Source organism: Pseudohaliea rubra DSM 19751 (assembly GCF_000764025.1).
Classification (GTDB): Bacteria; Pseudomonadota; Gammaproteobacteria; order Pseudomonadales; family Halieaceae; genus Pseudohaliea; species Pseudohaliea rubra.
On sequence record NZ_KN234746.1, the window covers coordinates 1 to 115343 of the forward strand.

Annotated in this window: 99 protein-coding genes, 1 pseudogene and 1 riboswitch (1 of these 101 running past the window's edge); of the genes and pseudogenes, 45 read left to right on the plus strand and 55 right to left on the minus strand. The window is 65.8% G+C overall.

Annotation, left to right across the window (positions count from 1 at the left end; genetic code table 11):
• Positions 1-588: pseudogene (locus HRUBRA_RS01190) on the minus strand (hypothetical protein); the annotation flags it as partial.
• 77 nt (positions 589-665) lie between these two features.
• Between HRUBRA_RS01190 and HRUBRA_RS01195 the strand changes: the two are divergent.
• Together HRUBRA_RS01195 and rapA are read left to right on the plus strand one after the other, a co-directional pair.
• Positions 666-1496 carry a TatD family hydrolase gene (locus tag HRUBRA_RS01195; RefSeq protein WP_035513976.1) on the plus strand — a complete coding sequence of 277 codons (831 nt, stop codon included), beginning with the start codon at positions 666-668 and terminating at the stop codon, positions 1494-1496.
• Positions 1497-1503: 7 nt separating this feature from the next.
• Complete coding sequence (gene rapA / locus HRUBRA_RS01200; protein WP_236629748.1) at positions 1504-4254, plus strand: RNA polymerase-associated protein RapA; 2751 nt, start codon at positions 1504-1506, stop codon at positions 4252-4254.
• A gap of 15 nt (positions 4255-4269) precedes the next feature.
• Here the strand turns inward: rapA and HRUBRA_RS01205 are convergent, their stop codons facing one another.
• Genes HRUBRA_RS01205 through HRUBRA_RS01230 form a run of 6 tightly spaced genes read right to left on the minus strand, consistent with a single transcriptional unit; the run spans position 4270 to position 10548 of the window.
• Complete coding sequence (locus HRUBRA_RS01205) at positions 4270-5037, minus strand: SDR family oxidoreductase (protein WP_035513738.1); 768 nt, start codon at positions 5035-5037, stop codon at positions 4270-4272.
• A 5-nt stretch (positions 5038-5042) separates the two neighbouring features.
• The gene (locus HRUBRA_RS01210; RefSeq protein ID WP_035513739.1) at positions 5043-6596 is read right to left on the minus strand and encodes an acyl-CoA carboxylase subunit beta; all 1554 of its coding nucleotides are present in this window, start codon (positions 6594-6596) and stop codon (positions 5043-5045) included.
• 13 nt (positions 6597-6609) lie between these two features.
• Entirely contained in the window at positions 6610-7404 is a 795-nt protein-coding gene (locus HRUBRA_RS01215; protein WP_035513742.1) for an enoyl-CoA hydratase/isomerase family protein, read from the minus strand.
• 19 nt (positions 7405-7423) lie between these two features.
• Positions 7424-8557 carry a CaiB/BaiF CoA transferase family protein gene (locus tag HRUBRA_RS01220; RefSeq protein ID WP_035513743.1) on the minus strand — a complete coding sequence of 378 codons (1134 nt, stop codon included), beginning with the start codon at positions 8555-8557 and terminating at the stop codon, positions 7424-7426.
• Between the two features lie 24 nt (positions 8558-8581).
• On the minus strand, positions 8582-9355 hold the full coding sequence (locus HRUBRA_RS01225) for an SDR family NAD(P)-dependent oxidoreductase (protein ID WP_035513744.1): 774 nt from the start codon (positions 9353-9355) through the stop codon (positions 8582-8584).
• Positions 9356-9372: 17 nt separating this feature from the next.
• Entirely contained in the window at positions 9373-10548 is a 1176-nt protein-coding gene (locus HRUBRA_RS01230; RefSeq protein WP_035513745.1) for an acyl-CoA dehydrogenase family protein, read from the minus strand.
• A 112-nt stretch (positions 10549-10660) separates the two neighbouring features.
• Between HRUBRA_RS01230 and HRUBRA_RS01235 the strand changes: the two genes are divergently transcribed.
• Positions 10661-11659, plus strand: coding sequence for an AraC family transcriptional regulator (locus HRUBRA_RS01235; RefSeq protein ID WP_035513747.1), 999 nt, complete (start codon positions 10661-10663; stop codon positions 11657-11659).
• Positions 11660-11735: 76 nt separating this feature from the next.
• Positions 11736-14591, plus strand: a complete 2856-nt coding sequence (locus HRUBRA_RS01240; RefSeq protein WP_035513748.1) for a DUF748 domain-containing protein — start codon at positions 11736-11738, stop codon at positions 14589-14591.
• 15 nt (positions 14592-14606) lie between these two features.
• Here HRUBRA_RS01240 and HRUBRA_RS01245 read toward each other — a convergent pair whose 3' ends face one another.
• Positions 14607-16304: a class I adenylate-forming enzyme family protein gene (locus tag HRUBRA_RS01245; RefSeq protein ID WP_035513751.1), complete on the minus strand. Its 1698-nt coding sequence runs from the start codon at positions 16302-16304 to the stop codon at positions 14607-14609.
• A 199-nt stretch (positions 16305-16503) separates the two neighbouring features.
• Between HRUBRA_RS01245 and HRUBRA_RS01250 the strand changes: the two genes are divergently transcribed.
• The gene (locus HRUBRA_RS01250) at positions 16504-17523 is read left to right on the plus strand and encodes a phosphotransferase (RefSeq protein ID WP_035513753.1); all 1020 of its coding nucleotides are present in this window, start codon (positions 16504-16506) and stop codon (positions 17521-17523) included.
• 7 nt (positions 17524-17530) lie between these two features.
• On the opposite strand, the gene HRUBRA_RS01255 is transcribed toward HRUBRA_RS01250, so the two are convergent.
• Positions 17531-19237, minus strand: coding sequence for a DUF3336 domain-containing protein (locus HRUBRA_RS01255; protein WP_052094256.1), 1707 nt, complete (start codon positions 19235-19237; stop codon positions 17531-17533).
• 195 nt (positions 19238-19432) lie between these two features.
• Here HRUBRA_RS01255 and HRUBRA_RS01260 point away from each other — a divergent pair, with 195 nt between their 5' ends.
• Both HRUBRA_RS01260 and HRUBRA_RS01265 read left to right on the plus strand, forming a co-directional pair.
• Positions 19433-20503, plus strand: a complete 1071-nt coding sequence (locus HRUBRA_RS01260) for an efflux RND transporter periplasmic adaptor subunit (protein ID WP_035513755.1) — start codon at positions 19433-19435, stop codon at positions 20501-20503.
• The gene (locus HRUBRA_RS01265; protein WP_035513758.1) at positions 20503-23556 is read left to right on the plus strand and encodes an efflux RND transporter permease subunit; all 3054 of its coding nucleotides are present in this window, start codon (positions 20503-20505) and stop codon (positions 23554-23556) included. Before HRUBRA_RS01260 ends, HRUBRA_RS01265 begins: the two co-directional genes overlap by 1 nt.
• Positions 23557-23559: 3 nt before the next feature.
• Here HRUBRA_RS01265 and HRUBRA_RS01270 read toward each other — a convergent pair whose 3' ends face one another.
• The 3 genes from HRUBRA_RS01270 to HRUBRA_RS01280 are packed head-to-tail and all read right to left on the minus strand — an operon-like array spanning position 23560 to position 26278.
• Entirely contained in the window at positions 23560-24315 is a 756-nt protein-coding gene (locus tag HRUBRA_RS01270; protein WP_035513759.1) for a sulfotransferase family 2 domain-containing protein, read from the minus strand.
• Positions 24316-24369: 54 nt separating this feature from the next.
• A complete protein-coding gene (locus HRUBRA_RS01275) occupies positions 24370-24723 on the minus strand; it encodes a hypothetical protein (RefSeq protein WP_144244338.1) in 354 nt (117 codons plus the stop codon).
• Positions 24710-26278 carry an acyl-CoA synthetase gene (locus HRUBRA_RS01280; protein WP_035513762.1) on the minus strand — a complete coding sequence of 523 codons (1569 nt, stop codon included), beginning with the start codon at positions 26276-26278 and terminating at the stop codon, positions 24710-24712. The genes HRUBRA_RS01275 and HRUBRA_RS01280 overlap by 14 nt, the downstream gene beginning before the upstream one ends.
• Positions 26279-26384: 106 nt before the next feature.
• On the opposite strand from HRUBRA_RS01280, the gene HRUBRA_RS01285 reads away from it, so the two are divergent.
• The 8 genes from HRUBRA_RS01285 (at position 26385) to HRUBRA_RS01320 (ending at position 33966) form a co-directional block, all read left to right on the plus strand.
• Positions 26385-27170, plus strand: coding sequence for a putative hydro-lyase (locus tag HRUBRA_RS01285; protein WP_035513764.1), 786 nt, complete (start codon positions 26385-26387; stop codon positions 27168-27170).
• A 14-nt stretch (positions 27171-27184) separates the two neighbouring features.
• On the plus strand, positions 27185-27928 hold the full coding sequence (locus tag HRUBRA_RS01290; protein WP_035513766.1) for a 5-oxoprolinase subunit PxpA: 744 nt from the start codon (positions 27185-27187) through the stop codon (positions 27926-27928).
• 1 nt (position 27929) lies between these two features.
• On the plus strand, positions 27930-28607 hold the full coding sequence (pxpB, locus tag HRUBRA_RS01295) for a 5-oxoprolinase subunit PxpB (protein WP_035513768.1): 678 nt from the start codon (positions 27930-27932) through the stop codon (positions 28605-28607).
• On the plus strand, positions 28604-29545 hold the full coding sequence (locus HRUBRA_RS01300) for a 5-oxoprolinase subunit C family protein (protein ID WP_035513769.1): 942 nt from the start codon (positions 28604-28606) through the stop codon (positions 29543-29545). The genes pxpB and HRUBRA_RS01300 overlap by 4 nt, the downstream gene beginning before the upstream one ends.
• Complete coding sequence (locus tag HRUBRA_RS01305; RefSeq protein WP_035513770.1) at positions 29542-30393, plus strand: glutamate cyclase domain-containing protein; 852 nt, start codon at positions 29542-29544, stop codon at positions 30391-30393. Before HRUBRA_RS01300 ends, HRUBRA_RS01305 begins: the two co-directional genes overlap by 4 nt.
• Complete coding sequence (locus tag HRUBRA_RS01310) at positions 30390-31247, plus strand: aminotransferase class IV (protein WP_035513772.1); 858 nt, start codon at positions 30390-30392, stop codon at positions 31245-31247. The genes HRUBRA_RS01305 and HRUBRA_RS01310 overlap by 4 nt, the downstream gene beginning before the upstream one ends.
• Positions 31247-32320 (plus strand): alanine racemase, encoded by a 1074-nt coding sequence (gene alr / locus HRUBRA_RS01315; protein WP_035513774.1) that lies wholly within the window; start codon positions 31247-31249, stop codon positions 32318-32320. The genes HRUBRA_RS01310 and alr overlap by 1 nt, the downstream gene beginning before the upstream one ends.
• Before the next feature lie 137 nt (positions 32321-32457).
• Positions 32458-33966 (plus strand): Ppx/GppA phosphatase family protein, encoded by a 1509-nt coding sequence (locus HRUBRA_RS01320; RefSeq protein WP_035513777.1) that lies wholly within the window; start codon positions 32458-32460, stop codon positions 33964-33966.
• A 12-nt stretch (positions 33967-33978) separates the two neighbouring features.
• Here HRUBRA_RS01320 and HRUBRA_RS01325 read toward each other — a convergent pair whose 3' ends face one another.
• Genes HRUBRA_RS01325 through HRUBRA_RS01335 form a run of 3 tightly spaced genes read right to left on the minus strand, consistent with a single transcriptional unit; the run spans position 33979 to position 37747 of the window.
• Positions 33979-35277 carry a metal-dependent hydrolase family protein gene (locus HRUBRA_RS01325; RefSeq protein ID WP_201771498.1) on the minus strand — a complete coding sequence of 433 codons (1299 nt, stop codon included), beginning with the start codon at positions 35275-35277 and terminating at the stop codon, positions 33979-33981.
• Between the two features lie 30 nt (positions 35278-35307).
• The gene (locus HRUBRA_RS01330; RefSeq protein WP_161787583.1) at positions 35308-36111 is read right to left on the minus strand and encodes a general secretion pathway protein GspB; all 804 of its coding nucleotides are present in this window, start codon (positions 36109-36111) and stop codon (positions 35308-35310) included.
• A 16-nt stretch (positions 36112-36127) separates the two neighbouring features.
• Entirely contained in the window at positions 36128-37747 is a 1620-nt protein-coding gene (locus HRUBRA_RS01335; protein ID WP_035513781.1) for an ExeA family protein, read from the minus strand.
• Positions 37748-37798: 51 nt separating this feature from the next.
• On the opposite strand from HRUBRA_RS01335, the gene HRUBRA_RS01340 reads away from it, so the two are divergent.
• Positions 37799-38578 carry an AsmA family protein gene (locus tag HRUBRA_RS01340; RefSeq protein WP_035513784.1) on the plus strand — a complete coding sequence of 260 codons (780 nt, stop codon included), beginning with the start codon at positions 37799-37801 and terminating at the stop codon, positions 38576-38578.
• A 15-nt stretch (positions 38579-38593) separates the two neighbouring features.
• On the opposite strand, the gene HRUBRA_RS01345 is transcribed toward HRUBRA_RS01340, so the two are convergent.
• A complete protein-coding gene (locus HRUBRA_RS01345; protein ID WP_035513786.1) occupies positions 38594-39151 on the minus strand; it encodes a PadR family transcriptional regulator in 558 nt (185 codons plus the stop codon).
• Positions 39152-39268: 117 nt separating this feature from the next.
• Between HRUBRA_RS01345 and HRUBRA_RS01350 the strand changes: the two genes are divergently transcribed.
• Positions 39269-40228, plus strand: coding sequence for an NAD(P)H-dependent flavin oxidoreductase (locus HRUBRA_RS01350; protein WP_035513789.1), 960 nt, complete (start codon positions 39269-39271; stop codon positions 40226-40228).
• 85 nt (positions 40229-40313) lie between these two features.
• Here HRUBRA_RS01350 and HRUBRA_RS01355 read toward each other — a convergent pair whose 3' ends face one another.
• The 8 genes from HRUBRA_RS01355 to HRUBRA_RS01390 form a co-directional block, all read right to left on the minus strand.
• Positions 40314-41882, minus strand: coding sequence for a sodium:solute symporter family protein (locus tag HRUBRA_RS01355; RefSeq protein ID WP_236629749.1), 1569 nt, complete (start codon positions 41880-41882; stop codon positions 40314-40316).
• Between the two features lie 101 nt (positions 41883-41983).
• Positions 41984-42199 (minus strand): hypothetical protein, encoded by a 216-nt coding sequence (locus HRUBRA_RS01360; RefSeq protein WP_035513791.1) that lies wholly within the window; start codon positions 42197-42199, stop codon positions 41984-41986.
• A gap of 31 nt (positions 42200-42230) precedes the next feature.
• A complete protein-coding gene (locus tag HRUBRA_RS01365) occupies positions 42231-42896 on the minus strand; it encodes a 3'-5' exonuclease (RefSeq protein ID WP_035513793.1) in 666 nt (221 codons plus the stop codon).
• Positions 42896-44752 (minus strand): DUF294 nucleotidyltransferase-like domain-containing protein, encoded by a 1857-nt coding sequence (locus tag HRUBRA_RS01370; RefSeq protein ID WP_035513796.1) that lies wholly within the window; start codon positions 44750-44752, stop codon positions 42896-42898. Before HRUBRA_RS01370 ends, HRUBRA_RS01365 begins: the two co-directional genes overlap by 1 nt.
• Before the next feature lie 12 nt (positions 44753-44764).
• Positions 44765-45223, minus strand: coding sequence for a hypothetical protein (locus HRUBRA_RS01375; RefSeq protein WP_035513799.1), 459 nt, complete (start codon positions 45221-45223; stop codon positions 44765-44767).
• A gap of 3 nt (positions 45224-45226) precedes the next feature.
• Positions 45227-46957: a sodium:solute symporter family protein gene (locus HRUBRA_RS01380; RefSeq protein ID WP_035513801.1), complete on the minus strand. Its 1731-nt coding sequence runs from the start codon at positions 46955-46957 to the stop codon at positions 45227-45229.
• Positions 46958-46960: 3 nt separating this feature from the next.
• Positions 46961-47230, minus strand: coding sequence for a DUF4212 domain-containing protein (locus HRUBRA_RS01385; protein WP_035513803.1), 270 nt, complete (start codon positions 47228-47230; stop codon positions 46961-46963).
• Between the two features lie 97 nt (positions 47231-47327).
• Entirely contained in the window at positions 47328-48755 is a 1428-nt protein-coding gene (locus HRUBRA_RS01390) for a DcaP family trimeric outer membrane transporter (RefSeq protein ID WP_052094257.1), read from the minus strand.
• Positions 48756-48966: 211 nt separating this feature from the next.
• Here HRUBRA_RS01390 and HRUBRA_RS01395 point away from each other — a divergent pair, with 211 nt between their 5' ends.
• On the plus strand, positions 48967-49626 hold the full coding sequence (locus tag HRUBRA_RS01395; RefSeq protein ID WP_236629752.1) for a response regulator transcription factor: 660 nt from the start codon (positions 48967-48969) through the stop codon (positions 49624-49626).
• Here the strand turns inward: HRUBRA_RS01395 and HRUBRA_RS01400 are convergent.
• Positions 49623-53114, minus strand: coding sequence for a hybrid sensor histidine kinase/response regulator (locus HRUBRA_RS01400; protein ID WP_035513806.1), 3492 nt, complete (start codon positions 53112-53114; stop codon positions 49623-49625). The genes HRUBRA_RS01395 and HRUBRA_RS01400 overlap by 4 nt on opposite strands.
• A gap of 29 nt (positions 53115-53143) precedes the next feature.
• Positions 53144-54205 carry a 3-deoxy-7-phosphoheptulonate synthase gene (locus HRUBRA_RS01405; RefSeq protein WP_035513809.1) on the minus strand — a complete coding sequence of 354 codons (1062 nt, stop codon included), beginning with the start codon at positions 54203-54205 and terminating at the stop codon, positions 53144-53146.
• 241 nt (positions 54206-54446) lie between these two features.
• Here HRUBRA_RS01405 and HRUBRA_RS01410 point away from each other — a divergent pair, with 241 nt between their 5' ends.
• The gene (locus HRUBRA_RS01410) at positions 54447-55613 is read left to right on the plus strand and encodes a phosphoglycerate dehydrogenase (protein WP_035513811.1); all 1167 of its coding nucleotides are present in this window, start codon (positions 54447-54449) and stop codon (positions 55611-55613) included.
• A 5-nt stretch (positions 55614-55618) separates the two neighbouring features.
• Positions 55619-56068, plus strand: coding sequence for a GNAT family N-acetyltransferase (locus HRUBRA_RS01415; RefSeq protein WP_035513814.1), 450 nt, complete (start codon positions 55619-55621; stop codon positions 56066-56068).
• A 1-nt stretch (position 56069) separates the two neighbouring features.
• On the opposite strand, the gene HRUBRA_RS01420 is transcribed toward HRUBRA_RS01415, so the two are convergent.
• On the minus strand, positions 56070-56513 hold the full coding sequence (locus HRUBRA_RS01420; protein ID WP_144244340.1) for a hypothetical protein: 444 nt from the start codon (positions 56511-56513) through the stop codon (positions 56070-56072).
• Between the two features lie 126 nt (positions 56514-56639).
• Between HRUBRA_RS01420 and HRUBRA_RS14815 the strand changes: the two genes are divergently transcribed.
• Positions 56640-57146: a high-potential iron-sulfur protein gene (locus HRUBRA_RS14815; protein ID WP_035513820.1), complete on the plus strand. Its 507-nt coding sequence runs from the start codon at positions 56640-56642 to the stop codon at positions 57144-57146.
• A 15-nt stretch (positions 57147-57161) separates the two neighbouring features.
• On the opposite strand, the gene HRUBRA_RS01430 is transcribed toward HRUBRA_RS14815, so the two are convergent.
• On the minus strand, positions 57162-57809 hold the full coding sequence (locus tag HRUBRA_RS01430; protein WP_035513822.1) for a hypothetical protein: 648 nt from the start codon (positions 57807-57809) through the stop codon (positions 57162-57164).
• A 122-nt stretch (positions 57810-57931) separates the two neighbouring features.
• On the opposite strand from HRUBRA_RS01430, the gene HRUBRA_RS01435 reads away from it, so the two are divergent.
• Together HRUBRA_RS01435 and HRUBRA_RS01440 are read left to right on the plus strand one after the other, a co-directional pair.
• The gene (locus tag HRUBRA_RS01435; RefSeq protein ID WP_052094258.1) at positions 57932-60046 is read left to right on the plus strand and encodes a S9 family peptidase; all 2115 of its coding nucleotides are present in this window, start codon (positions 57932-57934) and stop codon (positions 60044-60046) included.
• Complete coding sequence (locus tag HRUBRA_RS01440) at positions 60043-60420, plus strand: DNA-3-methyladenine glycosylase family protein (protein ID WP_052094259.1); 378 nt, start codon at positions 60043-60045, stop codon at positions 60418-60420. Before HRUBRA_RS01435 ends, HRUBRA_RS01440 begins: the two co-directional genes overlap by 4 nt.
• A gap of 292 nt (positions 60421-60712) precedes the next feature.
• Here the strand turns inward: HRUBRA_RS01440 and HRUBRA_RS01445 are convergent, their stop codons facing one another.
• From HRUBRA_RS01445 to HRUBRA_RS01475, 7 genes are all read right to left on the minus strand, one after another.
• Complete coding sequence (locus HRUBRA_RS01445) at positions 60713-63778, minus strand: DUF3427 domain-containing protein (protein ID WP_035513824.1); 3066 nt, start codon at positions 63776-63778, stop codon at positions 60713-60715.
• Between the two features lie 173 nt (positions 63779-63951).
• Positions 63952-64488, minus strand: coding sequence for a hypothetical protein (locus HRUBRA_RS01450; RefSeq protein ID WP_035513826.1), 537 nt, complete (start codon positions 64486-64488; stop codon positions 63952-63954).
• 17 nt (positions 64489-64505) lie between these two features.
• Positions 64506-64943 carry a hypothetical protein gene (locus HRUBRA_RS01455; RefSeq protein WP_035513828.1) on the minus strand — a complete coding sequence of 146 codons (438 nt, stop codon included), beginning with the start codon at positions 64941-64943 and terminating at the stop codon, positions 64506-64508.
• Positions 64944-65196: 253 nt separating this feature from the next.
• Complete coding sequence (locus HRUBRA_RS01460) at positions 65197-65685, minus strand: DUF952 domain-containing protein (protein WP_035513829.1); 489 nt, start codon at positions 65683-65685, stop codon at positions 65197-65199.
• 131 nt (positions 65686-65816) lie between these two features.
• Positions 65817-66389: a PepSY-associated TM helix domain-containing protein gene (locus tag HRUBRA_RS01465; protein WP_144244341.1), complete on the minus strand. Its 573-nt coding sequence runs from the start codon at positions 66387-66389 to the stop codon at positions 65817-65819.
• Between the two features lie 7 nt (positions 66390-66396).
• On the minus strand, positions 66397-68781 hold the full coding sequence (locus HRUBRA_RS01470; RefSeq protein ID WP_035513832.1) for a TonB-dependent receptor: 2385 nt from the start codon (positions 68779-68781) through the stop codon (positions 66397-66399).
• A gap of 27 nt (positions 68782-68808) precedes the next feature.
• The gene (locus tag HRUBRA_RS01475) at positions 68809-69978 is read right to left on the minus strand and encodes a saccharopine dehydrogenase family protein (protein ID WP_035513833.1); all 1170 of its coding nucleotides are present in this window, start codon (positions 69976-69978) and stop codon (positions 68809-68811) included.
• A 66-nt stretch (positions 69979-70044) separates the two neighbouring features.
• Here HRUBRA_RS01475 and HRUBRA_RS01480 point away from each other — a divergent pair, with 66 nt between their 5' ends.
• Together HRUBRA_RS01480 and HRUBRA_RS01485 are read left to right on the plus strand one after the other, a co-directional pair.
• Positions 70045-70683, plus strand: a complete 639-nt coding sequence (locus tag HRUBRA_RS01480; protein ID WP_035513834.1) for a DNA-3-methyladenine glycosylase family protein — start codon at positions 70045-70047, stop codon at positions 70681-70683.
• Entirely contained in the window at positions 70680-72392 is a 1713-nt protein-coding gene (locus HRUBRA_RS01485) for an amidohydrolase (protein ID WP_035513835.1), read from the plus strand. The genes HRUBRA_RS01480 and HRUBRA_RS01485 overlap by 4 nt, the downstream gene beginning before the upstream one ends.
• A 7-nt stretch (positions 72393-72399) precedes the next feature.
• On the opposite strand, the gene HRUBRA_RS01490 is transcribed toward HRUBRA_RS01485, so the two are convergent.
• Positions 72400-73362: an ADP-ribosylglycohydrolase family protein gene (locus HRUBRA_RS01490; RefSeq protein WP_035513836.1), complete on the minus strand. Its 963-nt coding sequence runs from the start codon at positions 73360-73362 to the stop codon at positions 72400-72402.
• Positions 73363-73642: 280 nt separating this feature from the next.
• Entirely contained in the window at positions 73643-74254 is a 612-nt protein-coding gene (locus HRUBRA_RS01495; protein ID WP_035513837.1) for a class I SAM-dependent methyltransferase, read from the minus strand.
• A gap of 266 nt (positions 74255-74520) precedes the next feature.
• Between HRUBRA_RS01495 and HRUBRA_RS01500 the strand changes: the two genes are divergently transcribed.
• A complete protein-coding gene (locus tag HRUBRA_RS01500; RefSeq protein WP_035513838.1) occupies positions 74521-74844 on the plus strand; it encodes a hypothetical protein in 324 nt (107 codons plus the stop codon).
• A 25-nt stretch (positions 74845-74869) separates the two neighbouring features.
• Positions 74870-75673: an SDR family NAD(P)-dependent oxidoreductase gene (locus tag HRUBRA_RS01505; protein ID WP_035513839.1), complete on the plus strand. Its 804-nt coding sequence runs from the start codon at positions 74870-74872 to the stop codon at positions 75671-75673.
• A gap of 60 nt (positions 75674-75733) precedes the next feature.
• On the opposite strand, the gene HRUBRA_RS01510 is transcribed toward HRUBRA_RS01505, so the two are convergent.
• Complete coding sequence (locus HRUBRA_RS01510; RefSeq protein WP_035513840.1) at positions 75734-76825, minus strand: DUF2855 family protein; 1092 nt, start codon at positions 76823-76825, stop codon at positions 75734-75736.
• A complete protein-coding gene (locus HRUBRA_RS15085) occupies positions 76800-77111 on the minus strand; it encodes a hypothetical protein (protein WP_161787584.1) in 312 nt (103 codons plus the stop codon). Before HRUBRA_RS15085 ends, HRUBRA_RS01510 begins: the two co-directional genes overlap by 26 nt.
• Before the next feature lie 90 nt (positions 77112-77201).
• On the opposite strand from HRUBRA_RS15085, the gene HRUBRA_RS01515 reads away from it, so the two are divergent.
• The 4 genes from HRUBRA_RS01515 to HRUBRA_RS01530 all read left to right on the plus strand — a co-directional run bounded on the left by HRUBRA_RS01515 (position 77202) and on the right by HRUBRA_RS01530 (position 80727).
• The gene (locus tag HRUBRA_RS01515; protein ID WP_035513842.1) at positions 77202-77582 is read left to right on the plus strand and encodes a VOC family protein; all 381 of its coding nucleotides are present in this window, start codon (positions 77202-77204) and stop codon (positions 77580-77582) included.
• Positions 77583-77683: 101 nt separating this feature from the next.
• Positions 77684-78421: a glutathione S-transferase family protein gene (locus HRUBRA_RS01520; protein WP_035513843.1), complete on the plus strand. Its 738-nt coding sequence runs from the start codon at positions 77684-77686 to the stop codon at positions 78419-78421.
• Positions 78418-79101, plus strand: coding sequence for a glutathione S-transferase family protein (locus HRUBRA_RS01525; RefSeq protein WP_035513845.1), 684 nt, complete (start codon positions 78418-78420; stop codon positions 79099-79101). The genes HRUBRA_RS01520 and HRUBRA_RS01525 overlap by 4 nt, the downstream gene beginning before the upstream one ends.
• A gap of 108 nt (positions 79102-79209) precedes the next feature.
• Positions 79210-80727, plus strand: a complete 1518-nt coding sequence (locus HRUBRA_RS01530; RefSeq protein ID WP_035513848.1) for a S10 family peptidase — start codon at positions 79210-79212, stop codon at positions 80725-80727.
• A gap of 3 nt (positions 80728-80730) precedes the next feature.
• On the opposite strand, the gene HRUBRA_RS01535 is transcribed toward HRUBRA_RS01530, so the two are convergent.
• Entirely contained in the window at positions 80731-80967 is a 237-nt protein-coding gene (locus HRUBRA_RS01535) for a CDGSH iron-sulfur domain-containing protein (RefSeq protein ID WP_035513851.1), read from the minus strand.
• A 165-nt stretch (positions 80968-81132) separates the two neighbouring features.
• On the opposite strand from HRUBRA_RS01535, the gene HRUBRA_RS01540 reads away from it, so the two are divergent.
• Positions 81133-83430, plus strand: a complete 2298-nt coding sequence (locus tag HRUBRA_RS01540) for a TonB-dependent receptor (RefSeq protein ID WP_035513853.1) — start codon at positions 81133-81135, stop codon at positions 83428-83430.
• A gap of 48 nt (positions 83431-83478) precedes the next feature.
• On the opposite strand, the gene HRUBRA_RS15725 is transcribed toward HRUBRA_RS01540, so the two are convergent.
• Positions 83479-84081: a TetR/AcrR family transcriptional regulator gene (locus HRUBRA_RS15725; protein ID WP_035513855.1), complete on the minus strand. Its 603-nt coding sequence runs from the start codon at positions 84079-84081 to the stop codon at positions 83479-83481.
• A gap of 22 nt (positions 84082-84103) precedes the next feature.
• On the minus strand, positions 84104-84550 hold the full coding sequence (locus HRUBRA_RS14555; RefSeq protein ID WP_052094263.1) for a cupin domain-containing protein: 447 nt from the start codon (positions 84548-84550) through the stop codon (positions 84104-84106).
• A 146-nt stretch (positions 84551-84696) separates the two neighbouring features.
• On the opposite strand from HRUBRA_RS14555, the gene HRUBRA_RS01555 reads away from it, so the two are divergent.
• Positions 84697-86325, plus strand: coding sequence for a virginiamycin B lyase family protein (locus HRUBRA_RS01555; protein WP_035513856.1), 1629 nt, complete (start codon positions 84697-84699; stop codon positions 86323-86325).
• Between the two features lie 9 nt (positions 86326-86334).
• Here the strand turns inward: HRUBRA_RS01555 and HRUBRA_RS01560 are convergent, their stop codons facing one another.
• A complete protein-coding gene (locus HRUBRA_RS01560; protein WP_035513858.1) occupies positions 86335-87585 on the minus strand; it encodes a thiolase family protein in 1251 nt (416 codons plus the stop codon).
• Positions 87582-89132 carry a class I adenylate-forming enzyme family protein gene (locus tag HRUBRA_RS01565; RefSeq protein WP_035513860.1) on the minus strand — a complete coding sequence of 517 codons (1551 nt, stop codon included), beginning with the start codon at positions 89130-89132 and terminating at the stop codon, positions 87582-87584. The genes HRUBRA_RS01560 and HRUBRA_RS01565 overlap by 4 nt, the downstream gene beginning before the upstream one ends.
• A 119-nt stretch (positions 89133-89251) precedes the next feature.
• On the opposite strand from HRUBRA_RS01565, the gene HRUBRA_RS01570 reads away from it, so the two are divergent.
• On the plus strand, positions 89252-90490 hold the full coding sequence (locus HRUBRA_RS01570) for a cytochrome P450 (protein ID WP_035513862.1): 1239 nt from the start codon (positions 89252-89254) through the stop codon (positions 90488-90490).
• 33 nt (positions 90491-90523) lie between these two features.
• Here HRUBRA_RS01570 and yghU read toward each other — a convergent pair whose 3' ends face one another.
• From yghU to HRUBRA_RS01585, 3 genes are read right to left on the minus strand one after another with little or no spacing between them, the layout of a single operon-like run.
• Positions 90524-91366, minus strand: a complete 843-nt coding sequence (gene yghU, locus HRUBRA_RS01575) for a glutathione-dependent disulfide-bond oxidoreductase (RefSeq protein WP_035513864.1) — start codon at positions 91364-91366, stop codon at positions 90524-90526.
• The gene (locus HRUBRA_RS01580) at positions 91363-92022 is read right to left on the minus strand and encodes a DUF2452 domain-containing protein (protein WP_052094264.1); all 660 of its coding nucleotides are present in this window, start codon (positions 92020-92022) and stop codon (positions 91363-91365) included. The genes yghU and HRUBRA_RS01580 overlap by 4 nt, the downstream gene beginning before the upstream one ends.
• A 32-nt stretch (positions 92023-92054) precedes the next feature.
• A complete protein-coding gene (locus tag HRUBRA_RS01585) occupies positions 92055-92546 on the minus strand; it encodes a DUF501 domain-containing protein (protein ID WP_236629750.1) in 492 nt (163 codons plus the stop codon).
• 45 nt (positions 92547-92591) lie between these two features.
• Positions 92592-92770: riboswitch (cobalamin riboswitch) on the plus strand.
• A 98-nt stretch (positions 92771-92868) separates the two neighbouring features.
• Between HRUBRA_RS01585 and HRUBRA_RS01590 the strand changes: the two genes are divergently transcribed.
• The 5 genes from HRUBRA_RS01590 to HRUBRA_RS01610 are packed head-to-tail and all read left to right on the plus strand — an operon-like array spanning position 92869 to position 98104.
• Positions 92869-94731: a TonB-dependent receptor plug domain-containing protein gene (locus HRUBRA_RS01590; protein WP_035513867.1), complete on the plus strand. Its 1863-nt coding sequence runs from the start codon at positions 92869-92871 to the stop codon at positions 94729-94731.
• 23 nt (positions 94732-94754) lie between these two features.
• Positions 94755-95366 carry a cob(I)yrinic acid a,c-diamide adenosyltransferase gene (cobO, locus tag HRUBRA_RS01595; protein WP_035513870.1) on the plus strand — a complete coding sequence of 204 codons (612 nt, stop codon included), beginning with the start codon at positions 94755-94757 and terminating at the stop codon, positions 95364-95366.
• Positions 95367-95425: 59 nt separating this feature from the next.
• A complete protein-coding gene (locus tag HRUBRA_RS01600) occupies positions 95426-96412 on the plus strand; it encodes a FecCD family ABC transporter permease (RefSeq protein WP_322786713.1) in 987 nt (328 codons plus the stop codon).
• Positions 96409-97203 (plus strand): heme ABC transporter ATP-binding protein, encoded by a 795-nt coding sequence (locus HRUBRA_RS01605; protein WP_201771500.1) that lies wholly within the window; start codon positions 96409-96411, stop codon positions 97201-97203. The genes HRUBRA_RS01600 and HRUBRA_RS01605 overlap by 4 nt, the downstream gene beginning before the upstream one ends.
• A gap of 28 nt (positions 97204-97231) precedes the next feature.
• Complete coding sequence (locus tag HRUBRA_RS01610; protein ID WP_201771501.1) at positions 97232-98104, plus strand: cobalamin-binding protein; 873 nt, start codon at positions 97232-97234, stop codon at positions 98102-98104.
• Here HRUBRA_RS01610 and sstT read toward each other — a convergent pair.
• Entirely contained in the window at positions 98098-99291 is a 1194-nt protein-coding gene (gene sstT / locus HRUBRA_RS01615) for a serine/threonine transporter SstT (protein ID WP_035513873.1), read from the minus strand. The two genes, HRUBRA_RS01610 and sstT, sit on opposite strands and share 7 nt — an antisense overlap.
• 109 nt (positions 99292-99400) lie before the next feature.
• Here sstT and HRUBRA_RS01620 point away from each other — a divergent pair, with 109 nt between their 5' ends.
• Positions 99401-100681 (plus strand): O-acetylhomoserine aminocarboxypropyltransferase/cysteine synthase family protein, encoded by a 1281-nt coding sequence (locus HRUBRA_RS01620; protein WP_035513875.1) that lies wholly within the window; start codon positions 99401-99403, stop codon positions 100679-100681.
• A 7-nt stretch (positions 100682-100688) separates the two neighbouring features.
• On the opposite strand, the gene HRUBRA_RS01625 is transcribed toward HRUBRA_RS01620, so the two are convergent.
• Positions 100689-101267, minus strand: a complete 579-nt coding sequence (locus HRUBRA_RS01625) for a nuclear transport factor 2 family protein (protein ID WP_052094265.1) — start codon at positions 101265-101267, stop codon at positions 100689-100691.
• A 67-nt stretch (positions 101268-101334) separates the two neighbouring features.
• Here HRUBRA_RS01625 and HRUBRA_RS01630 point away from each other — a divergent pair, with 67 nt between their 5' ends.
• Complete coding sequence (locus HRUBRA_RS01630) at positions 101335-102501, plus strand: acyl-CoA dehydrogenase family protein (protein ID WP_035513877.1); 1167 nt, start codon at positions 101335-101337, stop codon at positions 102499-102501.
• 14 nt (positions 102502-102515) lie between these two features.
• Positions 102516-104150 carry a class I adenylate-forming enzyme family protein gene (locus HRUBRA_RS01635; protein WP_035513879.1) on the plus strand — a complete coding sequence of 545 codons (1635 nt, stop codon included), beginning with the start codon at positions 102516-102518 and terminating at the stop codon, positions 104148-104150.
• 36 nt (positions 104151-104186) lie between these two features.
• Here HRUBRA_RS01635 and HRUBRA_RS01640 read toward each other — a convergent pair whose 3' ends face one another.
• From HRUBRA_RS01640 to HRUBRA_RS01655, 4 genes are all read right to left on the minus strand, one after another.
• A complete protein-coding gene (locus HRUBRA_RS01640) occupies positions 104187-105107 on the minus strand; it encodes an SDR family oxidoreductase (RefSeq protein WP_035513882.1) in 921 nt (306 codons plus the stop codon).
• A gap of 12 nt (positions 105108-105119) precedes the next feature.
• Complete coding sequence (locus HRUBRA_RS01645; RefSeq protein ID WP_035513884.1) at positions 105120-107378, minus strand: TonB-dependent receptor; 2259 nt, start codon at positions 107376-107378, stop codon at positions 105120-105122.
• A 218-nt stretch (positions 107379-107596) separates the two neighbouring features.
• On the minus strand, positions 107597-108391 hold the full coding sequence (locus tag HRUBRA_RS01650; protein WP_035513886.1) for a class II aldolase/adducin family protein: 795 nt from the start codon (positions 108389-108391) through the stop codon (positions 107597-107599).
• A 37-nt stretch (positions 108392-108428) separates the two neighbouring features.
• Positions 108429-108959 carry a winged helix-turn-helix transcriptional regulator gene (locus HRUBRA_RS01655; protein ID WP_035513890.1) on the minus strand — a complete coding sequence of 177 codons (531 nt, stop codon included), beginning with the start codon at positions 108957-108959 and terminating at the stop codon, positions 108429-108431.
• 103 nt (positions 108960-109062) lie between these two features.
• Here HRUBRA_RS01655 and HRUBRA_RS01660 point away from each other — a divergent pair, with 103 nt between their 5' ends.
• Positions 109063-110283 carry a M24 family metallopeptidase gene (locus tag HRUBRA_RS01660; protein WP_035513893.1) on the plus strand — a complete coding sequence of 407 codons (1221 nt, stop codon included), beginning with the start codon at positions 109063-109065 and terminating at the stop codon, positions 110281-110283.
• 8 nt (positions 110284-110291) lie between these two features.
• Here the strand turns inward: HRUBRA_RS01660 and HRUBRA_RS01665 are convergent, their stop codons facing one another.
• On the minus strand, positions 110292-110555 hold the full coding sequence (locus tag HRUBRA_RS01665) for a hypothetical protein (protein WP_144244345.1): 264 nt from the start codon (positions 110553-110555) through the stop codon (positions 110292-110294).
• Positions 110556-110717: 162 nt separating this feature from the next.
• On the opposite strand from HRUBRA_RS01665, the gene HRUBRA_RS01670 reads away from it, so the two are divergent.
• Positions 110718-111539, plus strand: coding sequence for a hypothetical protein (locus HRUBRA_RS01670; protein ID WP_035513896.1), 822 nt, complete (start codon positions 110718-110720; stop codon positions 111537-111539).
• A gap of 117 nt (positions 111540-111656) precedes the next feature.
• Here HRUBRA_RS01670 and HRUBRA_RS01675 read toward each other — a convergent pair whose 3' ends face one another.
• The gene (locus tag HRUBRA_RS01675) at positions 111657-113255 is read right to left on the minus strand and encodes an isocitrate lyase (RefSeq protein ID WP_035513899.1); all 1599 of its coding nucleotides are present in this window, start codon (positions 113253-113255) and stop codon (positions 111657-111659) included.
• Between the two features lie 208 nt (positions 113256-113463).
• Between HRUBRA_RS01675 and HRUBRA_RS01680 the strand changes: the two genes are divergently transcribed.
• A protein-coding gene (locus tag HRUBRA_RS01680; protein WP_035513902.1) for an SDR family oxidoreductase crosses the window boundary here: on the plus strand, positions 113464-115343 show its 5' portion. Its footprint extends 106 nt past the window's final position; the window shows 1880 of its 1986 coding nt (coding positions 1-1880); it begins with the start codon at positions 113464-113466; its stop codon lies beyond the right edge, outside the window.

Genomic DNA, 115343 nt, shown 5'->3' on the forward strand with positions numbered 1-115343 from the left:
GAGGCCCCGGCGCAGCGCCTCCCGCTGCCAGCGCTGCCAGGCCAGCGCGGCGTCGAGGCGCAGGCCAGTCAGCGGCGGCTGCCCGTTGCCGTAGACGCGGTAAAACCAGGGATACTGCTCATCGAGAGCCGCGAAATCGCCGGCGGCACGGTAGGTGCCAAGGAGCGCGGCCAGCAGCGGCTTCTGTGCCTCGCCGTAAAGGCCATTGTTAACGCGCAGCACGTGCAGCGCCCGGCGGTACGCCGTGACAGCCTCGCCATAGCGACCGCGGGCGGCAAGGCCCCGACCGAGGGCTGCCAAAGGCTCCTCGAGGCCAGCGGCATAAGGCCCGCCTGTGGTCTCCAGGGCCGCCAGCTGTCCGCGCAAAGCCTCGAGTTCCGCCCTTGCCGGCGCCTCCTCTGCAGCCGGCGGGGGAGGCAGCAGCGACGGCGGCTGCCCTCCCTCGGCCCAGCTGGCGCCGACCCGGGCGAACGCTTCGCCATAAGGTTCAGCCGCCGCCAACGTGACGGCCGCCGGCATCAGGGCGGCCAGCAGCGTAAAGCACAGCGCCAGGGGAAGCCATCGGGGGGCATACGGGATCATCATCACTCGCTATAATGCGCAAAAACACAGCCTATCGAAAGACCGCGGGCAGCGTCCTGCCGATCGACGCGGAGACCATCACCATGAGCAAGAGACAGCGGCGCGCCATTCCCCGCTTCGTTACGCCGATCGTCGAGACTCATTGTCACCTCGACTACCTCGGCGAAGACGCCCTGGCCGAGACCCTCGCCGCGGCCGAAGAGGCCGGCATCGAACGGGTGGTCACCATTGCCGTAGCGCCCGACAACCTGGCCACAGTGCGCCGCCTCGCAGAGGCCGACCCCCGCGTCTGGTGCACCCAGGGTATCCACCCGCACGAAGCCGGCAATTACGACCACGTCGTAGAGGCCGCCATCCGCGAGGGTGCCGGTCACCCGCGGGTCGTAGCCATCGGCGAGATCGGTCTCGATTATTACTACGACCACGCTGACCGGGGCGCCCAGCGCGATGCCTTCGCCCGCCAGCTGACCCTGGCCGCGGAGCTGTCGCTGCCGGTAGTGATCCACAGCCGCGAGGCAGACGAGGACACGGAGACAATCCTCTCCGAATACCTGCCGGCACTTTCCCGCCGGGGAGTCATTCACAGCTTCACCTCGGGGCAGCGCCTCGCGGAGTTTGCCCTCGAGGCCGGCTTCTATCTCGGCTTCAATGGCATCACCACTTTTCGCAACGCAGACAACGTCCGCGCCATCGTCGAGCTGACGCCCGTGGAGCAGCTGCTGCTGGAAACCGATGCGCCCTACCTGACGCCGGTCCCCTACCGGGGCACGACGAACGCCCCCTGCTACCTGCCTTTTATTGCCGAGGCGCTTGCCGACCTCAAGGGGCTATCGGTGGAGGCGCTGCTGGCCATCACCCGGCGTTCGAGCTACAACCTTTTCTTCCCGGGCGATGTCCCGGCGCTCGCGGCCTGAGGTCGGCGTGGTGGAGTTTGCTCTCGGCCAGCGCTGGGTCAGTCATGCGGATGCACAGCTCGGGCTCGGCATCGTGGTTGCCAGCGAGGGGCCCCGGGTCACCCTGAGCTTTCCCGCCGTAGGCGAAGAGCGCACCTACGCCGCCGGGCGGGCACCGCTGACCCGGCTCCGCTTCAAGACCGGCGACCGACTGCGCACCGCCGACGGTCGCGAGCTCGACGTCACCGCCGTTACAGAGCGCGAGGGTCTGCTTTTCTACCGCACCGCGGACGCCGCCGGGGAGGCGCACGAGGTGCCGGAAATCGAGCTCGACGCCTTTGTGCAGCTCACCACGCCGCAGCAGCGGCTGCGCAACGGTCACTTCGACCGCCACGAGGCCTTTGCCCTCCGCGTTGCCACCTGTTTGCAGCTCGACCGACTGCAGCGGGACCCGGCCCGCGGGCTCCTGGGACCACGCACGCAGCTGCTGCCGCACCAGCTCTACATCGCGGCAAGCGTCGGGCGACGACACGCACCGCGGGTACTGCTGGCGGACGAGGTGGGCCTCGGGAAGACGATCGAGGCGGGCATGATTCTGCACCAGCAGCTGCTCACGGGCCGTGCCAGTCGCGTGCTGGTGCTGGTCCCGGAGCCGCTTCTGCACCAGTGGCTGGTAGAGATGCTGCGCCGCTTCAACCTGCACTTTGCCCTCTTCGACGCCGAGCGCCTGGCAGCCGGCGACGGGGAAAACCCCTTCGAGACTGAACAGCTGGTGCTCTGCGCAGGAGACCTGCTTTACGAGGATCCCGAGGCCCAGGCCGATGCGCTCGCCGCGCCCTGGGATATCGTCGTGGTGGACGAGGCACACCACCTCCACTGGCAGCCCGACGCTCCCGGGCAGGACTATCGCTTTGTCAGCGCCCTCGCGAGCGCAAGTCCCGGCCTCCTGCTGCTCACGGCCACGCCGGAGCAGCTCGGCGTGGAAAGCCACTTCGCCCGCCTTGCCCTTATTGATCCAGCGCGCTTCCACGACCTGGAGGTTTTCCGCGCCGAGGAGGCGGGCTATCGGCAGTGGAGCGAGCTGCTGGAGGCCATCGAGGCCGGCCGGCGCCCGGCGAGCCTGCCGCCGGGGCTCGACGAGGGAGCGAGCGACGCCGTGCTCATCGGGCGCATCCTCGACCGGCACGGCACAGGCCGGGTCCTCTACCGCAACACGCGGGCCAGCGTCGGCGGCTTTCCGGCGCGACAGCTACACGCAAGCGCCCTTCCCGCCGCCGGGCCGGCAGCAGAGCCCGGCGCCCTCTATCCGGAACGTCATGCCCGGGACGATGCCTGGCTCGCCGCGGAGCCCCGGGTCGCCTGGCTCCGCGACAAGCTCCGTGCACTGCGCCCACAGAAGGCGCTGGTGATCTGCAGCACCGCCCGCTGCGCTGAGCAGCTGGAGCATTACCTGCATCTGCGCGCCGGCATCCGCTGCGCGGCTTTTCACGAGGGGCTTTCAATTATCGAGCGGGACCGTGCGGCCGCCTGGTTCGCCGACGCCGAGAGCGGCGCCCAGGCCCTGGTCTGCTCGGAAATCGGCAGCGAGGGGCGCAACTTCCAGTTCGCGCAGCATCTGGTACTCTTCGACCTGCCCCGCAACCCGGACCTGCTGGAACAGCGCATTGGTCGCCTCGACCGCATCGGTCAGACCGGCGAGGTGCACATTCACGTACCCTACCTTGCAGGGACGGCACAGGAACGGCTCTTCCGCTGGCTTCATGAGGGCCTGGACATCTTCCGGCAGAACTGCCCCGCCGGCCGACCGGTGTTCGACGCCTTCCGGGAACAGCTTGAGGCCACCCTGGAGGGCACAGCCGATAGCGACCGGCTCATCGCCGAGACCCGCGAGGCCACTGCTGCCGCGAACCGACGCCTCGCCGAAGGGCGGGACCGGCTGCTGGAGCGCAATGCCTGCCGGCGGCCGGAGGCGGAGCGCATCATCGAGGCCATCCGAGACAGCGAGCGAAGCGGGGAGCTGCAGGCCTACTTCGAAACACTCTGTGACAACCTGAACGTGGAGCACGAGTACCACAGTGAAGGCTGTCTGGTGCTGCGCCCCGGGGAACACATGGATACGGCGCACTTCCCGGCGCTGCCCGAGGATGGACGCACGGTGACCTTCGACCGCGCCACGGCCCTCGCCCGGGAAGACATGGCCTTTCTGAGCTGGGAGCACCCCATGGTCACGGAGGCCATGGAGGCTATCCTGTCCACGGAGCTCGGCAACGCCGCTCTGGGTACCTTGAAGCTCCGCGGCGTAGCAACGGGCACGCTGCTTCTTGAGTGCCTGTACACCGTGAACGCGAGTGCACCGAAGAGCCTGCAGCTGCAGCGTTTCCTTTCCCTGTCACCGCAGCGTGTGCTCGTGGACAGCCGCGACCGGGACCTGTCCCAGGCCGTGTCTCACGAGCGCCTCAATCAGCTGGTGCGCAGGGTGGACCATGCCACCGCCGTGGGAATCATCCGCCAGCTTCAGGGAGCCGTCGATGAACGCCTGGCTGCGGCGGCGGGCCTTGCCGAGAAGCACCTGACAACGCTCCGTGAGGATGCGGCGCGGCGCGCAGAGAACTATCTCGGCGAGGAGATCACCCGGCTGGAATCGCTGCAGCGGGTGAACCCGCAGGTGCGGGACGACGAGATCGAGCACCTGCGCTGGCAGCGGGAGGAGAGCCTGGCCGCCATCGCCCGCGCCGACCTGCACCTGCAGGCCGTACGGCTCGTCGTGGTGACCGCCTGAGCGCAGCAGTGCCGGTCAGGCGCTAACCGCCTGGCCGCCGTCGAGCACCAGCACGTGGCCGGTAACAAAAGCCGAGGCACGGGCACAGAGGTAGATCGCCGTGCCGGCGGCGTCCTCCGGCTGCCCCAGCCGGCCCCGGGGAATCGCTTTTACCATCTCCGCTTCGTGCTCAAGCATGTGCGCGGTCATTTTGCTCGGGAAGAACCCCGGCGCAATGGCATTCACATTAATGTAGTCCCCGGCGAGGTCTGTTGCCATCTGCCGGGTCAGATGGTGTACCGCCGCTTTGCTGGCGGTATACGAGTAGTTCTGCAGCGGCGCATAGGTGAGGCCGTTTATGGAGCCGATATTCACCACCCGCGCCGGGTCCTCCGCAGTGCCTCCGGCGCACAGTGCAGGCAGAAGCTTCTGGGTGAGGAAGAACAGGGATTTGACGTTCAGATCCATGACCTTGTCCCAGCCGTTCTCGGGAAACTCGTCGATGGGCGCACCCCAGCTTGCACCGGCGTTGTTGAAGAGAATGTGCAGCGCCGGCTCACGCTCGCGCACAGCATCCGCAAAGGCCTGCACGCCCTCAACGCTGCCGAGGTTGGACGGCAGCGCAATGCACTCGCCGAAGGCGCCGAGTTCCTCTGCCGTGGCGAGGAGCTCCTCCTCACGCCTGGCCGTGATGTAGGTACGCACGCCGGCACCGACGAGGCCGCGAGCGATCATGGCGCCGATGCCGCGGGAACCGCCGGTCACCACGGCAACCTTGCCGGAAAGGTCAAAAAGCTTGTCCATGGGTCTTACCTTCTGCTGAGGGCGCCGACGGCGCCGATAAGTGCTTCGCGTATGGCGGCGCGGGTATCCGCAGGGTCAAGCACCGCGTCGATCTCCAGATGGGCAGCCGCCTCCGTGGCCTTGCCGACCTCGTAGAGCTTTGCCACCAGCTGCTCAAAGAGCGCGGCGCGGCTGGCATCGTCGGGCTCGGCGGCCAGCTCCTTGCTGTAACCGAGGCGCACCGCCCCCTCAAGACCCATGCCGCCGAACTCTCCCGTGGGCCAGGCCGCCGCATAGACCGGCTCGGCAAAGGAGCCGCCGACCATGGCCATGGCGCCAAGGCCGTAGCCCTTGCGCAGGAAGATCGCGATTACCGGTACCGTGAGCGCAGCACCGGCGGTGAACAGGCTGGCCATGCGGCGCACGGCGGCGTCGGCTTCACTGTCCGGGCCCACCATGAAACCGGGCGTGTCCGTGAGCGACAGGACCGGCAGGCCCAGGGCGTTGCAGGTGCCGAGGAAGCGTGCGGCCTTTTCCGCTGCCTCCGCATCCACCGCCCCCCCGAGCTGCTGACAGTCATTGGCGACAAGCGCCAGGGGGCGGCCCTCGATGCGCAGGAAGCCGGTGATCACGCTGCGGCCGTGAACCCGGCCGAGCTCAAAAAAGGAGCCGGTGTCGGCAAGGGTCTCGATGACCCGGCGCACCGGATAGCCCCAGCGCCGGTCCTCGGGCACCAGATCCCGGAGGGCTGCCTGGTCGGCGCAGTCCCAGTGCTCCAGATCCCCCTGAAAGTAACCGAGGAGCTGACGGGCAGCGGCCGTAGCGGCGGCCTCGTCCTCGACCACCAGGTCGACCACACCGTTACGCTCCTGCACCTCGATGGGGCCGATCTCCGTGGGATCGAAGCGCCCGAGGCCGCCGCCTTCGATCATCGCTGGGCCGGCCATGCCGATCCAGGAGCGGCGCGTGGCGATACGGAAATCTGCACAGCCGAAAAGTGCTGCGTTGCCGGCAAAGCAGTAGCCGTTGTTGACAGCGATCCGCGGCACTTTACCTGCCAGCCGCGCCCAGGCGGCGAAGGACGGCACGTTGAGGCCTGCGATCTGCGTCAGCACATCTGTATCGCCCGGCCGACCGCCGCCACCCTCGGTATACATGACCACCGGCAGCGCCAGGCGCTCCGCCAGCTCGCAGAGCCGGTCCAGCTTGCGGTGGTGAAAGAATCCCTGGGTACCGGCGAGCACCGAGTAGTCATTGACGATCACCGCCGTCCGTGTGGCCGCCTCGCCGAACCGGGCTCCGTTGATGCACGCGGTCCCGGTGATGATGCCGTCCCCGGCGGTACGGAGCTGGAGCTCCGCGTAGTCGCGGCGGCTGCGCTGGGCAGCTACCGCGAGCTGACCGTATTCCTGGAAACTGCCGTCATCAACAAGGTCTGCGAGGTTCTCCCGGGCCGTGCGGCACCCCTTGCCGTGGCGCTTGTCGCGGTCACCGGCCCGGGCCTCGTCACCGGTACGTGCCAGACGCTCACGGAGGGCGGCCAGTTCCGGTCGCAGCTCGCCGTTGCTGTCTTCGGCCACCGGACGCTCCCGGTCAGTGGCCGGACCAGTTGGCCTGGCGCTTCTCCAGAAAGGCCATCACGCCCTCCTTCGCATCAGCACTGTCGACACAGCTGTGCTGCAGCGACGCCTCGTGAGCGATCACCGTAGCCAGGTCCTGCTCCATGGCGAAGGCGAGGGATTTCTTGATGTACTCCAGAGCCAGCGGCGCCTTGCCGGCAAGCGCCTGAGCCCAGGCCACGGCGCTGTCCACGAGCACGTCATCGGCCACTACCCGATTGGTCAGGCCGAGTTCCATGCAGCGCGCCGCGGGCACCTTTTCTCCCGAGGTCATCAGGTCAAAAGCGCGCAGCGGCCCGAGGGTCCGCGCCAGGTGCCAGGTGGCGCCGCCGTCGGGCACAAGGCCGATGGCCACGAAGGCCTGGTAGAGGTAGGCGCTCTCGCCCATGATCGAGAGATCACAGGCCATGGCGAAGGCACTGCCGATGCCCGCCGCGGCGCCATTCACAGCGGCAATCCACGGCTTGCGGGACTGGGTAATCGCCAGTACCGCCGGTTTGTACTCATCGTTGAGCATGGCCTCGGTGGCATGGCCGCCGCCGTCATCCGGCGACAAACCCTCAGACAGGTCTGCGCCTGCGCAAAAAGCGCGGCCAGCACCGGTGAGCACCGCAACGCGGATCGCCGGGTCGGCATTCACCGCCTGCACCGCTGCGAGGAACTCCCGTCGCAACTCGCCGTTGAAACTGTTGAGACTGTCCGGACGGTCCAGCGTGACAACCGCCACGGGACCGTCACGGTCGATGCGAACGGTGTTGAAATCATTCATGGCGGTTCCCCCGGGCCGGTCAGGCGACGCTGCCGCCGGCCTTCAACTGCTGGATTTCCTGCTCGGCAAAGCCCATGGCGGTAAGAATACTGTCCGTATCCTCGCCGGCCCCACGGACGCCGTGGCGCACCGTCGATGGCGTGCGCGCAAAGCGCGGCGCCGGCGCCGGCTGTACGACGCCCTCGACGTCGATATAGGTCTCCCGGGCTACATTGGCCGGGTGCTCAGGGGCCTCGGTGAAGCGCAGCACCGGCGCAAAGCAGACATCCGTACCCTCCATGAGAGCGCACCACTCGTCGCGGGTCTTCGCGCGAAACACCGCGGCGAGCTTTTCGCGCAGCGCAGGCCACCTGGCCTGGTTGTTCTGGTCACCGAACTCCTCGGGGGAAAGGCCCGCCTTTTCCAGCAGCAGAGCATAGAACTGCGGCTCGATGGAGCCGATGGCCACATATTCACCGTCGGAACACTCATAGGTGCCGTAAAAATGCGCGCCGCCGTCGAGGAGGTTGGCTTCCCGCGCATCGGCATTCCAGGCGCCCATGGCCTGGAAGCTGTGGAACATCCACATGAGCTGCGCGGCGCCATCGACCATGGCCACGTCAATAGCCTGCCCCTGCCCCGAATTGCTGGCCTCCAGCAGCGCGGCCAGCACGCCCTGCACCAGCAGCATGCCGCCGCCGCCCATGTCGCCGATGAGGTTCAGGGGCGGTGTGGGCCGCCCCTCCCCCGGGCCCACCGCATAGAGGGCGCCAGTGAGAGAGATATAGTTAATGTCGTGGCCGGCAGCGCGCGCCAGCGGGCCCTCCTGGCCCCAGCCGGTCATGCGCGCGAAGACAAGCTTGGGGTTACGCGCCAGGCAGACCTCGGGTCCGATCCCCAGCTTCTCGCAGACCCCTGGGCGGAAAGGATCGATGAGCACATCGGCGTTCTCCACCATGCGCAGCAGCGTCTCCACGCCCGCGGAATCCTTGAGATTGATAACGATAGACTTCTTGCCGCGGCCGCTAACGCGCTCTGTGAGCTTCGGATCCGCGCCGCCGGCGCGGTCGACCCGGATCACCTCCGCGCCCATGTCGGCGAGCAACATACCGCCCATGGGCGCCGGACCGATGCCGGCGAGCTCGATGACCGTATAGCCGTTGAGGGGCCCCATGGTGCTCTCCTTACTTGCGCTGCGTCATTTGGGCTGCATCCGGATACCGCCATCAAGGCGGATACACTCGCCGTTAACGTAGTCGTTCTCGGCGATGAATACGGACAGATGTGCGATTTCTTCCGGCCTGCCGAGGCGGTGCGGGTAAAGGACGCTCGCTTCCAGGGACTTGTAGGCAGGCTCGGGCAGCGATTCAAAGAGCGGGGTATGGATGAGCCCGGGCACGATCGTGTTCACGCGAATGCCATAGGACGCCAGATCGCGGGCCATCGGCAGCGTCATGCCGACCACGCCGCCCTTCGAGGCGCTGTAGGCAAGCTGGCCCACCTGCCCCTCGTAGGCCGCGATGGACGCGGTGTTGATAATGACCCCCCGGCCGTCGTCGCCGAAAACCGGATCGTTCTTGGCCATCTGCTCGGCCGCGTAGCGGGACACGTTGAAGGTCCCCACGAGGTTGACATTGATCACACCCATGAACATGTCGAGGGGAAAGACCCCCTTCTTGCCCAGGGTCTTGCAGGCGCTGCCGATGCCCGCGTAATTGTTGCAGATATGCAGCGCGCCGAACTTCTCCACGACACCGGCCACAGCGGTGCTTACGGAATCCTCATCGGCGACGTTGACCTTCCAGAAGGCTACGGAGTCGGCGCCGAGGGCCTGGATCATCTCGTCCCCGGCCTGCTCGTTGAGGTCGAAGATGCCTACCTTCACGCCCTTGGCCACATAGGCCTCAACGGTAGCGCGGCCGAGGCCGGAGGCCCCGCCGGTGACAATGGCGACTTTCCCTGACAGATCCATGGTGCTTTCTCCGTGCTTCAGAAGTTACGGGTATTGAATGGCGTATAGTCGTCTGCCAGGCAGTCGCGACTGATGATGATCTTCATGACCTCCGAGCTGCCGGCGTAGATGGTAGCGATCCGCGCATCGGTATACTGACGGCTGATCGCGTATTCGTCCATATAGCCTGCGCCGCCGTGGAGCTGAACCCCGACGTCGGCGGCCTTCACCTGCAGCTCACTGGTGACCAGCTTTGCCTTGGCGGCGTCCACCGCCGTCAGCTGACCCGCGTTGAAGGCGGCGACGCACTGGTCGACATAACTCTGCGCGATATCCAGCTCCGTGCGAACCTCTGCCAGCTTGAATTGGGTGTTCTGAAAGGCCGCCAGGGGCTTGCCGAAAGCCTTGCGCTCGCGCACGTAATCGTAGGTCAGGTCCCAGGACAGCTGGGCCGACGCGAGGTAGCCGCAGGCGCCGATGAGTCGCTCCTCGGCCAGGCCCTCCATAAGGTAAATAAAGCCCTTGCCGGGCTCGCCGAGCACATTGGCCTTCGGAATCCGCACGTCATTGAAGAAAAGCTCAGCCGTGTCCTGGGCCTTCATCCCCATCTTCTTGAGGTTGCGGCCGCGCTCGAACCCCTCCATGCCCCGCTCAACGATGAACAGGGTCATGTGATGAGGGTTGTTGTCCGGATCCGTCTTGGCGGCGACGATCACCGCGTCGGCGTTGATGCCGTTGGAGATGTAGGTCTTGGAGCCGTTGAGCACCCAGTGGTCACCCGCTTCCCGGGCTGTAGAGCGCATACCGGCAAGGTCCGAGCCGGCATCGGGCTCGGTCATGGCGACGGCGAGGATGCACTCTCCGCTGACGCATTTCGGCAGGAAGCGTTCGCACTGCTCCTCGCTGCCGAAACGCGTGAAATAGGGCCCTACCAGCCGGCTGTGCAGCGTCGAATACCAGTCGCCGACGCGGGCGTAGGCCGCTTCCTCGATGATGACCTGCTCGAAGCGAAAGTCCTCATCGCCCATGCCGCCGTATTTTTCCTCCGGCCAGACCATGAGAAAACCCTGCTCGCCGGCGCGCCGGAAGGCCTCCCGGTCGACGATGCCCGCCTCACGCCAGCGCTCCATATGTGGCACAATCTCGCTGGTGAGAAACTTGCGATAAGCATCGCGGAACATGGTTTGTTCTTCGGTGAAGTTGCGTGGCAACATCGCGAATCTCCGTGGTGGGCGATTGGGGCGAGGGCCAGTATGTGCAGCGCCACCGAGGGCGGCAATGACCGCCACGGACAAATTTATTGACCCAAACTGACAGGACGCGCCCTTGCGCAAGCAATCGATCTCGGTGCACTTCGCCCGCGCCGTGCTGCGCCACACGGTGCGCCTCGGCGTCGACCCGCTGCCCCTCCTGCGCCACCACCGCATTACTCCCCGGCTCCTGCGCGAACCCCACGCCCGCATCGCTATCGAGCGCTTCGCGGACCTGCAGGTCGCCACCATGCAGGCCCTGGGCGATGAAGCCCTGGGCTACGGCCAGCGCCCCATACCCCTCGGCAGCTGGGACATGATGTGCCATGCGGTCATCGGCAGCGCGACCCTCGGCCAGGCCCTCGCGCGCCTGTGTCGATTCTACGCCCTCTTCGGCCATGACCCGGCGTCCGCCTTCGAGGTCAGCGGCGATCAGGCTGCCGTGCGCCTCCGGGAGCAGGGCACGACAGCAGTGGACCCGTACCTCAAGGAATTGTTCCTGTTCAACGTGCACCGCTTCGGCAGCTGGCTGGTGCAGGAGCACCTGCCCCTGTACCGGACCCGCCTCGACTACCCCCCGGCGGCGCAGCCCGACGACTATCGCCGCATGTTCCTTGCCAGCCCCGTGGACTTCGAGGCGGGCCGCTGTGCCCTGGAGTTTCCCGCGGGCCTCATGGACCGGCCGGTGGTCCAGAACGAGGCGACACTGAGGCGCTTCCTGCGGCACCCGGTGCTGATCATGCTGACCCAGCAGTATCCCCGGGCGACCTGGACGGCGCAGGTGCGCGACCTGGTGCGCCAGAACCTCCTCGCCATGCCCGAGCTCGGCGAGGTAGCGGCGGCACTGGAGGTCCACCCGCAGACGCTGCGCCGTCGCCTGGCCCGGGAAGGCACCACCTTCAAGGATATCAAGAACCAGCTGCGTCGCGACGTGGCTCTGCACTATCTCGGGCGCCGGGGCCTGTCCATCGAGGAGATCGCTCACCGCGCCGGCTTCTCCGAGTCCAGCGCCTTCATCCGCGCCTTCAAGGGCTGGACCGGGGTCACACCCTACGCCTACCGGAAAGGCCTGTAGCGGTCGCGGTGGCTTGCCAAGGCGCGGGGAGGCCTGCAAGCTGCTACCGGTTGCTCTCTGAGACCGCGATACCACCATGCCTGGAAAGATTCTGCGCCTGCTGCTCAAGGCTTACCTGGTCTACCTTGCCCTCGCCCTGCTCGTCCTGCTGCCGGTGCTCAACCTGGCCGCACCGCGGCTGTCGGCGCAGTACCTGGATCGCCGCCTGGACAGCGAACTGATCCTCTTCAACCCCTTCACCCTCGCCCTGGAAGTGCGCGGCGCCCGGCTTGCCGAGCCGGACGGCAGGTCCTTTGCCGCCGTCGAGCGGCTGGAGGTGGACTTCAGCGCCTGGCTCAGCCTCGTCCGGCCCGGCATGGTGCTGGACGACGTTGCCGTAGAGGGACTGACGCTGACCCTGCGCCGCTATGAGTCCGGCCGCTTCAACATATCCGACCTCCTCGCCGGTGACCCGGCCGCCGACGAGGCCAGCGCCGGGGACGGCTCGCTGCCTGCGTTCACTGTGCGCACCATCCTGTTCGACACCCGGGAGCTGCGCTATGAGGACCACACTCGCAGCCCTCGCTACGACACGTTTCTGCAGGACCTCGCCTTCACGGTCACGGGGCTGTCCACGGTCCTTGAGGAGGGCAGCCCCTACGAGCTGCTGGTGGTCACGCAGCACAACGGCACCCTCCGCTGGCACGGCGAGTTTTCCCTGCCCCGGGCCCAGAGCCGTGGTGAGCTGGAGATCACGGATCTCGACCTGAGGCCCTTCCATCGCTACCTCGCCGAAGACCTCCCCTTCACCCTGGACAGCGGGCTCCTGGCATTGAGCGGGCGCTACACCGCTACCTGGGCCGACGACGGCGCGGTGACCGTTAGCGATGGCGCCCTGCAGTTGCATGCCGTCGCCCTGCAGCCGAAAGATTTACAGGCCCTTCCTGACACGGCGCTGGCCTTTGACCGCTTCGAGCTTGATGGCATTGCCGTGGACAGTGGCCGGCAGCACGTGAGCGCCGCAGCGGCGACACTCCGGGGACTGAGCGTTGCAGGCTACCTCGAAGACGAGCGCATAAGCCTGCAGGAAATGCTCATCCCCTCGGCTGCCGGCGACAACCGGGCTGCTGACTCAGGGACTGCAGCCGTCCCAGACAACAACAGCGAGGTGGAAGCATCGGAACTCTGGCAGCTGCGACTCGGCCGCTTCAGCCTCCCCGATGGGCGCATCCGGTGGCGGACCCCCTACACGACGCCGGCAACGCTCACCGTCGATCCGCTGCACGTCGAGCTGAGCGAGCTCACCTACCCGCCGGAAGGCGACAGCGCTGTGTCTGTGGCGCTCACCCTCAACGATGAGGCGACGCTCTCGGCGGCAGGTACCGTCGACGCAGGCGCCGGCGGCGGTGCCCTGGACCTGGAGCTGGCAGCCCTTCCCGTCACCCTCGCCAATCCGCTGCTGGGCTCCGTTCTCAATGCCGCTATCGAGGGCGGACGCCTCGAGGCAAGCGGCGAACTCGTACTCGCAGCTTTTGCCCCGGAAACCATCAGCGGCGCTATGCGCCTCACCGACTTCGATCTGCTCATCGCAGGTGCCCAGCAGAGCGCCCTGGGCTGGGACAGCCTGGCGGTGCCGGACATCACCGTCGCAGTCCCGGCGCAACGGCTGGAGACCGGCGTCATCAGCCTCAACGGCTACCGCACGCAGCTGCGCATCGGTGAGGACGGGCGTCTCAATGTGCAGACCGCGCTGGTGGAGGAACAAGGAGGCGAAGGGAGCAACGACGATAGCGCGGAAAGCGAAGCGGCCGAACCGTGGCAGCTGGCCTTCGGCGGCCTCGCGGTGCGCAGCAGTAGCGTCGATTTCGAGGACAGGTCCCTGCCGCTGGACTTCCGGACCCTGGTGGAAGGCCTCGAGGGCAAGGTCGGTGCTCTGGGTACCGAGTCGCCGGCCCCCGTTCCGGTCAGCCTCACCGGCGCTGTGGACGGCTATGCGCCTGTGCGCATCGAGGGCCAGGTAGCGCCCTTTGCGGCCGAGCCCGATGTCGATATCGGCGTCAGTTTTCAGGGTATCGATATTGCCCGCCTCACCCCCTACGCGGGGACCTACGCCGGCTATACCATCGACTCAGGCACCCTCAGCCTGGACCTGCGCTACCGCCTCGCCGGCGACCGGTTGCAGGGTGAGAACCGGGCGGTGATCTCGCAGATGCAGCTCGGCGAGCCCTTCGACAGCGACCGCGCCATGGATCTGCCGCTGAAGCTCGCCATCGCACTTCTCAAGGATTCCCGCGGCGTCATCGATCTCGACGTCCCCGTGGAAGGCGATGTCAACGACCCCTCCTTCCGCCTCGGCAAGGTCATCGGCCGGGCCATTGCCAACGTTATCGTCAATATCGCCACCGCGCCCTTCAAGCTGCTTGCAGGACTCGCCGGGAGCAGCGACGATCTGCAGGGCCTGGCTTTCGCCCCGGGGAGTGACGCCCTGGACGCGCCGGCGGCGGGCAAGCTCGATGCCCTTGCCAACGCCCTGGGCAAGCGCCCGGAGCTCAAGCTGCTGGCCCGGGGCGTAAGCGATGACGAGGATGCCCGGGTCCTGCGCGAACAGGCCCTGGATGCGGCCCTGCTCGGCGACGGCCTGGCTCCGGCGAGCCTGGCGGCCCGCGACGCTGCCTGGGCGGAAGCGGTCGCTGCGCGCTATGCACCCGCGCATGGCGATGCGGATGCGGATACCGATGCCGAGCCGCCAGCACCGGCAGCACAGTACGACGCTTTGGCAGCTGCCATGACGCTACCGCCCCGGGCTCTCGAAACGCTGGCGACGGAGCGCGCCACCCAGGTCAAGCGCTATCTGGTGACGAGCCGCGGGATCGCCGCCGAACGCGTCGCCATCAGCGGCGGCGCCGGCGATAGCGCCGTAGACCGCGGCGTCACCCTCGACGTCGACGCCTGAGGCGGACTGCGCCCTTCAGGCGGCGTCCTCGACTTTCAGCGCCTCACGGAGTTCACGCTTGAGGAACTTGCCGTTGGCGTTGCGCGGCAGCGGTTCGTCGAGGAACCACAGGTAACGCGGCACCTTGAAGGCGGCAAGGTGCTGTCGGCAGTGGCTGCGCAAGACTTCCGCATCCACACTGGCCCCGGACTTCAGGTGTACCGCGGCACCGACCTCTTCGCCCAGGCGGTCATCCGGCACCGCAAAGGCCACGCATTCGGCAACTGCCTCGTGGTGAAAGAGGGCGTTCTCGACCTCGGCGCAGTACACGTTCTCGCCACCGCGCAGGACCATGTCCTTGGCCCGGTCCACGAGGTAAATGAAGCCATCTTCATCCATGTACGCGACGTCACCGGTGTGCAGCCAGCCGTCGACAATGGTCTCAGCGGTTGCCTCCGGTCGGTTCAGGTAGCCCTTGATCACCGGTGCGCCCCGAACCACCAGCTCACCGATATCGCCGACCGGCAGCTCCTTGCCTACCGGGTCGACGATACGCGCTTCGAAGGTGGGCATGGCCGGTCCGACGCTGGTGGGCCGGTCCATGAAGAACTCCATGGAAACCGCCGTGATAATGCCCGAGGTCTCGGTCATGCCGTAGCCGGTGTTCGGGCGAGCGGTCCTTATGGTCTCGCTCACCTTGCCCACAAGATCCGGCTGCATGGCGGCCCCGCCGCCACCGACGGACTTCAGCGAGGATGTATCCCGGGCCGTGAAGTCCGGGTGCATCATGATTTCCCGCGCCATCATGGGCACAGCATTGAAGGTGGTAACCTGCTCCCGTTCAATGAGGCGCAGCGCTTCCGCCGGATCCCATTTGTACATGTGCACAAGGCGTCCGCCGACCAGGGTCACCACCTGGGCGACACAGTTGTTGGCGGTGACGTGGAACAGCGGCGTAGCCACCAGGGCGCGGATCTCCGAGCTGCCCGGCTCGGCGGGCGCCTCGCCGCGGGCCAGAGCCAGGGCCCGGGGCTGTACCGCATTGGCAAAGGCTACGTTGAAGATGTTGTTCACACAGCCGCGGTGCGTCAGCTGCGCACCTTTTGGACGGCCCGTAGTACCCGACGTGTAGAAGATGCAGGCGTCGTCGTCGGGGGCTATGGTGACCTCGGGAAGCCGGGACTCGCTGTTGACCAGCTCGGCCCAGTCTGTAGCCCAGTCAGGCAGGTCATGCGGCACGCGCACACCGACCACGATGAGGTCCGGGAAGTCGCTGCGCAGCTCAGTGAAGCGCTGAAGCCGCTCCTGGTCGGCAATGAGCACCCGCGGCGTCGAGTCCTCGAGGCCGTAGTGCAGCTCCTGCGGTACCCACCAGGCATTCATGCCGACCACCACGGCGCCCATGGCCGTCAAGGCCCAGTAGGCCAGCATCCATTCGGGATAGTTGCGCATGGCGATGGCCACCCGGTCCCCCGGTCCCACCCCGGCCTCGGCGAGCCAGTGGGCGATAGAGCCGGTGATGACCTGGGCGTCTGCGTAGCTCAGTCGCTCCTCGTTATAGACCAGGTATTCCTTGTCGCCGTGCCCGGCCGCACCGAGCCAGATCTCCCGCAGCGAGGGCGGTGCGTGCGCGTAACTACGCACGGAGACACCGCCTACCTCCGCCGTGGTCACCTCGAACAGCTGCCCCGGGCCGGTGAGTTCCTGCCAGGCCTGCTTCAACTCTGCGTACATGCGCATCTCCCGCCGTTATTTGACTTAGTGGCGAAGGAGCATAGCGTCACCGCGCGGAGCGCTCAATGGCCGTGGCACCGCTGCCCCGGCGCTGTCACCTGCGGTTTATTTTTTTGCCTCCCGGTGTCATTGTTCCCGGCGGCGTCGCTGCGGATACTCGGCGCCCCGCATTCGCTAGCGACTGGCTTTGGAGAGCACGATGAGCACGCAGACCCTGGACACGGAACGCCTGGCCCCCTACCTCGCCGAACACCTGCCCGGCTTTTCCGGCGAACTCGGCGCCGAGAAATTCGCCGGCGGGCAGTCCAACCCGACCTTCCGCCTCAGCGCCGGCGGGCGCCAGTACGTGCTGCGACGCAAGCCCCCGGGAGAACTGCTTGCCTCCGCTCACGCCGTAGACCGGGAGTTCCGGGTCCTCTCAGCCCTCGCGGACACCGCGGTGCCGGTCCCGGAGGCGTACCTGCTTTGCGAGGACGAGAGCGTCATCGGCTCCATGTTCTACGTCATGGAGTATCTGGAGGGACGGGTCTTCTGGGACCCAACGCTGCCGGAGGTGAGCGACAACGCCGAGCGCAACGCCATCTATGATGAGATGAACCGCGTGCTCGCTGCGCTGCATAATGTCGACGTGGATGCTGCGGGACTGACGGATTTCGGTCGCCCCGGCAACTACTTCGAGCGCCAGGTCAGCCGCTGGACCAAGCAGTATCGCGCCTCGGAGACTGAGCATAGCGAGGCCATGGAAAGACTCATCGCCTGGCTGCCCGGGCACATGCCGCCGGACGACGGCGCCGTGAGCCTGGTGCACGGCGACTACCGCCTCGACAATCTCATGTTCCACCCGACGGAACCACGCATCATCGCGGTGCTGGATTGGGAGCTCTCGACGCTGGGCCACCCGCTGGCGGATCTCGCCTACCAGGTCATGGCCTGGCAGCTGCCGGGGGATGCGGGGCTGCGAGGCCTCGCCGGCGTGGATCGGGCCACCCTGGGCCTGCCCTCAGACGACGCCTACGTGGCCGAGTACTGCCGGCGCACGGGGCGCGACGGTATCGACCACTGGAACTTCTATCTGGTGTTCTGCTTCTTCCGCCTGGCGGCGATCCTGCAGGGGGTGAAAAAGCGCGCCCTGCAGGGCAACGCCTCGAGCGCCGAAGCAGAAGCCAAGGGCGCCCTCGTCGAGCCGCTGGCGCAGCACGGCGTGGCGCTTATCGACTAGGCAAGGTTCAACCCGCTGCGCGTTTTCCGGCGCGCGCCTTGCTCTTCGGAGCAGCCTTCGCCCCCGGCGGGGCTTTCGCTCCTGGCGGGGCTTTCGCTCCTGGCGGGGCTTTTGCTCCCGGCGGGGTTTTTGCTCCCGGCGGGGTTTTCGCTCCCGGCGGGGCCTTGGCCAGGCGCTGGGAGCCCGTTTCCCGCATTGCCTCGCGATCGGAGCGGGTCGGCGCCGGGCGTCGTCGGGATGCGCGGGGTCGGTGGTACTTGTCCCCCTGCGGCCGCAGGTCGCCGTACTCGAAGCGGTAGAGGATTTCTTCCATAGTGCGCGAAATCCGCGTGCAGATGCGGATCGATTCCACCTGGGGAAAGGCCGAATGCTCGCCCCCCTGCATCAGCGCCACCAGTTCTTTCTCCGAGAGATGTGACAGGATCTTCACCGGGTTATACCAGCGGAAACTGGGAACGATATTGATATCACCGCTGTAGTCCTGGTCCATGAGTGCATGCACGCTGTTGAGCGCCAGATTCAGCCGCGGGAAACGGTCCCCGCGTCGCTGGGCAACACCGCGATAAAAATTGAGCACCTCCCGGCCAACGCCGATACCGAGGGCGCCGAGTGCCATCGCCATCTTGCCCCGCGGCTTGCCGCCGTTCAGGAACGGCGTAGCAATGGGATTCACCATACTCACGATGTAGTGATTGGTGCTGTAGAGCCGGGACAGGCGCTTGGCCGGCAGGTCATCAGCGATAGAGCCGTCCACCCACTTGCGCGTGGGCAGATAGGGCTGCGGCTCGCCGTGCACGTTTTTGGCCATGAGCATCACCGGCGGGAACACGCCGGGGACAGCGCAGGACGCCATCACCGCCGAGCGGATGTACACGTTCGGCGAGGTAATGGCATTAAGCAGCCGCGAGCGCTGGTGGGTCTCCGCCGGTGCCACCGTAATACTGATCTGCCGCCCGGTCTTTTCATAGGCCTCCTGAAAGGTCATGTCCGGCACAAGCCGGTCGATGATCTTCTCCAGGTCGCTCACGTCGATGGACGGGTTGGTGCCGAAAAACATGCGCGAGAATACGCTCGCCTCGCGCTCAGCCTCGAAGTGCACGTTCGCCGGGTCGTAGAAGCGGCGCATCTCCGCATCGGTATGGGTACCGAGAACCCCGGCCACAAGGGAGCCGGCGCTGGAACCGGAAATCACCCGGGGCAGCAGGGCCTCCTCCAGGAGCGATTTGACCACGCCCATATGGTAGAAGCCGAGGACGCCGCCCCCGGAAAGCATCAGTGCCGAGCGCCCGAAGCAGATGTTTGCACGGTAGAAGAAATCCATCCGCTCCTGGATGCCGATCTCCTTCTCGGGCAGATCGGCGAGGTAGCGAAGGGCGTCGTCGATCTCGTCGATGTACTGCTCGACAAGGTGCTTGGTGCCGAACTTGGCGCGCTGGTAAAGGCTCGCGCGGCCCATGCCGCCCATATTGCCGTGGATACCCTCGTTGAGGGTGTAGAGCAGCCCGTGGTTGTCGTGCCGGGCCCGCAGGCTGCGCAGCCGATCAAGGCGCAGGCGGATCTGGGCGTAGTCATACTGTCGGCTCTGGTCCATCTCGCGCCAGCGCCGGGCGCCGCTCAGCTCGTCGTGGGCGAGCGCGGCCTCACGCCAGGCGGCGTAGCTCTCGGCGCGGTCCATCTCGCGCTCGAGCGCCTTGAGCTTGCTTGCCTTACTCATACATAAGTCCTGTTCATCCCGCTCCCGGGAGCATACCGTCTCACCGTTGCCCCGCCCAGCGCGGGCTGCGGGGTAAGCTGGCGGCTCTTGATCTTTGTCAAGGGCCCGGGGGGAGGCTTACACTCTAGTCCCGGACCCCGCCAGCACCCGCAGCGAAGCCGGCAGAGAACAACAACACCACGACGAGGAGCTGTCTTGCGCGCCTACCTGCTTGTTATTGCCCTGCTCCTGGCGATTTTCGGTGCCATCGGCCTGTACCTCGCGCAGCGTTTCGCAACCCTCGGCAACCCACCGCCGCAGCCGCCGATCACCGTGAGCGCCACTCGGGCAACGCTTGCTTCCTGGCGCAACGTGCTTGACGCCGTAGGCACCATCCGCGCTCTGCGCGGCGTGGAGCTTGCGGCGGAGACCAGCGGCGAGATCACCGCCATCGCGGTAAGTTCCGGCCAGAGCGTGGCCGCCGGCGACCTGCTCGTCGTCCTGAACGACCGCGTGGAGCAGGCTGCCCGGGAGCGCCAGAAAGCCAACCTGGAGCTCGCCCGCCTGCTGTTTGAGCGCGACGCGAGCCTGGTCAAGCAGAAATCCATTCCTCAGAGCCAGTATGACCGCTCCCGGGCGGACCTGCAGGCCGCCACAGCCCAGCTCGCCGAGCTCGAGGCGCGCATCGATAACAAGCGCATCCGCGCCCCTTTCGCGGGCACCATGGGCATCATCAGGGTTCGAGAGGGCGATTATCTCGAGTCCGGCACGCCCATCGCCTCCCTGCAGGACCGGCAAGCGCTGGAAGTCGACTTCACCGTGCCCGCCCGCCACGCGCCCCGGCTGCGTCCCGGGCTCACGGTTGCGGTGAGCACCGCGGCCTGGCCGGGCCGCCGCTTTGACGCCCGCCTCGAGGCCCTGGACGCCGCCGCAGATCCCGGCACGCGTAACCTGCTTCTGCGGGCGCGCCTCGAGGAGACAGAGGGTTTGCTCCCGGGGATGTTCGCCAGCCTGAAGATCGACCTCGGCGAGACCGCGACGCACGTCACGGTGCCGGAAACGGCGGTCACCTTTTCCCTGCAGGGTAACCTTGTCTACCTCGTTCACGAGGATGAGCAAGGGCTCAGCGTCGAACCGCGGGTGATAACCACCGGCGCCGTGCGCGACGGGCGCGTGGCTGTGCTTTCAGGGCTCCAGGCCGGGGAGCGCGTGGTCAGCGTTGGCCAGAACAAGCTCTACCGGGGCGCCCGCATCGTGCTCGATGACAGCTCAGGCTCCGACACCTGATGCGCTTCACGGACCGCTTTATCGAGCGGCCAGTGCTGGCCATCGTAGTCAGCGCTCTCGTGCTGCTCCTTGGCCTCGCCTCCCTGTCCCGGGTCGGGATCCGCGAGTTTCCCGCGCTGGAGCGCTCCGTGATCACCGTGACCACCGTGTTCCCCGGAGCCAGCGCCCGCACCGTGCAGGGCTTTGTCACCACGCCGCTGCAGGTGAACATCGCCGGTGCGGCGGGCATCGACTACCTCTCGGCGACCAGCGACGCGGGGGTGTCCACCATCGAGGTACACGTGCGCCTCGGCGAAGACACCGATCAGGTGCTCACGGAGGTGGTCGCCAAGGTTGCCCAGGCCCGGGATGAGCTGCCCCGGGACACGGAGGACCCGGTCATCGCCACCGGTTCCGGCGACGATGCCCTCATGTACCTCGCCTTCACCAGCGAGCAGCTGTCGCCTTTCCAGATCAATGACTACCTGCTGCGCAGCGTGCAGCCGGAGCTCGCGACGCTCGACGGGGTAGGCAAGGCGGCGATCTTCGGTCGACCCCTGGCCATGCGCCTGTGGCTCGATCCAGTGCGCATGGCCGCGCTCGGCGTCACCGCCGCAGACGTCTCCGAGGCCGTGCGCCGGGACAACTTCCTCAGCACCGCTGGCGCCACCGAGGGCAAACTGGTGCGCATCAACGTCGATGCGCGCACAGACATGCAGACCGTGGAGGATTTCGAGCGTCTGGTGGTCCGCCAGGAGGGCGAACGGCAGGTCCGCCTTTCCGACATCGCCGAGGTGGAGCTGGCGGCCGAAAACAACCAGTCACGGGCTTTTTCCAGCGGCGAAGCGGCGGTGTTCATGGCCCTTGAGGCGGCGCCGGATGCCAACCCCCTCGAGGTTTCTGCTGCCGTGCACGCCCAGCTGCCGAAACTTCGCGCCTCCCTCCCGGCGGACCTCAAGCTGCGGCTCGACTGGGACGGTAGCATCGCCATCGATGCGGCCCTGCGCGAGGTAGCTACCACGCTGATCGAAGCCACCCTCATCGTCATCGCGGTGATCTATCTGTTCCTCGGTTCCTTCCGGGTCGTGCTGGTGCCGCTGGTGATCATACCCCTGTCGCTTATCGGCGTGGTGGCGCTCATTCTTGCCATGGGCTTCTCTCTGAACCTGCTCACCCTGCTCGCCATGGTCATCGCTATCGGGCTGGTGGTAGACGACGCTATCGTCGTCGTCGAGAACGTGCACAGGCACGTAGAAGAAGGCGCCACACCGCTGCAGGCGGCAATCACCGGGGCCCGTGAGGTCGCCATGCCGGTGCTTGCCATGACCCTCACGCTGGCCGCCGTCTACGCCCCCATCGCCTTCATCGGTGGTCTCACCGGAGCTCTTTTCAGTGAATTCGCGCTGACCCTGGCCGGCGCCGTGCTGGTCTCGGGCCTCATCGCCCTGACGCTGAGCCCGGTGATGGCCTCCCGGGTGCTCAAGCACCACGGCGAGCAGGGGCGCTTTGCCGACTGGCTGGATGCACGTTTCAGCGCGCTCACGGGACACTACCAGCGGCTGCTCGATACCTGCCTGGGCAATCGCGGCGCAGTGCTGCTCTTTGCCGGGGCCATCCTTTGCGCACTGCCTCTCCTTTTCCTGCTGACGCGGGACGAGCTCGCACCGGAAGAGGACACCGGCGGCGTGTTCTATGTCGGCGTGGCGCCGAGCTACGCCAATCTCGACTACATCAACCGCTACCTGGACCAGGTGGTGGACCTTTGGCAGGACATACCCGAGGTCGCCTCCTCCTGGCAGGTAATCGAGCCGTCCAGCAATTTCGGTGGCCTCACGCTCACCCACTGGGACGAGCGCGAGCGCACACAGCAGGCCGTGCAGGCACAGTTCCAGCAGCGCCTGGGCGGCATCGCCGGTATGGAGCTCTTCTCCTTCGGCACACCGTCCCTGCCCGGGGCCGGCGGCGGTCTGCCCCTGGCCTTTGTGGTGGCCTCCACAGCGCCACAGGAAGAGGTCTACCGGGTGGGCGAGGAGCTGCTGCAGCGGGCCCGGGAGTCGGGGCTGTTCATCTTCGTGAACCAGACGCTGGACTTCAATCGCCCGGAGGTAGAGGTGCGCATCGATCGCGAACGCGCCGCCCGCCTGGGCATCGCCATGCGGGATATCGGCGAGACCCTCGCGGTGATGCTCGGCGAGGCGGAGGTCAACCGTTTCACCTATGCGGACCGCAGCTACAAGGTGATCCCCCAGGCCGGGCGGGACTTCCGACTCACGGAGGAGGAACTCGAAAAATACTACCTGCGTGCCGCCGGTAACGGGCTCGTGCCCCTATCCACGGTGATCCGCCTGGAGCACCGGATACAGCCCAACCAGCTGAGCCAGTACCAGCAGCTCAACAGCACCACGATCCAGGGCCTGATGCTGCCGCCGAATACCCTTGGCACTGGCCTGGCCTTCCTGGAAAAAACCCTGGCGGAGATCGCACCGCCCTCCTTCCGCGCCGGGCACACCGGCGAGTCTCGGCGCTACAAGCAGGAAAGCGGCAGCTTCCCACTGCTCTTCGGCCTCTCCCTGATCCTGATCTTCCTTGTGCTTGCTGCGCAGTTCAACAGCTTCCGCGACCCGCTCGTGGTGCTGGTCGCCGTACCCCTGTCGATCTTCGGCGCCGTGGTACCCATCGCCCTGGGCATGGTCACGCTGAACATCTACACGCAGATCGGCCTGCTCACGCTCATCGGCCTTATCAGCAAGCACGGGATCCTCATCGTGGAGTTCGCCAACCAGCTGACCCTACGCGGTGCTCCGCGGCGGGACGCAGTCCTTGAAGCTGCGGCGCTGCGCCTGCGGCCCATCCTCATGACCACCTTTGCGACGGTGCTGGGGGTCCTGCCGCTGCTGCTGGCTTCAGGCGCCGGTGCCAATGCGCGCTTCGGCATCGGCCTCATGATCGCCGCCGGCATGCTCGTGGGCACGCTGTTCACGTTGTTTGTGCTGCCGGTGTTTTACCTGCCTTTGCGCCGACGCGCGGCGACCCCGCCGGCCGATGCCGAGGAGCAGATGCCGGCAGTGAGCTGACGCTCAGCCGTCCAGGCGGGCGTTGGCATAAGCCACCAGCTGCAGGTCCTGCGCGTTCCAGGCCAGCAGCTTTTCGTACAGCTCGTCGCCCAGTTCACCCCGGGTGGCCTCGAGCCGTTCGTCGAGGGGGGCACTGAGATCGGTGGCCGTCACGTTTTCGGGCGTGATGCCGTCGTAGCTGAAAGCGATACCGTGTGCGCGCAGCACGCCCGAAAAGCGCTGTACATCGTGGTCAAAGAACTCAGTCCTGGCCAGGAGCTCAACGGCATCGAGGTTGCGCAGGGCCTGCGACAGGTCGAGGCAGAACCCCCCGTCCGCGCCACGGCGATGGATAGCAAGACGCCCATACACGGCGGCAAGGTTGCGGGTCTGCGCATTACTCAGCGCCAGCATACCGCGAGGCTCTGCGGCACTCCGCTGCACCCATTCCCTGAAACTGGCCGGCATTCCGGCATCGTTAGCGCCCCGTTTCCTGAACCGATAGATGGACCGCAGGCGCAGCAAGGGATGCCGGATGAATACCACCGGGAGGATCTGTACATCCAGGGAGGTCGGAACAGGCAGATTGACCTGGTGCGATGAGAACGCAATCTCATCACGGTTGTGCAGGATCTTGAGCAGTTCATCCTGGCTGATCTTGGAGAAGTCAAAGGGACCGTCAAAGGCCAGGTGGCGCCCGGGAAAATTCATCCCGAGCACCTTGTCGAAGGTCGAGCCGCTGTTCTTGAAGATATGGTAATGGACGATAACCGTTTTCACGCCACTGCCCCGTTCACTATCGTTTGTCCGTTTGTCTGTAGGCCGTAGCCGGGCTCAAGGGTTTGCGGCTACCGCTGTGGTACGGGCTTTCGGCTCATCCTTGCTCGCCCGCTTACTGCCAGCGATTTCTCTAGCCGGGGCGCAGGCGCTTCTACAACGCACCATGAAAGAAAAAACCATAGCGCCCGCTGCCTCGCCCGCCCGGGTCGACCCTTTCACCAGGACGATAAACGGATCTCTTATCGCTCCGCCGGTCCGGATCGGAAAGGCATGGCCCCAGAGCACGGCCCGGGCGAGGAGCAGGCGGATAAGCGTGAAGTTGTTATCCCTGACACCATCGTAGGCCTGCAGTGTCAGAAATTGATTCCGGGAATCGGTGCCTGCCGACGAATCGTCAGTGCTCGTCATCAGCTCTAGGCCCGTCATCCGCCCGCGCCCCGCCGCGGAACTCCTCGGCCAGGTGACGCTTGTAGAGCTTGCCGTTGTCCATGCGCGGCAGCTTGGGATGGAAATGCAGCGCCTTCGGCACCTTGAGATGCGCCAGGCGGTCGCGGAGCCACTCCATGATCTCAATGGCGACCTCATCCGTTGCGTCGACCCAGTTCAGGGGCTCGACCACCGCTGTTACTGCCTCCCCGAACTCCTCATCGGACACACCGAAGACAGCCACGTCCGCCACCTTGTCGTGGGTGATGAGGATGTTCTCGATCTCCTGCGGATAAATGTTTACGCCGCCGGAAATGATCGTAAAGTGCTTGCGATCCGTGAGATAAAGGAAGCCGTCTTCATCCACGTAGCCCACGTCTCCGGTAGTCGCCCAGCCGCGGTGATCAAAAGCCTCGGCGGTTTTCTCCGGTTCGCCGTGGTACTCGAAGCTGGCCTGCTCCCCGGAGAAATACACCGTGCCGATCTCGCCGGGTGGCAGTTCTTTACCGTCGTCGTCGACGATATGGATCGCGCCGAGCACCGCCGGGCCCACGGACCCCCTGTGGGTCAGCCAGGCGGCGGAATCGATGATAGTGATACCGATGGCCTCGCTGGCGGCGTAGTACTCGACGATCACCGGGCCCCACCACTCGATCATCTTCTCCTTGACCTCGACAGGACAGGGCGCCGCAGCGTGGATAGCAAACTGCATGCTGGAGACGTCGTACTGTTCCCGGGTCTCCTTCGGCAGCTTGAGCATGCGGATGAACATGATGGGCACCCACTGGCTGTGCGTGCAGCGGTGCTCCTGGATCAGCGCCAGCGCCGCCTCCGGGTCGAACTTTTCCATCACCACGGTAGTGCCGCCAAGCGACAGCACCATCATGTTGTAGCGCAGCGGCGCGGCGTGATAAAGCGGCGCCGGCGACAGGTAGACCGTCTCGTCACTGAAGCCGAAGGCTGCGCCAAGGCTCGGCGCCATCGGATACTCCGCGTAGGGATCATCGGTGGGCGGCGGCAGGAACACGCCCTTGGGCTTGCCCGTGGTGCCCGAGGAATAGAGCATATCCACACCGTAGGCCTCGTCGGCGATGCGCTCCGCCGGCTGAAGATCCACCGCTTCCTCCCAGCTCTCGAAGCCGTCAGCGATACCGCCGACCATGTAGAAATGGCGTACGGCTCCCGCCCCCGCCAGCATCTCTCCGGCAACCTCGTGCATCTTCGGCGACGTGATGAACAGCTTCGCGCCGCAGTTCTCAAGGATATAGCGGGTTTCCTCAGCCTTCAGATGGGTGCTCACCGGGGTGTAGATAATCCCTGAGCGCTGGCAGGCGAAGCAGATTTCCAGAAACTGGCGACAGTTTTCGAGCATCAGGGCGATATGGTCACCCTTGGCCAGGCCCAGGCTGCGCAGCAGTTGGGCGCCCTGATTGGAGCGCTCGTCGAGTTCGCGGTAGGTGACGATCTCGCCGCTCCCCCCCATGATGATGGCGGGCTTGTGCGGGAGGGTCTCTGCGGTCACGCTGGGATGGGGCATACGGCGTCCTCGTTGCTGTCGTATTATCGGCGTTATCATAGGCGTTGCTTGTAGCGTCGTACACAGGCAACAGAAATCGGCGCGACCACCGGACCGGAGCGACACCATGGACCGCCACGCCAGCCCGGCCGCCCTGCGCGCAGCGATGCGCAGCGGCGCCTTTACCGACAACACCTCAGGCTTCGCCCCGGGTCACGTGCAGTGCAACCTGGTGATCCTGCCCGATGCCTTTGCCGGCGACTTCCTGCGCTTCTGCCAGGCCAACCCCAAACCCTGCCCGCTGCTGGCGATAAGTCCCTCCCCCGGTGATCCGACGCTGCCCGCCCTCGGCGACATCGATGTGCGCAACGACCTGCCGCGCTACCGGGTTTTCGAGGACGGTGAAGTGACCACCGAAGCCCTGAGCATCGCCGATCGCTGGCAAAGCGATTTCGTGGCCTTTGCCCTGGGGTGCTCCTTTTCTTTCGAGGAGGCTCTGCTGGCGGACGGGCTGGAAGTGCGCAATGTCAGCCTTGATTGCAATGTCCCCATGTACCGCACCAACATTCCCTGCGCTCCCGCGGGCCCCTTTCGGGGCGAGATGGTGGTCAGCATGCGGCCCTTCCGCGCCGCCGATGCCATCCGCGCGATCCAGGTCTGCACACGTTTCCCCGCCGTGCACGGGGCACCGGTGCACCTCGGGGACCCGGCGCTTATCGGTATAGACAACCTGGACGCTCCGGACTATGGCGATCCGGTACCCGTGGCCGCCGATGAGCTGCCGGTTTTCTGGGCCTGCGGCGTGACCCCGCAGATCGCCCTGGCTCATGCGCGGCCGCCGGTCGCAATCACCCACAGCCCCGGCTGCATGCTGGTCACGGACCTCAACAACAGCCGGCTCGCCGTACTCTAGCCAGGAGGCCTCCCATGCTGCTCAATTGTGACCTCGGTGAAAGCTACGGCTCCTGGCGCATGGGTATGGACGCCCACGTGATGCCACACATCGATCTGGCCAATATCGCCTGCGGGTTCCACGGTGGCGATCCGCTGACCCTGGCGGAGACCCTGGCCCTGGCGCGGGAGCACGGGGTTGCCGTGGGCGCGCACCCGGCCTACCCGGACCTCGTCGGCTTCGGCCGCCGCTCCATGAACCTCTCCCGGGAGGAACTCATCGCCACGCTGCGTTACCAGATCGCCGCCCTCGAAGGTATGGCCGCCTGCGCCGGCATCGCGCTCGACTATGTGAAACCCCACGGCGCGCTCTACAACGACATGATGCGTGACGCGACGATACGCGACGTGGTCATGACCGCCCTCGCCGGCTTCCACCGCCCCTTGAAGCTCATGCTGCTGGCCACCGCTGCGGCCGACGCACACCGGGAGGAAGCGACTCGACACGGTATCGATCTCCTCTTCGAGGCTTTTGCCGATCGCCGCTACGACGACAACGGACATCTCCTCTCCCGGTCAGAGTCCGGCGCGGTGCACAATCGCGAACGCATGCTCGAGCAGGTGGAGTCGCTGCTCCAAGACCGGGCCGTGACCACGGCCCGAGGTCAAAGGCTGACGCTGGAGGCTGACACGCTTTGCGTCCACGGTGACAACGAGGAGGGAGTACGCGCCATCGAAGCCATCCGTGAACGCGTCGGCAAGCGCAGGGCCCGCGCCTGACATGATCATCGAACTTGCAGGAGAGAGCGCCGTCATGGTCTATCTTGGCGAGACCATGGACCCGGCCGTGGCCGCGCGGGTGCAGGCGCTCGCGGACGCACTCCCGGACGCGCTCGATGAAGCCCTGCTGGACCTCGTGCCCTCCTATGCGTCGCTGCTGGTGGTCTACGACCCGTACCTCACCGACCACATGGCTGTCGTGCGTAAGCTGCATCATCTCGGCTACGCCCTCGAACAGGGTCGCGCAGGCGAAGGTCGGCTGGTGGAACTGCCAGCGTGGTACAGCTGCGAGAGCGGTGCCGACCTCGAGGAACTTGCGCGCCGCGCGGGGCTTGCAATGGCGGAGGTCATCGCCCTGCACAGCGGCACCGACTACCGCGTTTACGCCATCGGCTTCGCCCCGGGCTTTGCCTACCTCGGCGAGGTTGACGAACGCATCGCCGCGCCGCGGCTGGCAACACCGCGGCAACGCGTGCCCCGGGGTGCGATCGCCATCGCCGACCGACAGACCGCCGTTTACCCCGCTGCTTCCCCCGGCGGCTGGAACCTCGTGGGGCGCTGCCCCCGGCGCCTCTTCGACCCCGCCGCCGACCCGTGCATGCCGGTCGCCGTGGGCGACCGCGTGCGTTTCCGGCCCATCGACCGCGAGGAATACCTCGCCCTCGGAGGAGAGCCGTGAGCGGGCTGCACGTGGAAGACCCGGGCCTCCTCGCCCTGCTTCAGGACGGCGGGCGCCGCGGTCACTATCGCCTGGGCCTTACTGACGGGGGTCCCCTGGACCGGCAGGCCTTCGACCTGTGCAACCGCCTGCTCGAGAATCCCGCCGGCGCCGCCGCCGTTGAGCTCACCTTCGGCGGTGCCCGCTTCACGGTCGGGATCGACAGCTATCTCTGCGTCACCGGAGCCCCCATGCCGCTGAGGATCAACGGCGAGGAGCGGTCGACCTGGGAGGTGCACCCGGTGCGCGAAGGCGACAGCATCGCCCTCGGGCATCCGCCGGCCGGCTGCCGCGCCTACCTTGGCGTCGCCGGTGGCTTCCAGGCCGAGCCCGTCTTCGGCAGTGTCTCCACAGTGCTCCGCGAGGGGCTCGGTGGCCTCGGCACCGGCAAGCTCGCCCCCGGTGACCTCCTGCCGTGCACGCCCGCACCCGGGCGGCGTCGTCTCTACCTCCCGGAAGCAGCACAGCCCCGCTACAACAGCCAGGTTACGCTGCGGGTAATCCCGGGCTACCAGCAGCATCACTTCCCCAGGCTCGCCCAGCGGCGCTTCTTCGGCAGCCGCTACACTGTTACGGACCGGGCCGACCGCATGGGCTACCGCCTTGAGGGCCCGGTGGTGCGGGCCGACATCGAGGGTCTTCTCTCCGAAGGCATCTGCCTCGGGGCGATCCAGCTGCCCGCGGACGGACAGCCGATCGTACTTCTTAACGACCGGCAGACCATCGGCGGCTATCCGAAGATCGGCGCCGCCCTCTCCCTGGACCTCGCCCGGCTGGCTCAGCAGCGGCCCGGTGGCGAGGTCGTATTTACGCCCATCACCCAGCACGCTGCGCACAACGCCCTGCATCTCGCCCGGGCCTTCGAGGCATCCCGGTCGATCCAGGAGCGCGGGCCGTGACCCCAACCGCCTTCGACGATGCCCTCGAGGAGCTCCTGGTCTTCCGCAACCCCCGCGGAATGCAGAGCCTTCGGGCAGCGCTCTCCCCGGGCTACTACCGCCGCGCCAGCACGCTCCTTGCGGCGGCGCGCCGGGTACTCATAGGCACGGGCTTCCCCGTGGCCGGCACCTTCGAAACTGATGGTCCCGTCGGTGCCATGGCACTCTACCGCGCCCTGGAGCAGCGCGGCGCCCAGTGCTGGATTGCCTGTGCCGCGCCGCTGGCGGCCGAGCTCGAACATGAATTCCGCGTCCTGCCGCTGCAGGCGACGGATCGTGATGCCGCCCGGGAGGAAGCGATCCTGCGCCTGGCCCAGGTCACCCCGGACGCTATCGTATCTATCGAGCGGCCGGGGCTTGCCGCCAACGGCCGCTACTACAACATGCGCGGCGAAGATATCTCAGCGGACTGCGGCATCTTCGACAGCTACCTCGAGCTCGCCGGCTGCCCTACCATTGCCATCGGCGACGGTGGCAACGAGATCGGCATGGGCAAGGTGGCCGACGCCGTCGCGAAGCTTTCTATCACCCCCGCCGCCACCAGCTGCGACGAGCTGCTGGTGGCGGACGTCTCCAACTGGGGCGCCTACGGCCTGCTCGCCTACTTCGACCTGCTGGAAGCCACCGATCATCTGGGCACCGTGCGGCCCCGGGAGCTGCTGGCCTTCCTCTCCTCCCGGGGTAGCGTCGACGGTGTCACCCGCGAAAACACGCTTACGGAAGACGGCATGGACCCCGCCGCCGGCGAAGCAATCATCAGCGAGCTGCGTGCCCTGACAGCCGCGGCGAAACGCGAGGCAGACGCATGAACACCGTATACCTGAATGGCGCCTGGACCCCCATGACCGAGGCGCGGATCTCGCCCATGGATCGGGGCTTCCTCTTCGGCGACGGAATCTACGAGGTGGTGCCCTCCTACGGGGGACGCCCCGTCGGCCTGGGCCCGCATCTACGCCGGCTCGCTACCGGCCTCGACGCCCTGGAAATCGACCCGGGGCTCACGGAGGGAGACTGGCGGCAGCTGGTGTCACAGCTGATTGAGCGCAACGGAGCCGGCAATCTGGGCATCTACCTGCATGTAAGCCGTGGCGCCTACGACAAGCGCAACCATGCTTACCCCGCCGAGGTACAGGCAACGGTGTTCGCCTATGCCTTCGAGATCCCGGCCGCACCGAGCGGCGACCCGGCACAGGTCCGGGCCTATCGGGTCAGCACGGCAGAAGACCTGCGCTGGAAACGCTGTCATATCAAGGCTACCGCTCTCCTCGGCAACGTCATGCATATGCGTCAGGGTCAGGCCGCGGGCAATGATGAAACCATTCTCTTCAACACCGCTGGCGAGCTCACAGAGGCCGCCGCCTGCAACGTCTTCCTGGTCTCCGGGGGCGCTGTCGCCACGCCGCCCCTGGACCACCAGAAGCTCCCGGGCATCACCCGGGAGCTGGTGCTGGATATCCTGCGCCGTTACAGCGATGTCACCGTGGAAGAACGCGTAGTGCACCGGGAGGAGCTGGCCGAGGCCGACGAAGTGTGGCTGACGAGCTCCAGCAAGGAGATCGCCCCGGTCACGGCCATCGACGGGCACCCGGTCGGAGATGGCCGGGTAGGCCCGGTCTGGGCGTCGGCCCAGGCTCTCTTTGCGGCTCACAAGTTCGAATACTGATGCGCCCGACGCGAGCCCGCATCGAGCTGGCGCGGCTGAGGGCCAATGCGGCTCTGGCGGCGGAAAAGGCGCCGGACTCCCGGCTCATGGCGGTGCTCAAGGCCGACGGCTACGGCCATGGTGCTGTCGCCGTAGCGCAGGCGCTCGCGGCGACAGCGGACGCTTTCGCTGTCGCCACCCTCGACGAGGCCGTCACCCTTCGCGAGGCGGGCATCCGTCAGCCGGTGCTGCTCCTCGAGGGCCCCTTCGAGCCCTCGGAGCTGGAGGAAATCCAGGCACGGGAGCTGACCGTGACGATCACCGGACCGGAGCAGCTTGCCTGGGTCGAGGCGGCGCGCCTCCGGGGACCGGTGGCCTGCTGGCTCAAGCTGGACACCGGCATGCATCGCCTTGGCCTGGACCCGGCGCGGGCCCGGGAAGCCTGGGAGCGCCTGGACGCCTCGGCTAACGCGGACCTCCAGGCCGCCTGCACCCACTTTGCCCGCGCCGAAGAGCTCGACCGGCCCGAGACGGGCAGGCAGCTCGAACGCTTCCTCGCTGCCACCCGGGACTTGCCCCTGGCGCTCAGCGCGGCCAACTCTCCGGCGGTACTTGCCCGCCCCGAAACCCACCTTGACTGGATCCGCCCGGGCTATCTTCTTTATGGCGACACGCCCCTGCCGCGAGAGCATCCCGCGGGAGCAGGCCTCGCGGCGGTAATGCAATTCGAGTCCGCGGTGATTGCCGTGCGCGAGATTCCCGCCGGCGACGCGGTGGGTTATGGCGGCAGCTGGGTGGCCGAGCGCCCCTCGCGCATCGCCACCATCGCCGCGGGCTATGGCGATGGTTACCCGCGCACCACGGCGAACGGCACGCCGGTGCTGGTGAAGGGTCGGCGGGCGCCGCTCGCCGGGCGGGTCTCCATGGACATGCTCACCGTCGATGTCACAGACCTGCCGCCAGTGCAGGTGGGCGACCCGGTCCGGCTCTGGGGCGACGATCTGCCCGTTGGCGAGGTCGCCCGGGGCTCGGGAACCACGGGCTACGAGCTGCTCGCGGGGATGCCCGCGAGGACGCCACGCGTTTACACCTGATTTCCTGCAGGGTGCACGACTCCGGCCGGCCGCATCGCAGCGGGTCAGCCGCTCTCCCGGGGCGCAGCTCCCGCAGGACAAGGGCCGGGGGCATCCGTTACCATGGTGGCTTCGACACCCATCAGACGCAGCCAGCCGTGCCCGCCACAGACCCAGACGAACTTCCCGAGGGCAGCCAGCTCGCTGCCCTCGATATCGGCAGCAACTCCTTTCACCTTATCGTCGCCCGCTACGAACACGGCGAACTGCGGCCCAGCCAGGTGCTCGGTGAGAAGGTGCAGCTAGGCGCCGGGCTGAAAAACGGCCGCCTCGAGCCCGCCGCCATTCAGCGAGGGCTCGACTGTCTATCGCGTTTTTCCCAGGTGCTGCAGAGCGTGGAGCCCCGGCGCCTGCGCGTGGTGGGCACAAACGCCCTGCGCCAGGCAAAGAACCGTCGCGAGTTCACGGAACCGGCGCGGGACATCCTCGGCGCACCGGTAGAGGTGATCTACGGCCGGGAAGAGGCCCGTCTGGTCTACCTCGGCGTGGCGCACACACTGGCCGACGACACCGCCGCACGACTGGTCGTGGATATCGGCGGCGGCAGCACAGAGTTCATCGTTGGTGAACGCTTCGAGCCCCGGCGCCTGGAGAGTCTGCAGATGGGCTGCGTCTCCTACACGGCCCGCCATTTCAGCGACGGACGCCTGGACCGACGCGACTATGAAAAAGCCTACGAGCGCGCCTGTGTAGAGGTATCGCACATCCGGAAAAGCTTCCGCAGCAGGCACTGGCAGGAATGCGTGGGCTCCTCCGGGACACTGCAGGCCATCGAGGCCATGGTCACCGGCGAGGGCTGGAGCGACAGCGGCATCACCCGCAAGAGCCTGGCGCGACTGCGCAAGCAGGTGCTCAGCCACAAGCACGTCAACGAGCTGTCGTTCAGTGGACTTTCGGAGGCGCGGCGCCCGGTGATCACTGCCGGCATTGCTATCACCGAGGCTCTCTTCGAGGTCCTGGAGATCGAGCACATGCGCACCTCCCGGGGCGCGCTGCGCGAGGGCGTGCTCTACGAGCTGCTCGGCCGCCTGCGCCACGAAGACGTCCGCGAACGCTCCATCAACGCTATGCAGCAGCGCTACAGCGCCGACACGGAAACCGCGGCCCTGGTGGCGAGGCGCGCGCGCATGCTCTTCGATGCCACCCGTGAAACCTGGCGCCTCGGCGCGGAGGATGGAGATCTGTTAGAACGCGCCGCGCTCACCCACGAAATAGGCATGGCCATCTCCCACAAGCATTTCCATCGCCACGGTGCCTACCTGTTGCGCAATTCCGATATGCCGGGCTTCTCCCAGGGCGAGCAGGAGGCCCTGGCGCTGCTGGTAGCAGGCCACCGCGGCAAGCTGAAGCGCGAGCTGGTAGAGGAACTGGCCGGCGACGAGGGTGAGCGTCTGGCGCGCATGACGGGTATCCTGCGCCTGGCCGCCCTGTTCAAGTACGTGGAACTGCTGGAGGAGTTGCCGGACTTTCATCTCGGCGCCGAGCGCGCGGCGCTGGCCCTGGAATTCCCTGCGGGCTGGCTGGAGCAGCACCCGCTGACCTGGCAGGAACTCTACCAGGAACAGCGGGCCTTCGAGCGCCTGGGGCTGGCGCTAAGTTTCCGTTAGCCGGTGCCGGCGCTACTCCGCGCCGCGGTAGACCTCGCCACCTTTCATGACGAAGGCGACGTTCTCGAGCACGGTGATATCCGCCAGCGGATCGCCGGCCACGGCAACAAGGTCGGCATAGCGCCCGGGGGCGATACTGCCGAGCTCGTCGCTCACCCGGAGCAGCTCGGCTGCGTTCACCGTCGCCGCCTTGATGGCCTCCATGGGCGGCATGCCGGCCTCGACCATGTAACGGAACTCCAGGCCATTGGCGCCGTGCGGCGAGACACCCGCGTCGGTGCCGAAGGCAATCTTCACGCCCGCCTCCCATGCCCTGGCGAAGGTGTCCTGGATCTGCGGCCCGATGGCCGCGGCCTTCGGGCGAACAACCGACGGCAGCTTGTCGTCCTGCTCGGCGAGCTCTGCTACCCACTTGCCGGCGGAGATTGTCGGCACATACCAGGTACCGTTGCGCTTCATGAGCTCTCGCGCTTCGTCGTCCATGTAGGTGCCGTGCTCGACGGAATCCACACCGGCCCGGATAGCGCGCTTCATGCCCTCGGCGCCGTGGGCATGCACCGCGACGACGAAGTTGTAGTCCTTCGCCGTGGCGACGATGGCCTCAATCTCATCAGCCATGAACTGGGGGTTATCGCCGCTTTTGGCGAGGGAGAGCACGCCACCGGTGACCGTGAGCTTGATGACGTCGGAGCCATCCTTGTAGCGCTGGCGCACAGCCTTGCGTGCGTCCTCGGGACTGTTTATCACGCCCTCTTTCGGGCCCGGATCGCCGCGCAGGTCGTAGCGGATGCCGTTGGTCGGGTCCGCGTGGCCACCGGTGGTGCCAATGGCCTTGCCGGCTGCGAAAATCCGCGGGCCTGCCACATAGCCTTTATTGATGGCATCGCGCAGGCCGAGGAGCGCAGGTACATCGCCGGTGCCGAGGTCACGGACCGTGGTGAAGCCCGCGTCCAGCGTCCGCCGGGCATAGATAGTCGCGCGCAGGGCGATGTCAGCGGAGTTCATGTAGTAGTTTTCAGCGTAGCTCGCCGGCGGATCGAGCTCGCCATCGAGATGCACGTGAGTATCCACGAAGCCCGGCAGCACCGTGTGACCGGACAGGTCGATGACTCTGGCACCCGCCGGCGCCAGGAAATCCTCCTCCACCGCGGTAATGCGGTCACCCTCGATGAAAATCGAGACGTTGTCGCGGACGCGCTCGGCGCTGACGTCGACAAGGCGGCCAGCATGAACCACCGTATCGGGCGCGGCGTGAACGCCGGCGGCACCGAGGATGAGGAAATAAAAAACAGAGAAAAGACGACGAAGCACAGGTCCCCCTGGATTGCATGGCAGTTGTTGTCAGAGATTGACCCAGCTGTTCAGGGCCCGAAGACGGAACGGGGTATCACGGTAGCGTAGCACCACAGAGTCCGGGAGGATTTCCTCGACCCTGACCGCACCGATGCGATCACCGGGGTGACGCTGTTCACCGTTGATCACCACGCTGCTCGCCCCGCCCTTGTGGTAATCGTGGCGCAGGTACATGAGCGTGGGAATCGCATCTTTCTGCTGCTGCGACAGGTCCGCGAGGAGCGGCGCCGGGTGCGGCGCGAGTGCCGCTTCGCCCAATTCCTCCCGGGCCCGGGCGAGCACCGCATCGATGTCGATGCTCTCTTCACGCACAGCGGCCTTCTCCGCGACAGCATCCGCCGGCGCGTCGGGCGCTGTGCCTGCAGCCGGGGCTGCCGCAGGGCTTTCCTCAGTTGCCGGCTCCCCCGCCGCAGCCTGTGGTCCGGCGTAAAGAGCCGCAACGGCCGCATCCGCTGAAGCCGGCCGGGATGCCGTCCCTGTTGCGGGCAAAGCCACCCTTGGGGAGCTCGCTGCGGGAGCCTCTGCCGTGGGCGAGTCTGCCGTAGGAGCGTCTGCCATGAGGGGTGCGACCGCCTGCGATTCGATGCCCTTGCCTGCCGTACGGTCCCCGGCCATCCAGCGTTCCCACCCCAGCCAGCCAAGCGCCGCCACGGCGCCAGCCAGCGCTACGGCCAGCACCGGCACCAGCGGGCTCGCTACAGGTGCTTCCGCCGGCGTGGTCGGCAGCGCCGCAGGCCCCGCGTCACCACGCTCCCGCCGCGCCCGATTGAGGGCATCGAGGATCAACGACACGCCGCGCCCTGCCCGTTCATGGCCGGAAACCGCTGGCCAGCAGCTCGTCCCACGCCGCCCCCCGATCGCTCGGCGGCAGCACCAGCCCGGCGGCGGCATTCAGCTGGCGCAGGGTCTGCGTGCCGACAATGCCGTCCTCGACCAGCCCCGCGGTGCGCTGGAAGAGCCGCACCCGCTCGGTGAGCCGGGGCGTGAAGCGTTCGGCGGCAAGGGGCTGCGCCTGCTTGTCGAGGCGGGCAAACCGCTCGGCCACTGCCCTTACGGCCGGGCCCTGATCGCCTTCGGCGATCCCGCTGCCGAAACCGTCCGGGGCGTCCCAGAGGTAGCGATAGCCACCACGCCAGTAGCTGGCGAGGACAGCCAGGGGCACGGTGGCAACGCCCTCGCGGGTCGCCAGCGTCGCGGAGCGTTCGCCGAGGACGAGCAGCAGCGCGGACGCAGCGAAACGTTCCGGTGTAACCAATTCGAGAAGCAGAGGCCGCTCGAGCGGGCCAAACTCCTGCCAGGTATCGGCGCGACCACGTTCGCAGCGCAGCGTGCCCGCACAGGGGTCGTCCGGCACCGGCGTGCCTCCCTGAAGAGCATAGAGTCCCCGAAGCGCGGCCTCGGGGGGGAGCAGCCATGGTGGCGAGGGTAGCGCCGGGGGGGAGGCTTCCTCGCTCCCACGGAGCTCACCTGCGGCCGCTCCCGGTGCAGGCGCCGCCGCAATCGGCTGATCCTTGCCGCCGGGCATGGCCCACCAGGCCAGCGCAACAAGCGTCAGGCCCGCCAGCGCGAGAGCCGCATAAGCCAGCACGTGCGCACCGCGCCGCGGCGGCAGCTCCCCGGTCACTTCGCCCAGGGCCTTGCGCAGCATGCGCTTATCGACCCGGGGCGCCTCCTGGCCGTAGGCACCGAGGAGCGTGCGATCGCAGAGCAGATTGATGAGCCGCGGGACACCGTGGCTGTGCCGGTGGATAGCACGCACGACCCGCGGCGGGAACAGCTCTGTGCCCGGGCCGAGGCCGGCCACCTGCAGCCGGTGGCGGATATAGGCACCGGTCTCGGCAAGGGACAGGGGCTCCAGGTTGTAGCGCGCGGTAACCCGCTGGTTCAGCTGTCGCAGCTCCGGTCGCTGCAGCATCGCCGCGAGCTCGGGCTGGCCGATGAGAATGATGTGCAGCAACTTATCGCTGTCCGTCTCCAGATTGGTCAGCAGGCGGATCTGCTCCAGCACAGGAACGGCCAGGTGCTGCGCCTCATCGATGAGCAGCACGGTCCTGCGCCCGCGGGCATGGTTGTCGAGGAGGAAACGGTGCAGTCGATCCGTGAGCGCCTTCAGGCTGGTGGCATCCCCGCGGTCATAGGCGATGCCGAGTTCGTCGCAGACCGTGGCCAGCAACTCCGCCGAATCCAGGGCCGGGTTGAGGACGATGGCGATATCCGCATCCTCCGGCAGCTGCTCGAGGAGGGCGCGATTGATCGTGGTCTTGCCCGTACCGACCTCCCCCGTAAGCACAATAAAAGCCCCGCCGGCGCCGACGCCATAGAGGAGATGGGCCAGGGCATCCCGGTGCCGGTGGCTCATGAACAGGTAGCGCGGGTTCACCGCGATGGAGAAGGGTGCCTCGCGCAGGCCGAAATACTGGTAGTACATGGGCCCGGAGTATACGCTAGCTGGAGCTCTGGAATCCTGCGGAGGTCCACCTTGAAAGCACTGAAGACCACCTTCATTGGTATAGCCCTGCTCCTGGTCATCGTCATCGCCGCCGTCGCCTGGCTGTTGAAGAACCTCGACAGTCTTGTCCAGGACACCATCGAGGACACCGGCAGCCGGCTCACGGGCACAGCAGTGACCCTCGACAGCGTGGCGCTGGACCTCGCGGCGGGGAGCGCCACCCTCAAGGGACTGGTCATCGATAACCCGCCGGGCTACGCCACGGAATACGCCTTCGCGCTGGATACCATCAGGGTCGACATCGATCCGAAGAGCATCACCGGCAGCGCGGTGCGTCTGGACGAGGTATCTATCACCGGGGCACGCCTCAACGCCGAACAGAAAGGCACAGCCACCAACCTGTCGACAATCCTGACGCATGTCCGCGCCGCGTCCGGCGAGGAGGCGCCGCCGGCGGAGGCCGGGGAGCCCACGGAGGTGCGCCTCGCCCTGGCCCGCTTCGCCTTCACGGACACGAAGGCGACGCTGGTCACGGAGCAGTACGGCGATGCGGCCCTACGCATCCCGGACGTGACGCGCACCGGGATCGGCGACCCGGCAAACGGCCTTGCGCCCGCAGAACTGGCGAGCCGACTTCTCGAAGCCGTGCTGGCGGAAGCGCAGGCGGCCGTGGGCAGCGCACTGGCAGACAAGGCGCGGGATGCCGCCAGGGACGCGGCGAAAGACAAGCTGAAGGACAAGCTGAACCTCTCGGACGAGGACATGGACAGCGCCGAAGGCGCGCTGAAATCCCTGTTCCAGAAGGACTGATCGGGGAAACCGGCCTCAGCGAGGGCCGCGCTTTTCCTGCTCCCGGGCCAGGAGGTCCAGAGCCTCATCGCACCAGGCGAGGTACTGCTCGCCGGCAAGGATGCCCATGCGCAGCGCCAGGAAGACCCCCTGGCGCCGCAGTGGCAGCACCTCCGGCCTCGCATAGTGACCCCGGCGGATCCGCTCATAGAGATAGAGCCGCTGCATCATCGCCTCACGCCGCTCACCGATCTCCACCCGCAGATGGCCGATGTTCTCAGCTGACAGGTTATAGAGCTTGACGAGCAGGTCGTCCTTGCTCTCCTGCACACGGCTTTCCCGGTAGACCCATTCCCCCAGCGCCTCGCGCCCGGCGAGGGTCAGGCCATAGAGAATCTTGTCGGGCTTGCCGCGCTGGGCAACCTCGCGACGGTTGAGCCAGCCCTTGTCGGCCAGCTTGCGCAGTTCCTGGTAAATCTGCTGGTGGGAGGCATGCCAGAACAGGCCGAGGGACGCATCGAAGGCCTTGGCCAGCTCGTAGCCGGACATGTCGTCCTCGATCAGTGCGGTCATGATGGCATGGGATAGGGCCATGACGTGACTATGGACCGAAATCCCTCTTTATGCAAAATGTTGCATACAGCGAAGGGAGATACTATTCTCCTGCGCTGGCCTGGCACCACTGACCATCACCAACGACGAGGACCCCCAATGGCCCTGCCCCCGATCCTTCAAGACCGGCTGCGCCTGCCCGTGGTCGGCGCGCCCCTGTTCATCATCTCCAATCCAGACCTGGTCATTGCCCAGTGCAAGGCCGGCGTGGTCGGGTCCTTCCCGTCCCTGAACGCCCGCCCCCTGGAAGAACTTGAGCGCTGGCTTGAGCGCATTACCAGCGAGCTGGCGGCCTGGGACCAGGCGCACCCGGACACGCCGGCGGCGCCCTTTGCCGTGAACCTGATCGTGCACGGTTCCAACAACCGGCTGCAGGAAGATCTGGAGCTATGCGTGAAGTACAAGGTGCCGGTCGTGATCACCTCCCTCGGTGCCAAGGAGTTCGTGAACGAGGCCATCCACAGCTACGGCGGCATCGTGCTGCACGACATCATCAATAACCGCTTCGCCAGGAAGGCCGTTGAGAAAGGAGCCGACGGTCTCATTGCCGTTGCCGCCGGTGCCGGTGGCCACGCGGGCACCACCTCGCCCTTCGCCCTCATCCAGGAAATCCGCGAGTGGTTTGACGGTCCGCTGCTGCTGTCCGGCTCCATTGCCCACGGCGGCGCAGTACTCGCGGCGCAGGCCATGGGCGCGGACCTCGCCTACGTCGGCTCCGCCTTCATTGCCACCGATGAGGCCAACGCCGAGGAAGCCTACAAGGAGGCTATCGTCGCCTACGACTCCTCAGAGATCGTCTATTCCAGCCTGTTCACCGGTGTGAATGGCAACTACCTGAAGCCATCGATCCGCGATGCAGGCCTCGATCCGGAAAACCTTCCCGAGGGCGACCCGACCAAGATGGACTTCGGCTCCGGCGGCAACACCGACGCCAAGGCCTGGAAGGATATCTGGGGCTGCGGCCAGGGCATCGGCGCGGTGAAGTCCATCGGCCCCGCCGGAGACCTCGTGGCACGCCTACAGGCAGAGTACGAGGCCGCGAAAGCCCGCGTGGCCTGAGTCGCAGCGGGGCGTCGTTCCTGCCCGTTAAGCCGGGTAGGAGAGGCGTCCTGCCCCGGCGGGATCCGCCAGGGTCCCTGACACGTTACTCGCCGAACACTTGTTCCAGGTACGCCGCATCAGGCGGCCGCGTCGCCAGCGATACAGCAATCATCGTCAGCACCGACACACCGATACCAAGCGTCGCACAGGCATAGGGGTTCACCGCCTGCACCTCGAGCCAGGCTGCCGCCGACGCCAGCGCGCCCCCGGTGAACCAGGCAGCGTCCAGGAGCGCGAGGTGCAGCACGGCAAAGGTTGCGCCGCCGGCCACAAAGCCGCAGATCGCCCCGGACCGGGTCGCGCGCCGCCAGAAAACGCCGAGGAACATCGGCGCAGCGGTCGCCGCCATCATGCCACCGATACCGACCCAGACCAGCAGGGCGATATTCATGTCGCGGGTACTCCAGGCCAGGGCGATGGCCGTAAGCAGCACCAGCACCGTAGCGATACGGCCGATGGTCAGGCCGATACGGTCCACCGCCGCCTCGCTGAAGCGCCCCGGGAAGCGCGGCGCGATGCTCAGGCGGAAGATATCGTTGGCGAAGATCTGACCCGTGGAAACCACCAGGCCATCCGCTGTCGACATCACCGCCGCCAGCACACCCGCACCGATCAGCGCGGCCACCCAGGTCGGTAGCGTGGCGATGAACAGCGCCGGGATCGCGTTATTCGGGTGGTTGCCGGCATCGAGCAACGCGTCCCCGAGCAGGACCCGGGCAAGGATGCCACCACAGGTGATCGCCGGCAGAATCAGGCCGAAGAGGAAGGCCAGCACGATAAAGCGCCGCTGGTCCCGGTCACTCTTGAGCGCCCAGAGCTTGTTGCCCACGTGGGGCAGCAGCCCCAGCGGCAGATGGGCCATGAACACCGCAAACAGGTCCCAGCGCGAATCGAACAGGGTAAAGCCAGGATTCAGCGGCGCGACCAGGGCCGGATCCTGCGCCTCGAGGGACCGCAGCATGCCGCGGAAGCCACCCTCCACGCCGAAGCCCACCAGAAACATCCACAGCAGCAGCAGCGCCAGCAGGAGCATGAGCGCCCCCTGCACGCCGTCCGTGAGAATGTCCGCGTGGGCGCCCCCGAGCGCTACGTAGACCATGAGCACAACCGCGGTGACACACAGTGCGGTGAAGGTATCGAGGCCGAGGAGCTGCGTGAACATCACCGCGCCCGAGAGCAGCTGGCCGGCGAGGTAGAACAGCAGCGCAAGGGAGCATAGTGCAGTAAGGATCCGCAGCGCCTCTGAGTCGTAGCGGTCACCGAGGTACTCGGGGATAGAGCGGCTGCCGAACCGCTCGCCTGCCCGGCGCACCGCATGCAGGCAGAGGAGCACGCCGCTATAAACCCCCAGGGGATAGATCAGGGCGTACCAGAGCACCGACAGGCCCGCCTGATAAGCAAGCCCCGGCAGGCCGAGAAAGGTGGCCCCGCTGGCCGCCGTCGCGGTCATGGCAAAGGCCAGGAACATCGGCCCGTAGCTGCCCCGGGCGGTGGCAAAATCGTCGCTGCCCCGCACCCGTGCCAGGCCCACAAACCCAAAGAACACCATCAGCCCCACGTACAGGCAGAGGAAAAACCAGCTCCAGGCGACCAGGGGGTCGAGATCCATCATGGCGCGTGTGTACTCAAGCGATAAACCAGTCGGTATACACGACAGCAGGCCCTCCGCGCCAGCACTACGCCGTTTTCATGACGAAGGCTGCCCGAGCCTGCTCAACTGTGCGACGCGGTACGCTGGGAGCAATCCGCCCGCAACCAGTCCAGCAGCAACTGCCCCAGCCGGAGCCGGCTGCCGGAAAAACTGTGGTCGTCGTCCAGCACATGGCGGCGCAGGGACAATCCAGGCACCACGGCAAAGCGCTCGGCAATGGGCAGGAACACCGTCGCCAGGGGCGTCGCCTGATCGCGCTCCGCGCCGGCGAAGGCCACAGCGCACCCGCCGCCCCGTTAAAGCAAGCCCTTACAGCAGGTCCTTCAGCTTCAGCCCCGCCCCCCGTGACGCGGCGTGGGCGAGGAGCAACTCGGCGGTGGCGAGCGCGTCCGCAAGCGCATTGTGTGCGGCATACGCGGGCAGGCCGTAACGGGCCCGGCAGCCACCAAGGGTGAGATCGCCAGCCTTGGGAGCACGGTCGCGACGGGCGAGCAGGCGCTGCTCGAGACGCAGCGTATCGACCACCGGCAGGAGTAGCGGAACACCGAAGCAGCCCTGACACAGCCGGTCGAGGTAGGCCAGGTCCAGGCGGGCGTTATGGAAAACCAGCACGCGTCCGCGGGCCGCTGCCAGAAACGCCTCCAGCACCGTCGCCGGTGCCTCCCCCCCGACGAGGTCCACATCGCGGAGCTGGTGGACTACCGCGCTCTGGCCGACGCCGCCGCTGGGACGCAGCACCCGGTGCTCCGCGCCATCGAGCACTGCCGCGCCCTTGCGCACCGGCAGCCAGCCGAGGCTCAGCAACTCCCCGTCTGCAGCTTCCAGGGACGACATCTCGCCGTCGCAGACGAGGAACTCCACCGCGCGCCAGTCCGTGCCTGGCCGCGGCAGCGCCGCCGCCCAGCAGTCCGCCAGGGGGCCGTGCGGGAGCTGACCTCGGTAGCGGAGGCGCTTGAGTCGGAGCCCCGGGCCCATCAGCCCATGCCGGCGCGGTAGGTCTGGCGCACAGCGGTCTGGGCCTCATCGATGATCGTGAAGGCGTCTCGCAGCTGTTCCCGGGCAAGCCGCGGCAATCTGCGCGGGTTGAGGAAGTTGTCCACGGGCTCACCCGCGGCCATTTCCCCGCACTGATGACTGATCCGCTGCTGCTGAATGCAGTGCAGCGCATCGGCGAGGTTGCGGCTGTCACCAATGGTGAGATGGCGCTGCGCCGCCAGCGCCTCCAGGCGCTCGCTGGTGTTAACCGCGGGAACACGGTGCGCCAGCGCATGCAGACGGACGATCTCGGTGATCGGCAGCACGCCGCGTTTCTTGAGGTCGAGGCTGTCCCGATGCTCGCCGTCGCGATCGACCACGAAGCGACGAAAAATGCCGAGGGGCGGCGAGCTCGCGAGTGCATTGGCCGCAAGGGCCGCCAGGAAAATCGTGTTGCTCGACGCCCGCTCTAGCATCACCTGCTGTAACCGGGCGCAGAGACTGTCGTCGCCGTAGACCGCGCGCAGATCAAAAAAGATGCTCACGCGCATCACCGCCGCCGGGGTCGGCGTACGCGTCCAGCGGGCCACCGTGTCCTGCCAGCGGGCGAGGGGCTGGCGCCATTCCTCCGTCGTGGCCATGATGCCGCCAGGACAGTACTTGTAACCGCAGGCCGCGAGGCCATCGCACACGCGTCGCGCCACAGCCTCGTACCAGCCCCGCTCGGCAGCCGGCACGTCGTCGTCGATGACGATGCCGTTATCCTGATCCGCACCCAGGAGCTGCTCTCCCCGGGCCTGGGAGCCGAAGCCGAGCCAGGCCCAGGCGCCCGGTGCGGGGCCAAGCTCTTGCTCCGCTAGCTGAATGAGGCGGATCGTCACCGCGTCCGATACCGCTGTAAGCAGCCGCGACACCTGCTCGGCCCGCATCCCGGCCTGCACCCATTGCTGCAGCTGGTCCGGCAGGCCGGCAAGCAGTTCCACCATGCCCTCCACGCTCTCCTGCCGCGACAGGTGCTGGACGAGATACACCGGGTCATTGCGTCGGGCGAGAATCAGGTCCGAGGTGGTGATCACGCCAACGAGGCGCTCACCGTCGAGGATAGGCAGGTGGTGATAGCCGCGCTGAGTCATGAGAAGCGTAGCGCTGAACAGTGTGTCGTCTGCTGCGATTCCCTCCGGCTTCGGCGTCATTATCTCGCGCACCGCGGTGGACGCCGGCAGACCGGCGGCGAGGCAGCGTGTACGCAGGTCCCGGTCCGTGACGATACCCAGGAGTCGCTCCCCCTCGGTGATAAAGGCCGAGGATACCCGGCGTTTCGCCATCGCTATGGCAACCCCCTGTACCGGCGTGTGCGGCGGAAGACAGAGCAGGTCCGTGCTCATACTGTCGCGTAGGGGCGCCAGTAGCGGGTTGGCGTCGGGCATGTAGCGGGCCGCGCGGCGCAGCCGGCGGCTGCGCTGGCGACTGAAATAGCGGTCGAAGTCGCGGTTGCCCGCACGCAGCTCGCGATAGGTGGCGTCGGGCAGGAGGTAAAGCAGCGCGTCCTCGATGACCGTGGCCACGACGCTGTCCTCGCCGGCATTGAGGTTACCGATATGGAAGCTCTCACCTTCGCCGAGGCGGTCGAGGAGCTTGTTGTCACTCGCGCGCAGGTCCACGGCACCGCTGCGCACGATACGCAGTCCAGGCGGCTCGCACGCCGCCTCGAAGCGCTCTCCCTGCGGGTGGTAGGACACGCGCAGGGCGCCTACCGCAACGTCCATCTCCTGCGCCGAGAGCAGATCGAAAGGCAGCGACTGGGCAACGAACGCAGCAACGCTGGCCAGCTCCACCGGTGGTGCCAGGGGGGTCATAGGCCCTCCGTTTCAGGAATCTCCGGGCCGGGCAAAGGCTGTGGCCACTTCACCATAGTAAAAGGCGCCATCTCCCTGCGCCACCAGGCGAAGCCGGTCTCCCGTCACTGGTCTCAACGCTAGCCGGCCCACCCACTGGCCGTTCGCGCTCCGGGCCAGATCCCCGGGCAGGGCCCTGCCCTCGCCACTCGCGAGGGCCAGCTGCACCCGCTCCAGGGGGTGGGAGCTGGTAACCGTGATGGTGGGCTCAGCGGTCTGACCAAGCACAATGCGCAGTTCCAGTTCGGCGTTGCGCAGATCACAGGCGCCGCTGGCGTAACGACAGTTAGGCTGCTCCACCAGCGGGTAGGACCGCCCGGGCTCTGCCGGAGCCGGCGTTTCGCCAGCGAGCTGACCCACCCCGAGCCAGGCCAGGACGGCCAGGACCGGAGTGACCAGGAGCGCAATGATGACGTGCCGGTTACGGAACACGACCTAGTGGTCCACGGCCGCCTCGGCACCCGCCGGGACGCGGATGTGCTCCACCAGCTCCCGCACTTCCGCCGGCGGCGCCTTGGTGACTGCGGACACGCCCAGGGCTACGGCGAAGTTAACGATAGCGCCGATGGCACCGAAAGCATTGGGCTCGATACCGAGGAACCAGTTCTCCGGCATGCTGCCGAGGAACGCGGTGGATTCCACGAACATGATCCCCTTGTGCTGGAACACGTAGAACAAGGTGATCCCGATGCCCGAGAGCATGCCCGCGATGGCGCCCTCCTTGTTCACGCGGCTGGAGAAAATCCCCATCATCAGCGCCGGGAAAATCGAGGACGCCGCAAGGCCGAAGGCCAGCGCGACGGTGCCCGCCGCGAAGTCCGGTGGATTGAAGCCGAGGTAGCCGGCACCGGCAATGGCCGCGGCCATGGCGATGCGGCTGGCCATGAGCTCCTGCTTCTCGCTGATGTCCGGTGCGATCATCCCCTTGAGCAGATCGTGGGAGATCGCCGAGGCGATCGCAAGCAGCAGGCCCGCCGCCGTGGACAGGGCCGCGGCCAGGCCGCCGGCAGCCACAAGGGCAATGACCCAGTTCGGCAGTTTGGCGATCTCCGGGTTGGCGAGGACGATGATGTCGCGGTCGACTTTCACCAGTTCGTTCGTCGCCGGGTTCGCTGTGTACAGCATGGCGCCGTCACCGTTCTTATCCTCAAACTCCAGCAGGCCGGTGGTTTCCCAGTTCTTGAACCACTGCGGGCGCTCGTCGTACTGCAGGTACTGGCCGGGCTCCGGCTCGATGGTCTGCATGAGGTTGAGGCGCGCCATGCCGGCAACTGCCGGGGCGGTGGTGTAGAGAATAGCAATGAAAACCAGCGCCCAGCCCGCAGAGGAGCGCGCGTCACGCACCTTCGGTACCGTGAAGAAGCGGATGATCACGTGCGGCAGGCCCGCGGTGCCGATCATCAGCGAGGCCGTGTAGGCAAACATATTGAGGCCGGACAGGCGCACATCCGTGGTGTACTCCTTGAAGCCGAGCTCCATCACCATCTGGTCGAGCTTGTCGAGAAGAAACGTATCGTTGCCGACCAGGGTGCTGCCAAGACCGAGCTGCGGCAGCGGGTTGCCCGTGAGCTGCAGACTAATGAAGATTGCCGGAATCGTGTAGGCCAGAATGAGCACACAGTACTGGGCAATCTGCGTGTAGGTGATCCCCTTCATGCCGCCGAGGACGGCATAAAAGAAGACGATACACATGCCCACCAGCAGTCCGACGTTGTAGTCCACTTCCAGGAAGCGCGAGAAGGCAACGCCGATGCCTTTCATCTGGCCGATCACGTAGGTCGTGGAGCAGATGATCAGACACAGCACCGCCACCGCCCGCGCCGTGCGCGAGTAGAAGCGGTCGCCGATGAACTCGGGCACCGTGAACTTGCCGTACTTACGCAGGTAGGGCGCAAGGAGCATGGCGAGGATCACAAAGCCGCCGGTCCAGCCCATAAGGAACACGGAGCCGCCGTAGCCCATGTAGGCAATGAGACCGGCCATGCCGATGAAAGAAGCCGCGGACATCCAGTCCGCCGCCGTGGCCATGCCATTGGCGACCGGGTGCACACCGCCGCCGGCAACGTAGAACTCCTTTGTGGAGCCGGCCCGGGTCCAGATCGCAATGCCGATGTAGAGCGTGAATGTTGCGCCGACGACGAGGTAAGTCAGTGTCTGCAGGTCCATGGCTCAGTCCTCCTCCACGTCGAATTCGCGGTCGAGAACCGCCATGCGCCAGCGATAGATGAAGATCAGCACCACGAAGGTGTAGATGGAACCCTGCTGGGCAAACCAGAAGCCCAGCTTGTAGCCGCCGAGGCGGAACTGGTTGAGTTCGTCCACAAGCAGAATGCCGCAGCCATAGCTGACAACAAACCACACCAACAGCAGTTTTATCATCAGGGACAGGTTGCGGTGCCAGTAGGCGCGGGCCTGCTCCTCGGTCATTTTTTTCGCCATGCCAGGTCTCCCTTGCTTATCTTTATGCGCTGCCGCCACTGTAGTTCAGGATTCGGCAGGGCACTGTTGGACTTTGGTCTACCGCTGCGCAGCGGCCTCAGAATACGTATTTGACCGCCAGCTGCAGGCGGTGCAGCTCGCCATCGCGTCCGTCTTCCAGCTCCTTGTAGCCGTAAATGAGTTCGCCGCCCAGCTGCAGCCCCGGCGCCGGTGTGTACCAGAGATTGGCGTGCGCCGAGCGATAGGCCCGGGCAAGATTGCCGGCGCCGAGAAATTCCTCCATGGACGGGTTGTCGGCTTCGGACAACGACAGGGCGAAGGTGCTGCGCCAGGCCGGCGACCAGCTGTGCAGATAGGACACGCCCAGGCCCATGGAATCGATGGTCTGGATATCGCCGTCGCTAGCGATATAGCCGTCGTTGAAGGAATGCAGGCCCAGGTAGCGGCCGAGAGCATTACCGTAGCTCGCCGTGAAGCGCAGGTCATCGGCGCCGAGCTGCCACTTGCCGGTTAGCCGTGCCCCGTAGCCGATGGTGCTATCGGAATCAGTCTCCACCGCACCGTCCCGCGCCTCGTAGCTGAGCTGCCGGGCAATCCCCGCCACAGTCCAGCGCAGCTCCCCGGTCTGGCCGTTGTACCGTGCAATAAAGTCGGGCGCGATCTCGCTATCATCCAGGCGCGTGCCGCCACCCTCCACGTCGAAGCGGGTGCTCGGGTTTTCCAGCGCCAGCTGGAGCCCGCCGCTGGTCCAGCGCAGCTGCGGCTGCCGGCCGAATTCCGTGCCGATGGGCCCGACGAAATCCAGCAGGTCCGGCAGCGCGGTGACATCGAAGAAGGTGGACCAGTTCTGGCCCGCCATGAGTGACTTGCCCGGGGCGTATTCCCAGTCCACGAAGGCGTGGCGGATCCGCGCGGCAAAGCTGTTGGAAATCCGCTCATTACCCTGATTGCCGAGAAGGAAGTCCAGCTCGATATGAGAGCGGATCCGACCGGCCCGGGTCTCGGTCTCGGTGCCGAACCAGAAGCGCGAGGTCTTCGCGTGCAGATTGGTACTCTGGTAGCTGTCGCTCTCACCGGACACCGGTGCTACCGGAATGAGCGGTGGCACGAGGAAATCGTCGATAACCGGAGAGGCCGGCTTTCCCTCGCTGTAATTCGTCATGAGCGCATCGAGCTGTACGTAGCCGCCGTAACGGAACCAGGTGTCGTCACGCTTGGTGACGTGGGAAAGCGCCATGGTCTCTTCGAGCGACGCCTGCCCGATACTCAGCGTCTCGAGGCGCTCCGAAGCGCGCGCCGCGCCGTCGCTCGACGCCGTGTCGGCTTCCGGCGGGCCAACCAGCGCGACACCATCCTCTGCCTTTGCCGCCGCTACCGCCGTCTTGAGGGCCTCGAGCTGTGCTTCAAGGGCTGCGATGCGCGCTTCCAGCTCTCCGGGCTCTGCTGCACCGGCGAGCTGGCCCGTCGCCAGGACGACGGCCGCCGACAGGCCGGCAAATGTGTTCTTCTTCGTTGGCGTTAGCATGGTGGTCCCCCGCTTTGCTTTCTTTATGTCATCAGGAGACCGTTTTAGAGGTCGGCGGGGCTCATCACCATTAGACCTTGGTCAACATCGGGGCTTTGTAGCCTCCGGGAACAAGGGTCGGCCGCCGCTGCAGCGCAGTAGGAACGGAGGCCGGTCTCCGCTATATTGGCGTGCTAACAATAACCTCCAGGAGGCACACGTTTTGCGCTGCGTGATCGCCGACGACCACCCCCTCTTCCGCAACGCTCTGACGGCGCTGCTCAGCGACAGCGGTCTCGCGACGAGCGTGGCGGCGGTGGCAGATGTGGCGGCCCTCCACGCGCACATCGAGGCGGAAGGCGCACCGGAGCTGCTCCTGCTGGACCTGCACATGCCGGGCACCAGTGGTTTCTCTGCCCTCGGCTGGTATACCGGCGCCTACCCCGGAAACCCCGTGGTAATGATCTCCGCCAACACGCACCCGGACACAGTACGCCGCGCCATCGACCTCGGCGCCGCCGCCTTTCTGTCGAAATCCACCAGCACCGGGACCATCGGGGACTGCCTCGAGCGCGTGCTGGCCGGCGAGCGCGGCCTGCATCCCGAGCTGACGATTGCCACGGAGGGTACGGGCCTCGGGACGCTGGATACCGCGGAGGCAGTCGGCACGCTGACACCGCAGCAGTTCCGGGTCGTCGTGATGCTCGCGGAAGGCTTGCTGAACAAGCAGATCGCCTGGGAGCTCGGTGTAAAGGAGGCCACGGTGAAAGCCCATATGACCGAGATCTTCCGCAAGCTCGGGGTGCACTCGCGCACGCAGGCGGTACTGGCTCTGGGCACGCTCAACGTGCCGGAACCGGAAACGCTGACCCAGCCGCCGGACTCCGCCTAGGCGCGCAGAGCGATGAGCAGGGCCCGCAGCCGCGCCGGGTTCACGGGCTTGGGCAGGAAGCGATAACCGGCCTCCCGCGCGGCACCGCGCACCGTCTCTCCGTCGTCGGCGCTGATCACGATACAGGGCGGCGACGGCGACAGCTCGCCCGTCATCGCTGCGACCGCCGCCACACCGTTGTCGTCTCCATCGAGGTGATAATCCGCAAGGATCACATCTGGCAGCTTTTTCGCCAGCGCCGCAGCGAGATCCTGCCGGTCTGCGCAGCTGCGGACCCGACAACCCAGCGAGGCCAGGAGCGCGCTCATCCCCGCACGGACGCGAGCGTCGTTGTCGAGGCAGAGCACCTCGCAGCCGGCAAGCTCAAGCTCTGCCGCCGGCGCAGCTTCTGCAGGGGCAAGGTGAGCTTCGGCGCTCGCCCGCAGCAGCTGTACGGAGAACAGCGTCCCGCGCCCCTGCTCCGACGCCAGCCGCAACGGCAGCCCGAGCAGGTCCGCGTAGCGGCGCACGATGGCAAGACCGAGGCCCAGGCCCTCGTCATCGCGGCCCGCACGGGCACGCTCGAACTCTTCGAAGATACGTGCGCGGTCCTCGGGGGCGATCCCCGGCCCCTGGTCCAGCACCTGGATTTCCGCGGTCCCGGGCCGCCGGCGCAGGCCGATAAGCACCCGCCCGGGCGCCGCGTACTTGATGGCATTGGCGACCAGGTTCTGCAGCACGCGATAGACCAGGGGACGGTCGCTGTTCAGCCAGAGCCCGGAGGACACCCAGCGCAGCTCGACCCCCGCACGCCGGGCCTGGGGTTCGAACTCGTCCCGCAGCTGGCGAAGGAGGTCCGCAGCGGGAAAGGCAGCCGGCGTTACCTTCTGTCGGCCCGAATCGAGGCGGGCCATTTCCCTCAGCTCAGCGATGAGCTGCTCGGCGCGGTGCAGGGCGTCGTCGATCTGCCCCACGGTCTCACCGACATCACCCTCCCCCGGCACCTTGTTGCGCAGCGCAGCCACGAAAAGCCGCGCTGCGTTGATGGGCTGCAGCAGATCATGGCTGGTGGCGGACATGAAACGTCCGCGGCGCCGGTTGGCCTCGCGCAGACTGGCCTCGGCGGCGGCGCGCAGACGGTTCTCCCGGCGCAGCTGCGCATTGGTCTCGGACAGGCTCGCCGAACCGTAGGCGACCCGCGCCTCGAGTTCCTTCTTGGCGTCCTCGAGCTCCTCGACCACCTCACGGTAATCGGTGATGTCGATATAGGTGGTCACGAACCCCCCCTGGGGCATGGGGTTGCCGCGGATGTCGATCACCCGGCCGTTGGGCATGCGCCGCTGCAGTCGATAGGTGCTGCCCTGGCGCAGGAAGGCGAGACGCTTCTCCACGGCGGCATCGCTATCGGCCCCGGCGCGGCCAAGAATGCCGCGCTCGGCGTTGAAGCGGTACACCCGCTCGATAGGACTGCCCACGTAGAGAAAACGCTCCGGGTAGTTGAACATCTTCTCGTAGCGGGTGTTCCAGGCCACAAGGCGCAGCTCCCGATCAACCACGGACACCCCCTGGAGCATGGATTCCAGGGTCGACTCGAGGAGGCTACGGTTGACGCTGTACTGCTGGTTGAGATCGCCGACCAGGCCCGCGAGGTCGGCGAAATCGAGCTGCCGGCTCTCCTCTAGCTGCGCCAGCACCCGGCTCGCCGAGGCCGCGCCGATAACACCGGCCAGGGCCGCTTCCACCCGGCGCAGGGCAAAGACCGGGGCCCGGTCTCCCGGCAGCAGGCGCTGCTCGTAGGAAGCCTCGATACCACGCCAGAGCCGCGTGCTCGCCTCCTCGCCGAGGAGCGGCGGCAGCAGCGCCTGCAGCTGGCTGACCCGGAGAAGGCTGAGCTCGAAATCGTCAACGGTGCTTTCCCCCTCCCCGGAGAGGAACAGGCGCGCCTGGCGCCGGTCTGCCGCCGAGGGCGTCAGCAGCAGCGACAGCAGCACGAGCAGCCCCCCATTCACGCCGAGGCTCCAGCCCGTGGCGTGGGCCAGGCGCGCGCCCTCGGCGCTGCCGAAGAGACTCACCGGTGACAGCCAGCCGATGCCGAAAGGCCCTGCGGCGAGCAGGCTAGAGCCCGGCGGCAGCTGCGCCGGCAGCACAGCGCAGTAGAACCAGATACCAAGGCCCGCGAGCAGCCCCACGGTAACCGCCACGCCATGAGCCCGGCGCCAGTAGAGCCCCGCCAGCAGGGCGGGAGCCAGCTGGGCCGCGGCGAGGAACGACATGAAGCCGATTTCCGCGAGCCAGGGAATCCCCGTGAGGGTCCGCGATACACCCCAGGCGGCGAGCAGAATGGCGACAATGGTGACCTGCCGTACCCGACGCAGGCGGTCACCGAGCCCGAGAATAAGTCTCGGTGAGCCGGCCTGCAGACGCATGGCCACGGGCACGGCCACCTCGTTGGTGACCATGATCGCCAGGCTCACGGTGGCGACAATGACCATGCCGGTGGCTGCGGAAATACCGCCGATAAAAGCGGCAATGCCCACCCAGTCTTCGCCCAGGGCCAGGGGCAGCCACTGGGTGTAGGTGTCCGGCGCAGCGCCGGTGCCGGAGGCCCCCGCCAGCAGCGAACCGGCAAGACTGATAGGCATGGCAAGAACCAGGAAAAGGCCGAGATAGGCCGGCAGCAGCCAGCGCGCATAGCGTGCGTCTTCGAGGGTCTGCGCCTCCACCACGGAAACGTGGAACTGCCGCGGCAGGCAGAGGATGGCGAGGGCGCTGATGAGCGTGCGCGCGTAGAAATCGGCGCTGTCGATGGCCCTTGCCGGCGACAGCGTGTCGGCCGCGAGGGAGGCGCGCACATCGGCGTCGCGGAGGTAGAGGAGCGCCAGGGCGGCAACGGCGACGAAGGCAAGCAGCTTGACCACGGACTCGACGGCCACCGCGTTCATGACGCCGAGGTGTCGCTCTCGTCCGTCCATGCGCCTTGTGCCGAAAAGAATCGTGAAAACAGCAAGGATGATCGCCACGAACAGCGTGGTGTCCCCCATGGCCCCGGCTTCGCCGCCGACGACCGTGCCCCAGGCCTGAGCCAGGGCGCGGAACTGCAGGGCGATGTAAGGCAGTACCGCCGCGGCCGCCACCGCGGTCACCAGCATCGACAGCGCCTGGCGTTTGCCGTAGCGCGCGCCGATGTAATCCGCAATGGAGGTGACCCGGTGCTCCACGCCCACCTGCACGAGGCGCCGAACCACGGGCCAGCCGAGAAGGAAAAGAAGCATGGGCCCGAGGTAGATGGGCGCGTGGCTCCAGGGCGTTTCCGCCGCGCTGCCCACGGCACCGTAGAAGGTCCAGGAGGAGCAGAAGACGCCGAGGGTCAGGGCATAGATAAACGCGCGCAACCGCGGCGAGGTCGCCGCCGGCGAGCGCGCACCCAGCCGATCGGACGACCAGGCGATGGCGAACAGCAGAACAATGTAGAGCAGCGCGAGGCTGAGGAGGTTGGACGGTGCCGTCACCGCATCAAGTCCCCGGCCGCAAACGGGCCTTAGGCCAGCCCGCCCCGGCGCAGCTGTACCGCCTGGGCAAGCTCGCGCAGCACGCTCTCAGTGTCATCCCAGGCCATACACGGGTCCGTAATGCTCTGGCCGTAGGTCAGCGGCTGGCCGGGCTGCACGTCCTGGCGCCCTTCCACGAGGTTGCTCTCAAGCATCACGCCGAAGATCGCCGTGGAGCCGCGGGCCACCTGAGTGGCGATGTCGCAGGTCACATCCACCTGCCGGGCGGGAATCTTGCGGCTGTTGGCGTGGCTGGCGTCGATCATGATCCGGGCCGGCAGCCCGGCTTTCGCCAGGAGCGCCGAGGCATCGTCTACGGAGAACATGTCGTAGTTGGGGTGCTTCCCGCCCCGGAGGATCACGTGACAGTCCGCGTTGCCAGCGGTCTGGAAAATCGCCGAGTGGCCCTGCTTGGTCACCGACAGGAAATGATGCGGCTGCGAGGCCGAGCGGATCGCATCCACCGCCACCTGCACATCACCGTCGGTCGCATTTTTGAAGCCCACGGGACAGGACAGACCCGAGGCCAGCTCCCGGTGCGTCTGGCTCTCGGTTGTGCGGGCGCCGATGGCGCCCCAGGCGACCAGGTCGGCCAGGTACTGCGGGCTGATAAGGTCCAGGTATTCAGTGCCTGCCGGCAGGCCCAGCTCGGCGAGGTCGACCAGCAACTGCCGGGCCAGGCGCAGGCCCTTGTTGATCTGGAAGGTATTGTTGAGGTCCGGGTCGTTGATCAGGCCTTTCCAGCCGACGGTGGTGCGCGGCTTCTCGAAATACACGCGCATGATGATGCACAGGTCTTCGCGCAGCTCGTCGGCCAGGGCCTTGAGCCCGGCGCCGTATTCCCGGGCAGCCGCCGGGTCATGGATGGAACAGGGCCCCACCACCACCACCAGGCGGTCGTCCTCTCCGGCGAGGACCTTGTGGATGTCTCCGCGCGCAGCGGAAACGGTCTGCGAGGCGCTGTCGGTCAGGGGGACTTCATTGACAAGAATTTCCGGCGCGACCAGCTCGGTCGTGCCCTGGATGCGCAGGTCGTCGGTAGCGGCTTTCATGGATTGGCTCAGAACAGAATGATAATAAGCAAATATATCACGGCAGTCGTCGCCACGCCGCTGCGGGAAGCGTCCTCTACAGGGGGGGGCACCCTATGGCAGGCGCTTCCTCGCTCCGACAGCAACCAAAGCTGTCGCGCCAGGGACGCCGCGCCCACATGACAGCGCACACACGGGGCAGGAACCTTCCGGGCCCTCCAGCGGTTACAATCTGCCCACCTCATAATCGGCCGACCGACCCATGTTCAAGATCCGCACCTACAACCAGCTCTCGGTGAGGGGGCTGAACCGCTTCGACCGGGAGCACTACGAAGTGGCCAGCGAACTGCCGCATCCGGACGCCTTTCTGCTGCGCAGCCAAGGCCTGCATCAAGAGGACTTTCCGGCTACCCTGAAGGCCATCGCCCGCGCCGGCGCCGGGGTGAACAACATTCCCCTCGAGCGCTGCAACGAGCAGGGTATCGTTGTCTTCAACGCCCCGGGAGCAAACGCCAACGCCGTAAAGGAGCTGGTGCTGGCGGGGATGCTGCTCGGGTCCCGGGACATCTATCAGGGCATGCAGTTCGTCGAGAGTCTGGGGCCCCGGGATGATCTCGATGCCTACCTGGAGAAGGAAAAGAAGCGCTTCACCGGCACGGAGCTCATGGGCAAGACTCTGGGCGTGGTCGGTCTCGGTAACATCGGCTCGCTCGTGGCCAACCTGGGCCTTGCCCTGGGCATGAAGGTCGTGGGCTACGACCCGGCGATCAGCGTCGAGGCGGCCTGGCGGCTCTCCAGCGACGTGCAGAAGATGGAGAATCTCTCCAGCGTCTTCGCCCATGCGGACTACGTGAGCCTGCACCTGCCGGTGCTCGAGAGCACCCGGAGACTCGTCGGCGACGGCATCCTCGGCGGTGCCCGGAACGGCCTCGTGCTGCTGAACTTCGCCCGCGGCGAGATCGTGGACCACCCCGCGGTACTGCGGGCCCTCGATAGCGGCAAAATGCATCGCTATGTCACAGACTTTCCCTCGGCCGAGACCCTCGGCCACCCGAAAGTGCTGCACACACCGCACATCGGCGCCAGCACCGGCGAGGCCGAGGACAACTGCGCAGTGATGGCGGCAGATCAGCTCATGGATTTCCTGGAGAACGGCAACATCCGCAACTCAGTGAACTTCCCGGCCATCGCCCTGCCCCGCTCAACACCGGTGCGCCTCACCATCAGCAACCGCAACGTCCCCCGGGTGCTGAACCAGATCACCGCGGTAATCGCCGAGCACGAAATCAATATTGTCGACATGCTCAACCAGAGCCGGGACGCCGTGGCCTACAACATCATTGATCTCGCCGAAGATCCCGGGGAGGACTCCCTCGCTGCCCTCAATGGCATCGACGAGGTCATCAACCTGCGTCTGCTCGGCGCCTGATCGGCATGCGTGGAGCAACCCTGCACCGGGCAAGGAAGGCGGACCTCAGTATCCTGCTCCCGCTCATTGCCGAGTTCTGCGCCGTGGATGCGCACCCTTACGATGAGGCGCGGGTATGCCGCGCACTGGGCCCGCTCCTTGAAAACGACAGCCTGGGTGTGGTCTGGCTCATCGGTGAACCTCCGGGGGGCTACGCCGTGCTGACCTGGAATTACAGCCTGGAGTCCGGGGGCCGTGATGCGCTTCTCGACGAAATCTATCTCCGCGAGCGCGGCCGGGGCTTCGGCGCCGCGGCCCTGGCCGCTATCCACGGGGACCTGCGCCGACGCGGAATCACCCGCGTTTTCCTGGAAACGGAAACACATAACGAACGCGCCCGGCGCTTTTACGCGCGCAATGGCTACGAGGTCGAACCATCGACCTGGATGGCGGCGGAGCTTGAAACGCCCCGCTAGCTCAGATGTCGCCCGCGGTATTGAGCGCCATGGCGATCTTGCGGTTAATGGCGTCAAGCTGGCGCAGAAGATCCGCGATCGTGTCCTCGGCCTCTGGTGCAAGGGTCTTGTGCTTGAGGTCCGAGAGTGCCTCAAGGGCGACGTTGTTGGCAGCGAGGGTCCAGGTGAACACCGCCTCGGGGTCGGCGACCGAGGACTCCGCCCAGGGCTCCGGACGGTACTGCAGGTAGCGGTCCCGGAGCGCAACGGGGCCGCGCCGGGCAAGCCCCTCCAGGCCGTCCAGCAGCTGTTGCTGTCGCTCACAGACCCAGCCCACCAGGCTTGCGAAGCGGTCCCCCGCTACCGGCTCCCGCTGCTCGAGAGCGGCGAGGGCCCGGCGACTGTTGCCCGCCAATTCCTCTAGCAGCTCCCCGAAGGTCATGAAAGTATCGCGCGTGCTTGCCATAAACATCTCCTCCTGAATCAGTGTAGGCACATACACCCCGCCTCGACAAAGTCCGTTCAGCCTCGCAACAGGGGTTCCGGTCTACTACGGTGTGTTGGGAGCCACGATAAAACGGAGGGAAACACCATGAAAAAAACAACGAACACATCGCTCGATCGCCGGCGTGCCCTGGCGCTGCTGGGCGGGGGTGCCGCGGCGATTTCTTTTCTGGGCCTCGCCGGCTGCGGCGGCAGCGACGACGCCCCGCAACCCGAACTGATCAAGCCCGAGCCAGAGCCGGAACCAGCGTCACCGCCGACGCAAAAGGAACCCGTCGAAAGCACAGCCGGCGACAGCGCGTCGTCCATGGGGGATGCCGAGGCGCCGGCCTCTTCCGACCCGAGCGCCAGCGACGGCACGGGTACCATGCCCCGGGTTGACGAGGGCAGCGCGAAAGCCAGACAGCTCGCCTACGTACACGACGCGGCAACGGTGTCCACCAGCGAGCAGCCGCGCTATGCAGAAGGTCAGCAGTGTGCCAACTGCGCGCTCTACCAGGGCGGCAGCGCCGAGTGGGGCGGCTGTCCGCTCTTCAGCGGCCAGCAGGTGAAACGCACGGGCTGGTGTAACGCCTACGCGCCACGCGGCGGCTAGGCGAGCAGATCGGCGTTAGCGGGGCGGCGCACCGGCGCCGCCCTGTTGCTCCATGAGTTGCTGCGCCATGAGCTGGTACTCGGCCTGGGCGCGCTGCAGCTCGGCGAGCAGCGTACGCACTTCAGGATCTTCCTCCTCCATGGCGGCAAGAACGCCCTCGTTCAGGGCGTTGCGCTTGTCCTTGAAATCCGACGCCGCCATCACCTGCTGCTGCGCCTGGCGCATGTCGCCGAGCTCGGCGCGCAGGGCATCGCGGCTTTCCTGCTGTTCGACAGCGCTCAGAGCGTCGCTCTCCAGCTCCGCCTGCAGTTTCTCCATACGAACGCGGCCCGCCGCCACATCGTAGCCGGCGTCGTTCATTCCCGCTTCGACGAAGTCCTGCAGCGCGTCGCGCTCCTCAGCAAGCGCCGGGTTATCCTCGATGGCGCGCTGCTGCAGGGCCATGAGCTCTTCGTTCAGCTCATCGAGACGGCTGCGTTTTTCCTGCAACTCCTGCATGAGCCTGGCGGGCGGGCCGCCGTCGGTCCCTGCCGGCGCACTACCCTGCATCATGGGTTGGGCGAGCGCCGTGGTCGCGCCGAGGGCCGCGAGCGCCGCGGCAAGCAGACCGCCGCGCAGCCGGCCGAGAGAGGCCAGGAGAGAGGCCAGAGTGTGCTTCGACATGTGGTGCGTACTCCCGTCACAATGAATCGGCCGGGCACAGTAACAGCCCGGCCCGGGGGGGTGTCAAAGTGCCCCCCGCGCCGTGCTAGGATCCGCGTTTTCCTCAAGATCGGATTTGAACCATGCTCGATTGCCTGCATGCGCGCCTTACCCCGCTGGCCATCCCCTTTGTCTTGTCCCTTGCGGCCCTTGCCGTCGTCCTGCCGGACAACGCCTCGGCGCAGGACACCGGTAAGCCGCCCTTCGGCCCCATGGACGTCTTTGCACTTGAATGGGCGGCAGCGCCGCAGGTCTCCCCGGACGGCGGGCAGGTGGTGTACCAGCGCATGGGCTTCGATGTGATGACCGACAAGCGCCACGGCAACCTGTGGCTCGCACAGACCGACGGCAGCGGCCAGCAGAAGCTCACCGGCTTCGACGGCAGCGAGAGCGGCGCCCGGTGGTCACCGGACGGCAGCCGTATCGCCTACCTGCGCAGCGCCGGCGAGACCGATGGCACCGAAATCTACGTGCACTGGCTTGCCACGGGCCGCAACGCCCGCATCACTCAGCTGCCCGCCAGCCCCGAGCAGCTGCGCTGGAGCCCCGACGGCCACCACCTGGCTTTCGCCATGCAGGTGCCGGCGCCGCCGCCGGTAGTCAGCGAACAGAAGCTGGACAAACCCGAGGGCGCCAGGTGGGCTGAACCCGCCCGTATTACCGACCGGCTCTACCATGAGCGGGACGGCCAGGGTTACCTCGAGCCCGGCTTTTCGCAGGTATTCGTCGTACCCGCCGACGGTGGCACGGCACGGCAGGTGACCGAAGGGGACTTCCACCACCGCGCCCCGGCCTGGTCCGCCGACGGCAGCATCCTCTTTGTCACCGGCAACCGCAGTGAAAACTGGGAGTACGATTACCGCAACAGCGAGCTCTACGCCGTGGATCTGGCCACCGGCGAGACCAGCGCCATCACCGGCACCCCGGGGCCGGACATGAACCCGACGCCCTCCCCCGACGGCGAGCACCTCGCCTGGCTCGGCTTCGAGGACAAGGAAGAGGCCTACCAGGTCACCCGGCTTCGTGTGGCGAAGCCGGACGGCTCGGATACGGTAGAACTGCTTCCGGCACTCGACCGCTCCGTGAGCGCCATCGCCTGGGCGGCAGATTCAAGCGGCCTGTACCTGCAGTACGACGACCGCGGCCGCACGAAGATCGGCTTTACCACCCTCGCCGGCGACTTTACTCCGGTGGCTGACAACCTCGGCGGCGCCACCATCGGCCGCCCCTACGGCGGCGGATCGTTCTCCGTGTCGCGCACGGGCGTGGTCGCCTACAACCTGACCCGGCCGGAGCACCCCGGCGAGCTTGCCGTAGTGCGCGGCGACGACCTTACGCTGCTCACCGACCTGAACGGCGACCTGCTGCCGCACCGCGCCCTGGGCGCGGTGGAAGAGTTCTGGTGGAAAAGCTCTCACGACGAGCGTGAGATCCAGGGCTGGATCGTCAAGCCGCCGCACTTCGACCCGGACGAGCAGTACCCGCTGCTCGTGGAAAACCACGGCGGCCCCATCAGCAACTACGGTGAGCGCTTCTCGCCGGAGATCCAGCTCTACGCCGCCGCCGGCTACGTCGTGTTCTACCCCAACCCCCGGGGCAGCACCGGCTACGGCGAAGAATTCGCCAACCTGCTCTACCACAACTACCCGGGCGAGGATTACGACGACATCATGAGCGGCATGGACGCCGTGATCGAGCAGGGCTACGTGGACCCGGAACAGCTCTACGTCACCGGCGGCAGCGCCGGCGGTATCATGAGCGCCTGGATGATCGGCAAGAGCGACCGCTTCCGCGCCGCCGCGGTCATCAAGCCGGTGATGAACTGGTACAGCAAGACCCTGAACGCCGACAACTGGTTCTGGTACTACCACACCCGCTACCCGGGCACCCCCTGGACCAACCCAGACGACTACCTGAAATTCTCGCCCATCTCCCTGGTGGGCAACGTCAATACGCCAACGCTGGTCATGGTGGGGCTCGACGACCTGCGCACCCCACCGTCCCAGGCGAAGCAGCTGTACCACGCCCTCAAGTACCGCAAGATCCCCACGGTGCTGGTGGAACTGCCCGGTGCCTCGCACAACATCGCAAAGCGGCCGAGCCAGCTGGTGGAGAAGGTGGGGCATATCCTGGCGTGGTTTGAAGAGCACGGGATCGACGCGGCGGACAACACGGAAGGCGCACAAACCGCCCCGTGAAGCCCCTCACCCACGCCGGACACCGCACGGCGATGGAGACGCGGCGCGCGGCCGGCTTCAGCCGGCAGAAGCTGGGCTACACCCGCCTGGTAGCCGAGGCCATCGAGGCTGGCGGCCTGCCCATCAACACGCTATCGCGCAAGCCGGACGACGAAGGCTGCGCCCTGTTCACGGCCACCCCCGGCGTCGGTCATTGGACGGCAGACTGCTACCTGATGCTGGCCCTGAAACGCCTGGACCACTGGCCCGTGGGCAACCGGGCGCTGGTAAGGGCACTTCAGGCATTAAAGGGCTTACAGGAACGGCCGGGGCCAGAGCGTCTCGATGAACTGGGGGAGCATTACCGGCCGTACCGTAGCGTGGCAACGCATTAGCGGGTCTAGGCTTGCTCCAGGCAACATGGAGATGAATCGTCCGTCAGGCACCCCTTGGCAGACTTGCGTTCCTGCTCACCCTCATCGCCCTCCCCCCCTCGTCCGGGTCTTCGCCGGGCTCGGCCTCAGCATCCGCGTGGACGCCGCCGGCAACATCATCGCCACGCGGCGCGGCACTAACCCGCAGCTGCTTGCCTCCGGCTCGCACATCAGCTTTGCAGCAAAGGGTCAGGATGTTCGTTATCGAACAACCCAGTAGCACGCCTCAAGCTGGCTTTGATCGTACCTCGACTCAAGCTACGGCAAGAGTCTGGAATTCTCTCACCAAGCGCGCGGGCATACGCTGTTTCAACTTCCACGTGATGCTCATGGGCCGGCTGCCTTCATGGTGCTCATACTCCAGCGAGCCGAGGTAATAGTATGGCTGGGAGTAATTCGCTGCCTTAGCGATCGACCGCACAAATAATAGCGGCATCGTCCCTAGCGACGTGTGATTGATATAGCGGCGCCCGGTCGGTGAAGTTTCGGACGTCGTGCTCTGAGACTGCCAATGAAAACGCTCGTCACTGATCGCGTAGTCCTCGTAAAGCGTTGTAGGGCTGTAGTGCATCTCGTTCTTCTGAATTGTCGCGAAGAATAGATCTAACTGCTTTTTTCTGAGGTAACGGACGCCTGCCTGGACTGGCGGGCGCGACGTCCAGGTCCAATCACCCGACAACGACAGGATCTCATCTCGGGTATAACGGGCATGCGGGACCAACCAAATACCCTCCGGAGAGGACGGCCTGCGGATAACACCGGGACGCGCCATAAGCCAATCCACAAGCTCTCTAGCCTCCGCGAGAACAGCCGGGTTCTCGTTCAGCCTGTCCCAGAGCAGCTGAGGATCCGCGAGACCGAGCGGACGGATCAGCGTCGACAACAAGGCCAGTATCAGGGGGTCGTTGCCTTCGCCATCACTCAACCATTCATGCCAACGAGCGAGTCGCAGCTCGTCGTCTGCATGCGATATCCGACGAAGCCACTTTGCAAACACAGCATTATCCGGCGCGAAGGGCTCCCCTGTGACCTGTGCGCGAGCACAGAGGGCGGACCAGGTGTTGCGACGGTAAATATCTTCTGGAGTCAGCCGGTGATGCTCCAGGAATGCGGCGAAGGTCAGTGGCTTGCCCGTATCCAGAGAAAAGTCAGCAATATCGCGAACCAGCTTCGACTCATTAGCCAGAAGAGAGTCCCGTATATTGCGCAACACTCGCTCTTTAGCCACCCGCTCTAACTGCACCGCACAGCCTGCAGGCAAATGTGGAAAGCCCTGCTCCAATTCGCGCCTGATATCGACGCCCGGATTCATAGAGAGCGCTTTCAGGCGTAGATCAAACCTGAACTTCCGGTGCATCTGACCAACAAAATCCAGCACGGTGAGGTAGTCTTTTTCATCGGTCAACCGCAGTCCTCGACCGAGCTGCTGCAGGAAGACCGTCAGGCTCTCGGTCGGGCGAAGGAACAGCACCGTATCAATTTCCGGGATATCGACTCCTTCGTTGTAAAGATCCACCACGAAGAGGAAATTGATTTCCCGGCGGCGCAGGCGCTGTTGTATCTCGCTACGATACGCCACCGGGCTGTCGGCAGACAAAGCCCCTGCGGAGATACCGGACCTCTCGAAAAATCGGGCCATATATTCGGCGTGCCGCACGCTGACACAGAAGCCCAAAGCACAGACACCATGCACGTCCATCAATCGCTTGCGACACTGGTCAACGACATGCTGCGCGCGGAGATCGTTGCCAGTAACGAGGTTATCGAGTTCTGAGGTTCGAAAACCTCCCCGCTCCCACTTCAAGGGAGAATAGTTGATCCCCTCGACATCTGAGACGCCGTAATAATGAAAAGGCACAACCAGGCGCCGATTGATTGCATCCGGCAGCCGAATTTCGCTGACGATACGATCATCAAAATAGCGAAGCACGACTTCGCCATCTGCCCGCTCGGGCGTAGCGGTAAGTCCAAGGAGAACGTCTGGTCTCAAGAAATCAAGAATGCCCCTGTAGCTGGCAGCAGCCGAACGATGGGTCTCGTCGATAACCACATATTGAAACGCTTTCACATCCCACTGTTGAGGCAAGCGCCGTTGATGAAGAGTATTGACCGTCGCAAACAGGTGTTTTGATTGGGTTGGCTCATGCATGCCATCGAGCAATTCACCGAAATTCTGGTCTCGAAGGACAGCACGAAAGGTGTGCATTGTTTGCCGCAGTATCTCGAGGCGGTGCGCCACAACCAGTAGCGGTGGACGGTCTCCGCCGTGCATCGCTGAAAAGCGGCAATAGTCGAAAGCCGCGATCATGGTTTTTCCGGTACCTGTCGCGGCAACCACTAGTTGTCGGTGCGGCGCCGACTTGGAGGCGCGATCTTCCTCCAGTGCTTGTAGCACCTCCTCTTGGAACTGGTAAGGCCTTAGTTCAAATACCGGCAATGGTCCATCGGTAGCCGTGCCTCTCTCCTCCTGGAGCGCCAACCGCAAACGATCCTCTTCAAAGGCTTCAAATTCACCATCGCGCCAATAGGTCTCGAAAGTCCCGCGAACTTTTTCCCAGATATGCCGGTCAGCGTGCTCGGTTACCTTCACCGTCCATTCCAGTCCCTCCGTAAGCGCGGGGCGCGAGAGATTCGCGGAACCAATGTATGCCGTGCTGAATCCCGTATGGCGCTCAAAGAGATAGGCCTTCGCGTGAAGCCGGGTTCGGTGGACATCGTAGGAAACCTTAACCTCGGTATCCGGCAGTGATGCCAGGAAGGCTACCGCCTTCAGATCTGTGGCGCCCATGTAGCTCGTAGTAAGGACCCGTAAGCGGGTGCCCGGTCGGCTGGTGAATTCTTCCAGGGCATCCTGCAGAAGCCCGATGCCGCCCCACTTGATAAACGAGCAGAGTATGTCGACCTGATCTGCTGTTGCCATCTCCTGCTTGATCTGTGACAGCAGGCTGGGATCAAGCCTCGTACCGGTAAGCAAGCTCGTTTCACTGATGGGTGTATCGGGCCGAGCAAGATGACAACCCACATCGGTGACCGCCATCAGTCGTTCTACGTTGCTCGTCAACCGGGCACCGATGAACCCACCCTTATCGCGACTGCTCAGAAGTTCGATAATCTGATTGACGAGTGCTCGCTGTTGCTCAATCTGATCGCGCTTTGGCAGGCTGCGCAGAGCTCGCGCAATGAGGTCGGAAAGGTGCTGGGCCAGAATCGTGTGACTGTCACCCGGTTCGAGCTTTTCACGCTGGGTATCAAAGCTGGTGTTTGAAAGAGCATCGGATAACCCCTCATCGATGACTCGCTCGTAAAGACCTTTTCGCATTTACCAAAGCCACTTCGCAGAATATAAAGCTGTTGTTTCTGGCCCCCTCGTCATCGCATCGCCTGGCCGCCTCTGCCTGGAGCAAGCTGCACAGATAAGAGCAGCACTGCCCAACCGGGTTTCGCTTGCGACGTTGAGCTACTGCAGCGAAGATGGACGTGCATAGGGTCAGCTCAAGTATCGATCTCGCCGAAGCCTTGAACCATTCCCCGAAGCAGGTCCCACAGGAAACGAAGGGCAAGCCATAGCAACCAGGTTGCCCAGGTTACCAAGCGCAAAGCCGTCATAACCAGCGCGAACCCCACCTGCATCCCCATAACCGCCAACTGCGCCACCACCGCATGCTGCCCCCGCACCTGCACACCGGCGACCTTGAAGGACGAGTAGCGCGGCTTCAGCAGGTTGAGGGTGCCGGCGCCGGTTTTCACCGACGCGCTGATGCCGCTCTTCGAGGCGTTCAGCGCAAAGGGCCCATTGCGCCAACGGCCGATGAACTGGGTGCGGCCGTTCTGCAGACCAAAGCGTGCGCCGCGGGCAAGGCGCGCAGAGAGGCGCAGCCCTTTCGAGGAATTGACCGTTGCGCCGAGCGGACCCGCGCGGGCCTCTGCGCGCACCGCTGCACCACCGGTTCGCGATAGCCGGGTGTGCTTGCCTCGGTGCTCAACGCGAACCTGCCGTCCCTCTTCGTCTTTTTTGCCAAAGCCAAACATCCAGCGCGATAGCCCGCTCAATCGTCCCCGATAATGCGCAGCCCGCTGCCGAACGGGTTCGTCGGGCTATCCGGCGCGTAGGGGTTCCCCGCCCCGTAGGGATTATTGATCGAGTCCGGCGAGTACTGGCTACCGTAGCGGCCGTAAGGGTTCGACACCGACTCGGGGTCGTGGGGGTTGCTGCTCAGACGACCGCGGTAGTTGCCCTGGCTGTCGTAGAGCTTCGGCGCCTGGGTGGCATAGGGGTTGTTCGCGGACTGGTTGCTATAGGGACTGCCGTAGCGGCCGTACGGGTTGTTGATGCTGTTGGCGTCGTAGCGGCTGCCGGCGCCGTAGGGGTTGGCGGTGGAGTCCGGCGCGTAGGGGTTGGCGCTTAGGTTGCCGAGGTGGCTGCCGGTCTGGGCGGCGACGGGAAGCGCGAGGGCGGCGAGGAGGCTTAGGGCGATGCGAGGCATGGGCGGGCCTTTTTCCGGCGGGCTCCTACACAGCTTAGCTGCCGTGGCGAGGGCGTAAATGCTGTATGGGCGCACAGGTCGCATTTTCGCGCGGGTTTCATCAGGGTGTCGCGGCAGAGCTGCCGTTTTGCCTCAGGGGCGTTGTTTTAGCATCGAAGGTCGCGACGGGGTGCCGCTCCTGTAGAGGAGGCCATTGCGGCGTAGTTGCGGCGGGACGCCGCTCCCACAGCGGGGAGCGGCGCGCGAGTTCGTTTCAGTCGGTGACGCCGGAGACGGCGAGGAAGCTGCCGTTGGCGGCACGTTCTACCGGAATGACCTCCAGCACCGCGGCCGGTTTGATGCCGCCGAGGATGTGCGGGAACAGCTCGTCGTCGGAGCCTTCGAACTCGGGCTCGATAGCGCCAACGGGGGCGGTGCCTTCCCAGATCGTTTTAACACCGGTGGCCTCCAGGCTCTCCTCGGTCATGCGCAGGCAGTACCAGGTGCCGTCCACGCCCTTGTAAAAATGGTTGGCCACGTTCATCAGCGCCGCGGGGTTGGCGGTGGCGTGGGTAAAGCCGTCGGCCTCGTAGGTGGGCGGATAGTAGGTGCCATTGTTTTCTACCACCGGTTCCCAGAGGCGGGCCTGGACGAGGTGGTAAACATAGGGATAGTCGGGGCGCATGGGTTTCTCCTCGGCGCTGGCGTGAAAGGCGGTGAGAAAGGCGGTAGTAAAGGCGAAGATCAGTTTGAGGACTCTCATGGGGTTGGGCTCCTGAGCTGTCAGGGGAGGATTGCGCATAGTTTGCGAAAAGTAACGCCAGTGTCTTCAGCGAAAGTTGACAGCAAGAATCGCGCCGGACGGCGCCGGCCCCAACCGGGAACAACAGAGCTTCAGAGGGTGCTTTGGCGGCGGCGCTTACGGGCGCGGTGCCAGGGCGGGAAGCCAAAGAGATAGAGCCCGGACAGGGACAGCCAGAGCAGAGAGATGCCGGCGAGGGTCATAAGCACCAGTTTGGTGCCCTGGCCGAACACCGCGAAAGAATGGATGTCCATCCACAGCTGGTCGCCGCGTACGCCGCTGTTCAGCACAGCACCGGTACTGGCGTCCACCTGGATTTCCCGCGGAGAGGACCAGGTGCCCGCGCTTTCCAGGCGGACCTTGTACAGGTGCTTGCCCGGGCGCAGCTCAATGCGGTTGATGTCTTCGAGGCCCTGCGCTTCCGGGAGGTCCAGGGCGAGGACGATCCCGGCTACGTCGGCTGGCGGGATCATCGCGGTGATCGGCGCCGGCTCGCCACGGCGGGCAGCCGGCTGCAGGTAATCCCACTCCTTCTTGAAGGCCACGAGCGCGCCGGTCACCGCAAGCACCGTCATCACCACGCTCAACAGCGTACCGGTCCACTTGTGCCAGCGGCGCGCCTGCCGGGCCAGGCGAACGGGAAAGGGAGAACGGGAGTGCGGCACTACTCGACTACCAGGCCTTCTCGAGAATCAGCCCGAACTGCGGGAAGGGGCTCGCGTCCTCGTCGATCTGCGCGCCGCTGATCGGGTTGAACTCCAGCGGCGAGCCCCGGTCCGCGCCGTAAACATTGATGACGTCGAGGAACAGCACCAGATCCATGCCCCCCATGCGACGACGGTAATCCACACGCACATTGAGGGATTGATAATCACCCAGCGTGGTGGCGTTGACCTCGGTGATCTCCTTCGAGGCACGGGTGAGACCGAAGGTCGGAGGCAGCACATCCTCGTGGATGATGAAGCGGTCCCCCGGGCGGCCGCTGCCCCACTTCCAGCGGGCCGCGAGCTGGAGCCGGTCCGTCACCTCCCAGCGGGCGCCGAGGGAGGCAAAGTGCTCGCGGCTGAAATCCGGCCTGTAGCTACTGCGGCCGTCGTTGTCGTCCTGACGACCGCGGTTCCAGGAGTAGGTAAAGTCTGCGGACCAGCCGTTGCCGAAGGCCCGCTGCAGCACCAGGTCGAAGCCTGCATTGGTGCCCTCCCCGCTATTCAAGGCGCGGCCCGTGGCCCGGCTCTGATCGACAACCAGGTCGTCGAGCACCTGGTAGTACACCTCGGCAATCATGTTCAAGCTGTCGCTCAGGTCATAGTCAACGCCCAGGCTGAGGTGAGCGATTTCCTCATTGGCGAGGTCGAAGTTCACCGGATCCGCCGCGCGCACGATGAAGCGGGGCGATTCGTACAAGAGACCGCTGGTCAGCGAGAAGCGCAGCTCCGGCGAAGCTGCATAGCCCAGGGAAAAGCGCGGGGCGACATAAGTCTCTTCCGAGAAGTCGTCGCGGTCCACGCGCAGCCCGGGGCGAAGTTCGAAGCGCCCCAGCTCGAACACCTGCTCCGCATAGGCAGAAACATTGGTGCCCGTTCTTGCAAAGCTTGCGTCGATGAACGCGGGCTGCCAGACAATATACTGCTGCCCCGGGGGCCGCGGATCGTCGCTTTCATACACATAGCGGACCCAGGGGCCATCCAGCCGCGTCTCGAAGTCCGCGTCCTGATGCACGACGCGAAGGCCCGCCGAGAACTCGCCGAAGCGGTTGAAGGTAGTGAAGTCACTGCGCCAGCCGATCTCCTCTTCCTTTTCGAGGATGGAGAAAACGTTCTCCCGCACCGGAATGGCCGACGGATTGCCGCCGGCCGGCAGCAGGTCCGGGAAGGCCTCTCCCTGGGTCGAGTCCTTGTCGCTGCTGCGCAGGTAGAGGCGATTGGCCCATTCGCCGCTGTCGCCGACAAGGCGGCGCCAGGTCACGCCCGCCAGCGAGAGGTCCTGCTCGGCGCGGATCAAGGACGTGTCGTCGAAGTCATCGTCCTCGGCGACGTTGCCCAGGTCCCGGGTGTAGTCCTCCGGGGCATGAATCAGCAGAAACTGCAGTTCATCGCGCTCAGTGAGCTGCGTGGTGGTCTTAAGAATGATATCGGTCACCTTCGGCGTGCCGATATCTTCCTGCCCGATCAGCTCGAACAGGTTGCCGAAGTCGAAGCGCCGGGCCGTAAAGAACACGGAGGTATCGTCGTCGATACCCGACGGCCCGTCGTAGGTGAACTCCGCGCCGGCCACATCAAGGCGCAGGCTGGTGACCGGCGTAAGCCCACCCTCGGCGAGCTCCAGGCGCAGCAGCGAGCCCGCGCGACCACCATAGGCCGAGCCCCAGCCGCCGGGGGAGAATTCAGCGCCGGCTACAGAGTTGGGCGCGAAGATCGAGAAGCGGCCGCCGCCGGCAATGTCGTCCTCCTCGCCGATGGTCTGATCAAAGTGCACCACTTTGTCGAGGGGAAAGTCGTCAACGAAGATAAGATTATTACGCGGGCCACGGCCACGCACCGTGAAGCCGGCAAAGGCGCCGTCGGAGGCAAGGCCCGGGAGACCGTCGAGGGCACGCATCACGTCGGGGCCAGCACCCACGGCGTTGCGCAGCTCGTCGCGGTTGCGAAAGGTGCTGCTCACCCCGTCCAGGCCGTCCGCCTGCCGGGCCCGGGCAACCACCCGCACTTCCTCGAGGACGGGGCCCGCCGCTACCCCGAGAGCCGGCAGCCGCAGCTCAAGCGTAGCGACACGGCGGGCGATCACGCGGAACACGGGTTCCTCGACGGCGGCGCGTCCATCAGCCTGTGCCGCCACGAAAAAGAACCCCTCTTCCAGCGCTTCGAAACGCGCCACGCCACCCTTGTCCGAGCGCGCTTCCAAGGCCCGCCCATCGCGATCGGTCACGACAACACGCACGTCGTCCAGCGCGCGCCCCGTCTCAGCAGCCACGGTGCTGACCACCAGCGAACCGGGCTCCGCCAATGCGAGGGTCGGCAGCAGCAAGGCACAGAAACTCAGGAAGGCGCGGGCTTTCATCGACGGCAGCTCCGGGTTGTTCCGTCTCTACTCCAGGCGGAAGCTCAGGCCGGCATGCGCCTCGAGGCGTTTGACAAGCTTCTGCCCCAGGGCCGGCGCCGGCGTATAAATGCCACCGGGCAGGTCGGCACACTCCGAGACCAGGCATACGGCACTCTCGCTGATCATCTTCGAGGTGGAGCCGTACCCCGGATCCATGTCGCCGCTGACGGAAGCACGGATTTCCCGGCCGTCGGCCGTGGTGCCCACGAACAGCACATCATAGTTGCCCGCCTCGCGGGCTTCCTTCGAGGGTCCCTCGCCGGGCTTGGGCGCGTCATCGCCCCCGAGGGGATCGGCCTTGGCCACATACTCCGCCGCCGCCTTGCCCTGCTCCCCGGGGCCCGTGAGCATCATCTCGTCGTAGCGGAAGTCCTCGCCGTAGGCATGCCCCAGGAGCGCGTTGGAACGGTGAATGTTCTTGCTGTTGATGGTGGCCATAATGAACGGCGCGACCCACTGGCCGAGAAGCTCGTCCTCGAAGGGCTTGTTGTCCGCGGGCTGCTCCGGACCGCGAAACCCCTCGGCCAGAGCGAAGGGGTCGATCAGGGCGTTGAGGAGCTCCGGAGCGGCCTTGATCGCTGCCATGGTGGCGCCGAGAGACGCAGCGGTGCCGCCGGAGAACTCACCGTTCATGGCCCGCACCCGGCCGCGCACGCGGGGACAGGGCGCACCGAACTTCTCCCGCGCGGCGTCCTGCAGGTAGAGCACACCGAGGTCGAAGGGAATGGAGTCGAAACCGCAGCTGAACACAATGCGGGCACCGCTGGCCTGCGCGGCGGCCTGATGCGAGGCAATCATCTCGCGCATCCACAGCGGCTCCCCGCAGAGGTCGACGTAGTCTGTACCCTGGCGGGCGCAGGCGGCGACCAGATCGCTGCCATACAGCTGGTAGGGGCCCACGGTGCTGATAATGCAGCGTGCGCCACCGGCCATCGCCTCGAGGGATGACGAGTCCCTTGCGTCGGCGGTCACCAGGGGCGTGTCCGCCGGCGCACCGATCTCGTCGCGCACCGCAGCGAGCTTGTCGGCGTTGCGCCCTGCCATGGCCCAGCTGAGGCCGTGGCCCTGCTGTTGAGCCAGATATTCGGCGACGAGGCGGCCGGTAAAGCCGGTGGCGCCGTAGATCACGATATCGAAATCCCGCTGCTTGTCCATGTCCCTGCTCCTTGTTGGGGCCCCGTATTGTGACAGCACGACCACCGACGGTGCTAGCATGGTCCCATGCGCGCGCTCACACCCAGCAGCCATCGCTCGGCCATCGCTGCCCTTGCGGCTGCGGACCCGGATCTCGCTGCCATCGTCGGGCGCCATGGTCCACCGGCATTCCGGTCGCGACCCCCGGGCTTTCGCACCCTGGTCTACATCATCCTGGAGCAGCAGGTCTCCCTTGCCTCGGCCAGGGCAACCCTCGATAAAGTGGACGCCCTCCTCCCGGCCTTTACCCCCGCCGCGTGGCTCAGCCTCGACGACGACGCGCTCCGCAGTGCCGGGGTGAGCCGCCAGAAGCAGCGCTACAGCCGCCTGGCAGCGCAGGCCATCGAGGACGGTGCGCTGCCCCTCGCCACCCTGGCCCTACGCCGGGACGACCGGGTGCGCACCCTGCTCACCGCGGTCCCGGGCATCGGCCCCTGGACCGCAGACTGCTACCTGATGCTGGCCCTGCGCCGGCCGGATCTCTGGCCCACCGGGGACCTGGCGCTGGTAAAAGCCGTGCAGGCGGTGAAGGGCCTCGAGGACACGCCGGGGCCGGAGGCCCTGGAAGCCCTCGGCGAGCGCTACCGACCCTTTCGCAGCGTCGCGACGCAGCTTTTCTGGCACTATTACCTCAACAGAAAAGCAGAACCGGTAACACGCCCATGACCAGCTCTCCCCTGCGCCTTGCGCGCCAGCCCATTCGCGCAGTCCTCGCTTTCGCCGCCGGCCTGTGCAGTGCCGCCCTTTGCGCGCAGTCAGCGGACACAATTTACGCCGGAGGCACCGTGCTCACCATCGACGATGCCAACCCCGTCGCCGAAGCGGTCGCCGTAGCCAACGGACGCATTCTCGCCGTGGGGTCGGAAGCTGCTGTGCTGACCACAGCGGACGCCGACACGCGCCATGTCGATCTCGCGGGCAGGACACTGCTCCCCGGCTTCGTCGACTCCCACGGCCATGCCTACCTCATCGGCCTGCAGGCAATCAGCGCCAACCTCCTGCCCCCACCCGACGGGCAAGGCAGGGACATCCCCAGCCTGCAGGCGCAGCTGGCTGCGTGGATCGAGGCAAACCCGGACACCCTGGCGCGGCTGGGCTGGATCATCGGCTTCGGCTACGACGACTCCCAGCTCGCGGAGCGTCGCCACCCCACGCGGCAGGAGCTGGATGCCATTTCCACCGAGCACCCGATCGTCATCATCCACCAGTCGGGGCACCTGGGCGTCGGCAACAGCAAGGCCCTCACCCTGGCGGGGATCACGGTGGAGAGCGACAACCCCCCCGGCGGCGTCATCCGCCGTGAGGACGGCTCGCGTCAGCCCGACGGCGTGCTCGAGGAAGCAGCCTTTTTCAACCTGCTCCTCCCGTTCATCGGCGGTCTGGAAGACGCCATGCACGACAGCCTGGTGGTGGCCGGGACGCAGTTTGCCGCCAGCTTCGGCTACACCACGGTACAGGAGGGGCGCGCCATGCAGCAGAGCCTCGATGCCATGCGCCGGGTCGCCGAGCGCGGCGAGCTCACCGTGGACCTTGTGGCCTACCCGGATATGCTGGCTGTGCAGCCTATCGACCCCTCCCGCAGCTATAAAAAGCGCTACCGCGTCGGCGGCGTCAAGCTGACCATCGACGGCTCACCCCAGGGCAAGACCGCGTACCTGAGCGAACCTTATTTCCACCCGCCCCATGGGCTGTCCATGGACTACCGCGGTTACGGCGCCATCGACGAAGCTACCGTCATGGCCTCCGTCGAACGCACCTTCGCCAACGGCTGGCAGCTCCTGTGCCACGCCAATGGCGACGCGGCCATCGACCAGTTCATAGACGCGGTGCGCACAGCCCGGGAGAGGCATCCAGACGTTGAGGTGCGCCCGGTGCTGATCCATGGCCAGACCCTGCGCCGCGACCAGGTCGACGCCCTCCAGGAGCTCGCTATCTTTCCCTCCCTGTTCCCCATGCACACCTTCTACTGGGGCGACTGGCACCGGGAATCAGTGCTCGGGCCAACCCGCGCCGACAACATCTCGCCCACGGGCTGGCTGCTGGAGCGGGGCATGATGTTCGGCAGCCACCACGACGCACCGGTGGCGCTGCCGGACTCCATGCGCGTGCTCTCGGCAACGGTCACACGCCGCTCGCGCAGTGGTGACATCCTCGGGCCGGCGCACCGCGTGCCGGTAGCTACGGCGCTCAAGGCCCTGACGCTCTGGCCGGCCTGGCAGCACTTCGAGGAAGATGCCAAGGGCAGCATCGAGCCCGGCAAACTGGCGGACTTCGCGGTGCTGTCGGCGAACCCGCTCGAGGTACCGGAAGACGAGCTGGAGCGGATCGTCGTCGAGCAGACGATCAAGGAAGACCGGGTGATCTACCGGCGCTGAGTGCCGTTCAAGACGCGGAGGCGGTCCTGCCCACCACACGACAGCCGGTATCGAAGAGCTCCTCCGCCAGCGCGCGGATGCCCTCGCCATCAAAGAGCCGGTAGAACCAGGGGTGCGGGATAGCGCTTTCCCCATAGTAGGCGCCCGCGAGCTGGCCGTAGATGGCGCCGGTAGTGTCGGCGTCCTCGCCGAGATTGACGGCGGCGATGGCGCCGCTGCGAAAATCCTCACTGTGCCAGAAGGCCCAGAGCGCCGCTTCCAGGGCACGTACCACGTAGCCGGTGCCGCGGATCGCCGGCGGTTGCTTCTCGCGGTAGGAACCTGCCGCCACCGCACCCACCGCGAGGGCCAGGTCGTGCTCGGACCAGCGGCCCCGGGTGGGGTGGTAGAAGGGCTCGCAGAGCCGCTCCTTCTGCTCCCCGACCAGGGCCCCGAGCAGCAGGCCGCAGAAGTAGCGGCAGGCGTCGACGGCCTCCTCCGCGCCGTGGGTGGTGCGTGACATGTCCGCAGCCGCGTCGATGGCCTGCAGCGGGGAACCGCAGTAGAAAATCGGTATCGGCGCCAGACGCATGAGGCTGCCGTTGCCCGCCGACTGCGGGTCCCTGCTGCCGGCCTCGGCGTTACCGGTTTCCTCAAAGCGCAGCAGCGCGTCACGGACGGTGTTGCCAAGATCGAAGCAGTGGCCCGTGCTGCTGCGGTAGCCGTCGTGCCACCAGCGCAGGTAGCGTTTCATCTGGTCCATGGCATCGAAACCACCGCTGGCCAGCAGGCTGTCGGCAAGGCAGAGGGCCATGGAGGTGTCATCCGTCCACTGCCCCGGAGCCAGCTGGAAAGGCCCCCCGCCCAGCATGTCATCGATGGGCCGGAAAGAGCCCGGCGCCTTGAACTCCAGCGTCGTGCCCAAAGCATCGCCCACGGCAAGGCCGAGCAGTGCGCCGCGTATCCCATCACGCAGGTCGGGCTCGGTCATCGATCGTCGGGGCAGAGTGAGTGGAAGCGGTGCACACATCGCGCCTGAGTTGCCGTATGCCATTTAGCGTAAACCAATATCCAGAGAAAAAACGTGATGGCTGTCACAGTTGCAGGGCCAGCCCGTCGCAGGTCGCAAGATCACCCTGAGATGCGTCTCATCCTGCAGCATCCGGCGCCCGGGAGTCCGTGGCACGTATGCTGCAGTCGCGATCGGAAAAGGGTTAGCCGGAGCGACCCCGTCCTGTCCGGATGGCCGACCCCTGGCCGGTGCCAGAGCCTCAAGGCTGCGGAACAAGGTCCGAGAAAACGAGCGTTTCCCAAGCGACAGCCGGGCGGACGCTGTCTTCGGCGCAGGTATGTAGCACGGCGGCCAGAGCGTGGCTCCGCGCCAGCGCCAGGAGCTCCTCGCCGGAGACGTGATAAAAGCCGCGCTCCCGGTTCTCCGCCTCGTCTTTGCCATGGCGCAGCGTGATCACCAGCGTACCCCCGGGCCGCAGGCAGTCGCTGAGCACGCGGAAGGCCCGCTCCCGAACCCTGGGCGGCAGGTGCATCCAGACCGCGGACACGAGGATGAGGTCGAAACGGTGACCCAGGCTGCGCAGGTGCGCCAGGGCAGGCAGACAATCAGCGAGCCAGCTGACGCGTGCATGGCGGTACCGCCGGGCCCGATCCCGCATCCCCCGGCTGGGCTCAACGGCAATGACCTCCCAGCCCTTTTCGGCAAGCCAGTTCGCATCTCTGCCGCTACCGGCGCCGACATCACAGGCAAGCCCCGGCGCACGTCCGTCGAGCACAGCGCCCGCCCAGCTGGCGTGAACCTCTCCGGGCGCCAGGGCGCCGTAGCGCTCACTGAGAATATCGGCATTGCGGTCGTAGTAGCTCACGGTCATGACTTTACGTCATGCAGCATTAGGCGACTACGTTGGAAGTGGAGCGGTTACCCGGCCAGGCATCTGTGAACAGATGCTTGCAGGCCATGCACGGAGCCAGGACCTGGCAGTGGTCACTAGCAACGGTTGCGCATAGGTGGGATTGCCCGGGCTGCTTCTGGAAGACGCGGCCTCGCGGGTGACATCCCACTCGGCTGGTGCAATGCCCCCGGGACTTGAGCGCGAAGAACTCTTACACTTAGCCTAATGTTTTGCGGGAGCGACCCATGCAACGGCTGCTGCTTGTTCTTACCCTGGCGGCCCTGGCCGCCTGCAATGGCCGGGAGGCCGTGGAAGTGCCCCTCGACCAGCTCGTAGCACAGCAGGCGGCCTATGACGGGCGCACAGTGGTCGCCGTCGGCACGCTGCGCAGCCACCCGGATCCGCAGCACTACTGGATCGAGGACGACGGCTACAACCGCGTCGAACTCGCCTGGGCCGATGACCTTGCACCCCACCTCGGCCGGCGTCTCGCGGTGCGGGGTCTGTTCCGCTATGACCCGGACGAAGGACGCCGGATCGATGTGGAGTACCTCGCCCTCTCGCCCTGAGCGGGCACGCAACGGGAGGCTGCCCATGAGCAAGGAGCGACATCTCGCGCTGGTTACCGGCGCCTCCGCCGGCATCGGCGAGGCGATCGCCAGCGAGCTTGCTGCCAGCGGCCACGACCTCGTGCTGGTTGCCCGGCGTACCGGGAAGCTGCGCAGCGTGGCAAAACGCTTGCAGGACAAATACGCCATCGAGGCCCATGTGCGCACCACGGACCTGCTGGAGACCGGTGCAGCTGCCCGCCTCGCCCGGCGCCTGGAGCGCGAGGGGCTGGCGGTGGACGTGCTTGTGAATAACGCAGGGCTGCTGGAAGCGGGCTACTTCACCGCCATGGACAAGACGGCACTCCAGCGGATGGTGCAGCTAAACACCGACACGCTGACGGACCTCCTCGCACAGTTCGTGCCTCCCATGCGCAAGCGCGGCAGCGGCCGGGTACTGAACGTGGCCTCCATTGCCGCGTTTCAGCCAGTGGTCGGCCTCGCGGCCTACGCAGCCACAAAAGCCTATGTGCTCTCCCTCGGCGAGGCGCTGGGCGAGGAGCTGCGCGGCTCCGGCGTCACCGTCACCACACTCTGCCCGGGCGTCACGGATACCAGCATGATCGCCCACGCGGCCGACGACGCGCCGGGCTTCGGGCAGTTGCCGGGGGTCATGATCGGGAGCCCGGAGGACGTCGCCCGCGCCGGTGTACGCGGCCTGCTCCGCGGTGACCCGATCGTCGTACCCGGTGTGCTCAACCGGGCCAGCACCCTGCTGGCGGACAATCTGCCCCGCTGGCTGCGCCGCCGGCTCATGGGCGCCCTCGCGCGGAGCCGCCTCGGCGGTTGAAGAGTGACCCCCTATCAGGCCGCTGTCGGCGCGGGGACGCGCCTCCTACCGGCGCTTCGATCACAATGACAGGATAAGACCCTCGGCCGGATTCGCGCGGTTCTCCAGGAGGCTCCTGTAGGCACCGCTGACGCCCCCGGGGCCGTGCTCACGCCGCACGGCCAGCCAGCCCGACGCCGCGTCCACAAAAGGGGTCCAGGCCCCGGCAAGGCGCTCGGCAATGACGGCCGGACCCCAGTCTTTATTGCGCTTTGCGACCTGTGTCGGTGCGAAAAACAGTTCCGGCTTCGGCCCCGGCAGTTTGTCATTGCCGCCGAGAGCCGCCGATTCCCAGTGCGTCACCCCCACCGAGCAGCTATAGGCGAGCTTGTCTGCATAGTGGCCGTGGACGGACGCGCGTAGATCCCCGTTCCCGGCCATGTCCACGTAGACAACCGGGCCCTTCGGCAATGCATCCGGCTCGTCGTAGGTCACAGCAGTATCGTAGCAGCCGAGAGACTCGACAAAGCGCTTGTTGCCCGGAGAGGTGAGGCCGACAACACGCACCTGGCCCTTGCGCGCGCGATGCAGCAGCCAGGCGAGGGCCACGGCAGTCTTGCTGGATGCGCTGGAGAGCAGCACCGTGCCAGCGCCGAAGAAGTCGTTGTCGGCGAGAAAATCGTCGATGAAGAAACCGGTGGTAAACAGCGGGCGGAACAGCATCAACATTGCCTCGTGCTCCGGCCTGTAGAGCGGATCGGCCGCGCAGCGCTGGTACTGGTTGTAAACGGCCGGCAGTTCAGCGCGGTGCGCGGCGCCGTCGGTGAAGCTACGGTCTCCAACCGCCGCCGGCTGCACCAGCAGATGGCCCGCCATGGGGAAATAGCCGTAGAAGCGATCGCCCTCGGCCACCCCGTCGACATCGCTCGACACCACGTCGGCAAAGCCCCAGACAGGAATGCGGCCCCAGTCCGTATCCGCCGCTGGAAAGAACTGCCAGTAGCCGATCATGTCGCCAGTGACGCCGTAGGTGATGTTGTTCGCCGTAAGCGCAAAGGCATCGATGCGCAGCAGCGCCTCTCCGCGTTCGGGGGTCGCCATGGCTTCGCTGACGATACGGGTGTCGGCGAGCTTATAGCGGCGGACTTCAAAGGCCTGACTCTGGATTTCCATCAACGTGCTTTCCTCCCGGGCATTGTGAACGGTCGAGGCGGCTCACCAGCACAGTGACCAGCAGACCGGCGACGACACCGCGGCCGATGGTGCCACGCCAGCGCAGCACACACCGTACCACCGGTGCGCAGGCAGCACCGAGGCCGCTCCAGACGAAGAGTACCGGCGAAAGGCGCACTCCGCCGCTCAACAATGCCACCAGGCAGCCCACGAGGCCAGGGGCGAGAGTCACCCAGGGTCGCGGCACGGCGAGGATAGCGGTAATCCCTGCGGGCATTGGGGGCATTCGTGGCGCTGCAGGCGCACTGCTCCCACCGGTGAGCCGGGCAGGCTATACTCGCGGCGCACTAACCGCACCCGCAAGGAGAGAGAATCTATGTTCAGCCACATCATGCTCGGCGCCGACGATTTGTCTGCCTCGAAGGCGTTCTACGACGCCACCCTCGGTGCCCTGGGCTACGGCCCGGCCATCACCGACGAACACGGCCCCGTGTTCTACATAACTGACAGCGGCATCCTCGCGCTCACCCGGCCCATCGACGGACAGCCTGCGAGCTGCGGCAATGGCAGCACCATCGGCTTCGCGGCCGCCAGCCCCGAGGCAGCAGATGCCTGGCACGCGGCGGGCGTCGCCAACGGCGGCACAGCCTGTGAAGATCCGCCCGGCGTGCGCGAAGGGGGCCTCGGCAAGCTCTACCTTGCCTACCTGCGCGATCCCTCCGGCAACAAGCTCTGCGCGCTGCATCGCATGGGCTGAGCAAGCTGAAAAGCTAGCGGCGCCCGCCGGGCGCCGCTGTTGCCGCCTCGAAAGCACCGTGCCACTATCACTGGCTACAACAACAACCTGAGGGCGCGGCATTGAAGCTTTTCTACTCCCCTTTTCACACGTTCATCCACAAATCACTTGTCGCCGCCCACGAGGCGGGCTTGCACGAACAGGTGACCTTGGTCCCGACCTATCCGTTTTTCAATAACGACGGCGAGGACGTGTCGGGGCAGTACTCGCTGGCGCCCATCAACCCCCTGGACAAGGTGCCGACGCTGGCGCTCGACTCCGGGCAGGTGATCTTCGGAAGCCAGGCGATCATCGAGTACTTCGACAGCCAACGCACCGAAGGCGAGCCGCTGTTCCCGGTGACCGGCCCGGCGCGCTTCGAAACCATCACCCGCCTCGCACTCTCCGACATGATGTTTGAACTCACGGTGCAGATGGTCATGGAAGGCTGGTACCCGAAAGAGGAGCAGCACCTGAAGACCTTCACCTGGGTCTGGCCGAAGATCGAGCGCGGCCTGGCCGAGCTCAATGCGCAGGCGGAAAAGGGCTGGAAGCATTTTGACGCAGGCCATGTCGGCATGCTGCAAATGATCAGCTACACGGACTTCCGCAATGCCTTCTATGGCGAGGGCGACCCGGTGCATCCGGGCTTTGACTGGCGCGCCGGCCATGACGCCCTGGCCGCCTGGTACGACGAGGCGAGCCAGCGCCCCTCGGTGACCTGGTTCTTCAACAAGGACTTCGAGGGCGACAAGAGCGCGGCATTCTTCCGCACCCAGGTCAATGAAGTCCTCGCAGCCCAGGGCAGGGATCCGGTGTGATCACGCTCTATTACTGGCCGACACCGAACGGCCACAAGGCGGCCATCGCACTGGAAGAGATGGGTCTGCCCTACCGGGTGGAGCCGGTAAACATCCTGCGCAGCGAGCAGTTTGAGCCGGCTTTCCTGGCGCTGAACCCGAACCACAAGGTCCCTACCATCGTGGACGAGGACGGCCCCGGCGGTGAGCCGATCGCGCTTTTCGAGTCCGGGGCCATCCTCGAGTATCTCGCGGACAAGACCGGACAGTTCCTGCCGCCTTCGGGCGCGGCGCGCTACGAGGTGCTGACCTGGCTCTACTTTCAAGTGGCCAGCATGGGCCCCATGCTCGGCCAGTGCGGCCACTTCATGGGCTACGCGCCGGAGGATGTTCCCTACGCCCGGGAGCGTTACCACCGGGAGACGAGACGCCTCTACGGCGTCCTCGAGCAACGCCTCGCAGGCCGGGAGTTCCTCTGCGGCGACTTTACCATCGCCGACATGGCCACCTACCCCTGGATGATGCCTAAAATCCGCGAGCTGCACCGCATGGACATCGACGAGTGGCCGAACATCAAGCGCTGGGAGGCTGCCTGCGCGGCGCGCCCGGCCACGGCACGGGGCACCGCGGTGCTTGCGGACGTGATGAAAATCGGCAACCCGGATAAGGACGCTTTCAGAAGCCTCTTCGAGCAGGACTAGCCAGCATGGCCCTGGACCTCATCGGCGCCGGCTACGGCGTCTGGTTCGATCGGCTCCGCGCTGCAACCGCGCTGCCCGAACGCCTCGACAACCGCTAAAGGAATCCTCATGCGCAAGCGCCTCTTCATTTACCTCTGCCTGCTCCTGTGCCTGCCGATGCTGGCCCGTGCCGACGCGGAGGAAACCGCTCCGGCCATTCCCGAACCCACCGCCTTCGTGAGCGAACACCGGGGCTCTTTCAACGGCAGTTCCGTACATTATGTGGCGCGGGCAGGCGAGACCTACCTGCGCGACGCCGACGGCGAACCCACCGCCAGTATCTTCAGCTTTGCCTATGTGGCGAAGGACGCCAGTGAGGACCGCCCGGTCACCTTCGTCTGGAACGGCGGACCAGGCTCGGCGTCCCTCTGGCTGCACATGGGCACCTTCGGACCCAAGCGGGTGGTAGTACCAAGCGATGCGAGCCATCCCGGGGTGCCGCCCTATCCCATCGTCGACGCCACGGAAACGATCCTCGACCTGACGGACCTCGTATTCATCGACCCCGTGGGCACCGGCTATTCCCGCGCTCTCGGCGACCACGAAGGTACAGAGTTCTGGGGCCTGACCGAAGATGCGGCGTCCATGGCGGAATTCATCAAACGCTGGCTGGCCGCCAACGGCCGCTGGAATTCGCCGAAGTTCATCCTCGGCGAAAGCTTCGGCACGACCCGGGCGGCCCTCGTGGCTAAACTGCTCGAAGATGAGTATCGCGTCGCCCTGAACGGCCTGGTGATGATCTCCCAGGCGCTGGACTACGCCGGCTCAACCCCCTATGTACGCGACAACCTGATTTCCTACGTGACCTACGTGCCGACTATGGCAGCCACCGCCTGGCACCACGGCAAGGTGGACCGCGAGGGTACAGACCTGGAGACCTTCCTGCAGGATGCCCGGAACTTCGCCGTGGATGAACTGCTGCCGGCCCTGTTCCGCGGCAACGCACTGGATCCACAGGCGCGCAGGCGGGTCCGCGACGGCCTGGTGCGCTTCACCGGCCTTTCTCCGACCTATGTGGAGCGTGCGAACCTGCGCATCAACGGCCGCCGCTTCGCTGCAGAGCTGCTCCGCGATCAGGGGCTGACCGTGGGCCTGAATGACGCACGCTACCTCGGCGACCCGGTGGACCACCTCGCCGACCGCCCCGGCGCGGACGCTGCCGGCGATGCGTTCTCCGCCGCCTTTACCGGCGCGCTGCTGAGCTACCTCCACGGAGAGCTGGGGATCACCTGGGAGCGGCCCTATCTTTCCCCGGCGGACCCGGAGCTCAGCAAGCACTGGAACTGGAGCCGGAAAGCTCCCGGTGATACCTGGGAGCCGGCCTGGGTGAACACAGCGCACGATCTGGCCCGCGCCCTCGAGGCCAATCCGGCGCTACGGGTGTTTGTCGCCGGCGGCTACCACGACCTGGTCACACCCTTCTTCGACGCGGAATTCACCCTGCGACGCCACGGCATCGGCGCCGAGCGGGTGGATTTCCGCTTCTACCACGGCGGGCACATGATGTACGTGCACGAGCCGTCCCGGCAGGCACTGCTCGGTGATGTGCGTAGCTTTATGAACGGGGCGCTGCGCGGGGCGCCATAACCCTTACAGACTGTGACTACCGTCGCAGCGCGGCACGTCCCCGGTCGCCTTGCAAGTGCAGAAGAACACCTTCCCCGCCGCCGCTGCCGTGTATTTCACCGGGGTGATGTCCGTACCCCGGTGTGAGCCGTCACAGAAAGGCTGTGACGCGCTGCGTCCGCAGGCGCACCAGAAGTAGTCCCGACCCGCTTCCAACTCCACGGGGATCGGCCGATCCCCCGCTCTCACTGCATCTGCCATGGTGATTCCTCCTGTCGCCCCAGCGCGCGAATGCTTCGCAATGCTGCCATGCACTTGCAAATCAAACAACTGCTTGGTAGGTTGGAATCGCGCGGCCCGGCCGCGCGCCCGGTGCCCCGGGGCACCACGGCTGATAACCATAATGCGAAAGCCAGGAGAACTACGATGAAGTACCCGCACTCCACCCGTCGTCCGCTGTGCCAGGCGATTCTCCTCGCCTCGCTCACAGCTGTGCCCGCAGCCGCGCTTGCCCAGAATCCCGCAGGAGAGGCAGGTTTTGCCGGCATTGAGGAAGTGATCGTGACCGCGCGAAAGCGCGAGGAAAGCGTCCAGAACACCCCCGTCTCCATGGTCGCCGTCGGCGCCGAGGGCTTGAAGGCACGCTCCGTCGACAGCTTCGGGCGCCTTGGCGAGGTTGCACCGAACATCGAGATCAACGGCGGCATTCCGAACGGTGGCGGCAGTGCCACGCAGATTTTCATCCGCGGTATCGGTCAGGATGATTACTCCTTCCCGAACGAGCCGGGCGTCGGCCTGTACATCGACGACGTTTATATCTCCCGCAGTGCAGCGGCAGATTTCGGCTTCATGGATATCGAGCGCATCGAGATCCTGCGTGGCCCGCAGGGCACCCTCTACGGCAGGAACACCATCGGCGGGGCAGTGAAGATCGTCACCCGCAAGCCCGAGGGCAGCAACAGCGGCGAAGTGGGCGTGACCGTGGGCCGCTATGATCGCCTCGATGTTTATGCCAACTATGATATGGCTCTCACGGACCGGCTTGCGGCCAAGTTTGCCGTTGCCACCTTCAACCGGGATGGCCTCGGCAGCAACCTTATCGGCCAGGACCTGGGCGAAGACGACGAGATCGACGCCCGGGCGAGCTTCCGCTGGGATGCCAGCGATACGCTGGAGGTGCTGTTCACCGCAGACTACATGAAGCAGGAGCAGGCCGGGCCCGCAGGCTCCATGGTGCGTTTTGATGCTCTGGACCCGGGAACCGACTCGCTGATCAATGACCTGCTGGCACCGCCGGTGGTCGAAGAGTTCAACCTGCAACCACCCCTCGATCGCTATGGTGAGGCGTGGGTGAAGACCCTGGATGACTGCAACAAGTGTGTCTACGACTCGGGCGGCACCGTGGAAACCCGGGACGACGGCGAGATCTGGGGCGCAGCACTGACCATCAACAAGACCATCGGTGACAGCCTTTTCCGTTCCATTACCGCCGTGCGCGACTACGACATCGATATCCGCCGGGACTCGGAACACACCCCCTTCGATATCGTCCAGGTCGACAACCCGGAAACCTTCACTCAGTACACCCAGGAATTCCAGTGGAACGGCACGGGTATGGACGGCAGGCTTGATTACGTGCTCGGCGTCTTCGGCCTCTACGAGGACGGCGACAGCGAACTGTTCGCACCCTTGCTGTCCGGGCTCTTCGACGTGACCGGCGGTCTCGCAGACAACACGGCGTTCATCACCACGGAGTACGAGGCCTACTCCCTCGCCGCCTACGCCGAAGCCACCTACGCCCTCACGGACCGGCTCGCCCTGACCGTTGGCGGGCGCTTCACGCACGACGACAAGGAATACATCTATGGCCTCTCCAGGCCTGAGTCGGGCCAGGTGCCGCTACCCCCGGAGCGGCTGGCAGACGACTGGACCGAGTTCCTGCCCAAGGCGGGGCTGGAATACCAGCAGACAGACGACCTGCTCTGGTACGCCAATGCGTCGCGGGGCTACAAGGCCGGCGGCTATAACTCCCGGGCCCTGTCGGGCATTGCGCCGAAGGCATACGATCCGGAATTCGTTGACGTCTATGAAGTCGGCTTCAAATCAAGTTGGGCAGACAATACCTTTACTCTCAACGGCGCACTGTTCTACAACGAGTACACGGACATTCAGCTCCTGGCAGTACTTGATCTCGGCGGCGGCAACGTCGAAACAGTCATTGAAAACGCGGGCGAAGCCACAATTGTCGGTGGCGAACTCGAGTTCCAGTGGATGCCTACGGCGAACTGGAACTTCTCCGGTGGTATCGGCCTCCTGGACGCCGAGTACGACAGCGTCGGCGCATCCGCAGCGGGCGCGGGCATCGCGGAAAGTAACGAGCTCATCAATGCACCGGAACTCAGCGCCAACCTCTCCGGGGAGTACCGCGTTCCGCTGGCCAGCGGCGACCTCGCATTGCGCGCGGACATGATCTATCGCGACGACCAGTACCGCGATGCCGTGAACACGCCGGAGCTGCAGGCTGAAGCCTATACGCTGTGGAACGGTCGGGTGACCTGGACCTCCGCCAGCGAACGCTGGGAGGTGGCAGGCTTCGTCACTAACATCACGGACGAGATCTTTGTGACCAATGGCGTATCCGTCCTCGGCCTTGGCTATGTCGAGGCCTACTACAGCCGGCCGCGGGAATGGGGCCTCTCGGTCACTATGAACTTCGGTAGTTGAGCCACAACTCCCCGGGCTGGGCGCCACCCGAAGGGGTGGCGCCTTTTTTCATGCACCAGGATCCAGCTGAAGCCGAAACGCGTCGACGATCCCGCCGGCGATGCTGGCGGGGCTCTCCGAGCCACCGGGCTGATACCAGGTGGGCGTCCAGTTGAGCGCGCCAAGAAGGGAGAGGCGAAACAGGCGCGGGCTCACGGTAGCCGGGAGGGGCAGCGCTGAAACCAGCGTGCGGAAGATGTCCTCGTAGCCTTCCCGCTGCTGCAGCAGCGTAGCGCGAACGTCACCATCAAAATGGCTGGGGAACTGCGGCGTGATCACCTGCGAAAAGGGACTGGGGCCGAGCAGTACCTCAAGGTGAGCGCAACAGGCCGCCGCCATGCGCTCCCAGGGCGGGGTGCCGGCCGCGGCAAGCGCGCCCTCCACCGCCTCCGTCACCTGCGCAACGCCGCGGGCATGGGCTTCAAGCAGGAGTTCTTCCTTCGAGGCAAAGTGATAGTAAAGGGACCCGGAAAGGATACCGACCTGCTGGGCGATATCGCGGATCGATGTGGCCGCATAACCCTTGCTGGCAAACAGCGCAGCCGCTGCCTCAAGCACATCATCACGACGATTACTGCGGTCACTGAGTGCCGCCTTTGCCTTCGGTGCCACCTTCAGCCTCTGGAGGACGGGGTCAGGGCTGATAATACTGCTTGAAGAAGTCCAGGGTAAGCGTGTCGACCACGTTATCGTCCTCATCGAGGATGTCGAGCATCTCCGGCCCCGTACCCTGGAAGCTCGCATAGACCGTCATGCCCTGCTCCGACGAATAGGGCGTGTGGGCGCTGCCCGGCGGCTCGTAGGAGAACGTACCCGGGAAATGCATTTCATCCCCCTCGCGGTAGCCCCAGAGCCCCTCAAGAGTCAGGGCCACCGCCGTACAACGGTGGTTGTGCTTTGCGAATTCCTTGTGCGGATCCTGGCGGAAAAGAAAATCCACCCTGTGGCGCTTCTCATCCACGGTAAGCACCTTGATGTAGTTTCCAGGCTGCCCATCGACTTCCTGCCAGTCCAGCAGATTGCTGTTGACGTTCTCGATCTCGCCGAAGCTCGTGCGCAGGGTCTTTTCCAGTACGTTCATCACGGTCACGGTAGCTACCTCGTTAGCTCTTTTATCAGCGTTTACAGATGGCCGGCGTACAAACAACCAATCGCTTGGTAGCCTGAGTATAACCTGATATATTTCCAGCCCTCTACCTAGGCCAACGGGACCGAGGACGCGACACAATGATAAAACGCATCCGCCCGGGCTGCCGCAGTGCCATCGTCGGCGCAGCCCTTGCCCTTTTCATGACCGGCTGTGAGCGAAACCCCACAACCGGGCCGGTCAGCACACCCAGTGCTGCAAACACACCCGCAGCGCTCATCGTCACGACGGCGGACGGAAGCCCGCTTGCCGGGGCGATGGTCAGCGCTGCCCTCGATGCGCAGCGAACAGTCACCCGCTTTACAGATACCGACGGCACACTGACGCTGGCTTCCCTGCCCGCTGACGTGGCATCGATCACCGTTCGCTACCCCGGTCTGGCCAGTCGCACCCTGGCACCGGTTCCCGGGAAGGTAGCGTTGGCGCCAGACCCGGCCTTTCTCCGCACCCTTCCAAGCAGCCGCTGGCTGTCCCTGCTCCCGGAGGGCGAGCGGAAACGCGAATTCACCGTGAATTGCGGCACCTGCCACGAGCTCAGCCACGATCGGATCATGATCGATGGCCGGCCGCGGACGAAAGACGAATGGCTCGCGGCTATTGCCATGATGCGCGCCATGGATGCCTACGAGGTGATCCCGCCGGATTTCGACGATGCTGCCTACGCGGCCTGGCTCGCCGACAGCCTGAGCGCGGAACGGATCGCCACCCTTACGCCGGCACCGCGGGAAAACGCCGCAGCGCTTGGCGCCATAGAAATCACCGAGTATGCCCTGCCGCAGGATGATTCCCTGCCCCATGATCTGGTCATCGGACCTGCCGGGCGCATCTGGATCACGGCCTTTTTTTACGACGAGCTCTGGGCCCTCGATCCCGCTACGGGCGCCATCGAGACCTTCTCGGCGGACGACCGCCCGGCAGTAAACGCACAGCCGAGGGCCCTGAAATTCGACGACGACGGTACCCTCTGGGTGGTAAACGGCGGCACGGAGGCTGTACTGCGCTTCGATCCGGCGAGCGGCGACTACGAAGAGATTGCCGTCGGCATGTATGCCCACAGCCTGGATATCGACCCCGCCGGCGACATCTGGGTCAATGACTATTTCGCCGCTGAAGAGCGTATCGCCCGGGTGGCGGCAGCAGACAGCACGGTAACAACCATCGCCGTCCCCCCTGCCCGGCGCCCCGCCAGCGAAGGCCTGCCCCTGCCTTACGGGCTGCAGGTAGACGGCGCTGGGCGCCTCTACAGCACGCAGCTGGCGGCCAATACGCTGGTGCGCTACGACACCCGCAGCGGCGCAGGCACCTTGTTCGAAATGCCCGCGGCGAACAGCGGACCGCGCCGCCCGGGCCTCGATAGCGCTGACGGCCTGTGGATACCGGAGTTCAACACCGGCTACCTGGCCTACTTCGATCCGGACCGGGAGCGCTTCGACCGTATCCGCCTGGGTTCCTCTTCCCTGGGGCTTTACGACGTGGAGGTGAACCAGGCGAACGATGACATCTGGACCACCGGATCCCTGGCCTCGACACTCATCCGCTACCGGCACGGGGACGGCTCGATCCTCTCCGTACCGCTGCCGACGGAGCCGGCCTACACGCGCCACATTGCCGTCGACGAAGCGACCGGTGCCGTCTGGACGGCTTACTCCTCCCTGCCGGCGGCAACGCCGCGTGTAGCTCGCCTGCGCTTCCTCGACCAGAAAGATTAAGCGGGCCGCTCAGGCCCGCTGCAGAAGCACCACCGAGCAGGCCGCCTCGTCAAAACCGACGACACCACCGCCGTTTTCCGCCAGAGCCGTGTGCGCACCGGGCACCTGACGGGGGCCGGCCTCACCCCGGAGCTGTTCCGTGAGCTCCGCGATCATCGACAGGCCCGTAGCCCCCACAGGGTGGCCCTTGGAGACGAGCCCGCCGGAGGTGTTGATCGGCAGGCGCCCACCGAGGGTCGTTGCGCCGCTTTCAACAAAGGAGCCGCCCTGCCCCTCCTCGCAGAAGCCGAGCATCTCGGCCTGGTAGAGCTCGCAGAAGGCAGTGGCGTCGTGGACTTCGGCAACGTCGATGGCCTCCGGGCCCAAACCGGCCTGGCGGTAGGCTTTTTGTGCCGCCACGCGACTCAAACCGGACTCATCGAGGGCGCGGTACTTGCCGCCGGAGAGTGCCGTTGCCGCCACCCGTACTGCGCGCTCGCGCACCGTGGTGGGGAGTTCGCGCAGCCGCCGGGCCGAAACCAGCAGCGCCCCTGCGGCACCGTCACCAATGGGTGCACACATGGCGCGGGTCAGCGGCCAGGATACCTCACGGTCGGCAAGGACCTCCGCCACAGTCATTTCGAACTGGTACTGTGCCCGGGGATTGAGAGCCCCGTGTCCGTGGTTCTTTGCCGCAGCTGCTGCGATCTGCGCCTGGGTCGTTCCGTAGCGCTTCATGTGGTAGCAGGCCTGCATGGCATAGGTATCCATGAAGATCGAGCGATCCGGACCCGGGTCAAAGGTCTTGCCCGCCTCGGCCCCGGCGGCGGCGTAATAGGCCCGCCACTCATCCTTGTCATACTGGTCTATCCCGCCCTCGAAGAGCCGCGCGGACTGCGCCGGCGCGTCCGGATAGAAGGTCTTCTCCACACCCAGCGCCAGTACCGTATCCGCCGTACCCGCGGCGATATCCTTCCAGGCGCCGTTCAGAGCCATGGACGCGGTAGCACAACCGCCCTCGACATTGACTACGGGCACACGCTCCGGGAATAAACCCTCCCGCACCAGCGGCGTCAGGCAGACCTGGCCACGGATGCTGCCCTGCTCTTCCACCCACATGCCGCAGTTACCGAACCAGCAGCTCTCAATGGCAGCGCCGTCTTCCAGCCCCGCATCCGCCAGCACCCCGAGATAGGCCTCCCGGGCCAGGTCCTTGACGGTAGCATCGGGACGCTTGCCGAAGGCCGTGCTGAAAACCCCGATCAGATAGATATCGCTCACGAGGCCTCCCAGTACGGCGTCCGCAGCTCACGCTTGATAACCTTGCCCAGCGCGTTGCGCGGAAAATCCTCGCGCAATTCCACCGCCTTGAGACGCTGCGCCTTGGCAAGCTGCTCATTCGCCCAGACCAGCAGCGCATCGGGGTCAACGGCCGCACCGGCCCGGGGGATAACCAACGCGAGGGGAGTCTCCCCCCACTTCGGGTCCGGAATGCCGATGACGGTGACATCGGAGACGTCCGGATGAGCGCCGACCACCTCTTCGATATCTTTTGGAAAAACGTTGAAACCGCCGGAAATAATCATGTCTTTCTTGCGGTCGAGGATATAGAGAAAACCGTCCCGGTCCACCTTGCCGATGTCGCCGCTGCGCAGAAAGGTGCGCCCGCGCTCATCGCGCCAGATCGATGCCTCCGTCTCCGCTTCCCGGTTATGGTAGTGCTTCATCAGCCCGCCGCCGTAGCCCACGATCTCGCCGGGCTCGCCAGCTGGCAGCTCCCGACCCTCGTCGTCGATGATGCGCAGATCGAAGCCGATCACCGGCGTGCCCACGGAGCCGCGCTTGTGCTGCTGCTCCGGGCGGCAGATAGTGGCGAAGCCCTCGGAAAACCCGTATAGCTCGAAGAGGCCGGGGCCCAGGCGCTCGAGAACCGCTTCCTTCGTGTCCTGCCGCAGCGGCGAGCCCGCTGAGAGCATGTAGCGTAGGGACGAGAGATCTGCCTCCGGCAGCGCGGGACTCTCAAGGACACCGATGTATTGCGTCGGCACCATAAAAGTATGGGTAACCCCTTCCCGGGCCACCAGCTCGAGGAAGCTCTCAGGCGAGAAGCTCTCCATAACCACCACCGTGGCGCCGACGAAGAGCGGCGGCAGCAGCATGAACCAGGTCCCGTTGCTGTAGAGCGAGGTAGTCGCCAGGGCAACGCTTTCGTGGTCCATGCGCAATTCAAGGGCATTGGAGTAAGACCAGTGCTGCCGCGCCCGATGGGTCTGCACGATGCCCTTGGGCGTGCCCGTGGTGCCTGACGAATAGATGATATTGAAATCATCACCGAGGTCATAGCGAACCGGCGGCTCGCCCTCGTCCGCTCCCGCCAGCCAGCCGGCGAGCGGCTGCCACGGGTCGGGGGAGACGCCGGCGCAGAGCAGAAGCCGGTGGTCGCCATCGGCAAGGTCCGCGAGCGCCTCATCGGCCAGGGCCCGGGTCGCATCGCTGGCGAAAAGAACAGATGCACCCGAGTCCGCCAGGAGCGTTGCGACCTGGGTCGCGGTCAGCATGGTGCTGATAGGCACTACGCAGGCCCCTGACTTCATGACCCCGAGCAGCACGACGGCGGTGTCGACGGCATTGTTCATCAACACCGCCACCTTCGAAGGTTTGCCGGCGCCGGCAGCGAGCAGTGCGTTGGCCACCTGGTTGCAGCGGCGGTTCAGCTCACCCCAGCTGAGCCGCTCGTCACCGCAGACCAGAGCCGTGCTGGCGCCGCGGAACCGTGCATGACTCGCCCAGAGCTCGGGCAGAAATACCTGGGTATCATCCAGGGCCATGAAACACCTCTCGTTATTACTCTCGTTATTGTCGTCCCTGACATACCAAGTGATCGCTTGGTTGGTATGCTTTGCGCTGTTAACATACCAGCGTCGACGGGTGATGCAAGGGGGAAGGTATGGCAACCGGCAAGGCGCCCGCAGCGCAAGACGTCCACTACGACCCGCGGGACCAGGTAACGATCAATGATCCCATCCCGGTACTGCGCCAGCTGCAGGATCAGGCACCGGTGTACTGGTGCGAGGCCCTGCGTGGCTGGGTGATCACCCGCTATGACGACGTAAAAGCCGTGCTGCGGAACGAGGACTTCTCTGCGGATCGCATCACGCCCTTTTTCGAGGCACAGCCGCCGGAGCGGCAGGCGCCGATCCAGCAACTCATCCGCTACCTGAACACCTGGGTCGCCTTCAAGGATCCGCCGGAGCATACGCGGCTGCGCAAGCTCATGAAAACGGTGTTCACGCCGGAAGCCGTGGCCGGCCAGCGCGGGGTGGTAGAGAAGTCCGTGCAGCGTCTCCTTGGGCGCTTGGAGACCCTGCAGGAATTCGACTTCATCAGCGAATTCGCCTTCCCTCTCCCGGCCATGGTGATTCTTGATCTTCTGGGTCTGCCGGAAGAAGACATGGACGACCTCAAGAGCTGGTCGAACAAGATGCAGCTGTTCATCGGCAGCGCCACGACCTCGCCGCAAAAATACGATCTCGCCGAAGAGGGGGCGATCGCCATGGCCGCCTATTTCCGCGAGGCCATCCGCGAACGCGAGCAGCATCCCGGGAACGACCTGATCACCCACCTCCTCGCGCTGCGGGAGGTGGACGATGCGCTCACCGAAGACGAGGTCATCGGCACATCCATGCTGTTCCTCTTCGGTGGACACGAAACCACGACCAACCTCATCGGCAACGGCGTCCGGGTCCTGCTCACGCATCCGGCCGAGAAAGAGCGGCTCATGACCGAGCCGGCACTCGTCGACAGCGCCATCGAGGAAATCCTCCGCTACGACGGGCCCACCGGCGCATCGGTGCGGCTGGTCAAGCACAGCCACAGCATGCACGGTGTCCACCTCGAGGCCGGTGAGCGGGTTTTTGTGATGATCAATGCTGCCAACCGCGATCCACGCGCCTGGGAAGAGCCGGACCGCTTCGACATCACCCGCTCCCCGAACCTGCACCTCACCTTCAACTATGGCCCGCATTTCTGCATGGGCGCCCCCCTGGCCCGCCTGGAAGGCCAGGTTGCCATCGGTGAAGTGCTGCGTCGCCTGCCGGGGCTGACCCTGGCTGCCGAGGAATACGACTACATGGATACGATGATCATGCGCGGTGTCCGCAGCATGCCGGTGCGCAACACGCCCTGACCCGCCCTGGCTTTGGCAGCACCCGTGCGCGCTTCAGTCGAGATCCGCGGCCGAGTGGCGCTCCCGAAGCTGTTCCTCCTCCGGCCCCCAGACACGATTCACGCGCCGGCCTCGCTGAACCGCCGGCCGCGCCTCCAGGGCCTCGGCCCACCGCTTTACGTGCACGTAGCTGCCGACGTCGAGAAACGCCTGGGCGTTGTAGATATCGCCGGTGACCAGTACCCCGTACCAGGGCCAGGTCGCCATGTCGGCGATCGTGTAGGCGTCACCGGCGAGGTATTCGTGGTCGGCAAGGTGGCGATCGAGCACATCGAGCTGGCGCTTCACCTCCATGGCATAGCGATTAATGGGGTACTCGTATTTCTCCGGGGCGTAGGCGTAGAAGTGGCCGAAGCCGCCCCCCAGGATCGGCGCGCTTGCCATCTGCCAGAACAGCCAGCAGAGCGTTTCGCTGCGGGCCTCGCCCTCGGCCGGCAGGAAGGCATCAAACTTCTCGGCGAGGTACATGAGGATCGCGCCGGACTCGAAGAGCCGCGTGGGCTTTTCCGTGCTGCGATCGAGGAGCGCCGGGATCTTGGAGTTAGGGTTAAGGGCGACAAAGCCGCTGCCGAACTGATCGCCCTCGAGGATGTTGACGATCCAGGCGTCGTACTCGGCACCGCTGTGGCCGAGGGCCAGAAGCTCCTCGAGCATCACTGTGACCTTGACGCCGTTCGGCGTGGCCAGGGAATAGAGCTGCAGGGGATGCTCGCCCGCGGGCAGCTCGGCCTCGTGGGTGGCCCCGGCTACCGGTCGATTGATGTTGGCGAAGCGGCCGCCGCTGGCGGCGTCCCAGGTCCAGACGCGCGGCGGGGTGTAGCCGGATTCTTCGCTCATGAAAGTGTGTCCTCTTCGTTGCCAATCGTTGCATGCTCACCTGCCTGCTGTGGTGCTGTCAAAGCCAATTGGCGCAGGCCCGCGGCACCGAGGCGCAGCGTCTCCCGGGCGTCGGCATGGCCCGCCCCGGCGGCAGCCAGAGACTGGCGCAGGGAGGCGCCGAGGCCGGCGGCCAGAAGGCGGCGGTAATAGGGCAGGTCCCGGCGGTAACCCGGCAGCTGCTCCGCCAGCGGCCCGGCCACATCCAGCCGCTCCAGGAAGTCCTGCACCAGGGCGGCGACACGGGCGCACAGCCCGGGGTTGGCTGCAAGGGCCTCTTCCGCCTGCAGGGCCCAGGTCATGTCCTCGCGCAGCCAGCAGGGGCCGAGGCAGTCACCCGGGGCGCGCTCGCCCCATTCCTCCGGCGACACCAGGGACAGACGCCAGCCGTTGTCAGCACCGTAGAGGTAGTAGCGCTGGCCGGGCACCGGGCGCAGATCGCAGCGCGCCGACAGCACCAGGGTCGAGGCGAAAAGATCGAGGATGATTTCTGTCGGCCCTTTGGCGGCAGCGCCGCGGGGACGCAGGGCGTGCCAGTGAGCCAGCACAGGCACCAGACCCTTGCCCTGCGGGTTGGGGTTTTTCGTGGTGAGGGGATTACGGTCGGGTATCGTCATGGCGCTTGTTACGCAGGGAGGCGCCCGGCGGCTCAGGCCGCCGCCCAGTGCGCGTCGAGGAGACCGCCAATGCTGTTGGGCTCCACCAGGTGTGCCGCGTACCAGGTGTGCAGGCAGCGGATACGCTGAAAATCGGCGATACCGCCGATGCCGCGCTCGGCCAGCGCAGCCCACTGTCCCCGGGCCTCGAGCCGGGCACGCTCCCCGGCAGTCAGATAGCGCTCACGCAGTGCAATGTGCCGTCGATGGTCTGCCGCCATGGCCTCGGCGATACCCGGCTCGCTGCGGACCCGGGCCTGCAACTCAGCGATGAGTCCTCCGGCCTCCGTGCGGTCGATACGCAGCTTGAGTACGGGATCGATAAGCCAGAACAGTGTCGGGAAAGGTTTACCGTCGACCACGGAGGCGACCCGGATCACCGCCGGCTCCCCTGCCGCGTCGCGCACGGCAACGGCCCGCAGGCCCCGGGGCTCGCGGCCCAGGCGAGCAGTGATGGTGGCGAGGGTGGCGGCGTCAATATCCATGGCGCGCATTCTAGCGCATTGTTTGACATTACCCGGACACAGCCCTAAAGTCACCGGCGTTCAGGTGCCTGCCGGTGCAGTGCGAACACTGCATCTGGGTAGGTTAAATGGGAAGACTGGTGCGGCCCCTCGGGCCAAGGCCAGCGCTGCCCCCGCAACGGTATGCGGCTGCGTTCATCGGAGCGCGCCGCGAGCCCGATACCTGCCTGGACATGTGCACCGATGGAGCGGAGGGCTTCATTAAAGGTCGCTGAGTGTTTGCGCATTCCGTCTCCTTGATTCCCTCCCTCAATCGCCCGCTTAAGGCTATTGAGGAACCACCATGAAACACCCTTTCCCCACCCGAGCCCTGGCCCTTGCCCTGGCGCCGACCGCTGCGCTGGCACAGGCAGCCGCCACCAGTCCTCTCGAAGAAATCGTCGTCACCTCCTCGCGGGTCCCCATGCCCCTGCGCGAGGTGGGCACGGCTATCAGCGTGATCGACGAGGAAGAGATTACCCGCCGCGGCTTTAACTCTCTCGCCGAGATTCTGCGCACGCAGCCCTCCGTCGCCGCATCGAACACCGGTGGCCCCGGGGCCGCGACGGCCATCCGGATCCGTGGCGAGGAGGGCTTCCGCACCAAGGTCCTGGTCGATGGTATCGATATCACGGACACTTCCGGCACCCAGTTCAGCCCGCGCATGGAGCAGTTCCTTTCCTCCGGCATTCAGCGCGTGGAGATCCTCCGCGGGCCCCAGGGCCTCATGTACGGTGCCGATGCCGGCGGCGTCATCAACATCACCACACAGACACCGCAGGACGGCCTGGGCGGGCGCATCGATGCGGAGGTCGGCAGCTTTGGTACGCGGGAACTCAGCGGCAGCTTCGGCGGTGACCTCGGAGCCGTGGACTTCCTGCTCGGCGCCGCCAGCTTCGAGACCGATGGTTTCAACGCGCGCACCACGGACACGGACCTCGGCGACGACGACGGCTACGAGAATCTGAGCTACAACGGCCGCATCGGCTGGGCTGTGACGGACACCCTGCGCCTGTCCGTAGCCGCGCGCCGCACCGAGGGCGAAAACGACTACGACAACTGCTTCACCGTGACAACCTTCGCTCCGAGCAACGCCTGCAGCGATGACTTCATCCAGGACGCAGTGCGCGTCGCCGCAGACTACCAGGGTCAGAGCTTCACCCATCAGCTTGCCTTCAGCGAGAACAGCACGGAACGGGATTTCTTTACGGAGGGGCTACGCAGCTTCGGCGCAGAAGGCGAACTGTCGCGCCTGTCCTACGTGGGCAGCTGGCGCGGCGGTGAGGCGCTGCGCCTGGTGTACGGCTTTGATCAGGAAACGCAGGCCATCGACGATGGCAGCTTCGATCGCGATCGGGATCAGACCGGGCTCTTCGGCGAGCTCCAGGGCCGCCTCGGCGACGGCTTCACCGTGACCGCCGGCGTGCGCAACGACGACAATGACGACTTCGGCAGCCACGACTCCTACCGGGTGAGCGGCGCCTGGGTGACCGCTCTGGCCGCCGGCGAGCTCAAGCTCCGGGGCACCTGGGGCACAGGCTTCCGCGCCCCCAGCCTTTACGAGATCAGCTACAACCGCGGACCCTTCGCCTTCTCCCCCGCCGCGACTGCCGGCCTGCGCGAAGAAACCAGCGAGGGCTACGATCTCGGCGTCGCCTGGGCCGGCGCCGCAGGCGAGTATCTCGAACTGACCTGGTTCGAACAGCAGGTCGAGAACCAGATTTTCTTCGACCTGATCGGTTTCTCCGGCTATCTGCAGGAGGACGGTGAGTCAGAATCCCGGGGCGTGGAACTGGCCGCCGCCTGGCCACTCGCCGGTGGCCTCGCCCTCAGCGGCAACTACACCTGGAACGATACGGAAACCGCCACCGGCGAGCAGCGTGCGAGGCGCCCGGAGCACCTGGGCAACGCGGGGCTGACCTTCACCTCCAGGGACCAGCGCCTGAAGCTCGGCGCCCACCTTCGCCTGTCCCGGGACGCCGTAAGTACCGCCGCCACGCCCCTGGACGACTACGAGGTTGTGGATCTGAACGCCAGCTTCGAGCTGTTCCCGGGACTCACGATCTTCGGTCGGCTCGAGAACGCTCTGGACGAAGACTACGAAGAAGTGCCCACCTACAACACTGCCGAGCGCGCCGCCTATGCGGGCCTGCGCTACCGCTTCTGAGACCGGAGACAGGAGACAGGACAATGAGTGACGACACAAAGCGCGACGAGAAGCACAAGCGCGCCATGCAGAAGCAGAAAGAAAAAGTCGATGCGAGCATTGCTGCCGCGCAGCTGGAGCGCGGCGTAGCCGTGCTCCTCACGGGCAACGGCAAGGGCAAGTCGAGTTCTGCCTTCGGCATGGTCATGCGCGCCCTGGGCTATGGCCAGAAGGTCGGCGTGGTGCAGTTCATCAAGGGAGAGCAACTCTCCGGAGAGGAGCTGTACCTGCGCGACAAATGCCCGGAGGTGGAGTTCTATCAGATGGGCACCGGCTTCACCTGGAACACGCAGGACCGCAGCGGCGATATCGCCGCCGCCCGGCGCACCTGGGACAAGGTAAAGCCAATGCTTGCGGACCCGTCCTTCGACCTGGTGGTCCTCGACGAACTGACCTACATGCTGTCCTTTGACTATCTCGACGAAGACGAGGTGCTCGAGGCGCTGGCCAACCGACCGCGAGAGCAGAGCGTGGTGGTTACGGGCCGCGGCGGCGGCCAGGGGCTGCAGACAATCATGGATACGGTGTCTGAGGTCCGCGAGCTGAAGCACGCCTACACCGCGGGCATCAAGGCCCGCCAGGGCGTGGATTTCTGAACGCAACGGACGCGCGCAAGCGGCGGGCGCGGCGCTTTCTGGCGCTGCTCGCCGCCCTGCTGCTACCTGCGGCGCTTGCGAGCCTCGCGCTCGGCGCCGTTCCCCTCGGGCCCAGCGAACTCGCGGCCGGCCTCACTGCGGCCCTGGCGGGCGATTTTTCCGACCCGGCCACAACCATCCTCGCCCGGCTGCGCCTGCCGCGAACGCTGCTGGCCTCTTCCATGGGTGCTATTCTCGCCCTCTGCGGGGCCGTCAGCCAGGGCCTGTTCCGCAATCCGCTAGCGGATCCGTCGCTGATCGGCGTGACCGGGGGTGCCACCCTTGGCGCGGCGGCGGCCATGGTGCTGGGCGCCGGTGCCCTGCCGGCGCTGCCAGTACTGACCGTCATTTCCTTTGGCGCTTTCGCCGGCGGGGTCGCCGCGGTACTCCTTGTCTACCGCCTCGCCACCGACAGTACCGGGACCTCCGTGGCAACAATGCTTCTTGCGGGGATCGCCATCACGGCTCTCGCCGGCGCCCTCGTCTCCCTGGTTGAGTTCTATGCGGACAATGCGCTGCTCAGACGAATCAGTCTGTGGAAGATGGGCGGGCTCGAGACCGGCAGCCGGCCCGAAGTCGTGCTCGCCCTCGCGGTCACGGCCGTGCTCTGTGTGGCTCTGCCGCGGCACGGCACGGCGTTGAACGCGCTGCTCCTCGGGGAGTCGGAAGCGGCTCACCTCGGCATCCGCGTCGGTCGCCTGAAGGCCGTTCTCGTAACCTGGATCGCCCTGGGCGTGGGCGTGTCCGTTGCCCTGGCGGGCACTATCGCCTTCGTCGGCCTGGTGGTGCCTCACGTGGTGCGCCTGGCCATCGGTCCGGACCACCGCTATCTGCTCCCGGGCTCGGCGCTGGCCGGCGCCATTCTGCTGCTTCTGGCCGACACGGCAGCGCGGCTACTGGCACCGCCGGCGGAGATTCCCGTAGGGATCCTGACGGCTATCGTGGGGGTGCCGTTCTTCCTGTCTCTGCTGCGGCAGCGGGCCCGCTTCGGGATGGTGGCTCCGTGAGCACCCTCCTGGAGGCGCGCCATCTCAGCGCCGGCTGGGGCGGTTGCGCCGTGCTCTCGGACATCGACCTCGACCTCGGCGCCGGTGAGGTCCTCGGCCTCCTGGGCCCGAACGGCGCTGGCAAATCGACGCTCCTGCGGGCCATGGCCGGTGACCTTGCACCGCTGGCCGGTGAGCTGGTGCTGGACGGTCGGCCCCTTAGCGCCTGGCCGCCGCAGGCGCGCGCGCGACGCGTGGCGTACCTGCCGCAGGCATCCAGCCTGGCCTTCCCGTTTACCGTGCACGAGGTCGTCATGCTCGGGCGCCTGCCCCACGACGCGGGCCGCCGGGCCGATGACGCCATCGTTGCGGCGGTGCTTGCCTGGACCGACACGACGCACCTCGCCGGGCGGCTTTACACGCTGCTTTCCGGCGGAGAGCAGCAGCGCGTGCAGCTCGCCCGGGTGCTTTGCCAGTTAATGCACAGTTCGCCGGAGGAGCCCCTCGAGGGTCGGCTTCTGCTCCTCGACGAGCCCAGCGCGGCGCTGGACCTGCGTCACCAGCAGCTGCTCGTGGACACGGTGCGAGACCTCGCCCGCCGCGGCTGCACCGTGGTGCTCTCCCTGCACGACCTCAACCTTCTCTCCAGCCTCGCCGACCGGCTGCTGGTGCTCGCCGGCGGTGCGTGCCGGGCGCTCGATACTCCGGCGGCCCTGCTGACCTGCGAGTTCCTCGGTGAACTATTCGGCACCGAGCTCGCGGTGCAGCCGCACCCCCTTAAAGGCTATCCCCTTGTTTTCCCGCTCGACTGAAGCGACCCCCGCTTGCTGGACCTGCGCCTTGGGTCTGCTGCCGGGGCTGATGTTGCTGCTCTTTTCGGCAGCGCTGCAGGCTGAGCCCGTCAGCGTCATCGACAGCCGCGGTGAGACGATCCGCCTGACCGAACCCGCCAGACGCATCGTCACCCTGGCGCCGCACCTGGCCGAGAACCTGTTTGCCGCCGGCGGCGGCAGCCGCCTCGTGGGCACCGTGGAATACAGTGATCACCCGACGGCCGCGCGGGAAGTACCCCGGATCGGCGGCTACAACAGCCTGAGCCTCGAAGCGATCGTCGCCAGCCGGCCTGATCTGGTGCTGGCCTGGGGCTCGGGCAACGGTACAGCCATCGTGGAGCGCCTGGAGAGCCTGGGCATTCCGGTCTATGTTGACGAAATTCGCGATCTCGCAAGCATCAGCGGGACGCTGGCGGCGCTTGGTCGTCTTGCGGGCAGTGCAGGCCAGGGCGCAATCGCTGCCGAGCGCCTCGCGAGGGGCTTTGCCGAGCTCGGCCCCGCCCCGGGCAGCCACCGGCTGCGAGTGTTCTACCAGCTCTGGCACGACCCGATGCAGACCGTGGGCGGCAGTCACCTTATCAGCGCCGTAATCGAACGCTGTGGTGGTGAGAATCTCTTTGCGGAGGTGCCCTCTCTGGTGCCGCGGGTCAGCCGGGAGTCGGTGCTGGCCCGGGACCCGGAAGTGATTATCGCCAGCGGAGCGGGAAAGGAAACACCACCGTGGCTGGAGGCGTGGCGCCGCTTCCCACGGCTGGCTGCGGTGGCTCACAACGCGCTCTACGGCCTGAACCCGGACCTTATCCAGCGGCCGACGCCGCGGCTCCTCGACGGCGCGCGTGCACTCTGCGCCCTGCTCGCAGAAGCGCGGGCGCGCTACTGACGCAGCGGCGCGTTGTCCACGGCCCAGGTGTAGACCACATCGGTGCTGGAGTTTAGAGCGGTTTCCGCCGAGTCCTGGATAACGCTGATGACGAAACCGACAGCCACTACCTGCATGGCCACATCCAGGGGAATGCCGAAGAGCGAGCACGCCAGGGGGATGAGCAGGAGACTCCCGGAGGGCACGCCGCTGGCACCGCAGGCCGCCAGCGCCGAGACCACGCAGAGGACCAGAGCACTGGCGAGGCTCGCCTCGATACCGAGAGTATTCGCAGCGGCCAGCGTGAGCGTGGTGATGGTGATAGCCGCCCCGGCCATGTTCACCGTGGCCCCGATGGGGATGGTCACGGAGTAGAGCTCCTCGCTGATGCCCAGCTTTTTCGCCAGCGCCAGGTTCACAGGGATGTTGGCGGCAGAGCTGCGTGTAAAAAAGGCGGTGATGCCCGACTCCTCCAGGCAGCGAAGCACCACCGGGTAGGGATTGCGTTGCGTGACCAGGAGAACAATCAGCGGGTTCACCAGCAGTGCCACCACCAGCATCGCAGAGACCAGCAGCAGCGCCAGCGTCGCGTAGTCGGCCAGGGCCGAGATCCCGGTCGTTGCTACCGCGTAGGCGACCAGCCCGAAAATACCAACGGGCGCCAGGCGGATCACGTAGCGCACCACGTCGGAGACGCCACCAGCGAGCGTCTCGAGGTGCTCGCGGAAACTCGCGGGGGCGCGGCGAAAGCTGATGCCAAGGAGCACGGCCCAGGTAAGGCAGCCGAGAAAGTTGCCCTCCAGCAACGCACGCACGGGATTGTCCACGAGCTTGAACAGCACATCCGCAAGTACACTCCCGACCGCCGCCGGCGGACTGCCCTCGGCCGCCGCAACGAGGACCAACGTCTGCGGAAACGCAAAGCTGAGCAGCACGCCCACCAGCGCAGCACACACCGTACCGGCAAGGTACAGCAGCAGGGTCAGAAAAGTACGGCGGGCGTCTCCGCCTCGCTCGTGGCGGTTGGCGATCGCGGACATGACCAGCAGCAGCACCAGCAGCGGTGCCACAGCCTTGAGCATACCCACGAACAGGCGGCCGAGCAGGCCCACGGCCTCGCCGGCGCCCGGGACGAGGGCGCCCAGGAACGCACCGAGCACGACCCCCACGAGAATTTGCGGCACCAGGCCCCAGCGCAGTGGATTCATCGGCAGCCTCCGACGGCTAACAGGGGAGAAACGGGGCGTAGTGTACGCGAGCCCCGTTGGCTGTGGTAAGTTGCGAAACCCCGCAAGGACCCGAGCCGAGGACAGCACCATGAAACCCGAGACCATCGCCCTGCACGCCGGCTATGACGGCGACCCGACAAGCAGCCATGCGGCGACGACGCCGATTTACCAGACCACCTCTTACACCTTTGACAACACGCAGCACGGGGCGGACCTGTTCGACCTCAAGGTGCCCGGCAACATCTACAGCCGCATCATGAACCCCACCAACGCAGTCCTCGAGGAACGTCTGGCGCAGCTCGAGGGCGGCGTCGGCGCCCTCGCGGTCGCCTCGGGCATGGCGGCGATCCGCTACGCGATCGAAGTCATCGCCGAAACCGGCAGCAACATTGTCAGCACCTCGCAGCTTTATGGTGGCACCTACAATCTGTTCGCGCACACCTTCCCGCGCCAGGGCATTGAAACGCGCTTTGTCGACGCCGCAGACTTCGACCGCATTCCAGAACTCATCGATGGCAAGACCCGGGCGCTGTTCTGCGAGTCCATCGGCAACCCGGCCGGGAACGTGGTCGACGTGGCGCGCTGGGCAGAGATCGCCGAGGCCCACGGCGTGCCGCTCATCGTTGACAACACCGTGCCCTCACCCTTTCTTTGTCGTCCCTTTGAGCACGGGGCCCACATCGTCGTGCACTCTCTGACCAAGTATATCGGCGGCCACGGCACCACGGTGGGCGGCGCTATCATCGATTCCGGGCGCTTCGACTGGAAGGGCAACGCCGAGCGCTTCGCCGTGCTCAACGAGCCCGACCCGTCCTACCACGGCGTGGTCTACACGGAAGCCCTTGGCGAAGCCGCCTATATCGGCCGCTGCCGCGTCGTGCCCCTGCGCAACACCGGGGCGGCGCTGGCTGCACACTCGGCCTTTCTCATCATGCAGGGGCTGGAAACCCTGGGGCTGCGCATGGAGCGACACTGTGAGAACGCCGAGCGCATTGCGAGCTGGCTTGCGGCGCACCCGGCGGTTACGCGGGTAAATTACGCGACGCTGCCGGACAGCCCGTACCGCGCCACCTGCGAGAAGATCTGCGGCGGCCGCGCCTCGGGCATTCTCAGCTTCGGCGTCAAGGGGGGCCGCGAGGCCGGCGCGAAATTCATCGACGCGCTCGAGCTGGTCCTGCGCCTGGTGAACATCGGCGACGCCAAGTCCCTGGCCTGCCACCCGGCGAGCACAACGCACCGCCAGCTGTCTCCGGAAGAGCTGGCGTCCGCCGGCGTCACCGAAGACATGGTGCGCCTGTCCATCGGCATTGAGCACGCCGACGACCTTATCGCCGACCTGGAGCAGGCGCTGGCGGCGAGCCAGCGCTAGCGCAGCCTCAGCGGTCGTCCTCGCCGCCGGGCGCTTCACCGTAGTACGCGCGCCAGGTGGCAAGTTTTTCCGGGATATCGGCGCCGGTCGGCACCTCATAGGCCCGCATTCGCGTGGCCAGGCCCGGCCCGAGGGCCTCCAGATAGTCCGCTGTCGACACGTAGTAAAAGAAGTCGAAGAGGCGCTCGGCGATACGCCAGGCGCCCTCTTCCCGGCGGTAGCGATCCGAGTAGCGGATTGCCGCGAGCATCGGCTGTCCCTTGCGTTGCATCTCCGCATGGGACAAGACGATGCCGGTGGCCTCGTCGGCGTCATCACTGAAGGTGATAATACGGTCATGGGTGAAGTGATTACTGGGACCGAGGACCTCGAAGCGGCCCTGGTAGAGCGCCATCGCGGCATCCCGGCCCCGGGCATCCATCACCCCGTCCCGGGAGAGGATGCGGACGTCCGCCGTAAACAGACCCGGCATGGCGTCCATGTCCCGGTCATCCATTACCAGGCCGTAGCGGGCAATGAGCTCCTCGATGGCAATACGGTCTTCGAGGCGCTGCAGGCGCGTTTCGATCGAGTTGTTTGAGATCATGGCTTTCTTCCTCTGTTATTTTTGAATATCATTCAAGAAAAGCATAACGCATTGTAAGGAGTTCCGCATGTCCTCTGCATTTCTTTCCGAAGAAGACCGTCTCTTCCGCGATACCGTGCGCAGCTGGGTCGACGCCGAGATCCCCAAGGACTGGTGCCGGGAGCTGGAGCGCGAGGAAGACGTCTTCCCCCACGCCTTCTGGGATAAGCTGTCTGCCTTCGGAGCTCATGGTATCGGCATCCCCGAAGAGTATGGTGGCCAGGGCGGCAGCATCGTCACCCAGGTCCTCTTCGCCCGGGAGCTCGCACGCACCGCCGCCGGTGTCGGCTGGGTCTGGGGCGTCACCTCTTTCTCCGGCGGCAAGGGCATCCTCGGCGCCGGCAGCGAGGCGCAGAAGCAGCGCTTCCTTCCGGAAATCGCCGCGGGCCGCCTGAAGACAGCCATGGCCTTTACCGAGGCCGGCGGTGGCACCGATCTTCTCGGCGGCATGAAGACCACTGCGACCCGGGTGGACGGCGGCTGGCGCTTGAACGGCGAGAAGATCTGGAGCACCGGCGCGGGCGTCGCCGACTACCTGTTCCTCATGGCGCGCTCCGACAAGGACGTAAAGCGTCGTGCCGATGGCGTTTCCCTGTTCTTTGTGCCGAGGGACGCCGAGGGAGTGACCGTATCCTCCATGCCCAAACTCGGCATGCGCTGCATCAGCTCCTGCAGCGTGCACCTGGACGACGTCTTCGTACCGGACGAACTGCTCCTCGGCGAGGCCGGCAAGGGCTGGGGCTACTCTACCGGCACCCTCAACAACGAGCGGCTGGTAAATGCAGCCTTCTGCCTCGGCATGCTCGACGGTGTGCTCGAAGACGCGGTCGACCACCTGCAGACACGTCGCGCTTTCGGTCATCTGATCGGCGAGTTCCAGGCGCTGCAGCATTACGTCGCCGATATCGCCATGTGGCAGAAACAGGGCGAGCTTGTGCTTCTGGACGGCGCGGCGCTACAGAGTGCCGGCGAGCCCTGCGCCAACGCCTCGAACATGGCCAAGGTGCTGTGTTCTGAATATGCCGGTCAGGCTGCGGACCTCGGCATCCAGATTCTCGGTGGCATGGGCTACTCGGCCGAGACGGACATGCAACGCTACTGGCGGGACGCGAGGCTCCTGCGTATCGGCCCGATCAGTAACGAGATGGCCAAGAACATGATCGCCGAGGGTCTCGGCCTGCCGCGTTCCTTCTGAGGCAGGAGGCAGCTATGGACAGCCACACGATCGAAGCGACGTCCCTCGGCGACTTTCTTGTCCTCGCGGCCAACCGGCACCCGGAGCGCCGCGCCCTCGTCTTTCCCGGTTACGATGTCAGCTACCGGGAGCTCCTGAGCCGCGCCGAAGCGCGGGCCCGGGGGCTCGTTGCGCTTGGCGCGGAGCCCGGCGATCACGTGGGCATCCTCGCCCACAACCGGCCGGAGGTCGTCGAGCAGCTCTTTGCCTGCGCCCTGGCGGGCGTCGTGGCCGTCTTGCTCAACGCCCGCTACCGGGTCGACGAACTGCGCTACGTGCTCGGTCATGCGGAGCTCACGCTCCTGTTCACCGGTGCCGAGAGTGAGCCTACAGACTTCCCGGCTCTGGTAGATGCGGCGCTGGACGGTGCCCTGGGGGCGGCCGGCAACCCGCGCTCCCTCCGGCCCGAGGCGGCGCCATCGCTGCGCGCCGTAGTACTCTTCGGTACCGGCGAGCGCGCCGGCTGCCTCACCGAGGCCACCGTTGCCGGGCTCGGCGGGGCTGTCGCTCCCGGCGTGATCGACGGGCGCCGGCGCGAAGTCTCGCTGCGGGAGCCGTGCCTGATGATGTACACCTCGGGCACAACCTCGCGCCCCAAGGGCTGCCTGCTCTGCCACGAAGCGCTGGTGCGCAATGCCCTGGCCATGCGCGATCGGCTGGCCATCACAGCAGACGACCTGCAGTGGAACCCCCTCCCCCTCTTCCACATGGCGTCGATCCTGCCCCTGCTCGCCATCTTCGGCGCCGGCGGGGCCTACCTCGCCGAGGCCCACTTCGAAGCCGGCCCCGCCCTGGCCCGGCTCTACGCTCACCAGCCGACGATCCTCTATCCGGCTTTTCCGGCGATCATGGCAGACCTGCTTGCCCACCCGGCTTTTGATGCCACGCGCCTGCAAAGTGTTCGACTCATCAATAACGTGGCGCCGCCGGAGACCCTGCGCGCCAACATGCGGGCGCTCCCCGGTGCGCTGCACATCAGCGCCTATGGCATGACCGAGGCTTCGGGCATCTGCTGTCATGGCGCCGCGCAGGAAGATGACGAGACGCGCGCCACCACCTGCGGCCGGCCCTATCCCGGGGTGCAACTGCGGGTGGTAGAGCCGGAAAGCGGCACGGTGCTCCCCGCCGGACAGCGCGGCGAAATGCAGGTGCACGGCTTCTCTCTTTTTGACGGCTATTACCGGGACCCGGCGCGCACGGCGGAGGCTCTCACGGAAGATGGCTGGTTCCGCACCGGCGACCTGTGCAGCCTCACCGATGACGGCCAGGTGGTCTACCACGGCCGGCTGAAGGATCTGCTCAAGATCGGCGGCGAGAATGTGTCACCGCTGGAGCTGGAGAACTGGCTGGGCACTCACCCGGCGATACACCTGGCACAGGTGGTTGGTGCACCTGATCACCGCCTCGGAGAAGTGGCCGCAGCCTTTGTGCAGCTGCGGGAAGACGCCACCCTCAGCGCCGAGGAGCTCGTGGATTACTGCCGCGGGCAGATCGCCTCTTTCAAAATCCCCAGGTACGTGCGCTTCGTTACCGAGTGGCCTATGTCGGCAACCAAGATCCAGAAGCACGTGCTGGCGGAGCAGCTGCGAGAGGAGCTGGCGGGACGTTGACCGGCCACCCGCCGATCGAAACTGGCGTCCTGCCCGCTACAGGACAGGACGCCAGGCAAGCAATGGGTTCTGCCGGGCCCAGTCGTAAACGGTAGTGAGCTTCAACCGGTAACGCGCCTGAAAATCGTCCATGGCAACAGTGAACGGTGACGGCTCGGCGTCGTTGTACCAGCGGTAGATTGCCTCGAGGTCTGCGGCAATGCGATCAGCGGCGGAACGCTCCCCACCGGCGAACAGCTCACCCATCTTCGCCGCGAAGGCGGCTACCGGCAGGCTTTCAAAACCGATGCGCTCGCCCCAGGCCCGGCTGAGCGCCGCCGCGGTTTCGCGGCCACGGAGGGCTTCGGGGCCACCCACAATCACTTTCCGGCCCACGGCGGCGGGGTCCTCACCCAGGCAGATCATGATCCGACCCAGGTCCGCCAGGCTGATCCAGCTGACCGGCAGCTCATCAGCATGAGGATAGCTCAGCACCCGATGCTCGCGGAGGGAAGGCAGCGCCCAGCCGCGCATGAGGTTCTCCAGAAAAATGACCGGACAAACGGCCGTGGCGTTCACGGTCGAGGCCAGCAACCGTTCGATTATGTGATAACGCGTATCGTGGGCCGGAAAGCCCTTGGGCTCGTCGGCCACGTAGAGACTGCTGTTAAAAACGATCCGCTTCACATCCCCCGCTTGTGCAGCGGCGAGAAAGTTTTCAAAGCCGTCGATCACTGTCTGCGGGTCCGAGAAGGACGCCGAGGGCAGGTTGAGAAAAACCGTATCGAAAGCCGCCAGGGCCGGCGGCAAAGTGCCGGGTTCAAGCAGGTCGAGATAGACGGTGGGCGTGCCGCAGGGTAGCACGGGGTTCTCCCGGCTGCGGCTCGCCCCCGCCACCGGGTAGCCGGCAGACCGGAGTGCGGCAACCTGTGCCGCACCCTGATCCCCGGTAGCGCCGATAACGAGGACTGTTTCCATCGATGCGCCCCGCTAAAACTCGGCGCGCAGCTCAACACCGTAGGTGCGAGGTACACCACCCCAGATTGCACGGTGGGTGCCACCGTCGAAGCCGAAGTCGTGGAACTCTTCGTCGGAGAGGTTCCGCCCGAACAGCGACATGGACCACCCGCTGCCGAGACGCTCGTAGGTCACGCTCGCGTCGAGGAGCCCGTAGGCCTCCACAGCAACGCTGGGGCTGTTCAAGGTATCCACGAAGTGGTCGTCGCGCCACTGGTAGGACGCCCGGCTGCGAAGCCGCCCGTCGTCGCCGAGGGCTACGCTGTGCTGCAGCGTCGCCGTGAACTCCCACTCCGGCACGCGCTCGAACTCGAGGTTCTCGGCGGCCGCATCGTCAATCTCCGGCTCGTAGACCCCGTTGCGGTCTGCGTCGATGCCCGGAAACTCGTCGTACTGCGCATCGAGATAGCCCAGGGAGAAGTCGGCGGTCAGCGTTTCGCTCAGCAGAAACGACGTCTCCAGCTCCAGGCCGGCGATGGTCGCCTGAGCGGCGTTACGCAGCACCTGGGTCACCTGTGGGGCACCGTCGATAACGACGGTGTCAGAAATCGTGCGCTGGATGTCGTCGTACTCGCTGACGAAGACAGCCGCATTGAAGCGCAGGCGGCCATCGAGGAGCGTTGACTTCAGTCCTGCCTCCCAGGTCACAACCTCTTCCTCGTCCACGGGCCCGATGGCTTCCGGGACCCGGGCTCGAATGTTGTAGGAGCCCGAGCGGAAGCCCGTCGACCAGCTTGCATAGGCCATGATGTCTTCCGCCAGTTCAACATCGATGCCGATGCGGGGCGAGAAGCTCGTCCAGTTTTCATCGTCGTTGACGGGATTGGCGCAGTCATTCATGTCCAGACTCGCAAAGACGATCGGGTCCCCGGTGAAGGGACAGAATGTCACCTCCTTGGTTTCGTCCGTGACGCGGCCACCGAGGAGCAGCGTCCAGCGATCGTTCAGGTACCAGCTGATCTCACCGAAGGCAGCCAGAGACTCGTCATCCGTGAGGCCCAGCCCCACCTGCTGGAACAGCGTCGGATCCGCCGGCGTACCGCCGATGAAAAACTCCCGGCGCTCGCCGATATCGTATTCCTGGGTGAAGTAGAACAGGCCCGCGGTGAAATCGAACTGGTCAGAAAAGCTCGACGCGTAGCGCGCTTCGATAGAGAACTGCTCCTGCTTCTCCCGGTTATCGGGGAAGTGGAAGACCGTGAAGGGCGAACCATCAAAATCCGTGGACGTGTCGTAGCGCACGTCACGGGCGCCGGTCACAACGCTGAAGACACCGTGGTCGGCCTGGTAGCTTGCGTCAAGCACCAGCATCCGCGTCTCAGCGTCCAGGTAACCCTGCAGGTCGTGCTGGATATCGTACTTGTCATTCGGCGGCGTGTAGCCGAAGACGCTCTGGACAACGCTGGGCCCTGCCGCACGGGGGTCAATGCGGCTGTCCAGATTCTGTGCAGCGGAAGAGCCGCTGCGGCTCCGGTAGTACTCGCCGATCACGTTAAGCGTCAGTCGATCCGTGGCATCCCAGCGCAGCACCGGGCGCAGGATATCGAGATCCTGCTCCGGCTTGGTCTGGTCCGTGGCCTGGTTCTTCCAGTAACCGTCGCGGGAGCGGCTGGTACCGGCCAGGCGCAGGGCGAGGGTATCGGTCAGCGGGATATCCACGGCCCCGGTGAGCTGAACGCTGTCATAGTTGGCGAGTTGGGCCGAGGCATAACCGCCGAATTCGTTGCCCGGGCGCCGGCTGGTGACGGACACGGCCCCCCCGGTCACGTTCTTCCCGAACAGCGTTCCCTGCGGGCCCCGCAGCACCTCAACGGATTCGAAGTCAAAGGCGGCGGCGATTGAGCTGGGGCCAAAGCCCACATAGATGCCGTCGAAGAAGACCCCCACGGCCGGGTCCTGGGAGCGGGTCGTGTTGCTCACGCCAACGCCGCGGATAAAGAAATTGGCAAAACCGGGATAGGTGCCGGCATCATTCAACTGCACGTTCGGGGCTAAACGGCCGACGTCAGTCAGGTCAACGGCGAAAGCCTGTTCCAGGGCCTCACCACCGTAAACGGAAATGGCTGTGGGCACCTGCTGGACATCCAGGCTGCTGGCGCGCTTCTGTGATGTGACAACGACTTCTTCGAGCACCTGGGCCGCGACCTGAGTGGCTGCCACGGGCATCAGGGCTGCCAGGGCCGCTGCCAGTGTTTTCCGGCGGAAACAGGTACGGACGCCTGCATGCTGCATAGTTCACCTCGTTATTTTTTTCATGATTGTTTATGAACTGTTTTGAACATTATTTTGAATAACATTCAAAACCGGAGGCAGACAATAGCTAATGCGAACAAGTGCGTCAACACTGACAAGCCGGAGGCTGCCGACCGGCGCTCAGGAACCGCGGTGCGGGCCACGGTGCGGGCAAAGGCACCTCGTCGGGAATCAAAAGGCTTGAGGTGCCTGCGATCTCAGTCCAGCAGCTCCGGCTGCTCGGCGACGATCACGTCGTAGAGGGGCTGGAAGCTGAACCAGCCGGCGAGGTCGCTGCCCACCGTCTCCCGGGTTTTCAGGGCGTACTCGTGGGGAATGGGTTTTGGCGTCCCCGCGGCCTCGGCGAGGAGTTGCGCCTGGCAGCTGCGCTCCATGGTGATGTACCACCAGGCGGCCTCATCCACCGACGCGCCCACGGTGAGCAGGCCGTGGTTCTGCAGAATCAACGCCTTGTTGTCACTCACGAGCCCGGCAATCCGATCGCCCTCGGCGCTGTCGAGCACCACGCCGGTGAAACTCTCGAGCAGCGCATGATCCTCGTAGAAGGCACAGGCATCCTGGGTGAGTGGGTCCAGCTTGCGGCCGAGGGAGGCGAAGGCCTTGCCGTGCAGCGAGTGCGAGTGGGCCGCGGCAGTAATGTGCGGATTCGCCATGTGAATCCGCGAATGAATCGTGAACGCCGCGCCGTTGAGCAGGCCCTCGCCCTCGACGACCTTGCCTTCGTGATCCACCCGGAGGAGGTCCGACACGCACATCTGCTTGAAGGAGCGCCCCATGGGGTTCACCCAGAAGTGATCCTTGTGCTCCGAATCGCGCACGGTGATGTGGCCGGCGACGCCCTCGTCAAAACCGAACTTGCCGAAGAGGCGCAGGGCGGCGGCGAGGCGCTGCTTGCGCGTGAGGCGTTCGGTGGACGGATCGACGTTTCCGTCGGGAACCATTGCTTCGGGATTGTCGCTGTTCATGACGATATTATTGGCGGCGTCTGCCATAAGGCACCCTTCTTTTGTCGTTAGCGTGCCTACCAGTCTAGTCGACGGTGACCTCAGCCGACAGCAGTGGGAAGGCTGGCAACTCCCGATCGCCCTCCTGGGCCTCGAGCACATGCAGCGCCAGCGCCGGCCCCACCTCCGGCAGGACCCCTTCCGGCCGCAGGGGCTCACCGCACTCGCTGCAGGTGAGCTGGGGACGGATCTGCTTGCCGCAGGCGTTGTGCACATACACCACGGGAGGTCCCTCGCCCCGGTCCATCCAGTCGTCCCCCCAGGTGCCCAGGGTCATCAGCACCGGGTACAGCGCGAGCCCCTTGCGGGTGAGACGATACTCGTAGCGCGGCGGACGCTCGCTGTAGCGGACACGCCGCAACACGCCGTGGTCCACCAGCTTACCCAGGCGCTCCGAGAGCCGGTGTCGGGTAATGCCAAGGCTGGCCTGGAACTGATCAAAACGACGCGTGCCGAAAAAGGCATCGCGCAGAATCAACAGGGTCCAGCGCTCCCCGACTACCGAGAGCGCCCGGGCGACGGAGCAGACCTGGCGATCGATTTCATCCCAGCGCATGTGAATTCCTCCCTAGAACGCACCAGTATAAGTGTGCACGCCGGAGCGGGAAACCGGCCCCGGGTGCTACCATCCGTTCCTTTAATAGCCATAGGAGTCGGTGATGACCGCAGGGGTAGGTGGCAGTGACGCGGCAACGGAACTTGACGCACTGCGCGCGGGCGGAGACCGGCTCACGGGGGTCGAGCCCATCAGCCAGAGCGAGTACCGGGGACGGCTCGCGCTTGCCGCTGCGCTCCTCCGGGAACACGGCATGGCGGCGCTCTACGTCAACGCCGGCAGCAGCCTGCGCTATTTCACCGGTACGGTCTGGTCCCCGAGCGAACGGCTGGTGGGCGCCGTGCTTACCGCCGAGGGCGGTCTGCACTACCTCGCCCCGGCCTTCGAGCGCGGCACGCTGGAGGGCTACGCGATCCTCGAGGGCGCCATGCACTGCTGGGAGGAGCACGAATGCCCCTACCGCCTGCTGACGGGGGTGCTGCAGGACAACGGCGTCAAAGCCGGGCTCCTGGCCGTGGATCCAGCGGCACCGTGGTTCCTCGTGGATGGCCTGCGCAACGTTCTCCCTCCGGACCTTGCCGTCGCCAACGGCGCAGCGGTCGTGGCCGGCTGCCGCGAGCGCAAGAGCGCCGCGGAACTGGCCCTTATGCAGCGCGCCAAGAACCTTACCCTGGAGGTGCACCGACATACGGCGCGCATGCTGCGCCCGGGGATCAGCAGCGCTGAGGTAAAGGACTTTATTCACGCCGCACACCAGGCTGTAGGCACCGACGGCTCCACCTTCTGCATTGTGCTCTTCGGCCCCGACAGCGCCTTCCCGCACGGCGTAGCTCGGCCGAAGACCCTCGAGGTGGGCGACATGGTGCTTATCGACACCGGCTGCGAGGTGCACGGCTACCTGTCGGACATCACCCGCAGCTACGTCTTCGGGGAGCCCTCGGCGCGCCAGCGGGAAATCTGGAACCTGGAAAAGGCTGCGCAGCAGGCCGCCTTCAACGCCGCGCGCCCCGGCAGTACCTGCGGCGCTGTGGACGCCGCGGCCCGGGCGGTGATCGAAGCGGCAGGGCTGGGCCCGGGTTACCGGCTGCCGGGGCTACCGCATCGCACCGGCCACGGCATCGGCCTCGATATCCACGAGTCGCCCTACCTCGTCCCGGGCAACGAGACGCCCCTGGCTCCCGGCATGTGTTTCAGCAACGAGCCCATGCTCTGCGTGCCCGGGGAATTCGGGGTGCGCCTCGAGGACCACTTCCACGTCACCGACGACGGTGCCCGGTGGTTCACGGAACCGTCGCCGGCAATCGACGCACCCTTCGATGACTGATCCGACGCTCAGTCGCCTTTCGTGGACAGGGCCTCCTTCATCTTGCCCACATCCACCGATTCCTTCGCCTTGTCGACGTCCACAGCCTCGGCGGCTTTCTGGTAATCGACGCCGCCGGTGCTCAGAGCACCCTTCATCTTGTCCTTGTCGACGGCCTCCATGGCTTTCTTTTCATCGACAGCCTCCATCATCTTTTTCATGTCCTGCGCCGCGACCGGCAAAGCGACAAGAGCGGTGGCAAGGGCGGCAAGGCTGAGCTGGCGCACTATCATGGTCTCTGAACTCCATTTTGCGCGGACGACAGTGCCCGCGCGCCCAGTATTGCAGATCGTGGCGGCAGCGCCAGTGGACCGCGCCCCAAGTTCACATAGACGGTCGATAGCGGCGTGTTTTACCCTTTTGCTGCCACGCCCGAACGCAGCCGGAGCCGCGCCATGGAACGTTTGTCCATCACCCTAGCTACGGGCGCAGCCCTCCTCGCCGCGGCGGCGTCTGCCACTGCCGAGGGCCCCTATCCCCGACAAACCCATGAATTCAGCATCGGCGCCACCCGGCAAACCGCTGAAACCTCAGCCCTTGCCAGCGTGACAGAACTCCCCGCCGTGAACATCGATCTCAGGGACCTTAACGTCGACGGCGACCACGACTCCTGGTTTGCCGAATACAGCTGGCGCTTCCGCGAGCGCTGGCTTCTCGATGCTTTCGCTTACCAATATCAGGACTCCGGGCGGGTGACCTCGACCCGGGACTTCAACTACGACGGCGTTTCCTTTACCGCCGGTGCCCTGGTCGACAGCACGCTGAAGATCGATACCTATGCGATCGATTTACTCTACGCGGTGCACCAGTCCCCGCGGTCGGAACTGCTGATCGGCGGCGGTATCCATACGCTGAAGCTCAGCGCCGCCTTCCGGGGCGTAGTCGGTGCAGCGAACACCGTGGAGAGCTTCAGCGGTGCCTCCGACGACCTTCTGGCGCCGGTGCCGAACCTCCGCGCCCGGGGCACTTTCGCCTTCAGCGACCGTTTCGGCGCTGACCTCACCGTCGGCTGGCTAAGCGCCAGCGTCGACGACTATGACGGCAGCTTTGCCTATGCGCATGCTCGCCTGCGCTGCCGCCTCGGCGATCGCAGCAGCGTCTCGGCCGGCTACCAGTTCACCACCGCCGATGTAAGCCGCAGGGCCGGCGCGGGCCGGGAAGTGAAGTTCGACGCCGAGCTCCACGGCCCCTCCCTGCAGTTCAGCTGGGCCTTCTAGGCGCGCGCAGAAACCAGGTAAGGGGCCTCGCACCCCGGGACAAGTTGCGAAGCAAAAAAAAGGGCGGCACAAGGCCGCCCTCAAGGGACACAGCGCGCCTTGCGGCGCGCGGGTTCGTCAGCCGAATTGGTTCATGGTGTTGTCCTTGCCGCCGGCTTTGAGCGCCGCTTCACCGGAGAAGTACTCCTTGTGATCGTCGCCGATGTTGGAGCCGGCCATATCCTGATGCTTGACGCAGGCAATACCCTGGCGGATTTCCTTGCGCTGGACGCCCTCGACATAGGCAAGCATACCCTCCGCACCGAAGTAGCCCTTGGCGAGGTTGTCCGTGGACAGAGCCGCCGTGTGGTAGGTCGGCAGCGTGATCAGGTGGTGGAAGATGCCCGCCTCGCGGGAACCATCGGCCTGGAAGTTCTGCACCCACTGATCCGCGAGGGCGGCCAGTTCCGTGTCGTCGTACTCTGCGCTCATGAGCTTGTCGCGGTCGTAGGCGGACAGATCGCGGCCCTCTTCCTGCCAGGCATCGAACACCTGCTGACGGAAGTTGAGGGTCCAGTTGAAGGACGGCGAGTTGTTGTACACCAGCTTCGCATCCGGCACGTGCTCACGGATCTGATCCACCATGGCACCGATCTGGCCGACGTGAGGCTTCTCGGTCTCGATCCAGAGCAGGTCCGCACCGTTCTGCAGGCTGGTAACGCAATCGAGAATAACCCGCGCTTCACCGGTGCCGGGCTTGAAGCGATAAAGGCCGTTGGGCAGGCGCACCGGGCGCACGAGCTTGCCATCCTGCTTGATGACCACATCGCCCTCGTTGACGTCCTCGGCGCTGGTCACAGTCTCGGTCTCGAGGAAGGCGTTGTACTGGGAGGCGAGGTCACCGGGCTCCCGGGACACGGGAATCTTCTGGGTGAGGCCGGCGCCCAGGGAGTCGGTGCGCGCGACGATAACGCCATCGTTCACGCCGAGCTCGAGAAAGGCGTAACGCACAGCGTTGATCTTGGCCAGAAAGTCCTCGTGGGGCACCGTAACCTTGCCATCCTGGTGGCCGCACTGCTTGGCATCGGACACCTGGTTTTCGATCTGGATGGCGCAGGCGCCGGCCTCGATCATCTTGCGGGCCAGCAGATAGGTGGCCTCCTCATTGCCGAAGCCGGCATCGATGTCAGCGATAATCGGCACAACATGCGTCTCGAAGCCATTGATGGCGTCCAGAGCACGCTGCTCGGCGACCTGGTCACCGGCCTCGCGAGCGCCGTCAAGGTCGCGATACAGGTGATTCAGCTCACGGGCATCCGCCTGCTTGAGAAAGGTGTAGAGCTCCTCGATGAGCGCCGGCACGGAGGTCTTCTCGTGCATGGACTGGTCCGGCAACGGACCGAACTCGCTGCGCAGCGCGGCGATCATCCAGCCGGACAGATAGAGGTAACGCTTCTTCGTGCTGCCGTGATGCTTCTTGATGGCGATCAGCTTCTGCTGGCCAATAAAGCCGTGCCAGCAGCCCAGAGACTGCGTGTACTGGCTCGCGTCCGCATCGTACTCGGCCATATCCCGGCGCATGATGCCCGCCGTGTAGCGGGCGATGTCCAGGCCCGTGCGGAAGCGGTTCTGCAGCGCCATACGGGCGGCGAACTCGGGATTGATATTGCGCCAGGTGCCCCCCTGCTCCTTGCAGAGAGTGGCAAAGTCAGCTGTCTTTTCCTGATAAGTCGCCATGGGAAACCCTCAACTGGTTGTGATGAAAGATCGGCGGCAACCCGCCGGTATGTTGCGCGCAGTCTAGGGAAGGCACCTTCATAAATGAAATAGATGTTTTAGATTTTTGCTATTCACCGGGCAAATACCATTGGGCCCGCCTTGTGGTCCCGCGATGACCCGCTAGACTCCAAAAAGATCCTCTCCGCCAGCAAATAAGGATAAGCCCATGGCGTATTTCATCACCGGTGCCACCGGCTTCATCGGCACCCATCTCGTCCGGCGGTTGCTGCGCCGGGAAGGCACGCTCTACATCCTCACCCGGGCGGGCTCCCACGCCCGCTTCGACGCGCTGCGCGAGGCCGCCGGCGACCAGGCCGACCGACTGGTATCGGTCACCGGTGATCTGCGGGAGCCCATGCTGGGCCTGGACAGCAACCTCCTTGCACAGCTGCGCGGGCGCATCGACCACTTCTTCCACCTCGCCGCCATTTACGATCTGTCCGCCGACGCCGCCTCCCAGGTGGCCACCAACATCGCCGGCACCCGCAATGCCGTGCAGCTTGCCAGCGCCCTTGAAGCAGGCTGCTTCGAGCACGTCAGTTCCATCGCTGCCGGGGGCCTCTACCCCGGCACCTTCCGCGAAGACATGTTCGAGGAAGCAGAGGAACTTGATCACCCCTACTTCGCCACCAAACATGAGTCCGAGGGCATCGTGCGCCTCGACTGTGATATCCCCTGGCGCATCTACCGCCCGGGCATGGTCGTGGGTGATTCAAAAACCGGCGAAATCGACAAGATCGATGGCATCTATTATGTCTTCAAACTGCTGCAGAAGCTGCGCGCGGCGCTCCCTCCCTGGGTGCCCCTGGTGGGCCTCGAGGGCGGCCGCTTCAACATCGTACCCGTGGACTACGTGGCCGATGCCATGGACCATATCGCTCATCAGGGCGGACTGGACGAGCGCTGCTTCCACCTCACGGATCCGGAGCACTATTCCCTCGGCGAGCTGATGAATATCTTCGCCAGGGCCGGCCACGCGCCGAGCTTCAGCATGCGTCTGGACAGCCGCATCTTCGCCTTTATCCCGCGGGCCGTGCGCGACACGCTGCGCAACCTGCCACCGGTGAAGCGGGTGCTGCGCACGGTGCTGGATGACCTCGGGCTGCCGGAGTCTGTCGGCCTGTTTCTCAACTATCCCACGCGCTATGACAACCGCGACGCCGAGCGCGCCCTCAAGGGCAGCGGCATTACCGTACCGTCCCTGCATGACTATGCACCGCGGCTCTGGGACTACTGGGAGCGCAAGCTGGACCCCGACCTGTTCGTGGATCATTCACTGGAGGGCAACGTCAGCGGCAGGAAGGTGCTCATCACCGGCGCCTCCTCAGGGATCGGCAAAGCAACGGCCCTGCGCCTGGCGGAGGCCGGCGCCCATGTCATCCTGGTCGCCCGCAGCATAGACAAGCTGGAGGAAACAGCGGCTGAGATCGAAATCGCCGGTGGCTGCGCTTCCCTGCATACGGCGGATGTCTCGCTCCTGGAGGACGTGGACCGGCTGGTAAGGGAGGTCCTCGAGGCCCACGGCTGCATCGACATCCTCATCAACAATGCGGGCCGCTCGATCCGACGCTCCCTGGAGCTGTCCTTCGACCGCTTCCACGATTTCGAGCGAACCATGCAGCTGAACTACTTCGGCGCCATTCGTCTGATCATGGGGCTTGCGCCTTCCATGCTCGCCCAGCGCAGCGGCCAGGTCATCAACATCTCTTCGATCAGCGCGCTCATGCCGGCCCCACGCTTCTCGGCCTACGTAGCCTCCAAGTCCGCCCTGGACGCCTGGACCCGCGCCGCAGCCGTGGAGTTCTCGGACCGCAACTTGCGCTTCACTACCATCAACATGCCGCTGGTGCGCACGCCGATGATCGCCGCTACAGAAGTCTACAACTCCATGCCCATCATCTCCCCCGAGGAGGCCGCAGACATGGTTGCCGAAGCGGTGATCAAAAAGCCCAAGCGCATCGCCACCCGCCTTGGCATCTCCCTGCAGGTCATGAACGCACTGATGCCTCACGTGACGGAAGTCCTTATGAACACCGTGTTCCGCAT

Bases quoted from the DNA above. Each gene is read 5' to 3' on its own strand.
- HRUBRA_RS01275 (WP_144244338.1), bottom strand. From the start codon at position 24,723: ATGACGAGCACTGACGATTCGTCGGCAGGCACCGATTCCCGGAATCAA.
- alr (WP_035513774.1), top strand. From the start codon at position 31,247: ATGCGCCCGACGCGAGCCCGCATCGAGCTGGCGCGGCTGAGGGCCAAT.
- HRUBRA_RS01460 (WP_035513829.1), bottom strand. From the start codon at position 65,685: ATGAGAGTCCTCAAACTGATCTTCGCCTTTACTACCGCCTTTCTCACC.
- HRUBRA_RS01555 (WP_035513856.1), top strand. From the start codon at position 84,697: ATGATAAAACGCATCCGCCCGGGCTGCCGCAGTGCCATCGTCGGCGCA.
- HRUBRA_RS01580 (WP_052094264.1), bottom strand. From the start codon at position 92,022: ATGACGATACCCGACCGTAATCCCCTCACCACGAAAAACCCCAACCCG.
- HRUBRA_RS01230 (WP_035513745.1), bottom strand. From the start codon at position 10,548: ATGTTGCCACGCAACTTCACCGAAGAACAAACCATGTTCCGCGATGCT.
- HRUBRA_RS01590 (WP_035513867.1), top strand. From the start codon at position 92,869: ATGAAACACCCTTTCCCCACCCGAGCCCTGGCCCTTGCCCTGGCGCCG.
- HRUBRA_RS01310 (WP_035513772.1), top strand. From the start codon at position 30,390: ATGAACACCGTATACCTGAATGGCGCCTGGACCCCCATGACCGAGGCG.
- HRUBRA_RS01630 (WP_035513877.1), top strand. From the start codon at position 101,335: ATGTCCTCTGCATTTCTTTCCGAAGAAGACCGTCTCTTCCGCGATACC.
- HRUBRA_RS01670 (WP_035513896.1), top strand. From the start codon at position 110,718: ATGGAACGTTTGTCCATCACCCTAGCTACGGGCGCAGCCCTCCTCGCC.
- HRUBRA_RS01385 (WP_035513803.1), bottom strand. From the start codon at position 47,230: ATGGCGAAAAAAATGACCGAGGAGCAGGCCCGCGCCTACTGGCACCGC.
- HRUBRA_RS01475 (WP_035513833.1), bottom strand. From the start codon at position 69,978: ATGGACAAGCAGCGGGATTTCGATATCGTGATCTACGGCGCCACCGGC.
- HRUBRA_RS01640 (WP_035513882.1), bottom strand. From the start codon at position 105,107: ATGGAAACAGTCCTCGTTATCGGCGCTACCGGGGATCAGGGTGCGGCA.
- HRUBRA_RS01655 (WP_035513890.1), bottom strand. From the start codon at position 108,959: ATGCGCTGGGATGAAATCGATCGCCAGGTCTGCTCCGTCGCCCGGGCG.
- pxpB (WP_035513768.1), top strand. From the start codon at position 27,930: ATGATCATCGAACTTGCAGGAGAGAGCGCCGTCATGGTCTATCTTGGC.
- HRUBRA_RS01215 (WP_035513742.1), bottom strand. From the start codon at position 7,404: ATGAATGATTTCAACACCGTTCGCATCGACCGTGACGGTCCCGTGGCG.
- HRUBRA_RS01290 (WP_035513766.1), top strand. From the start codon at position 27,185: ATGCTGCTCAATTGTGACCTCGGTGAAAGCTACGGCTCCTGGCGCATG.
- HRUBRA_RS01455 (WP_035513828.1), bottom strand. From the start codon at position 64,943: ATGCCTCGCATCGCCCTAAGCCTCCTCGCCGCCCTCGCGCTTCCCGTC.
- HRUBRA_RS14815 (WP_035513820.1), top strand. From the start codon at position 56,640: ATGAAAAAAACAACGAACACATCGCTCGATCGCCGGCGTGCCCTGGCG.
- HRUBRA_RS01645 (WP_035513884.1), bottom strand. From the start codon at position 107,378: ATGCAGCATGCAGGCGTCCGTACCTGTTTCCGCCGGAAAACACTGGCA.
- cobO (WP_035513870.1), top strand. From the start codon at position 94,755: ATGAGTGACGACACAAAGCGCGACGAGAAGCACAAGCGCGCCATGCAG.
- HRUBRA_RS01450 (WP_035513826.1), bottom strand. From the start codon at position 64,488: ATGTTTGGCTTTGGCAAAAAAGACGAAGAGGGACGGCAGGTTCGCGTT.
- HRUBRA_RS01540 (WP_035513853.1), top strand. From the start codon at position 81,133: ATGAAGTACCCGCACTCCACCCGTCGTCCGCTGTGCCAGGCGATTCTC.
- HRUBRA_RS01445 (WP_035513824.1), bottom strand. From the start codon at position 63,778: ATGCGAAAAGGTCTTTACGAGCGAGTCATCGATGAGGGGTTATCCGAT.
- HRUBRA_RS01490 (WP_035513836.1), bottom strand. From the start codon at position 73,362: ATGACCGAGCCCGACCTGCGTGATGGGATACGCGGCGCACTGCTCGGC.
- HRUBRA_RS01355 (WP_236629749.1), bottom strand. From the start codon at position 41,882: ATGATGGATCTCGACCCCCTGGTCGCCTGGAGCTGGTTTTTCCTCTGC.
- HRUBRA_RS01505 (WP_035513839.1), top strand. From the start codon at position 74,870: ATGAGCAAGGAGCGACATCTCGCGCTGGTTACCGGCGCCTCCGCCGGC.
- HRUBRA_RS01585 (WP_236629750.1), bottom strand. From the start codon at position 92,546: ATGGATATTGACGCCGCCACCCTCGCCACCATCACTGCTCGCCTGGGC.
- HRUBRA_RS01530 (WP_035513848.1), top strand. From the start codon at position 79,210: ATGCGCAAGCGCCTCTTCATTTACCTCTGCCTGCTCCTGTGCCTGCCG.
- HRUBRA_RS01380 (WP_035513801.1), bottom strand. From the start codon at position 46,957: ATGGACCTGCAGACACTGACTTACCTCGTCGTCGGCGCAACATTCACG.
- HRUBRA_RS01390 (WP_052094257.1), bottom strand. From the start codon at position 48,755: ATGCTAACGCCAACGAAGAAGAACACATTTGCCGGCCTGTCGGCGGCC.
- HRUBRA_RS01495 (WP_035513837.1), bottom strand. From the start codon at position 74,254: ATGACCGTGAGCTACTACGACCGCAATGCCGATATTCTCAGTGAGCGC.
- HRUBRA_RS01265 (WP_035513758.1), top strand. From the start codon at position 20,503: ATGCGCTTCACGGACCGCTTTATCGAGCGGCCAGTGCTGGCCATCGTA.
- HRUBRA_RS01350 (WP_035513789.1), top strand. From the start codon at position 39,269: ATGGCCCTGCCCCCGATCCTTCAAGACCGGCTGCGCCTGCCCGTGGTC.
- HRUBRA_RS01405 (WP_035513809.1), bottom strand. From the start codon at position 54,205: ATGAAAGCCGCTACCGACGACCTGCGCATCCAGGGCACGACCGAGCTG.
- HRUBRA_RS01650 (WP_035513886.1), bottom strand. From the start codon at position 108,391: ATGGCAGACGCCGCCAATAATATCGTCATGAACAGCGACAATCCCGAA.
- HRUBRA_RS01500 (WP_035513838.1), top strand. From the start codon at position 74,521: ATGCAACGGCTGCTGCTTGTTCTTACCCTGGCGGCCCTGGCCGCCTGC.
- HRUBRA_RS01510 (WP_035513840.1), bottom strand. From the start codon at position 76,825: ATGGAAATCCAGAGTCAGGCCTTTGAAGTCCGCCGCTATAAGCTCGCC.
- HRUBRA_RS01255 (WP_052094256.1), bottom strand. From the start codon at position 19,237: ATGAGTAAGGCAAGCAAGCTCAAGGCGCTCGAGCGCGAGATGGACCGC.
- HRUBRA_RS01250 (WP_035513753.1), top strand. From the start codon at position 16,504: ATGAGCACGCAGACCCTGGACACGGAACGCCTGGCCCCCTACCTCGCC.
- HRUBRA_RS01570 (WP_035513862.1), top strand. From the start codon at position 89,252: ATGGCAACCGGCAAGGCGCCCGCAGCGCAAGACGTCCACTACGACCCG.
- yghU (WP_035513864.1), bottom strand. From the start codon at position 91,366: ATGAGCGAAGAATCCGGCTACACCCCGCCGCGCGTCTGGACCTGGGAC.
- HRUBRA_RS01415 (WP_035513814.1), top strand. From the start codon at position 55,619: ATGCGTGGAGCAACCCTGCACCGGGCAAGGAAGGCGGACCTCAGTATC.
- HRUBRA_RS01345 (WP_035513786.1), bottom strand. From the start codon at position 39,151: ATGGCCCTATCCCATGCCATCATGACCGCACTGATCGAGGACGACATG.
- HRUBRA_RS01635 (WP_035513879.1), top strand. From the start codon at position 102,516: ATGGACAGCCACACGATCGAAGCGACGTCCCTCGGCGACTTTCTTGTC.
- HRUBRA_RS01660 (WP_035513893.1), top strand. From the start codon at position 109,063: ATGACCGCAGGGGTAGGTGGCAGTGACGCGGCAACGGAACTTGACGCA.
- HRUBRA_RS01285 (WP_035513764.1), top strand. From the start codon at position 26,385: ATGGACCGCCACGCCAGCCCGGCCGCCCTGCGCGCAGCGATGCGCAGC.
- HRUBRA_RS01220 (WP_035513743.1), bottom strand. From the start codon at position 8,557: ATGGGGCCCCTCAACGGCTATACGGTCATCGAGCTCGCCGGCATCGGT.
- HRUBRA_RS01665 (WP_144244345.1), bottom strand. From the start codon at position 110,555: ATGATAGTGCGCCAGCTCAGCCTTGCCGCCCTTGCCACCGCTCTTGTC.
- HRUBRA_RS01195 (WP_035513976.1), top strand. From the start codon at position 666: ATGAGCAAGAGACAGCGGCGCGCCATTCCCCGCTTCGTTACGCCGATC.
- HRUBRA_RS01435 (WP_052094258.1), top strand. From the start codon at position 57,932: ATGCTCGATTGCCTGCATGCGCGCCTTACCCCGCTGGCCATCCCCTTT.
- HRUBRA_RS01535 (WP_035513851.1), bottom strand. From the start codon at position 80,967: ATGGCAGATGCAGTGAGAGCGGGGGATCGGCCGATCCCCGTGGAGTTG.
- HRUBRA_RS01205 (WP_035513738.1), bottom strand. From the start codon at position 5,037: ATGGACAAGCTTTTTGACCTTTCCGGCAAGGTTGCCGTGGTGACCGGC.
- HRUBRA_RS01515 (WP_035513842.1), top strand. From the start codon at position 77,202: ATGTTCAGCCACATCATGCTCGGCGCCGACGATTTGTCTGCCTCGAAG.
- HRUBRA_RS01430 (WP_035513822.1), bottom strand. From the start codon at position 57,809: ATGTCGAAGCACACTCTGGCCTCTCTCCTGGCCTCTCTCGGCCGGCTG.
- HRUBRA_RS01620 (WP_035513875.1), top strand. From the start codon at position 99,401: ATGAAACCCGAGACCATCGCCCTGCACGCCGGCTATGACGGCGACCCG.
- HRUBRA_RS14555 (WP_052094263.1), bottom strand. From the start codon at position 84,550: ATGAACGTACTGGAAAAGACCCTGCGCACGAGCTTCGGCGAGATCGAG.
- HRUBRA_RS01485 (WP_035513835.1), top strand. From the start codon at position 70,680: ATGACCAGCTCTCCCCTGCGCCTTGCGCGCCAGCCCATTCGCGCAGTC.
- HRUBRA_RS01335 (WP_035513781.1), bottom strand. From the start codon at position 37,747: ATGTACTACCAGTATTTCGGCCTGCGCGAGGCACCCTTCTCCATCGCG.
- HRUBRA_RS01470 (WP_035513832.1), bottom strand. From the start codon at position 68,781: ATGAAAGCCCGCGCCTTCCTGAGTTTCTGTGCCTTGCTGCTGCCGACC.
- HRUBRA_RS01625 (WP_052094265.1), bottom strand. From the start codon at position 101,267: ATGATCTCAAACAACTCGATCGAAACGCGCCTGCAGCGCCTCGAAGAC.
- HRUBRA_RS01480 (WP_035513834.1), top strand. From the start codon at position 70,045: ATGCGCGCGCTCACACCCAGCAGCCATCGCTCGGCCATCGCTGCCCTT.
- HRUBRA_RS01565 (WP_035513860.1), bottom strand. From the start codon at position 89,132: ATGGCCCTGGATGATACCCAGGTATTTCTGCCCGAGCTCTGGGCGAGT.
- HRUBRA_RS01675 (WP_035513899.1), bottom strand. From the start codon at position 113,255: ATGGCGACTTATCAGGAAAAGACAGCTGACTTTGCCACTCTCTGCAAG.
- HRUBRA_RS01245 (WP_035513751.1), bottom strand. From the start codon at position 16,304: ATGTACGCAGAGTTGAAGCAGGCCTGGCAGGAACTCACCGGCCCGGGG.
- HRUBRA_RS01365 (WP_035513793.1), bottom strand. From the start codon at position 42,896: ATGGGCCCGGGGCTCCGACTCAAGCGCCTCCGCTACCGAGGTCAGCTC.
- HRUBRA_RS15085 (WP_161787584.1), bottom strand. From the start codon at position 77,111: ATGCCCCCAATGCCCGCAGGGATTACCGCTATCCTCGCCGTGCCGCGA.
- HRUBRA_RS01410 (WP_035513811.1), top strand. From the start codon at position 54,447: ATGTTCAAGATCCGCACCTACAACCAGCTCTCGGTGAGGGGGCTGAAC.
- HRUBRA_RS01240 (WP_035513748.1), top strand. From the start codon at position 11,736: ATGCCTGGAAAGATTCTGCGCCTGCTGCTCAAGGCTTACCTGGTCTAC.
- HRUBRA_RS01280 (WP_035513762.1), bottom strand. From the start codon at position 26,278: ATGCCCCATCCCAGCGTGACCGCAGAGACCCTCCCGCACAAGCCCGCC.
- sstT (WP_035513873.1), bottom strand. From the start codon at position 99,291: ATGAATCCACTGCGCTGGGGCCTGGTGCCGCAAATTCTCGTGGGGGTC.
- HRUBRA_RS01370 (WP_035513796.1), bottom strand. From the start codon at position 44,752: ATGACCCCCCTGGCACCACCGGTGGAGCTGGCCAGCGTTGCTGCGTTC.
- HRUBRA_RS01420 (WP_144244340.1), bottom strand. From the start codon at position 56,513: ATGGCAAGCACGCGCGATACTTTCATGACCTTCGGGGAGCTGCTAGAG.
- HRUBRA_RS01225 (WP_035513744.1), bottom strand. From the start codon at position 9,355: ATGGATCTGTCAGGGAAAGTCGCCATTGTCACCGGCGGGGCCTCCGGC.